The sequence below is a fragment of the Vogesella urethralis genome (assembly GCF_007644045.2).
GTDB classification, from domain to species: Bacteria; Pseudomonadota; Gammaproteobacteria; order Burkholderiales; family Chromobacteriaceae; genus Vogesella; species Vogesella urethralis.
Genome location: NZ_VMDW02000090.1, coordinates 56,642 through 139,207, shown reverse-complemented (window position 1 = coordinate 139,207; position 82,566 = coordinate 56,642). Strand labels below are relative to the sequence as shown.

Genomic DNA, 82,566 nt, shown 5'->3' with positions numbered 1-82,566 from the left:
GGCGGCATCCACGCTGCTGACGGCAAACATGGCATTGAAGCCCTTGTTGCCCGCATGCAGGCGGTGGGTCTTCTGGCGGAAGTTGTTCAGGATGTACTGGGTAATCTCGCGGATACGCTCTGGGTGCAGTAGCGCCTGCTTGTTCTCGGCTGCGCTCAGTTTCTTCTCGTCCTTCTCGGTCTCGATGTCCTTGAACTGCGGGCGCACGTCGTTGTAATCCACCTTGAACTTCAGCACCTTCTCGTCGCGGATGGCATCGGTGATCACATACGAGTGCAGCTCACGGCCAAACACGCTGGCCGTGGTTTCGGCACCCAAGGCGTTCTCAGGGAAGATGGGCGTGCCAGTGAAGCCGAATTGGCAGAACTTCTTGAACTTCTTGCACAGGTTCTTCTGGGCCTCACCAAACTGGCTGCGGTGGCACTCGTCGAAAATGAACACCACCTGCTTGCCGTAGATCGGCAAATCCGCCTCGCTCTTCATCAGGTTGTTGAGCTTCTGAATGGTGGTGACAACAATCTTGTTGTCGTCCTTCTCCAGATTGCGCTTCAGGCCTGCCGTGCTGTCCGAGCCATTCACGCTGTCCGGCGAGAAGCGTTGGTATTCCTTCATGGTCTGGTAGTCCAGATCCTTGCGGTCTACCACGAAGAACACCTTGTCGATGAAGTCCAGCTCGGTGGCCAAGCGCGCAGCCTTGAAGCTGGTCAGTGTCTTGCCGCTGCCGGTGGTGTGCCAGATGAAGCCACCACTTTCCGTGTTGCTCCAGTTTTTGGCCTGATGGCTGCTCTTGATCTTCCACAGAATGCGTTCCGTGGCAGCGATCTGGTAAGGCCGCATCACCAGCAGCGTGTTGCTGACGTCGAACACCGAGTAATGCAGCAGCACATTGAGCAGCGTGTGTTTCTGGAAGAAGGTGGCCGTGAAGTCCTTCAGGTCCTTGATCAGCGTGTTGTCCGCCTTCGCCCAGTTCATGGTGAAGTCGAAGCTGTTTTTGTTGCGCTGCGTGGTGTTGGCGAAGTAGCGGCTGTCGGTGCCGTTGGAGATCACGAACAGCTGCAAATACTTGAACAAGGAATGCTCGCTGTTAAAGCTCTCCTTGCTGTAGCGATGCACCTGGTTGAAAGCCTCGCGGATGGCCACGCCGCGCTTCTTCAACTCCACCTGCACCAACGGCAGGCCATTGACCAGAATCGTCACGTCATAGCGGTTGGCATGACTGCCCGTCTGCTCGAACTGCTTGATCACCTGCAGCTTGTTGCGGGTGATGTTTTTCTTGTCCAGCAGATAGATGTTCTGAATGCGCCCGTCGTCAAAGACAAAATCGTGGATGTAGTCGTCGTGAATCTTGCGAGTCTTCTCGACGATGCCCTCGCTGGGCTTGTCCAGCCACGACTCGACGAATCGCGACCATTCGCCATTGGTGAACGACACAGAGTTGAGCGTTTGCAGCTGGGTGCGCACATTCTCCAGCAGGTCGGCAGGCGTCTTGATGGCAGCCGCAAATTCATAACCTTGGTTGAGCAGATCCTGGATCAGTTCGCGCTCCAGGTCACTTTCGCTCTGGTAGCTTTCGGCGGCTTTCCATTCACGGGCGTATTTGTCCAAAACAATGAAACTGTTGGACTCGGCGATGGGACTGTATTCGATCATGAGGTTTTTTCCTGCCAAAATCCATGGCGCTCGACTATGTGTTTCAGCAAATTTTCTAGTATCTTCTTTTCTTCTGGCTTCAGGGGTGCTACTTCGTCGGCAGCGTGCTTCGAATGGCTCGAGAAGTTCACAATCCGCTTTGCAGACGGATTGGGTAAACCATCTGGTGTTTCTGGAAGGAGATGCTCCCACCGTTTGTGTCCAAGAAATGTCGCTGTTTTTTCAAGAATATTCCGAAGAAGATTGAAATGATATTTTTCGATCTGCCCACTTTTTATCGCATCTTCAAGCTGCGATATCAGATGCAGGTGATATGCAAACGGCGAATCGTTTGGCTGCTCTATCAAGTGAACGCTGCCATCCTCATTCTTCTCCAACCGAAACTTGCTGAACCATTTTGATTTCCAGCTGTACTGATCGGTTTTTTCATCGCTACCGAACTCGTTGCAAAGCACGTTGAAGAAAAGCGGGTTATGAGTCGTGATGATGAACTTGACACTGGATTTGTTGGATTTAATAAGTTGTGCAAGATCTACGGCCAACTGAATCAGGTGGTTGTCATCCAGAGAGCTGACAGGATCATCAACGAACACATACTGCAGGTTGTCAAATGGTGTTGGTTCCGGAAAGTCAGGTTCAACATCGTTCAGCGTGAAAATCGCTAGTTCGACTAGCGTGTAGAAAATACTCCAGATGAAATTGCTTTCTTCGCCCTTGGAAATCTTGATGTGGGGTTCTGGATTTTGGTTGCCACGCTCGAACGAGAAGCTAACCGAGGAAAAATCATCGCTGAAATTCGGCGTCAACTTGTCGCTTGTGTAGCGCTGAAAGGTGCGCGCAATGCTCAGTTCCTGCCCTTGTTCTTCCAGCACCCACTTGGTGAAAGCGTTGGGCTGGATCTTCAGTTTCGGTTCAGCATCCCGTCCCAGGTCGTTGTCCCAGTAAAACAAGTCTTCGGTGAAAGCGCTGTAATAAATAATCTTCTTGTCAGCCAACTCCGATGATGCCTCGTCACCCTCCTGCTTCGGGTCAATCTCATGCTTGAACGCCCGCGACAGGCGTGTCTTGCCCGTGCCATTGAAGGCATAAATCAGCTGAACCTTCTTGTCAGTGCTATTTAGCTGTTGGGCGATTTCCGTGAGCGTCTTGCTCATGTTATGCCTCTGCCTCCTCTGGTTTCGGGAAGCTCAACAGCAGATCGCGGTAATACTCGTATTGTTTCTGCCGCAGCTCGATTTCACGCGGCAAACCTTCGGAGAGGGAGTTCGTCAGAGCGTCGAATTTGTCGAGGATGGCGACGATACGTTTCTGCTCTTCAACCGAAGGAACGGGTATTTCCAACTGAACTAGGTCAGACTTATTAACGGCAGGCACCCCGCCTTCTTTTTTCAATCCCAACAGAAGTTCGCTTCGTGATTGAAGAAAGTAGAAAAGGTATTTGTTGATCAGAACAGTCTTGTCTGTTGATTGCAGCTTGTAGCACAAAGGCCCCAACCAGAATGGCTTCTTTTGGTAGCCCACGAAACCAATCCCCCCCTGGCCCCGCGAAGGGGTTGTGACGGTGTCGCCTTCACAATTACTTTCTGCGCTATATCCCGATCTGGATGTCCCTGCGTTGATGTAATCAATGCTTGTCGCGTTTTCAAGAATTTCAGATGGTTTCGACCCGGTGTTTACTTCAACGAGTCCCCCCAACGTCTTCCACTCCACCTCCCCCTCTTCAAAACTCAACAACTGATCACGATAGTAGTTGTATTGTTTTTTGCGGGCGGTCAGCTCGGCGGTCAGCTCGGCGGTCAGCTCGGTAAAGGTGTCCAGGATGCGGACGATTTCGGCTTGGATATCAATAGATGGAACAGGTATCAAGTATTCATCACGAATAACGGATGGATGTGCCTTTTTTGTGTAGTCAAAGATCTTCGTTTCCCAAGCGCCGGACAAGACGTGAAACAGAAATCTGGTGTTCAAGATGGCCGTATTTTTTACGCTTAGCCAGCCACACACGTTAGTTACAGAGTATCTGTGAGCTTGGCGATGAAAGAATCGTCCTCCACCATCGATTGACCAAGTTATTCGCTCATCCTCAAACATGAATTTGCCGTAGTGACCGAATATCCCATTGCCCGATGCCGAAGATGAATACACCGGGTAATCACCGGGCAAACTCGACAAATCGCTTTTAGAAATTACATTGCCACGACCTAGTTTTAAAGCGCCAGAATCTTCAAGATCTCCTAGCGTTTTCCACTCGACCTCTGCGCCATCCAGCAGCTTTTCCAAGAAGTTCACGCTGCTCATGCCTCCATCTCCTCGCCCTCAATCTCCGCTACGATGGCGTCAATGTCCTTGCGCAGCTGGTCGATCTTTGTAACCGTGGTTTTCAACTCGGCATTAAGCTGGGCAATGTCCACCACCTCGCGGGTGTCGCGGGCTTCGACATAGCTGCTGACCGACAGGTTGTAGTCATTGGCCGCCACCTGCTCCAGCGGCACGGACTTGGCGAAGTGATCGACGTTTTCCTTGCTGTCGAACACGGCCATGATTTGCTCGATATGCGTATCCAGCAGCACGTTGTTGTTCGTCTCTTTCTTGAACAGCCCGCTGGCGTCAATGAACTGGGTGCGTGTGTCAGTCTTGTTTTTGGCCAGTACCAGAATGTTCACGGCGATGGTGGTGCCGTAGAAAAGGTTGGCCGCAAGAGAGATGACGGTTTCTACGTAGTTGTTATCCACCAGATACTGGCGGATTTTCTGCTCGGCCCCGCCCCGGTAGAAGATGCCGGGGAAGCAGACGATGGCAGCGCGGCCCTTGCTGGACAAGTAGCTGAGCGCGTGCAGCACAAAGGCAAAGTCGGCTTTGGACTTGGGCGCGAGCACGCCCGCTGGCGCAAAGCGGTCATCGTTGATCAGCGTGGGGTCGTCGGAACCTATCCATTTCACCGAATACGGTGGGTTGGAGACGATAGCGTCGAACGGTTTGTCGTCGCCAAAGTGCGGTTCGCGCAGGGTGTCGCCAAGCTGGATGTTGAATTTGTCGTAGTTGATGTTGTGCAAGAACATATTCATCCGCGCCAGGTTGTAGGTGGTGTGGTTGAGTTCCTGCCCGAAGAAACCGTCTTCGATAATGTGCGCGTCAAAGTGCTTTCTGGCCTGCAACAGCAGTGAGCCCGAGCCGCAAGCCGGGTCATAAATCTTGTTGACGCTGGTTTGCTTGTGCATGGCCAGCTGGGCGATCAGCTTGGACACATGCTGCGGCGTGAAAAACTCGCCGCCCGATTTGCCGGCGTTGGCCGCGTAGTTGGAGATCAGGAATTCGTAGGCATCACCGAACAGATCGATGTGGCTGGCGTCGAAGCTGCCGAAGTTCAGCTCTGATACCCCCTTGAGCACGGCGGCCAAGCGGGTGTTCTTGTCCTTGACGGTGTTGCCCAGGCGGTTGCTGGTGGTGTCGAAATCAGCAAACAGGCCCTTGATGTCGTGCTCGGACGGGTAGCCGCTAGCGGAGGCTTCGATAGCGGCAAAGATGGTGGCCAGATCGGTGTTCAGGCTTTCGTTGGTGTTGGCGTTGGCCGCGACGTTCACGAACAGCTGGCTGGGGTAGATGAAGTAACCCTTGGTTTTGATGGCGTCATCTTTGGCTGCGGTAATGAGCGGGTCGTAGTCCTTCATGGCCGCATAGTCGACCGAGGCGTCGCCGCCGGTGATGTAGTCGGTGAAGTTTTCGCTGATGAAGCGATAGAACAGCGTGCCCAGCACGTATTGCTTGAAGTCCCAACCATCGACGGCCCCGCGCACGTCATTGGCGATAGCCCAGATCTGGCGCTGTAGGGCGGCGCGTTGTTCGTTACTTGTCATACCAGTATTCCTGTCTCAATGCGGTTTTGGGGCCATTTTAACTCAGGAGCGAATGAAAACAGCATTGAGACAGGTCGCGCAGCTCAATTTTTGACTGATCGTCAAGGTCAGGTAGCCGTTTCAGGCTACCGCTCCAGCGGACTCCTCCGTAAGTGCAGTATCGCGCTGCGGTTTTATCTTCAGTGAGAGGAAAGCTGAAACACTGCTGCGCTTCAGTCTTTCAAACAAGAAGCGGTTATCAAAAGGTTGTTGGAAATTCGCCTGGACAACTTGGCCAGCCTGGACATCCACGCTGGCTGGGTAAATGTTCGCGGTATAGTCCAGATCCTTGATCGCCTCTTCTGCCTCGGCAAGATTTTTCTGATCCAGGGCTTCGAGTTGTTGTAGCAGGTCTCTGGTGATGGTGTGCCGTTTGTTTCCCTCATCCGACTCGACGTCAATGAAGTATTTCTCATCCAGAATTTCTGGAATGGCTTTGTCCAGCAAGCCGATCAGGATGTAGTCCAGCATGGGTTGGGATTCCCCGACAAAGTGCGCCATTCGCCATGCCGCTATCGCATATGTGATCAGATCAATGTCTACCCACAAATCGGCTTTGGCATAGGCGTGAGCGACAAAATTTTCCGACGAAGCCTCCTGCCAGTAGGGATACGGCTCTGCCGTTCCAAAAATCCTAATGGTTAGATAACTGCATCGCAGGCGGAATGGGACGCCCAGATATTTCTGAACAGCCAGATCAGGGTCGTATGCCAGCATGGCCTGCCAGACCTGCTCAATGGAATCACTGAGTGCATCCCACAGAGGGGCAAAGCCCTGTAGCGCTTCCTGACTCGGTGGCCCAACGTGGAAGAACTGACGCCCCCCTTCAAAGCCAAGCTCATGCCTTCTGACTCTGGCATCGATGTCATCGAGCATCTTGGCGGATACCGTATTCTCCCCAGCGGCATAGCGGTACAACATTTTCTTTATATCACCATCAGCCAGTAACTCTCCCAACTGGTTGATGTTGTGCATACCGGTGACCCTAAGCATCTCGCCCAGCCAGAGCTTGGTTCGCATGACATCCAGCAACGACCTCTTTTTTCTCCCTGCCACGGCTCTCTCCCTCGCCCGACCACACATGCCGGAATGAAATGAAATATTTCATGCGGCAGGAAATTCGTCAAAAATTTCATAAGCTTGCCGCACAGTCAATCGCAAGCAGTTTACAAGAAACGTAAAGCCTGTGGCGATGTGCCTGTCCATCTGATCAAGATTGCTTCAGGAATGAAATGAAGCATTTCGTACGGAAGGAATTTTCAGACTGATTTCGTAAGCTAGTCGCACAGTTTGAAACAAGACAATTAACCCAAGGAGAAAATAAAACATGAATAGCGAAACCGCTTTTTTAAAACACAGCGCGAACAATACCCAGCAGGTAGTGCCCACTAGTCAGCCTGAAATCCACGAGATCGCTTATTTGTTCCCCGAGATGAGCGAAACCGAGTTTGCCGAGCTTAAAGCCAATATTGCTCAGCATGGTTTGCAGATGCCAATCTTGCGTCATCGCGGCAAGATCGTGGATGGTCGCCATCGCCTTCGTGCCTGCATTGAGCTTGGCATTATCCCGCGCTTTGAAGAATTGCAGGCCGCCAATGATGATGACATGCGAGCCATGGTGGTCAGCATCAACTTACACCGCCGTCATCTTGACCTTAACCAGCGTGCCTTGATCGCCGCCCGTTTGTGCAATACCCAGATCGGCACGAATCAGCATAGCGCCGGAGCGGTATCCCAAGCCCAGCTTGCACAGGACTTGGCGGTTTCCACCGATTCCATTGCTCGAGGCAAAACCATCATCAAGAAGGGTAGCCCTGAACTGATCGCCGCAGTGGAAACGGGCAAATTGGACTTGAGCAATGCGGCCAGGTTGGCTGGGTTGTCCAAGCAAGATCAGTCACAAATCAATTTTGATGATCTTAAAGCCATCCAAAAGATGAGCAAGGAAATCAACAAAGCCAAATTCGCTGCCCGCCGTGAAGCACGCGCACAAGAGATTGAAGCCAAACGTGCCAACAACAAACCATTGAATGCTTCGCTTGGAATTTACAGCGTGATCTATGCCGATCCGCCATGGAATTACATGGGTGAGATGGCAGTAGGCTACCCCTGCATGAGCACGCAGGAAATCTGCGATATGCCTGTGCAGGACATCTGCACCGACGATGCGGTGTTGTTCATGTGGTGCTCCTCTTCTTTGCTGGCAGATGCTTTGCAGGTCATCAAGGCATGGGGGTTTACCTGCAAGACCAGTGCAGTCTGGGACAAAGGGGTCGCTGGCCAAGGTGCTTATTTCCGCCAAAGCCATGAAGTATTGATGATCGCGATTAAAGGTAATGTCCCTGAAGTGCCTTTTGCTGCCCGCCCCATGTCAGTTTTGAAATACCCACGCTTGGAACACAGCCGTAAACCACCAGAACTCTATGCTGTGATTGATGCGATGTATCCCGAACTCAGCAAGGTGGAATTGTTCTGTCGTGGCGATGCCGCACCTGGCTGGGCTGGTTGGGGCAACGAATGCACCTGGAAGCCAGAAACGCAGGATGACCAAGACAACGGCAGTACCGACAACGAATAATCAAGGAGCACAAATCATGATTTACAACAGCCGCGCCATTAACACCCTTTGTGACAAGAAAAACCTTATCCGGGTCATTGATGATGTTTTAAACACGCTCGTCGTTGATGCCGATACCAGCTTCTGCAAAGTAATGGAGCACATCATGTCTGAATTCGAGGTGCGGTCTTCTGAAATGGTCGCCAGTAAATTGCTCGACATTGATTTTGCCTGTGACTACTGGCGGAGCCATGAGATCACGAGCGCCGCTGATGTGCAGGACATGCTGGATCACATTGCCTTCGAGACTTTTGATCAGTGTGCGCAAAAGGTGCTGCGGCTGATTGCACAGGGCGACTATCGCTTAGCTTGGGAAAGCTACCAACAATTATTGAATGGCAGCAAGTGCGCCACGCCGCAAGTTGCCAAAGAGCTTCTTCACGATTACCTCGACTATGCCAATTTAGTCTCAGGGGAAGTTGTCAGCAAAGAGGTGCTAAGCGGGATCATCGCTAACTTGCCGTCACTCGCAGAGAAACCAAACTAAATCACAACCCAGTAAACAAGTAGTAGAGCACTCTCAAAGCGAAGCAACCAGAAATCTAACTTAACCTTAACGAGGAGAATGAAATGAATAGAACGAGTAATACGGCTGAAAACACACCCACCCGCTATCTGATTGGTTTTTACGATTTGGGCATGTTTGATGAGGTCATCATCGAAGCAGATGACGAAGAAACCGCCTGCGAGATTTTCAGGGATGAGTATGTGCCAAAGAAAAATGGTGTTCGTCCCTGTATCGCCCGCTGTGAAACGGTACAAGAAGCACAAAGCCGTATCCATCGTGGCGATACCAGTTTGCCAGCCAATGATGCCGACTGGAGCGATTTCGGAAATGCCTATTTTGAAGCCTTGAACCACTGATTCAAGATTGCTCCCGACAGCACTCGGCAATGCATGACCCCATAGCGACGAACTCATCATTACAGCGACGAAACTTCATCTTTAGCGACCAAGCCTCCAAGCAAGAAAAACAGCAGTACTCACAACAATTTTTACGGAGAAAAAGATGAATCCATTTGAAAAATATCGTAGTCACCAAGCAAATCACAGCACTGAAACCAGCAGCGACACGGAAGGCACGCCTGCAAACGACTCTGCAACGATCAATAACATTGCCGTGACCAAGCCTGCTGGCAAACCTGCCATCAAGAAACCTCAAGCAGAAGAGTCTGCTGAGATGCAATACGCAAAACACATCAAAGCCTGTTCTGACATTAGGGTCGGTGGGGATTTGATGTACCGCTGGGATGGCAACTTCTGGAAAGTACAAGACGACAAGGAAGCCACGCGATTGGCCTTTGTCTGGTTGGGCGACAATATGGGCAAGCGTGCCACCGTGGCCACTGCCGAAAGCTGCCTTAAAGCCGCCATGTTGTTTGCAGAACCATTGCCAGAAAAATCCGATGAACTTGTCATTCCATTGGTGGGGATGTGGCTTGTGGTGGATCAGCAAGGGAAGATTCGCGCCGAAGCGCCAAACCCAGCAATCGGCGTCACCCATTACGTGCCTATCGTTGCCAGCATGAAGATGGGGGACTATCAGCCTCGCCCATTGCCAGCCGATTCCATGTTCGCCCGTTTTTTGGCCACGTCCTTGCCAAACTCTGAAGTCCGTAGCTTGGTACAAGCCTATGTGGGCTACTCCTTGACCGGACATACCAACCATCAGGTTGCGCAATTCTGGATCGGCGAAAAAGGTGGTAACGGCAAAAGCACCATGTTGAAAATCGTCATGGCTTTGCATGAGAAAGCCGTGCCTGTGCAATTGGACAAGTTGGATGGGTTTAACTTGACCAGCTTGATCGGTGCCACCTTGGTCGCTTGCGATGAAACCCCAAAGGGCAAGATTGACCAACAGATGCTTAAATCCCTTATTTCAGGTGGGGCCACGCAGATCAACCGAAAATACAAGAATGCTGTGGGCTATGCAAATACCGCCAAGTTCATTATTTGTGCAAACCATTTGCCTGGCTTGATTGATCAGTCCGATGCTTTCTGGCGCCGTTTCCATGTGATTGAATGGAACGAAACCTTTACCAACGGTAAGGCCATTCCTGACCTTGATGGCAAAATCATCAAGAATGAATTGCACTATGTGTTGGACTGGGCTTTGTCGGGACTTCAAGCTTTGCAACGTGCTGGGAAATTTGTTGTGCCAGATGCGGTTCACGATGCTGCATACCAGGCAAAGTTGGATTCCAACAGCGTGGCAAGTTGGGCGGAGTATGCTGGTGTGGCCTATTGCGATGAAAGCCAACTTTCAATGAACAAGGGTGTACTTTTTCAGGATTACACCGGCTACTGCCGTGCGAATGGTTTGACTGCTTGTGCCTCCCCTCAATTTTATACAAGGGTACGCAGTTTGTTCCCCCATGTGATTGAATCCCGCCAAACCATGGGTAGCGGCATCAACAAGAAGCGCGTGCGCTGTGTCAACTTAACGATGGGCGTGTTCGGGGCTGATGGTTTGAAAACACAGGTAGCCGAGGAAATGGACGAAATCATTCAGGCCTTTGGGTACGACAAAGAGTCTGAGTAAGCAACGGGGGCCATGCCCCCGTTTTTCGTTTGTAATGCCCAAGATTATTTTATGCAAATCACTCAGGTTGCTCGGACAGGACGAACTGGCAGCCTAGGTCAGCAGGGTGATTGCATAGGGGGGCTATCGATTCCTCTTCAGGTAGTCCTTCATCATTCTGATGGATTTGTTGCTGTTCTTTCGCTCTATCCTCGCCAGTTCTTTGGTAATGAAGGCGGTGAACTGATGCTTTTTGTATTTCAGGCCTGAAAAATCAGCATCAAAGGCGAGAGCAGGTAACACTGTGTCGTGCAGGAATTTCACAGAGTACTTTTCGGTGTAGTGCTTGCTGTTCACTGTATCGTGATCGTGGCCAACAAATTCGCAGCGGATTTCTTCGCTGATCCCATTCTGTTTCAGCCTGTTGTTGGCCGTGCTTCTGAAGGAGTGGAAGACTTTGGATGGATCGGTGATGCCGATTTTATCTAAGTATGTTCCCCATCGGCGGGAAGGCTCTTTGCTGTAATAACCGTGTACATCGGGGAAGAGGTCTGGAAAGACTTGTCCGTTAAATTTTTTGATGTCTTCCACGTACTCAAGGAATCCACACTCGATGATAATCGGGTGTAAGGGAAGAATTCGCTTGCTGGCGAGCGATTTCAGCCGTTTTTCGCCATCCCCATCATCTGTGATGGAAATCGTCGGTATGCCGTCCACCTCACCAATATCTTTGACTGACAGCTGACACAGTTCGCCAAGGCGTGCGCCGGTAAAGAGGGCAAGGATCGGCACCCAGAACTGTTCTGGATGCTTTGCCATGGCAAGATTCTCTGGCTTGAAGATCAGAGCCAAATCCTCGTTAGAGAAAGGGTTTCTCTCTTTGCGGTTTTTTTCGATCTCTTTCTTGGTGGTGAGCTTGTGCATTTTGGAAGGCACAGCCACATCAGGGTAGTCGCCCGTCGTTTTGGCGAACTCAAACAGTCCATTCAGGGCGCGAAGATAATTCTTCTCAATAGTGGCATTCAGCACCCCCTCGTTCTGAAGGTGTTCGATGTAGGCAGCGATGACCTTGCGATCAATCGAGCTGATGATGATCGTTTTCTTGCTGTACTGCTTTTTGTACCAGTCGCAGAAAATCTTGATGTACTGGATGTAGCCATACAAGGTTTTGGGGGCAAGTTGCGGAGATTTGCGCTTTTCGTACTTATCCAACACGACATCAATGTTGGTGCCGGTCTCTTCCTTGAGCAGACTCTCGGCGATTTCACGTTCTTGCCGAACCTTCTCAAATGGGTTGGATTGAACAGCAGGTGTGGCTTGCTGTGCCAGCATCGTGATGAGTTCGCGATTGTTACGCATGAACTCACCTAGCTTCTCGGCATCAGTAGGGTCTGTTGGATCCGTTTTTACCGAGATTCCCGCAGAAGTAATGCTGACTTCAAATGTTTTTGGGTCTTGAGACATGGTGGATGCTAGCCCTGCAAGCAATTTGATAGCGATGGATTTGGCTATTTTAGGGTCTTTCGTGTGCAAAGACACTCGCTTGCTGGTTTGTTTTCCTGCTACCCGACTCGTCTGCCTGAAATAGTAGACTCCGTGCCGTGAGACCCAGAGATGGGCTGGAATATCCATGGTTTCTGCTCGTGGAGTGAACCACCAGAGTGAACCACCTAGGGAAGAGGTCAACAAAAAACCCCTTGATAAATCAAGGGGTTGCAGTGTCTTGGCGGAAGCGGTGAGATTCGAACTCACGGAAGGCTCACACCTTCGGCGGTTTTCAAGACCGCTGCCTTAAACCACTCGGCCACGCTTCCTTTGCTGATCTTCGCTGCAGCTAGCAGCGAGACGCGGATATTACGCAAAAATATCCGCTTTGCCTAGAGCCCGCCGCAGTTTTCTGCACTTGCCGGCGGCTATGCCGCCTGTAGCAGCTCCGCCGGGTTTGGCGCCGTCAGCATGTCGAGCGTGGTTGGCTTTGCCCAAGGCTTACAAATGGCGCTCGAAGTGCTGTACCAAGCGGCGTAAATCGTCGGCTGTGGTATGCAGCTTTTCGGCATAGGCGTGGGTCTGGCCGATGGTGTGGCTGTTCTGCTCGGTCAGCACATTCATCCGCTCCATATTGTTTGCCACTTCGGTTGAGGTGGACGACTGCTGCTGCAGCATGTCGGCCACGGTTTGCGACGCGGCCGATACGCCGTCACTGGCCTGGCGGATGGCGCCCAGGCCGTCGCTGGCCACGCGCACCGCCTGCGCCACCTGGCTTACCTGGCTCATCGCATCCTGGATATTGTGCGCCACGTCGCGGGTGCGCTGCGCCAGCACGCTGATGGACTGTTCGATTTCCTTGGTATTGCCAGCCGTACGCTCGGCCAGGCTGCGTACCTCGTCGGCCACCACGGCAAAACCGCGACCGCTTTCGCCGGCGCGTGCCGCTTCGATGGCCGCGTTCAGCGCCAGCAGATTGGTCTGGTTGGCAATATCCTTGATCACCAGCGCCACGTTGCCAATGTCCTGGGTGGATTGCTGCAGCACGGCGATGGCATCGTTGGTGGCCTGGAACTCCTGGATCGCCACGCCGGTAGCCTGCTCGGTCTGTTGCATGGCCTGCTCGCCCGCCACCGTCAGCTGGCGCGCCTGATCGGCGTGGTCGGCCCCGTTACGGGTGGCATGCGAGATTTCGGTAACCGATACCGATAGCTGCTCCAGCGCGGCCGCCACGCGGCTGATGCCGTCCAGCGCCTGCTCGCCGCGGCCTTTCAGCGTAGCGGCCTGTTCGTTGACGGCTGCGGCTACATTGCCGACGTCGTTGGCCCCGCCTACCACGTCGGCAATCACCGCGCGGGTGTTGATACGCATGGTTTCCAGCGCCAGCGCCATGTCGCGCATTTCGGAACAGCCGCCGGGCACGAAGGGCTCGGCGAAATTACCCTCCCCCAGACGCTGGATGCCCTGTCGCAGCAGGCCCAGCGGGCCGACAGCCTGCGCGCGCAGCAGCAAGGCGCCGCCAATCAGCCACAGCGCGGCCAGCAAGCTGGCCAGTAGCTGGATGCCGTCCGGCAGCAACAAACCGGCCAACAGCACCAGCAATGCCGGCATCACCAACAGCAGCAACAGGCGGTCCAGGCTATGGCCAGCAGCGATGCGGGTCGGCGGCAGGCTGGCGCGGCCGGCCCGTACCTCGGCGTACTGCTGCTCGGCAGCGGCTACCTGCTGGCGATCCGGGCTGTTGCGCACCGACATATAACCCGTGACGCGCCCGTCCTCTCGAATCGGCGTGGCGTAGGCGTCCACCCAGTAGAAATCGCCATTCTTGGCACGGTTTTTCACCAGACCGCGCCACGGGTGGCCGGCCTGCAGGGTATGCCACATATCGGCGAAGGCTTCTGGCGGCATGTCGGGGTGGCGCACGATATTGTGTGGCTGGCCTATCAGCTCGTCTTCTCTGAAGCCGCTGATATCAATAAACGCACGATTGGCATACGTAATGGTGCCGTCCAGGTCGGTCTTGGTCACGATGGGGCGCTTGGGCGCCAGAAAGCGTTCGGTCTGGGTGATGGGCAAGTTGCTGCGCATGGTGGGTGGTCTCCGTCCGCCGCCGGCCGGGCCGGCGTGCCGCTTCGTCATTCAGTAACAATATTTTATATCAAATTTTATAAATTTATAGACAAATGGCATGAAGAATGACAGCGAGCAGCACGAATTGCGTATGAAAAATGACTTGTTCGTGACAAAACGGCAACACAGCAGGGCACCCGGCCCCCTTATCATCCGGGCATTGCGGCCAACCCACCCTGCCCACACATGATGCGCGCCACGCTCTGCCTTGCCCTTCTGCTCCTGCCCGCCTGCAGCACGGTGTTGCCCGCGCAGACCGCTGCGGCGCAAGCGCTGCGCTGGGAGAGACAGTTCAAGGCGTGCGCGCTGGCTTATGTCGACCGCTACCCGTCGGCCCAAGCGGCGGCCAACCAGGCGCAACAGGCGGTGGCCGTGTGCTCGGCGGTGCTGTCGGCGTACCAGCTGCGCCAGCGTGATACCTACCTGGCCAGCCAGCAGGCCAGCGATGACGACGCAGCCTGGGCACAGGCCGCAGCCGATGGCCGTCGGCTGGAACAAGCCACGCTGGCGTTGGTGCAACTGCATCTTGAGAGCGCCGTCGCCCACCCTGCCCTGCCTTAAGCTCCGTCATGGCCGGCGCTGTTCTGGCTGCGGAACAGCGCGATCGCCCCAGGCCGACTTCACGCCGTCACGCAGCCGGCTTAGGCTTGCCGTTTTACCCTGCGCCGCCGCCCATGCTCCGTCCGATTGCGTTCGCCCTGTTGCCTTGCCTGCTGTCGCACGCTGCCCACGCCCGGCCCGACTTGCACATTGCCGTGGACAACAACAGCCCGCCGTTTGCCTACGAAGACGCCAGGCATCAGCCGCAGGGCATTTATGTGCAGCTGTTGCAGCGTATTGCCCAGCAAAGCGGGCTGCGCCTGGCAATCAGGCCCATGCCTTGGCGGCGGGCATTGCAAGGGCTGGCGCTGGGCCAGCATGGCGTAGCCGGCTTGTACAGCAATGCCGAGCGCCAGCAGCGCTACCTGATGTCCGCCCCGCTCTGGCAAGAAAGCCTTCATGTATTCACGCTGCCCACCGCCAGCCTGCAGGTTGGCCGCAGCGAAGACCTGGCCGGCCTGAAGCTGGGCACCCTGGCCGGCTGGTACTACAGCGACAAGCTGCAAGCCATGCAGCAGCGCGGCGTGCTGGTGCTGGAAAGTGGCGAGTCGGACCTGCAGAACATCAGCAAACTGCGCGCCGGCAGGCTGGATGCAATACTGGCGGTGAAAGATTCGGTGGATCACCTGCTGCAACACCACCCGCGCAACCCGATCCGGCTGCCGCTGCGCGACGCCGGCTTGCTGTTGCGCAATCCTACTTACCTTGCCCTGCCGCGAACGCAGGGCAATATCGCACTGCTGCAGCGTATCAATGCCGCCTTGCAGCAGCTGCAGCAGCCAGGCCTGCCGCTTACGCCTGCTCAAAACCCTGCAGCACGTTGACGGCGTTGATGCCGATTTCGTCCACCCTATAGCCGCCTTCCATCACGAATAGCGTCGGCACGCCAACCGCCGCAATGACGGCGCCGATGCGGCTGAAATCGCCTGTAGCCAGGCGGAAGTGGCTGATCGGATCGCCTTCGTAGGTATCCACCCCCAGCGACACCACCAGCAGGTCGGGTCGGTACTGACGCAGTTGGCCGCAGGCGTGCTGCAGCGCCTCGCCGTAGCCATCCCACGCCGTGCCGTGCGGCAGCGGATAGTTGAGGTTGAAGCCCAGGCCTGCGCCACGGCCGGTTTCGTCGCGGTGGCCGGAAAAATACGGGTAAGAGCGGCGCGGGTCGCCGTGCAGCGACACGAACAGCACGTCGTCACGGTCATAAAAGATGCTCTGCGTGCCGTTGCCGTGGTGGAAGTCCACGTCCAGCACCGCCACGCGCTGGCTGCCGTTGTCTCGGCTCCACTGCGCGGCGATGGCGGCATTGTTGAGGTAGCAGTAGCCGCCCATGTACTCGGCAGCGGCGTGGTGGCCGGGCGGGCGGCACAGTGCAAAGGCGCTGCGCTGGCCGCCGTGCAGCAGGCTGGCACCGGTCAGCGCCAGGTTGGCGCTGCTGCTTACGGCCTGCCAGGTGCCGGCGGTAATGGCCACCCCGGCGTCCATCGCATAAAAGCCCAGCTTGCCGTCGATGTGTTCCGGTTCGATGTCGCTGCGCAGGTCGCGCACCGGCCAGACCAGCGGCAGCGCGTCGTGCTGGTGGCCCAGCGCCTGCCACTCACCCCAGGCCTGCTGCAAAAAGCGTACATAGCGCTCGCTGTGCACGCGGGCGTAGTGTTCCGGCCCGAAGGCCTGCGGCGCCACGATATCGCCCAGCCCTACCTGCAGGCTGCGCGCCAGCACGATTTCGGCGCGTTCCGGCATGTCAAAACACGGCGACACCTTGCCGTCTTTCAGTTCGCTGGCGTGGTGCAGCTGGTGGTCTGGGCTATAGATGGTCAGCATGGCGGTGGCCTCAAGGCAGTCGGAATAACGGCCAGTCTACGCCCGGCGCCGGGCAATATTTTTGCTTTTCTTGCCCGCCAATGCAGAATACGGGCAAAGAAAACAAGCAAAAAAGCCATCATGAAAAAAGAAACCACCAGCAACACCCTGGACGCCACCGACCGTGCCATCCTGCGCCACGTGCAACAAGACGGCGCGCTGTCTACCCCGCAGCTGGCCGAACGGCTGGCGCTGAGCGTGACGCCGTGCTGGCGCCGGCTGAAGCGGCTGCAGGACGACGGCTATATCCGCGACTATCAGGCCAACCTGGACCGGCGCCGCCTGGGGCTGGACGTGCTGGCCTACGTCAGCCTCAGTTTTGCCAGCGTCGGCAACCCGCAGCCCAACGCCTTCGAAGCACTGATTGGCGACCACGCGCAAGTGCTGGCCTGCCACAAGATCACCGGCAACGCCGACTACATGCTGGTGGTGGTGGCGGCCAACCTGGACCACTACAGCCAGTTTGTGGAATGGCTGCGCGCCATCCCCGGCATCCACACCATTCATTCCAACCTGGCGCTGAAGGAAGTGAAAGCCGATAGCCGGCTGCCGCTGGCAGATGGCGGCTAGACCGGCTGCACTATTCGCTGCGCGGCAGGCGACGGTAATCGCTGGGCAACAGGCCTGACCAGCGCTTGAACGCACGCCGGAACGAACGGACGTCGGCGTAGCCCAGTTGCTCGGCAATCACCGCCAGGCTCAGCGTGGTGTTATCCAGCAGCTCGCACGCGGCTTGGTAGCGGGTACTGTCACGCAGATGGCGGTAGCTGGTGCCCTGCTGCTCCAGCTTGCGCCGTAGCGAACGCGAACTGACGTTGACCATACTGGCCACCGCCTGCTGGTCTGCGCCTTGCACGCTGGCGTAGCGGATATGGTTGCTGACGGTTTCAACCAGTTGATGGCGCCCCGGCACCGGCAGCAGCAGGCCGTCAAGTTGGCGCCGCAGCACCTGGCTGGCAATGCGGTCGTAGCCCGGTAGCCGCGCGCCCATCCAATGCGCCTCGAATACCATCAGGTTGGTGCCGGCGCCAAAACGTACCGGGCAGCCGAAGTAGCGGCGGTACTGGGCATGATGAGCCGGCTGCGCCTGCGCCAGGTCGATGCGCAGGGGTTTGAAATCCGGCCCCAGCAGATAGCGCGCCACCGCCACGGCCCCGGCCAGCGACTCGTCGATCAGGTAATTTTCGATCTCCCAGTCGTAGCGGTGGCTCACCAGTTGCAAACGCACCTCATTGCCATGCAGCGTCACGCGATGCTGCACCATGGTGCCGGCCTCGTGCTGGCGTGTCAGCGCGTAGTTCATGGCTTCGCCTAGCGTTTCGCATGTCAGCATGGCCAAACCGGGCACGCCCCAGCTCACTGGCGTCTGGCGGATGCCGGCCAGCAAGCCGAGTGCCGGCTCGTCCAGCAATTGCAGCGCGCGCAGGATCAAGGCCCGAACCTGGCGGTGCGACAACAACAGCTGGTGCGATAGCAAGTCTTCGTAGCGTATGCCCAACCCCTGGCACAGTCGGGCCGGGCTGTGGCCGCGATCCTCCACCAGCCCCAGCAGCGAGCGGGCGATCGTGGGGATGATAGTGGCCGTATTCGCCCCGTCGGCAGCAGCAGTTACGCTTGGATCATCAGCGGTCATCAGCGGGCTCCTTCGCAATAAACCAGGCCATCATCATGGCCAGACCGGCCGTATTTGTCACCTATCCACCAGACAGGTCTGCCTGCCCTTCACGGCAAAAAATCATCATAATTTGTTGATATTTCTGTAATAAAGGCTGTTTTTTCTGTAATAGCCCCACTCCACGTCGTCCGGAATTGATCCGGACTTGGCCGCTATTGTCCTTTTGCATGACAAAACAGGCGGCCGGCAGCCACCTTGGCCGACACGGCACCGCCATTGGCCTGTTTTGTCCTCCCTGCCCGTGAACAACACCGCTTAGAGTCGCCGCTGCCCGCCTGCCGCAGCAGCGTACTGCGCAGGCCTTTCGCTTATCTGTCCGTTACGGAGACCCACCGTGCCCCATACCTCTCCTTTGCGCCCGCCGCTGTGGCTGGCGCTATCACTACTGGGCCTGACTGCCTGCAACAACGCCCCCAGCCAGCAAACCCCGCCAGCCCCGCGCCCGGCGCTGGTCATTACTGCCGGCAGCATGACCCAGCAAGGCCAGGCCTACATTGCCGAAGTGCGCGCGATTTCGCGAGCCGAACTGGCCTTTGCCGTGTCCGGCCGCGTCACCCGCCTGCACGCCGACGTCGGCGATAGCGTACGCGCTGGCCAACTGCTGGCCGAGCTGGACACCACGCCGCTGCGCGCGCAGCTGCTGGCCGCCGGCAGTGACGAAGCCGCCACCCGCGTACGCTGGCAAGAGGTGCATCAGCGCCACGCCCGCATCCAGGCCGCGCAGCAAGGCCAGGCCATCAGCGCGGGCGAGATGGAAGCCGTCAAGGCCGAACTCGACGCCGCCGCCGCGACGCTGGCCGCCGCCAGCGCCCAGCGCAGCCAGGCCGAATGGGCACTGGCGCAGGCCAGCCTGCGGGCACCGGTAGACGGCGTGATCGGCAGCCGCCAGCTGGCCGTAGGCCAAAGCGCCGCCCCCGGTGCCAGTGTCTTCTCGATCGAGGGCAGTGGTCGCGAACTGGCGCTGTGGCTGCCGGCCAACGTGAAGTTGGCCACCGGCCAGAGCGTGGCTTTGCAGCACGAACAGGCGCTACACAACGGCAAGGTGCTACGAGTTGCCGCCACGCTTGGCGCCGGCGGCCAACGCCAGGTATTCATCAGCGCACCGGCGCAAGCGCAACCGGGGGATACCTGGCAAGTGCTGCTGGGCCGCGGTAGCGCTACCGGCATCAGCATTCCGCTGCGCGCCCTGCTGCCGGGCCAAAACGCACACCAAGGCCACGTACTGCGCCTGGCTGCCGACGGCCATACGGTGGAAAAAGTGGCCGTGGTTACCGAAGGTGTGCAGGACGACCGCGTCCGCATTGCCAGCGGGCTGAACGCTGGTGACTCGGTGGTGGTGGCTGGCGCCGCCGCCATTACCCCGGGCACACGCGTCACTCCGGTACTGCTGCGTGACGGAGGCCAACCATGAGCAACCTGGCTGCCGCCGCGCTGGCGCGCCCCCGCTTCACCTTCCTGGCGGTACTGGCCATCGTGTTGGCCGGCCTGTGGCTGGTGCTGGACTTCCCGTCCACCGAAGAGCCGCCCGTCACCATCCGTACCGCGACCGTGCTCAGCTATGTGCCCGGCGCCAACACCGACCGCATGGAACAACTGGTGGCCCGCCCCACCGAAGAAAGCATCCTGGGGCTGCCGGAAGTCAAACGTGTCAAAACCACACTGCCCCCGGGCTTGGCTTTCACCTACGTGGAACTGCACCCCACGGTGAGCGCCGACAAGCTGCCCGACGTCTGGCAGCGGCTGCGCAACCGCATGAACGACCTGCGCCCGCAACTGCCGGAAGGCAGCATCGGCCCGCTGGTGGATGACGAGTTCGGCCGGGTCGCCGTGCTGACCCTGGGCCTGAGCGGCCAAGGCTATACCGCTGGCGAGCTGCGCGAGCAGGCACGCCAGCTGCGCGACCAGCTGCTGCGCGTGCCCGGCGTGGAGCGCGTTACCCTGCACGGCATCCGCGACGAAGAGGTGCAGATCCTGCTGGACATTCCGGCGCTGGCTGCACGGGGCTTGTCGCCAGCCGTCATCACCGACGCCGTGGCACGCCGCAATATCGTGGCCCCGGCCGGCTTTGTGGAAATCGGCGGCAGCGAGCTCGCTTTGAATGTCAGCGGCGACGCGGCCAACCCTGCCGAGCTGGGCAATACCGTCATTCCGCTACCCGGCGGTGGCAGCGTGCTGCTGAAGCAAGTGGCTCGCGTGGTTCGCCATACGCAAGACCCGCCGCTAACCGGCGCCTTTGTCGATGGCAACCCGGCAGCCGTGGTGGCGGTATCGATGGAAAGCGGCCTCAACGTAGTGAGCTTTGCCGCCGGCCTGCGCCAGGAAGTCGCCCGTCTGGAAGCCGGCCTGCCGGCCGGCATGAAACTGTCGCCGATTACCGACCAGGCGCAGATCGTGACCAAACAGCTGAAACAGGTGGGCCAGGTGTTCATGGAAACCACGCTGATCGTGATGGGCGTGGTGGTACTGTTCCTGGGCTGGCGTACCGGCCTGATCGTGGGCGCCATCGTACCGACCACGGTGCTGGGCACGCTGGCCATCATGAAGCTGCTGGGTATCGACCTGCACATCATCTCGATTGGCGCCATCATCATTGCGCTGGGCCTGTTCGTGGATAACGCCATCGTGGTGGCCGAAGACATGGAACGCCGCCTGGCGCTGGGGCAAGCGCGTACCGAAGCCGCCGCCGAAGCCGGCCGCAGCATGTTCGTGCCGCTGCTGGTCTCGTCGCTGGCCATCATCCTCACCTTCATGCCGCTGGTACTGTCCAGCACCGAAACCGGCGAATACCTGCGCAGCATGGGCATCGTGATGGCCATCGCGCTGCTGCTGTCGCTGCTGCTGGCCGTCACCTTCACCCCGCTGCTGTGCCAGCGCTTTGCCCACCACCACGCCGAGCTCAGCCGCACTGCGCAAGCGGTGGAAGCCATTACCGGCTGGTACCGCGGCAAGGTGCGCTGGATTCTGGGCCACAAAACCGTCTACATCGGCAGCATGCTGGTGCTGCTGGCCGGCGCCGGCTGGCTGTTTGCCCACGTGCCGTCCGAGCTGATGCCGGCGTCCGAGCGCCGCCAGCTGCAAATGGCGATCGAACTATCGCCGGACAGCAGTACCCGCCACACGCTGGCGCGCAGCAGCCAGATAAGCCAGGCGCTGGCCGATCGCAAGGCTTTCCCCGAGCTGGCCAGCCACGCGCTGTACATGGGCGACGGTGGCCCGCGCTTCATCCTGGCGCTAAACCCGCCCACCCCGGCCGGCCACCGCGCCTACGCCGTGCTGACGCTGGCGGACGGCGTCAGCCACGCCGACGCGATTGCCGCGCTGGGCAGCAAGCTGGCCGCACGCTTCCCGGAGGTACGCTTTGAACCGAAACGTTTCTCGATGGGTTCGTCCGACGCCGGCGTAGCGCAATTCCGCCTCAGCAGCAACGACGGTCGCAGCCACCTGGCCGCAGCCGAGCGGCTGTACGCCGCGCTACAGGCCATCCCCGGCATGCAGCAGCTCAGCAGCGACGCCGAGCGGCCCATCCTGCAACTGGACGTGCGGGTAGACCAGGCACGGGCGCACGCCGCCGGCCTGAGCAGCCGCGACATCGCGCAGAGCCTGGATACGCTGCTGGCCGGCAGCGTGGCCAGCCACTACCGCGAAGGCGATACCCTGCTGCCGGTGGTGGTACGCGGCAACGCCAGCCTGCGCGACAGCATTGCCCGCCTGCAGGCGCTGCCGGTACAGGGCAGCGGCCAGCAACGCGCGGTCACCCTGGGCCAGGTGGCCAGCATCAGCCTGGCCAGCCAGCCGGCGGTGATCCAGCGCGTCGACCAGCAGCGCACGGTTACCCTGCTGGCGCGCCACCCGCAGCTTACCGCCCAGGGCGTGGCCGACAAGGTAGCCGACGTCACCGCACAGATCACCGCCAACGGCAAGGTCAGCGTGACACTGGGTGGCGAGATCGAGGAAAACGCCAGCGCCAACAACGCCATCGCCCAACTGCTGCCGGCGTGCGTGATGGTGATGTTCCTGCTGTTCGTGTGGCAGTTCGATAGCGTGCGCAAAAGCCTGATCGTGCTGGCCAGCATCCCCTTCGTCTCTATCGGGGCGGCACTGGCGCTGACGGTCAGCGGCACCACGCTGACCTTTGTCGGCACCTTGGGCCTGCTGGCGCTGGCCGGCATCATCGTCAACAACGCGGTGCTGCTGCTGGACGCCATCGAAGAGGCGCGCCGCGACGGCCTGCCCGCCCTGCAAGCCATCGAAGACGCGGCGGCCAAGCGCCTGCGCCCCATCGTGATGACCAAGATGGTGTGCATTCTGGGCCTGCTGCCGCTGTGGCTGTTCGGCGGTGCGGTATGGACCAGCCTGGCCGTGGTGATGATGGGCGGCCTGGCGCTGGGCACGCTGATCACGCTGGGCCTGATTCCGGCCCTGTACGCCAGTTTCTATCGTGTCGGCCAGCCGGCCAGCTAAGGATTGCCATGTTTGCCTCTGTACCTACCCCTACCCGCTACGCCGTGCTGCTGGCACTGGCCCTGCTCGGCGGTTGTGCGGCAGTAACGCCGCCCAGCCATATTCCGGCCAGCCAGCAACAGCTGGCGGCCAACCCCAGCCCGGCAGCCCAGGCCACCGGTATTGCACGCGGCCAACTAGCCACCGACTGGTGGCAAGCGCTGGCCGACCCGCAGCTAACGGCCCTGCTGCAGCAAGCCATGCAGCACAACCACCAACGCCAGGCGGTGCTGGCCACTGTCCGCGCCGCCCGCCATGCAGCCGACGCCACGCGCCGCGAAGCCCTGCCGCAAGGCAGCCTGGGCGCCCAGGCCCAGCGCCAGCAACTGGCCAATATCGAAGTGGACCCGTATCGCCAGGGCCAGCCCCGGCCACCGGTACAGCAACTGGGCATCGTGCAGCAAAGCCTGAGCTGGGAGCTGGACCTGTTCGGCCGCGCCGGCACCGCCGCCGCCATGGCCGAGCGCCAGGCCGACCTGCAAGCCGCCGACCTGCGTGCCGCCACCCTGCTACTGCAGGCCGATGTAGTCCGCCAGTACACCCGCTGGCAGCAGGCGCGACTGAACCGCGCCCTGCTGCTGGACGAGCTGGACACCCTGCAACAGCGGCACGCCCTGTTGCAGCGCCGCCAGCAAGCCGGCCTGGCCGACCTGCGCGACGTGCTGGCCGCCGCCAGCGCCAGCCAGCAAACCCAGGCCGAACTGGCGGCCAACGACACGGCCGCCGCAGCGGCCGCAGCGGCCCTGGCCGTGCTGTGCGGCGACAACCCGCTGACCACGCCGCAAGGGGCGCGCGCACTGCGCCTGCCCGCCGTGCCGGCCGATACCGCCATCGTCTACCCGGACGACCTGCTGGCCCGGCGCCCGGACGTGGCCCGCGCCGACGCCCAGCTGCGCGTCAGCCTGGGCGAAGCGGTGCTGGCCGACCGCGCCCACCTGCCACGGCTCAGCCTCAACCTCAGCGCCGGCGTCATGGCGCCGTTCGGTCAACTGGGCAATGCCGACGCGCTGCGTTACGCGCTGGGCCCCGCGTTCAGCTGGGACTGGCTGGACGCCGGCCGTCGCGCCGCCCGCCGTGCCAGCGCCGACCAGCAGCGACAGGCCGCCTGGCACCAGTACGAGCAAGCCGTGCTGACCGCGCTGCAGGAAGGCGAAAGCAGCCTGCGCCAATGGCAAGCCAGCCGTACCCGGCTGGCCAGCGCCGAAGCGGCCGCCGCGCTGGCCACGCGCGCCGCCCGCTACAGCCTCACCCGTAGCAGCGCCGGGCTGGAGCCGCAAAACCTGGCCCTGGCGCAGCACGCCGCCGCACTGCAGGCACAACGCAGCGAGCTGGCGGCACGCGCTGCCGCCATCGAGGCGTATGTCGAGGTGCAGCTGGCACTGGGCGCCTGGCAGGCAGCGCCGGGCAGCGAAGGCTAAGTACAAGGCATGGGGGCAGAACACCGTGTTTTCCCCCGCCTTGCCTGCCCGGCCAGCCGCTGCGCTACACTGGTTCGCTAGCGGTCGCCAAGGCGGCCAACCTTGCCCAACCCCTTATCGAGAAAGCCCCCTGCCATGCAATACCGCACCCTTGGCCATACCGGCATCGACGTCAGCCTGATCTCGCTGGGCACCATGACCTGGGGCGAGCAAAACAGCGAAGCCGACGCCCACAGCCAGCTGGACCTGGCGCTGGAACACGGCGTCAACCTGATCGACACCGCCGAGATGTACCCGGTACCGCCGCGCCCGGAAACCCAGGGCCGCACCGAACAATACATCGGCAGCTGGCTAGCCGCCGGCGGCCGCCGCGACCGCATCGTGCTGGCGACCAAGGCCGCCGGCCCCAGCAGCGACCCGAAACGCCCCAGCCATATCCGCGCAGGCCGCACCCATTTCAGCCGCGCCAACCTCACCGAAGCGCTGCACGACAGCCTGCGCCGGCTGCAAACCGACTACGTGGACCTGTACCAGCTGCACTGGCCGGACCGCAGCGTGAACATTTTCGGCCAGGCGCTGTACCCCTACCAGGATGACCCGGCCGGCAGCGTGGCCATCGAAGAAACGCTGGCCGTGCTGCAGGATTTCATCCGCGACGGCAAGGTACGCGCCATCGGCGTATCCAACGAAAGCCCGTGGGGCGTGGCGCGCTTTCTGGCAGCCGCCGAGTACCGCGGCCTGCCGCGCATTGCCAGCATCCAGAACGCCTACAGCCTGCTGAACCGCAGCTTCGAAAACGGCCTGTCCGAATTCAGCCACCGCGACGGCGTCGGCCTGCTGGCCTACTCGCCACTGGCCTTCGGCATGCTCAGCGGCAAATACCGTGACGGCGCCCGCCCGGCCGGTGCGCGGCTGTCGCTGTTCGACCGCTTCACCCGCTACAGCAACCCGCAAGCCGAAGCAGCTACCGCACGCTACGTGGCACTGGCCGAAGCACGCGGCCTCAGCCCGGCGCAAATGGCGCTGGCCTTCGTCAACAGCCGCCCGTTCGTCACCAGCAACATCATCGGCGCCACCACCTTGCCGCAGCTGCAGGAAAACCTGGCCAGCCTCAGCCTGACGCTGGACGCCGACACGCTGGCCGCCATCGACGCCATCCACCACGGCCAACCCAACCCGGCTCCCTGAGCGAGCACGCCATGCACATTGCCATCCTCACCTTCGACGGTTTCAACGAGCTGGATTCGCTGATCGCACTGGGCATGCTGAACCGCGTGCGTGACGCCGGCTGGCGCGTGTCGCTGGCCTGCCCCACGCCACGTGTCACCTCGATGAACGGCGTGGAAGTCAGCGCCCATATCTCGCTGGCCGAAGCCCGCCAGGCCGACGCGGTGCTGGTGGGCAGCGGCCTGAAAACACGCGACGTGGTGGCCGACGCCGCGCTGATGGCGCAGCTGCAGCTGGACCCGGCGCGCCAGCTGCTGGCAGCGCAGTGTTCCGGCGCGTTGATTCTGGCCAAGCTGGGGCTGCTGCAAAACGTGCCGGCCTGTACCGACCTGATCACCAAACCGTGGGTGCAGGAAGCCGGCGTCGAGGTGCTGCCGCAGCCGTTCTTTGCCCGCGGCAACGTGGCCACCGCCGGCGGCTGTCTGGCTTCGCCCTATCTGGCCTACTGGCTGCTGGCGCGGCTGAAAGGCCAGCAGGCCGCCGACGAGGCGCTGCACTACGTGGCACCGGTAGGCGAGAAAGAAGACTATCTGGGCCGCGCCCGCCAGCTGGTACTGCCCACGCTGCCCTGAGGCGGCGGGCGATTGTCTGGGCGAAGGCCATTCCCCGGATGCGCCGTTGGCTTATCGGGCTAGGGTCTATGCTGAGGCGGTGAGCGGCTACACGCGTGAATGCCCTCCCCGGATGCGGCTGCGCCTTATCCGGGCTACCACTCGGCTGCAATCAAGAAGGTTGGCCGCAACACCGTACATCCGGCTTGCGGCCAACCTTTTTGCATCCCTCTCACCTGTCCACCGGCTTGCCGGCGCCATGCCATTCCCTGGATGCGCCATTGGCTTATCCGGGTTACAACACGGTAGGTTGGGTTGAGCGTAGCGAAGCCCAACGTTTACCGCGAAGCCTTTCAAAGCTTGGCCGCAACACCGTACATCCGGCTTGCGGCCAACCTTTTTGCATCCCCCTCGCCTGCCCACCTTTTTGCCGGCGTCAGGCCACGCCCGGCCCGACAATCTGTAGCGTGGACACGCCCAAGCCGCCACCCTTGTGCAGGCGGATCTGGCTGCCGATACGTTCTTTCATCGCATCCACATGGCTAATGACGCCGATCATCTTGCCGCTGGCCTGGATGGCGTCCAGCGCGTCCAGCGCCACTTCCAGCGTATCGCCGTCCAGCGTACCGAAACCTTCGTCCAGAAACAGCGAGTCGATCGACGTTTTGTGGCTGACCAGGTCGGACAGCGCCAGTGCCAGCGCCAAACTCACCAGAAAGCTTTCACCGCCGGACAGCGTGCGCGTGTCGCGCACCGCGTCGGCCTGCCAGGTATCGACAATTTCCAGCTCCAGTTCGCCGCTGCGCTTGCGCTGCAGCAGGTAGCGGCCGTGCAGCCGTGCCAGGTGGCGGTTGGCCAGGTGCATCAGGTGGTCCAGCGTCAGCCCTTGGGCAAACTTGCGGTACTTGTCGCCCTCGCGCGAACCGATCAGGCTGTTCAGCCGCTGCCACAAGTCGGCCTCGCCGGCCTGCTGCGCAATGTCGGCCAGCAGCGCCTGTTGCTGCTGGCGGCGGCTGGCGTCGTCCTGCAGCAAGGCCTGCAGCGCACCCAGCTGTTGCGATAGCTGCTGGCGCTGGCTATCCAGCGCCGCCAGCCGGGCGTCCAGCTCGGCCAGGCCCAGCGTGGTGAGTGCCTGTTGCTGCAAGCCCTGCAAAGCCTGATCAGCATGCTGCTGCACGCTGGCGGCGGCCTGTACCGCAGCGGTCAGCTGCTGCAGGCGGGTCTGCAAGGCTTGCCTGGCCTCGGCCGGCAGGCTGGCTTGCTGCCAGGCGGTTTCGTCGGCAAACGGGCTGGCGGCCAATGCGGCCTGCCACGCGGCTAGCTGCCGGGCCAGAGCATCGTCGTCGCGGGCCAGATCGGCCGTCAGCTGCGCCTGCTGGCCCTGCAAAGCGGCCAGCTCGGCGCTGCTGGCTTCCACGCTGGCCGTCCAGTGCGCCAGGTCCGGCCCGGTATCGGCCACCGCGTCGGGGGCTGGCAGCTGCAGGGCCTGCCAGCGTTGTTGCCACTGCCCGGCCAGCTGGCTGGCCGCATGGGCGTGCTGCTGCAAGGTGGCCAACTGTGGCGCCAGCGTCTGGCTGGCCTGTTGCTGCGCCTGCCATTGCTGCCATAGTTGGCCGCAGGCAGCCAAGGTGGCCGCCAGGTCTTGCTGCCAGGTGATGCCGCTGGCGGCAATGTCAGCCTGCAAGGCCGCCATCGCGGCAGCGTGTTGCTGTTCGGCTTGCTGCAGGTTGGCCGCCAGCGTGGCAAGGGCGCTGCCGGCGTGCTGGCAGGTTTGTTGTTGCAGCGCGCATTGCTGATCCGCCAACTGCCGGCGCTGCCGGATGGCGTCGGTACGCTGGCGTGCCGTCTGCTGCGCCGCCTCGGCCTGTTCAGCCTGCTGCAGCCGCTGCTGCAGTGTGGCCTGCCGCTGCCGGGCGGCGGCCAGACTGGCGTCGATGGCGGCCGCGTCCTGCCATGGCTGCGCGCCGGCCTGCGTTTGCCAGGCGGCCTCGGCCTGCATGTGTGCGGCCACGGTGGCGTCCAGCGCCTGCTGCAGCCGCTGCTGGCTGCCTTCCAGCCGTGCCAGTTCGGCACCGGCCAGCCGGCCCTGCTCTTCCCGTTGCGCGAGTTCAGCTTCTTTCTGCTGCAGCGCGCGCTCGGTGTCGGAGACGTCCAGCTGGCGGTAGGCGGCAATGCCGGGGTGCTCGTGGGCGCCGCATAGCGGGCAGGCTTCGCCCGGCTGCAAGGCAGCGCGGTGCGCTTCCAGACTCTGGATGCGCTGCTCCTGCGCCAGCAGCTGCCGTTTGTCGGCAACCTGTTCTTTCAATTGGCGGTAATCGGCACGCAGCTGTGTCAGCTGCGCCTGTGCCGCGTGCTGTTGCTGCTGCACGGCCACCAGCTCGTCCTGTTGCTGGTGGCGGGTACTGTCCAGCTGGCGCAGGCGTTCGGCGTCTTGCTGGCGCTGTTGCCAGTTTTGCTGCTGGTCGCGGGCGGCGGCCCAGTCGTTGCGCAGCGTGGCCAAGGGCTGGCCTTGCAACAGGCCGTCCAGCTGCGCGTCGGCGGCGGCCAGCGCCGCTTCGCTGTCGTGCAGTTCGGTGTCGGCGGCGGCCAGCTGCTGCTGGCTGGCGGCCAACTGCTGCTGCGCCTCGTCCAGTGCCGCCTGTTGTGCCTGTTGCGCCTGCCGCTGCCGGGCAATGGCTTGCGCGGCCTCACTGGCGGCGTGCTGCCGCACCTGCCAGCCGGCCAGTTGCTCGCCCAGGCCAGCCAGGTGCGCGTGCTGGCCTAGCCAGTTGGCCAGCTCGTCCTGCTGCTGCTGCGCCTGCTGGTGCTGATACGTGGCTGCTGCGGCCAGACGGCTGGCGCACTGCCAGCCTTGCCAGTGGGCGTGGCGCCGGCGCTGTGCGGTGTCGTCCAGCTGGCGGGCCAGCTGCTGCAGCGCGTGTTGCGTGTGCTGCTGCCGGCCGGCCGCGTCTTGCCAGGCCTGCCATGCCGGACGCAGCGCCTCGGCCGGCTCCGCCAGCTGCAAGGCGTGTTGCTGCAGCGCGGCGTCCGCCAGCGCCTGCTGTGCGGCCAACAGCGCAGCCTCGGCCTGGCGGGCGTCGTGTTCGGCCTGCTGCAGCGCCTGCCGCCACTGGCGCCAGCCCAGCACGCTGCCGTGCTCGGCCTGCAGGCTGGCCAGCTGCGTGCCTAACGCCTCGGCCTCGGCCTGCATCTGGCTGCGGCGCTCTTCGTCCAGCAGCTGCACGCCGTCGGCGCGGGCTTGCAGCTGGGCCAGCTGTTCGCGGGCGTCACGCGCCTGCTCGAACACGCGCTGCGAGATCTGGCCGTAGATGTCGCTGCCGGTCAGCTCTTCCAGCAGTTCGGCGCGCTCGTTGGCGCTGGCATTCAGGAAGGCGGCAAAGCCGCCCTGCGCCAGCAGCATGGACTTGGTAAAGCGGGCAAAGTCGAGGCCGGTAATGGCTTCGATGCGGCGCAGCTTGTCGTTGATGTGGGTAGTGAGGATGGTGCCGTCGGCGCTGGCCAGCTCCACCTTGGGCGCTTGCAGCGCGCCGTCGGCCTTGTCGCGGGCGCGGCGCTGGCTCCAGAACGCGCGGTACACCTGGCCTTTGACCTCGAACGCCACCTCGGCCAGGCAGTCGGCGGTGTGGCGGCTCATGATGTCGTTGGCCGAGGCGGAGATGGTCTTCAGGCGCGGCGTTTCGTGGTACAGCGCCAGGCAGATGGCGTCCAGCAGCGTGGATTTGCCGGCGCCGGTGGGACCGGTAATGGCAAACAGGCCACTACCGGCAAACGGCGGCCGGGTGAAGTCGATGTGCCATTCGCCTTGCAGCGCGTTGAGGTTTTTCAGGCGCAGGGTCAGGATCTTCATGCGGCACCCTCCTGCAGGCTGGCCACCACGCTGGCGTAGCGGGCGGCCAACTGTGCGCGCAGCGCGTCGTCCAGCTGCTCTTGCGCCAGACGCTTGTCGAACACGTCGAACGGCGTCAGCTCGTCCAGAGTTTCGCGCTGGCTGGCTTGCAGCGCGGCCGGGGCGTTGCTGCGCGCGCGGCGCAGGCGCAGCACCTCCACCGGGAGGCCGTCGCACAGCGCCTGTACGCGTGGCTGCAGGTCGCTGAGGTAGTCGTCGCCGCGTACCTGGATATCCAGCCACACCGGTTTGCCGCCCTCACCCAGGCTGGCGGCCTGCTGCAACTGCGGCGCCAGCTCGTCCAGCGTGCCGGTGAGCGACAGCATGGGCTGGAAGCACGGTACCGGCAGCGCGGTAACGCCCATCAGGCCCAGCGGTTCCAGGTCGACCAGCAGCACTTCCTTTTGCTGCCGGGCTTCGTCAAAACCCAGGGCAATCGGCGAGCCGCTGTAGCGGATGTGCTCCAGGCCGCCTACCCGCTGCGGGCGGTGGATGTGGCCCAGCGCGATGTAATCGGCCGGCGGGAAGGCGCTGGTGGGAAACGCTTCCAGCGCCCCCACGTAAATCTCGCGCACCGCCTCGCTGGCGCTGGCGCCGACGGTAGTAAGGTGGCCGGTAGCCACAATGGGCAGCGGCAAGCCCAGCGCCTCGCGCCGGGCGCAGGCGGCCTGGTAAACGGCCTGGTAATGGGCGTGGATAGCGGCTTGCAGGGTGAGCTGTTTGTCTTCGGCGCTTTGCCCGGCCTGGCTTTGCATCACGTCGCGGGCGCGAATGAACGGAATGGCACACACGATGGCGCCGGGCTGGCCGTTTCGCTGCGGCAACACCAGCACTTGCTCGTCGGGGTTGGCCGCTACCGCCGGCACCACACTGGCACCCAGGCAGGCCAGCAGCGGGCCGCTTTCACCCAGCGTGGCCACCGAGTCGTGATTGCCGCCCAACACCAGCAGCCGGCAGCCCAACTGGTGCAGGGCCACCACCAGCCGGTTGTAGCATTCGCGGGCATAGCTGGGCGGCGCGCCGGTATCGAACACGTCACCGGCGACGATGACGGCGTCTACCGCGTGTTGCTGCACCTGCAGCAGCAGCCAGTCCAGAAATGCCTGGTGTTCGGCCAGGCGGGTCTTGCCAAGAAAGTGCTGGCCGAGGTGCCAGTCGGAGGTATGCAGTAGGCGCATGAGAAAGCCATGACGAAACGATGCGCCGATTGTAGCAAGCCCGCCGTGCAGGCGGGCAAGCTTGGCACGGGCGGCCAGCCTTAGCCGGCCGGGCGCGTGCCCGGGTACTTTTCGTCCACCATGGCATTGATCAGCCGCACCACGTCGGCGCTGGCGGCGTCGGCGCGCGCCATGCTGTCGATGATGGCGTCCAGCGCCTGATTATCGTGCATCCAGTCTTCGGCCAGATGGTGCAGCGCCTGGTGCACCGCGTGGTGAACTTGCTGATGCGGTGCCTCGATGCCACGGAAGCTGGGGTAAGCGCCAAACTGCGCCTTGCCGCCGCCCTCGTAGTACCACTTGCCCAGGCGGCAGCCCTGGTGGTCTACCTTCACGGCACCGGCGGCGTCGCTGTCCAGCCCGCGCTCCAGCGCCGAGTAACCGTTCTGCATGAAGATGACGTGATCCAGCTTCACCAGCGAGGCAAACGCCAGGTCCTTGGCGTAGGACACATTGCTGATGTTGGCCGCCGCGGTACGTTCCACGCGCTGGAAACCATCGCGGAAGCCGCCTACCTTGCCGCTGATATCGGCGCTTTGCCCGCCCAGGCGCAACACCTGTTCGACGATAGTTTCGATACGCGCCGACAGCGACGCAATCACCACGCTAATCTCGCCGGTGGCGTTGTGGGTACGGTCGGCCAGCTTGCGTACTTCGTCGGCCACCACGACAAAACCGCGGCCAACCTCGCCGGCGCGCGCCGCCTCGATAGCAGCATTCAGCGCCAGCAAGTTGGTCTGGTCGGTGATGTCGGAAATCAGCGCCACCGTCTGCCCGATACGGGTGCTTTCCTCCGCCAGCTGGCGGGCGCTGGCTGCCATGCCCTGCATCTCTTCGTTCATGCCTTGCAGTTCACTACTGAGGGCGGCCACGGTAACCATGCTGTCGCTGGCGCCCTGACGGCCTTCATCGGCGTTGGCCAGCGCTTTTTCCATTTGCTGGCTCAGCGTGATCAGGTCCAGCTGATTGCCCTTGAGGTTGCGCAGCAAGCCGGCCGTGTTCTGAGTATGCAACTCGCCCAGCAGCTGGTTGCGCCGCGACAGCTCGGCCACTTGCTGCATGGCGTCCAGCGAGGCATTGATATTGCGCGACAGCTCGGCAAACTCGCCGGGCAGGCCGTCCACAAACGCGCGCCGGTAATATTCGCCGTGGCTGGCGCGCTCGAAGCAGCCCTGTACGTCTTTGGAGTGCGATTCGACAATGTCGAGAAAATCATTCAGCGCCCAAGCGATCTTGCCGACTTCGCCCAGGCCCTTGGTACGCGTCACACGGACGTGCAGATTGCCGCGGGCGGCTTCCTGCAAGGCCTGGTAAATGCGTTCAAAGCCTTCGTCGACACGCTTTTTCTTGTACAGCGCGTGCCCGACAAAGGCAAAGGCCAGCGGCGGCAGGATGGTATTGGTCAGGCTGGGGCCGTCGTGCCACAGGCTGAGGCCAGCCATGATGACGGTCAGCAACAGGAACAGGCCATACGCCAGCATCTGGTGCTGGCCGATGAACAGGTGGCCACGGCTGACGGAGCTGGTGCGGGAAAGGACTTCGGTCATGACGGGTCTCGGCTTACAGGGCTTCTTGTTGGTACAGGTCGAGGATGAAACGCTCGTAACTGGTTTTGCGGTTGGCCAGCGTTTGCATCAGCCATTGCCATGAGGCTTGCGGGGCATTGGCGGTACCGGCTTGCTGCTCGATGGTCAGCATGTCACGGTAAATGCCTTCCATGGTGGTGCGCATGGTGATGGTGATGGGGCGGCGTACCGAGAAGTAACCGACCACCTTGCCATCCTGGTAGTCGGGGCGCACGTCGGCAAATACCCAGTAGTGGTCGCCGTTGGCGGTCATGTTCTTGACGAAGCCAAAAAACTCGCGCTGTTGCTGCAGCGTCTGCCACAGCCCGAAAAAAGCGCCACGCGGCATGTCCGGGTGGCGGATGATGTTGTGCTGCACGTCGATCAGCTGCTCTTCGCTGAAGTCGGCCATGCGCATGAAGGTTTTGTTGGCGTAGGTGATGCGGCCTTTGAGGTCAGTCTTGCTGACGATCAGCTCTTCACTGCTGAACGGTATTTCTCGCTGCGTGGGTACCACTCGCTGCTTCATGCTTGCCCCTGCGGATTATGTTTGCAGGCAACTTAGCACTGGCTTGGCATGCCATGGACATGCCATCGATATGCTTGATCAAGATCAGCAAAAACCGGGGCATGCCGCCATTCAGGCCGCCACAACCGGGTATACCGCGTCGCCCCACAGGGTATCGGGGTGTTCCAGCATCAGCGTGATCAGTACCGGAATCAGCTTGCCCAGCAGACGCACGCAGTCGCGCAGCTGCTTGCGGTTGACCTGGCTATTCCAGGTGGCGCCGCCATGTACCAGCTGGTTGCGCAAGGTATAAAGCCGGTTGAACACTACGCCCAGCAAGGCTGGTGTATCGCCGCTGGCCAGCGCATGCAACGCACGGCGCTTGCCCTGTTCGAAACGCTGCTGCCAGTCTTGCTGGCTGATCTTGCCGCTTTGATGGTCCCAGAAGCTCTGGAACAGATACGGCGTATCCAGCATGACGCGGATATTGCCGGCGTACTCCTGCCACACCAGGTTGTGCAGCTGCCGCGCGTGGTCCAGCCCATGCAGTTTTTGCAGGAAGGCCTGGAAGCTGGCCTGCTCCGACAAGCGCTGGCTGTCTTCGATATCTTGCGCATAGGCAGCATTGAACGCGATCCACAAGAAAATAAAGCGGCCGTCGTCATCGTCCGCCTGCAGCGCGCGTTGCCACCAGCTGAGTGCCCGATGCAAGCGCAGGTTGAGGTTTTCCGGGTAGTGGTCGCGCACCTGACGGTGCCGCTGCTTCAGGGTGTCGTAGTGTGCCTGGCTCATGATGATCCCGTGCCGGTAATTCAGGTGAATGAACATGCCGTCCGACTATATCAATAGAGCCAAGCAGTATGCCAGTGGCAAATCATGCCCGAATAGCCAGCAGGCAGCGGGCCGCTATTCTGCCAGCATGCCCGGATCTGTCCTGATAAAACGGAATGCGTCCATGACACGTTACCTGATTTTGCTGACGGGCCTGCTGGCCCTCCCCTCCTTGGCGGCCAACGTGGTGATCTTCCGCGGTGCCGGCACGTGTGACGGTTGCCCGGAAGCGGTAGGCAAGCTGCTGCAACAGCAGCACCATCCCGTCAGCTATGTGGACGAGCACACGCTGTCGGCGCAACGGCTGCGTGGTGCCACACTCTATGTACAGCCGGGCGGCTCCGACGATATCGATGAAACCCTGCAGGCCTTGCAGCCAGCCCAGGTACAAGCGTTGCGCCGCTTTGTGGCCAACGGTGGCCACTACCTGGGGATTTGTGCCGGCGCCTACCTGGCGGCGCGCTACAGCGACCGCGCGGCCGCGACGCCGGCTTTCGGCCTGCTGGCCATCGACGAGCTGCACGCAGAAGTGGCCGATCCGGCGCCTTCGCTACTGCCGATGCGCTGGGGCAAACAGGTACGCCGGGTATACAACCAGAGCGGTCCACACATGGGCACTACACCGCCGGCCGGTGCCAGCGTACTGGCCCGCTATCAGGCCAGCGGCCGCATTGCCGCGCTGGGTAGCCGCTACGGCAAGGGCCGGTTACTGCTGATCGGCCCGCACTTCGAGGCCGATGCCGACTGGTACCGCAGCGACGGCCTGACCTTGCAGTACGGTTTGAATACCGATCTGTTCTACCGCGCACTGGCCTGGCTACCCCTGCCGGCAGCGGTGCGCTGAAGGGCAACGCGCCCCCGGTGCAGACAGTCTGGCAACGGGGGCGCAGCTAGAGCCGAGGTAGTCGGCTTTTACAGCTTGTCGCTACCGTTCAGGCCCAGCATGAAAGTGCCGTGCGGGCGGATCGGCAGGTAGCGCTGATAGAAGCCCAGGTAGGTCGCCAACGGGTTCAGGTCGCGGAACAGGTCCGGGTACAGGGTTTTGGCGACGTACTGCAGCAAGGCGGCGTCCATCACGCTACGAGTAGCACCGTGGTACACGGCGTAGACGCGCTGGTTTTTCACCGCCGGCAGGTCGGCCCAGCCGGGGCGCTGGGTAAAGCCCTTCAGCCGCTGCAAGGCGCTGGCGGCCGCGATGTCCTGACCGATCTGCATGGCGCTGGGGCTGGTGACGCTTTCGTAACCGGCGATCAGGATGACTTCCGGCTTGCTGGCCATCAGCTGTTCCGGGTGGATGGTGCCCCAGTCTTTGACAAACGGCTGGGCAATATTGTCCCCGCCAGCCAGCTGGGCCATGGCACCCCACATATTCTTGCCATAGGTGTAGCTGTATTCGGCCGGCCCCTTGTCGCCCAGCTCGATATAGATGCGCGGCGGCGTGCGCTTGGACTTGGCGACGCGCTGGGTAATGGTTTCCACCACCTGGCGGTAGTCATTGGCAATACGCTGTGCGCGGTCGGTTTCGCCGCTGATCTGCCCCAGGATGCGGGTGCTGGCCAGGTGGCGCTCCAGCGTTTGGGCGTTGTAGTCCACTACCACCACCGGAATGCGTGCCGCTTCCATGCGTGCTACTTCCGGGCCCAGCGCCTTGTATTGCCAGTCGGCCAATACCACCACGTCAGGCTTGGCGGCCATCACTTTTTCGATGGAAAAGGTCTGGTCTTGCACGTTCCCCACGTCCGGCACTTTGGCCAGCTGCGGCTTGCTGGCCACGTACATGGCCCAGGTGGCCGGGCGCGACTTGACGAACCAGCCACGTGACATGCCGGCCAGGCGGTCGTAGCCCTTGTCACCGGCCACGGCAAAGTAATCCTCAATATAGAAGCCCAGCATCACGCGCTTGGCTGGCGCGTCCACCGTCACCTTGCGGCCCAATACGTCTTCCACCACGACCGGCTTGGCCGCGACATGGTTGGCGATAGCGCTCAGCAGCAGGCTGGCAAGCAAGGACTTTGTCCGGAATGAGGCGCCCATTTTGTCTCCCTTTTTAAAAATGGCAATTATTAGCATTTGCAAAATGACAGACAAGCCGCCTTCCCATGCCATGCCGCTAAGACAGCGCACCGCCAGGCACAGGCCTGCGGCCAATGGAGTGGAACATGCCCGAAGTGAGATCGATTTCAGCACAGGATGACCGTCAGCGGCTTTAGCACGCTCGCAACATGGTTATTTATTGCACTTCATTCTTATTTGCATTGACTGGCAAATCCACAAACAAGAATAATTCTCAAAAAATCACAATGACAGGATACCGACATGACCCGATCCACCTTGAAGCAAACCGTGCTGCTGGCCTCGCTGCTGGCCGTGCCCGCCCTCTCCCTGGCCGCCCCGGTCACCGTGAAAGACATCGTTGGCCGCCAGGTCAAACTGGACCTGCCCGCCAAGCGCGTGGTGCTGGGCTTCTACTTCGAAGACTACATGGCCATTGGCGGCGAAAAGGCGTACGACAAGGTGGTAGGCATCTCGCGCGAAGCATGGGAAGGCTGGCGCCCGGCTAACTGGGCACTGTTTAGCGCCAAGCGCCCGTCGCTGAAAACACTGGCCGACGTGGGCGAGGTAGAAGTGCAGACCTTTTCGGTTGAAAAAGTACTGGCACTGAAGCCGGACGTGCTGGTACTGGCCGAATGGCAGTACAAGGGCCTGGGCCCGGACGTGAAGCGCCTGGAAGATGCCGGCGTGCCGGTGGTGGTGGTGGACTACAACATGGAGCTGCCGGCCAACCACCGCGCCAGCACCCTGCTGCTGGGCAAGATTGCCGGTGACGAAAAACGCGCCACCCAGCTGGCCAACGAGTACACCCAAGCCATCACCCAGGTGCAGCAGCGCATTGCCAAGGCCGGTTTGCCCAAGCCGCGCTTCTACGTGGAATTCGGCAACAAGGGGCCGTCCGAATACGGCTTCAGCTACGGCAAAGGCATGTGGGGCCCGCTGGGTGCGCTGGCCGGCGGCGACAATATTGCCGCACCGTTCGTGGAATGGTACGGCCCGATGAACCCGGAAAAGGTGCTGGCAGCACAACCGGAGGTGGTCTTCATCTCTGGTACCGAATCCACCAAGAACCCTACCGCCATGCTGCTGGGCCAGGGCGTGGACCGCAAGATCGCCACCCAGCGCCTGCAGGGTTTCAGCCAGCGCAGTGGCTGGACCAGCCTGCCGGCAGTGAAAAACCAGCGCGTCTATGGCGTCTACCAAGGCGCATCGCGCACGGTGCTGGACTACACCATGGTGCAGTTCATGGCCAAGGCGCTGTACCCGTCGCTGTTCAAGGACCTCCAGCCGGAGGCCAACTACCTGCGCTTCTACCAACGCTACTTGCCGGTTGCTGCCGGCGGTACCTTCATGGTGGGCCTGTAAGCGCCGGCAACCCGGGCAACCGGGTTGCACGCTGCCCCCCTTTTACCCCGGCAGGCTACAGGCCTGCCTTTTCCCGTTTACCGTACCGGAGTCATCCATGCTGGATTCCACCGCGCTACACAGCGCACTTGCCCGCCAGCGCTCGCGCGAAAAGCGCCGCTGGCGTTATCTGCTGTTCTTTGTGTTGCTGATTGCCGGCAGCCTGCTGCTGGACGTCGCCACCGGCCCGTCACTGCTGCCATTGCGTGACGTGGTGACCACCTTGCTGTCGCCATCGCAAGCCGACAGCATGACCCAGGCCATCGTGATGGACATGCGCCTGCCCATTGCGCTGATGGCGCTGGTCGTCGGCGCGGCGCTGGGCCTGGGCGGCGCGCAGATGCAGACCCTGCTGGACAACCCGCTGGCCAGCCCGTTTACGCTGGGCCTGGCGGCAGCGGCCGGTTTTGGTGCCGCGCTGGCGCTGGTCAGCGGCGGTTTCGGCCTGTCTCCGCTAATTGCCATTCCTGTGGGTGCCTTTGTTTGCTGCATGTTGGCCGCAGGCTTGCTGTTCGGCCTGGCGCTGATGCAGCACGTGAGCAGCCAGACCATCATCCTGGCCGGCATTGCCTTGCTGTTCCTGTTCCAGTCGCTGCTGTCGCTGCTGCAGTTCCTGTCGTCGCCGGAACTGAACCAGCAGATCGTGTTCTGGCTGTTCGGCAGCCTGATGCGTACCACCTGGGACTCGCTGGCCATTACCGCCGCGGTGACCGTGCTCTGTGCCGTCCTGCTGTACCGCGACGCATGGCAGCTTACCTGCCTGCGGCTGGGTGAGGCACGGGCACGCAGCCTGGGGGTAGACGTTACCCGCCTGCGCCTGAAAACGCTGGTGCTGGTGGCCTTGATGACGGCTACCGCCATCAGCTTTGTCGGCATCATCGGCTTTATCGGCCTGGTGGCACCGCACATCGCCCGCATGCTGATCGGCGAAGACCAGCGCTTCCTGATTCCGCTCTCTGCCTTGTGCGGCGCCTGCATGCTGTCGGTGTCGTCGGTACTGTCCAAATCCATCATCCCCGGGGCCTTGTTCCCGATCGGTATCGTCACCGCCATCATCGGCGTGCCGTTTTTCATCTGGCTGATCCTGGGAAAGGGGCGCAAACGTGCTTGAGCTGAACAAACTGACGCTGGCCATCGGCAAGCAAACGCTGGTAGACGGGCTGAACCTGCAACTGCAGCCCGGCCAGCTGCACGTGATCATCGGCCCCAACGGCACCGGCAAGACCAGCTTGCTGCGTGCGCTGTTCGGCGAGCTTGCCCCCGAAGCAGGTGACATCCGTTTTGACGGCGAGCCGCTGTCGCGGCTGCATCTGGCGCGCTGGCGCAAACGCTTTGGCTACATGCCGCAGAACATCCAGCTGGAGCTGGACCTGAGCGTGCTGGAAGTGGTGGTGCTGGGCCGGCTGGACAGCCTGAGCATGCGCCTGGCCGACGAAGACATTCTGGCTGCGCTGCAAGCGCTGCAGGCGCTGGGCATCGCCCACCTGGCCGACCGGGCGCTGTACTCGCTCAGCGGCGGGCAACGCCAGATGGTGCTGTTTGCCCAGGTGCTGCTGCGCGACCCGCAGATCATGATGCTGGACGAACCGGTCAGCGCGCTGGACCTGCAACACCAGATGCAATTGATGGAACACCTGCACCACCAGACGCGCGCCAAACAGTGGGTAAGCCTGGTAGTACTGCACGACCTGAACCTGGCCGCCCAGTTTGCCGACCAGCTGATCGTACTGGCCGGCGGCAAGCTGCAGGCCTTCGGCCCGCCTGCCCAGGTGCTGGACGCCGCGCTGATCAGCCGCCTGTACCAGGTGCCGGTAGACATCCACCACGACCGCGACGGCCAACCGTATATCCGTACCCTGAGACAGGAGCACCCGCAACCATGCTGAACCGTCACTCCCTGGCCACTGCCCTGCTGCTGGCCACCCTCGCCACCCCGGCGCTGGCCGCCGAACACGTCGTCCGCATGCTGAACATCGGCAGCGATGGTGCCACCATGGTATTTGAGCCCGCCTTTGTTCGCGCCGAAGTAGGCGACACGGTACGCTTTGTGCCGGAAACCAGCGGCCACTACGTGCGCAGCCTGGCGGTACCTGCCGGTGCCAGCAACTGGCAAAGCAGCGAAGATCAGGCCTATACCGTCACCCTTGGCCAGCCTGGCCTGTACTTTTACCAGTGCCCGCCTCACCTGATGATGGGCATGATCGGGCTGATCCAGGCCGGGCCTGCGGCCAACCTGGCAGCGGTGCAAGCCAGCATGCAGGCACAGAAAGGCCGCATGTACAGCAACAGCCAGCGCGTGGATGCGCTGCTGCAACAAGTGACACCCTGAATGGCATCGCTTGCCGACAGCCGCCGTACGTGGCAGCAACTAAGCCCGGCGGCACGGCTGCTGGTCGCCAACGGCCTGGCCTTCAATCTGGGCTTCTACATGATGATGCCCTTCCTGGCGCAGCACCTGGGCGGCACGCTGGGTATGGCCGGCTGGGCCGCCGGCCTGGTGATGGGCATGCGCGTGTTCAGCCAGCAGGGTTTGTTCTTGCTGGGCGGTACGCTGGGCGACCGCATCGGCTACCGCCCGGCCATTATCGGCGGCTGCCTGGTGCGCAGTGCCGGCTTTGCGCTGCTGGGTTGGGCCGAGCACTTGCCGCTGCTGTTGCTGGCCGCCTTTCTTACCGGTTTTGCCGGGGCGCTGTTCACGCCGTGCGCGCAAGCCTATCTGGCCGCCGAGTGCCGCGATGCCACGCAAAGGCAGCAGGCGTTTGCCCTGCACAATCTGGCCAGCGAGGCCGGCATGCTGCTGGGGCCGCTGGCCGGCATGCTGCTTACCGGCGTCAGCTATGCGCTGACCGGCATGGTGTCGGGCGGCGTGTTCCTGTTGCTGACCGTGCTGCAGTGGCGCGTCCTGCCGGGTGAACCACCCCGCGCGCAGCGCGGCAAGGACAGCATCTGGCAACAATGGCGCCAGCTGCTGCAGAACCGTGCGTTCCTGCGCTTTACCGCGCTGGCCAGCTGTTACTCGCTGCTGTTCCACCAGCTGTACCTGGCGGTGCCCGCCTTCATTCACAGCCAGCCGCATGCCACCTGGCTGCTGGGCAGCGTATTCACCGTTACCGCCGCCATCGGGGTGTGCATGCAGTTGGCCGCCACCCGTCTGGTACAGCAACGACTGGGCTTGGCCGCCGGCATGGGCTTGGGGCTGGCGCTGATGGGTAGCAGCTACCTGCTGCTGGCATGGCTGGCCAGCTGGCCAGCGCTGGCGGTGTTAGGCATGGCGGTGGTGTTTTCGCTGGGGTCCATCCTGTGCTACCCGCTGTTCTCGGCGCATCTGCCACATTACGCCGGGCAGCAGCCGCTGGGTGGCTATTACGGTTTTCACGCCAGCAGCGGCGGTTGCGTGGCCTTGTTGGCCAATGTGGGCATTGGTGCCGTACTGGGCGAGGCTGGCAGCACGCCGCCGCCGGCGCTGTGGTACGGCCTGGCCGCCGCCGGCCTGCTGGCGGGCGGTTTGCTGTACCGCCAGTTGCGGCGGGAGCAGACGCGTACCAGCGCCTGCTTTGCGGATGCCGCCTGACCGCCTATCATCCGCCCTTTCGCTTTTTTGGCTCCGACAACCATGCCTTATCTGATCACCGTCACCGCCTTGTGGGCGTTTTCTTTCAGCCTGATCGGCGAATACCTGGCCGGCAAGGTGGACAGCGACTTTGCCGTGCTGCTACGCGTGCTGGTGGCCGCCGCGCTGTTCCTGCCGTTTACCACCTGGCGCGGTTTGCCACGCCGGCTGTTGGGCGGCTTCTGGCTGGCTGGCGCGCTGCAGTTTGGCGTGACCTACCTGTGCCTGTACCGCAGCTTCCATGTACTGACGGTAGCCGAAGTCTTGCTGTTTACCGTACTGACACCGATCTACGTCACCTTGCTGGACGACGCCCTGTCGCGCCGGCTCAACCACTGGGCACTGTTGGCCGCAGCAGTGGCGGTGGGTGGCGGCATCATCATCCGCTTCCAGCCGCTGACGGGGGATTACCTCACCGGTTTCCTGTTGCTGCAGCTGGCCAACCTCACCTTTGCCGCCGGCCAGGTGTTATGCCGCCGCCTGCTACAGCGCTACCCCACCGCAGTGCCGCTGCACCGGCTGTTCGGCCACTTTTTTCTGGGTGCCATGCTGCTGGCGCTGCCGTCCTTCCTGTTGTTTGGCGACAGTTCGCGCCTGCCGCACACCAGCCTGCAATGGGGGGTGTTGCTGTATATGGGCGTGTTTGCCACTGCGCTGGGCATGTACTGGTGGGTGAAAGGCAGTACCCGCGTCAGCGCCGGCACGCTGGCCATCATGAACGAACTGCACGTGCCGGCCGGCCTGTTGGTGAATGTGCTGCTGTGGCACCGCGATACCGACCTGCAAAGGCTGGCGCTGGGTGGCGGGGTGATCTTGCTATCGCTGTGGCTGAATAGCCTGGGCCGTCCCCGGCAGGCCGCCTAAACCACAGCGTGCCAGCCGAGTCATGTCCCCCCGTTTGCTTCATAGGCAGGGGGTGTTTTGCGTGCTGGCTGGCGTACCGCTGTCTGCTGGACCCTGCCAGCACGGTTTGACAAAGCGCTCCCCGCATCGCGCGCCCCGGAGGGCAGGCCCGGTAAGCTTTCCGTTGCGGCGTTGTCGGGCTGCGCAGGGAGCCACCCGGCGCAAGCCCTCCGCCTGACATTGGAAATCTTCTCAGGCCTGCGCCACAGCAAGAAATAGCGTTAACAGGCCCTAGTCCAGCGTTGGCGCAGCAGACTGTCGATAGCCAACAGGTGTGTCGGCACGTGCTGCGGCTTGCGCCGCGGCTGCGGCGGCCGCTCGCTCAGGCTTTCCTGCAACCATTTATAGAAAGTGCCGCGGGCGATGCCGTGCTTGCTGCACAACTCGGAGACATTGCGCAGCTTCTTGTAGTCGTCCAGCACTGCCAGGCGCTTTTTTTCCGGGTAGCACATCTTTAACTCTCCTTCGGTCAGGTACGGTAGCAGGCCACGTCTTGGCGCATGGCTTCGGCCAGTGCGTGCAGGCGCATGGCGTTGCCGGCGGTGCTATCAGCAGCCACGCTGCTTTCCTCGGCGATCTGGGCGATGTTTTCCACTTGTTTGGCGATCTGCCCGCTGGCGTGGCTTTGTTCCTGGATGGCATTGGCAATATCGCTGACCTGCTGCTCCACCTGCCGCGCCAGATGGCGTAGCTGCCCGATGGTGTCGCCGGCGGCGCGGACCTTGCCCACGCCCTGCTCTACCCGCTGCACGACGTTTTCGATCAGATTGACGGTTTCACTGGACCCTTCGCGGATACTGGAAACCGTGCTGGTAATTTCCGAAGTGGAGCTGGTGGTGCGTTCGGCCAGCTTGCGCACTTCGTCGGCCACCACGGCAAAACCACGCCCGCTCTCGCCAGCCCGTGCCGCCTCGATGGCTGCGTTCAGCGCCAGCAGATTGATCTGATCGGCGATATCCACAATCACGTTCACCACCGAGCCGATAGATTCGGTGCGGGTCTGCAGCTCGCCCACGTAGCGGGCGGTTTCGTTGACCACGCTGGAAATGCTCTCGATCTCGGCTACGGTCTCCTGGATCATCGCCTCGCCTGCGGCCACCTGACGGCCGCTTTCGATGGCAAGCTGGTCGGCATCGCGGGTACGCTCGGCAATTTGGTTGATGCTGACCGTCACCTGTTCGATGGCTGCGGCCATCTCGGCCGCAGACACGCTGGCGTGGTGGGCGCCCTGCTTTACCTGATCGGAAGCAACACTCAAGCCCTCCGCCGCCACGGTAACCGCCTGCGAATGCCCGCCCAGCTGGCGGATGGAGTCACGCATCTTGCCCAGCAGCAGGTTGAACGAACGCAGCAAGCCGCCAATCTCGTCGTTGTGGGTGACTTCCACTTCACAGGACAAGTCCTGCTGGTCGGCAATGTGCCGTACTGCCCCGACAGCCTTGCGTACCGGCCGGTTGATGCTGGCAAGGATGGCGACGCTGAAGCCCACCAGCAGCAGCACGGTCAGCCCCAGCGACACCCCGAACACCACCTTGGCCTGGGCCACATCCCGTTCGGCCTGCTCGCGGGTACGCGCGGTGTCGTCAAGAATGGCGTTGACCAGCGCGGAAACCGAGTTTCCCAGCTGCGTGCCCACACTGCGCCAGCTGTCCACCGCAGCCGTCATCTTGTCTGCCGGGGCCTGCTGTGCGCGCAGTGCCATCAGGCCGTCAAAGCGGCTGTTGTATTCGGCCAGCTGCTGCATGAAGCGCTGGTGCATCTGCTGCTCGGCGGTTGCGCTGGCACCGCTCAGATACTGTTTCAGATAGCCTTCCAGTTTGCTGATGGCTTCGCTACGGCGACGGTTGGCCGCATCGCGGAACGCCGGCGCCCCCTCGTACACCAGATAGATGTTTTCGATGCGCAAATCCTTGAAGGTGCTGCGGATATTGGCCACCAGCGTCAGCCGCGGCATCAGCCGGCCGTTGACGTCTTCAAGTTTGGCCTCGGTGGCTTGCAACTGGCGCAGGCCGACAAAGCTGGGCACCAGCGCGGCCAGCAGGGCTAGCAGGGTAAACAGGATGAGTTTGGCTTTGATGGTCATGATGGTTCAGGGTTGAAGTTGCGGCTGGGGGCGACGGCGATTGGCCCATTTGTGGAAATCGCGCGTCATTTTTTTCAGATCGGAAGCGGCGGTTTCGACGTCGGCGGTGCGCAGGCGGACAGCCTGGCTGGAGGCAAGATTGCCTTCTGCCATGACGTTTACCTGAGCAAGGGCCGACACGGAGTCCTCAAGCGCCCGCGCTTTTTGCTGCATCTGTTCGCAGATCAGCTGTGCCTGCTGACGTGCACGCTCGGCAGTCTGGGTCAGTTGCGACAGGTGGGCACTGGACGACTGGGTGCGCTGGTTCACCTGCGCCACCTCGGTGGCCATGTCCTGCATGCTGCGGAATGCCTGGCCGGTAATGCCTTCGATCTCGGACAGGATCTGATTGATGGCCTGGGTGGCATTGTCGGCCCGGTTGGCCAGCAGCCGGACCTCGTCGGCCACCACGGCAAAACCGCGGCCGGCCTCGCCGGCACGGGCGGCCTCGATGGCGGCGTTCAGTGCCAGCAAGTTGGTCTGGTCGGAGATCTCGTGGATCTGGCCGGTGATAGTGCGGATCTTCTCCATGGCATTGAACAGCTGCTGGATGGATGCCGTGGTATGGCTCACCACCGCCACGGCCCGGTCTGCGGCCTGCGACGCTTGCTGCATGGCGGCACCGCCCACATTGGCCACGTTCTGAGTGGCCATGGCGTCCTCCAGCCCGGTCTGCGCCAGTGAGGCCACCTCCCGCACCGCCTCAGACATACCATCGATATTGCGGCTGACCAGCTCCAGACTGCGCACCTGCTCCCCGGTACGGTGGGCCAGGGCCTGCACCTCGTTGTGCAGCACTTCGGCGTGCTGATGGGTACGGGCACTGGCGGTGATTACATCCGCCACGATGGAACGCTGGTAAATGCGCAGCGACTCCAGCCCGGCCTCCAGCCGCCCCAGAATGCCGCCGGTTTTCACCGGCAGGTTGTGGCTGAGCTGGCCCTCGCTGATAAAGCGCATGCCGGACGCAATCCGGTACAAGCTGTACATGAAGTAGCGCATCGCCAGCAGGCCACTGGCGGCGGTAATGGACAAGGCCAGCGTGCCAGCCAGTCCGCGGTGCCATAGCACGTCGATCGGCGACCAGCTCAGGATGGCCGTGGCCAGCAGGCCAAGCGCCATGCCGACAGCCCCCAGTTGCAACGGGTCCTTGTAGCGCTTCATACGTTGCAGCGACGATGGCAAGGTCGCCTGCTTGGCCCGCACCTGGCGGTATAGCGCATCGACAGCGCGTACCTCTTCGACACTGGGTTTCGAGCGTACCGACATGTACCCGACAATGGTGCCGTCTTCCGTAATGGGGGTGACGTAGGCTTCCACCCAGTAGAAATCGCCGTTCTTGCAACGGTTCTTCACCAGGCCGCGCCAAGGGATACCGGCCTTGATGCAGGCCCATAGGTCGGCAAACCCTTCTGGCGGCATGTCCGGGTGGCGCACGATATTGTGGTTCTTGCCGAGCAACTCGGCCTCCTCGTAACCGCTGACCTCGATGAAGGCACGGTTCACGTAGGTAATCAGGCCCTTGCGGTCGGTCTTGCTGACGATGGGGCTGTCCGGGTCGACAAAGCGTTCTACCTGGGTAACGGGCAGATTGATCTTCATGATGCGGGCCTCAGAGCTGCAAGAAGCGCATCGGGTCCATGCCCCACTGACGCGCGTCTTCGTTTCGCAGGATGCGGTCGCCACCGCCATGCCCGAACGAGCGGGACAAGTCAATGATTTCCGGCGGGATATAACACTGGCGGCGGCTACTGAAAAACGCACGCACTACCGGTTTGGTGAGGTCGTCGTCGTTCTGGTCGATCACCACGCCCAGCTTGCCGCTCTCCAGCGACACCAGCGTTCCCACCGGATAGATCCCGATACACTTGATAAAGGCCCGCACCATCTCCGGGTCAAAATGATGTTGCCCCCATTCGTAGATCTTGCGCAGCGCTGCCGGCGGGGTGATGCCTTTGTGGTAGCAACGCTCCGACGTCAGCGCGTCGTACACGTCGATAATGGCAGCCGCCCGGCCTGCCTCGCTGATGGCTTCACCAGCCAGTCCGTAGGGGTAACCGGTACCGTCAAAGCGTTCGTGGTGCTGCAGCGCAATATCTACCGCCACAACCGGCAGGTCCGGGTAGCCGGCCAGTAGATCGGCACTGTGATTCACGTGCCGCTTCATCAGCTCGAACTCTTCGGGAGTGAGCTTGCCTGGCTTGTTGAGGATGGCTTCATCCACACACATCTTGCCGATATCGTGAATCATGCCCCCCAGACCGAACTCTTCCAGCCCGCCGTAACGCCCTTTGCGGATGAACTCGAACGCCATCAGCAGCACGCCCGATGCGACGGAATGGCAAAAGGTATAGTCGTCACGGCTGCGCATCTTGCTTAACACCATCAGCGCGGTCGCATTGCGCAACACCGAGTCAGCCAGCTGCGGCATCAGCGCGTGCAGTGGTTCGAACTCCAGCGGCTTGCCCAGCCGGGCATCGCGCAGCAGATCGCTGACAATCAGATTGGCCTGATCCAGCAATCGCCGGGCTCGGGGCAGCTCGCTGTGCAGCTCGGCGCGCGGCGCCTGCGGCGGGTCACTTTGCAGGATCACTTCGATCTGCTTGTCCAGCTCGCGATCAACCTGCGCCTGACTTGGGGCATCGACGACCGACAAGCCTTTCTGGGTGTCGATGTACAGATCGACTATGCCATGCTGACGCAGGGTCTCGATCTGGGCCTCGTTCGCCACCAGGAAGCGGGAGCTAAGGAAGGGATGATCTGTCCAGCCACAATTCAGGTCATGGATGTACATGCCGGTGCGCAGCTGGGAGATATGGATTCTTCTGATTCTGTGTCTTTTCATATATTTTACAAGTGATGTTGTGCTGCGTTAAATATTGATAGTTTTTAAATCATTTGATTTAATCAATGCGCCTTTTTTTTAATTTTTGCCATTGTAATAAGGTGGCAATCAGAAAATTTGACTCAGATCAAATGACATAACCATACGGCGGATTAGCCCCTCCAGACATGGTCCAACGCCCGGCGTGCGGCGATGGCATGCATGCCAGCCCGGCTTGAGGTACCCTCTGCCCTTTCATCGCCTTGCACCGGCAGCCTGCGCTGCCCCAGATTCATGCGTATCCAGGACTTTCACCAACAGTTGGCCGCCATCGGCGCGCGCCCCTGTCACATCGGCCGTATCAACCGCGCCTGGCTCAAGGGCCTGCCGCTGGATAACGGCACCCGCCACCAGAAGAGCGAGCACTACTTTCCGCTATCGGTCCGCGACGGCTTGCCGCCGATCAGCGCACAAATGGCCGCGCTGGCGCGCATCCATTCGCAACACGAAGCGGCAGACGGTTCGCTGCGCCTGCTGGTGAAACTGGCTGATGAACAAATGGTGGAAAGCGTGCTGTTGCCACGCGACGGCTTGTGCGTGTCTAGCCAGGTGGGTTGTGCCGTCGGCTGTACATTCTGCATGACCGGCAAATCGGGCTTGCTGCGGCAGCTGGGCAGCGCCGAGATTGCGGCCCAGGTGGCGCTGGCGCGCCAGCTGCGTCCAGTGAAAAAAGTGGTATTCATGGGCATGGGCGAACCGGCGCACAATCTGGACAACGTGCTGGAAGCCATCGAGCTGCTGGGCACCGACGGCAATATCGGCCACAAGAACCTGGTGTTTTCCACCGTCGGTGACGAGCGGGTGTTCGAGCGCCTACCGCAGCTGCGTGTCAAGCCGGCACTGGCGTTATCTTTGCATACCACCCGCGCCGAACTGCGCGCCCAGTTGCTACCGCGCGCGCCGCGACTGACACCGGAACAGCTGGTGGAGATGGGCGACGCCTACGCCCGCCAGGTAGGCTACCCCATCCAGTACCAGTGGACCCTGCTGGCAGGCATCAACGATACCCAGCAAGAACTGGACGCCGTCATCCGGCTACTGAAGGGCCGCTACGGTTTGCTGAACGTCATCCCCTACAACAGCGTGGAAGGCGACAGCTTCCAGCGCCCGGACGACGACCGCGTCGCTGCCATCCGCCGCTATCTGCACGAACACGGCGTCCTGACCAAGGTACGCAACTCGGCGGGGCAGGACGTAGACGGTGGCTGCGGCCAACTGCGCGCCCGCGCCGCCAGCGTGATCGACCATAGCCGCCTGTTACGACGACAGGCTGCCCAAGGGTAAGGGCAATACCATAGGCATTCTTTAATATCATGACGGCGGGAAGCCTATGCTGAGGTAGCTGCACATGCAGCCGACATTAGCAAGGAGCCCGTCATGAGCGATACCGCTACGCCAAGCAAGGCACCGCAGGCAGACCGTGCCGAAGACAATGCCTATTTCCCCTCGCCCTATTCGCTGTCGCAGTACACGGCACCACACACCGATTTTGACGGTGGCAGCTACAACCAGCGCTACCGAGGCGATGGCCGCATTCTGGTGGTGGCCAGCGACGAACGCTATCTGAAGATGGGCAACGGCAAGCTGTTCTCCACTGGCAACCACCCGGTCGAGACCCTGCTGCCGCTGATGCACCTGCACCACGCCGGCTTTGCCATTGAGCTGGCCACCTTGTCCGGCAACCCCGTCAAGCTGGAGCACTGGGCCATGCCGCATGCCGATGCGGCCGTGATGGCCTTCTACCGTCAGCTGCTGCCCCAGCTGCACGCGCCGCGCAAACTGGCCGACATCCTGCCGCGCAGCGGCCACGCCCCCTCCCCTTATCTGGCGGTGTTCATCCCCGGCGGGCACGCCGCGCTCAACGGCCTGCCGTATAGCCGCGACCTGAAGCAACTATTGCAGTGGGCCATCGCCAGTGACCGTCACGTGATTTCACTGTGCCATGGCCCCGCTGGCTTGCTGGCCGCCGCGCTGGATGACAGTGCCAGCCGCTTCCTGTTTCGCGATTATTCGTTATGCGTGTTTCCCGACGCCATCGACGCCGGCGCCAACCTGGACATCGGCTACCTGCCAGGGCCGATGCCGTGGCTGCTGGCCGCCCGCTTGCAGGATCTGGGCATGACGGTGCTGAACGAAGGCATCAGCGGGCAATGCCATCGCGACGGCCTGCTGCTGACCGGCGACTCGCCACTGGCGTCCAACGCGCTGGGGCGACTCGCCGCCGACACCTTGCTGGCTCGCTACGGGCATTAGCGCCGGCTCGCCCCTTTCGCCAAGCGCTGGCCGCCTACCGGCTTCTTCAGGCCGCCTGAAGAGCATGCTCAGGAATCTTCGTCATGCCACCGCGCCGGTTGGGCGACAATAACCGCTGCAGAAAGGACACACCATGCTGATCAAACGACCGGCCGCCGAACGCGGCCACGCCAATCACGGCTGGCTGGACAGCCACCACAGTTTTTCTTTTGCCGGCTATCACGACCCGGCGCACATGGGCTGGGGCAATCTGCGCGTCATCAACGACGACCGCATCGCCGCCGGCAGCGGCTTTGGCCGGCACCCGCATCGCGACATGGAGATCATCAGCTACATCCTGTCGGGTGCCCTGGCCCACGAAGACAGCCTGGGCAACCGCAGTGTCATCCCGGCTGGCGACGTACAGCGCATGAGCGCCGGTACTGGCGTACTGCATAGCGAGTACAACGCGGCGGATGGCGAAACGCACTTCTTGCAAATCTGGCTGTACCCGCAACAGCAAGGCATGGCACCAGGCTACCAGCAACGGTCGGTGCCCATCGCTGCCAAACGCGGCCAACTGTGTGTGATTGCCTCGCCACAAGACAGCGAACACGGCGTGCGGCTGTTTGCTGACGCCACGCTTTACGCCGGCCTGTTTGACGGCGCCGAACAGGCCAGCCTGGCACTGGACCCGCAACGTAAGGGCTATGTTTTCCTGGCTCGCGGCCAACTGACCGTCAACGACCAGACACTGCACGCCGGCGACGCTTTGCTGGTCAGCGCAGAAAGCCGCCTCGACTTCCGCGACGGCATGGCCGCCGAAGTGCTGGTGTTCGACCTGGGCGAGTAGGGCCGGCTAGCGCAATGTTTGCTGTGTCGGCGCTTGGCCTGTGGGGCACTGTTCGAAACGTCGGGCGCCGCAGCGGGCGCCGACCCGGCTGGCACGGCTTGAGCAAGCAGCCACCGGCGGGCGCCCCGAGGGGCAAGCCCTAGGCACCCGCCTCCGGGCTAGCCGTGGCGGGCACTTGCGTGGCGTTTGTTTCACTACCTGCCAATGGCTGCAAGTAGCAGTCCACGAATTCTTGCAGTGGCATCGGTCTGGCAAAGTGGTAGCCCTGCAAGCGGTCTACCCCCATCTCCACCAGACGGCAATGCTGGTATGCGGTCTCCACCCCTTCGGCGACCGTTGCCATACCCAGCCGCCGCGCCAGGTCGATGACGTTGGCGACGATATCGCCGGGTTGCCCCTGGCGTAGTTGGCTGACAAAGCTGCGGTCAATCTTGATGCAGTCCACCTGCATGCGGGTGAGGTAGACCAAGGACGAGTGACCGGTACCAAAATCGTCCATTGCCATCCGGATACCCAGCTGTTTCAGTTGCTCCAGCACCCGATAGCAGCGCTCGTCATCCGGCAGACTGGCGCGCTCGGTCAGCTCCAGCATCAGTTCGCCCCCGCACTGCTGCAGCCTTGCCTGCAACTGGCGGCAGCCTTGCAGCAGGCCGTCATCCAGTAGTTGCTGCGCACAAATATTGAGGCCCAGCTGAAAACCCGGCGGCAGGTGCACGCCGGCTTGGTTCAGCATCGTGTTGACCTGCTGCAGCAATACCTGGAACAGGCGGTTGATCTGGCCACTGGACTCCGCCACGGCAATAAAGCTGTCCGGCGGGATAAAGCCACGGCGATGGTGACGCCAGCGGATCAGGACCTCCCCACCACACAAACCGCCCTCGCGGCTGAAAACCGGCTGGATGTATGCGCTGAACTGTTGCCGTGACAAGCCTTGCGCAATGTCACGCCGCATTCTCGCTTCGCCGGTTTGCTGCCGGCACACCAGGCGATAGATCAGCAGCGAAAAGGCCTGTAGCAGTAGCCAGTAGCCCAGATAGTGGTACAGGGTATAGCGCAACAAACCACCGCTATCGTAGGCAAAGCCGGTGCTGAAATAACGGTTGCTGGAAACGGCCACCGGCTCCCCCCCGCGCGGCAGCAAGCCATTGCCAGTCAGCCGGTAGCGGCCTACCTGTATATAGACCTGCAGGTAATCCTGGTGTTCGGGGAAGATGGCCCGCAACATCAGCAGGTTCATGCCGTAGAACAGCCTGGCGTCAGCATGCAGGTAATGCCATACCAGGGTAGAGGTGCCCGGCACCAGCGGGCTGTTTGGCAAATAGATCAGCGGAGGCACCCGCTGACCCTGCCCGAGCTGCAGTTGCTGGTGACCGGTGATGCTGCTACAGGTCAGCGTTCGCTGCCCGGCGTCGGCCAGGCTGACAGAGCGGACGTAGGGGTTACGCAGCACCAGCCGCCGCGCCTCGTCCACGAAGGCATCGCAATCATGACGCAGGGCCAGCAGCCTGGGCGTAGCACTACCCTGCAAACCGGCCAGCACACCGGTAAGACGTTGCTCGACCAGGCGCGCGGCGGCGCGACCCTCCTGTTGTAGCGCATTATGGGCAACCGACAGGACAAGCAATGTGGTGGCGATGCTGCAGCACAAGGCCAGCAGCCATGGGGCGTGCCGGTTGCCCAACAGCGCAACACGATAGAAAAGCACTTTCACGATAACGGGTGATGTGTGTGATTGTTCTAATTAAATTTAAAATTGATGGCTTATTGATAAGCAAATTCCATATTAATGCAAATAAGGCCGCTTACCAAGCCCACGTAGCCTGACACAGGCACCAGACCGGCATGCCGGTGGCAAACACGCATCGCCATGTGTTGCAAACGTGCAGGCAACAGCACCAATAGCACATGGTCATGCAGCAAACCGCATCATTTCGATATATTCGCCCGCGCAGCCACTGCACGAATATAATGGCTGCCTATCTGCACACTACCGTCCTCGTTACCCAGCGGACCACTCAACTTGCACAGCCCTACTCTTGTGGCCATTGCCGCCATCCTGATGGTCACCATGACCCTGATGCTGCTGGCAGCCTGGCGCCTCAATACCCACATTCCCGGCCTGAAAGGCTGGACGCTGGCGTTTGCTTGCGGCTTGCTGGTATGCGTCAATATCTTGTGGCGTGACAGTAGCGGCGAGTGGTTGCAAGTGAGCGTGACGCAGCTATCGTCCTTTCTGCTGACCTGGCTGAACCTTGCCGCAGCCCGGCGCTACCTTGGCTTGCCGCGCTTGCCGCTACTGGCCGCCATAGCCAGTGGCAGCATGCTGCTGGCCAGTGCGCTGTACTTCACCATGGTTGACCCGAATCAGGGCGCGCGTTTTCTGCTGCAAAGCTACGCCATGGGGATTCTGTTCCTGCTGGCTGGGCGCCAGATGGCGACCGGCGGCTTGCGCCACTACCCTGCCCGCTACCTGTATGCCGTCATCTGCGGCGGCCACGGCTTGTTCCTGCTGCTGCGCCCGTGGCTGTTCAATCTCGGCCAGCAAGGCATGTTCGACAGCCACGGCACGCTGCTCATCTCGCACCTGGTGGTGGTGGAAACCATCATTGCCGTGGTACTGCTGGGCTTTTCCGTGGTCATGCTGGCTAACGAGTACGTCACCCGCGAACTGAAACAGATGGCCGACCGCGACTCGCTGACCGGGGTATACAACCGTCGCGCCTTTCTGGTGCTACTGGACCAGCTCACCCACTACGCCCAGCGCATGCACTTTCCGGTGTCGGTACTGCTGCTGGACCTCGACCACTTCAAACGCATCAACGACACCTGGGGCCACCAGCGTGGCGACCAGGCGCTGTGCCACGTGGTAGGCATTGCCCAACAATGCCTGCGCGACGGCGACGTGATCGGCCGCCTGGGCGGCGAAGAATTCGCGATTGCGCTGCCCAACGCCAGCCAGGCCGAGGCCCAGCAGATTGCCAGCCGTCTGCGCATGGCGATGGCAGCCCAGCCGCTGCACCATGCCGAACTCACCCTGCCGCTCACCGCCAGTATCGGCGTGGCCAGCTGGCTGGGCGGCGAAAGCCCGGACAGCCTGGTGAACCGTGCCGACGCCGCCATGTACCAGGCCAAGAGCCAGGGGCGCAACCGTATCGTGCTGGCGGAACCGATCGGCCCGCAGCCCTGAGCAACCACTGCACACACTGTTCTGCCAGCCGCCCGGCCACGCGTCTTTAAGCCTGCCGCCCCGCCCCCATCTGCCTGCCATGCCGCGCCTTGCGGCCAACCTTGTCTACTACCGCAGGAGCCCCGCATGAGCGAGCAACCGTACACCCCGCCCCGCGTCTGGGAGTGGAAACAGGCCAATGGCGGCCAGTTTGCCAATATCAACCGCCCGATTGCCGGCCCCACCCACGAGCAAGCGCTACCACGCGGCCAACATCCGCTGCAGCTGTACTCGCTGGCCACCCCCAACGGTGTGAAAGTCACCATCCTGCTGGAAGAACTGCTGGCGCTAGGCCACACCGGCGCCGAATACGACGCCTGGCTGATCCGCATCCAGCAGGGCGACCAGTTCGGCAGCGGCTTTGTCGAGGTCAACCCCAACAGCAAGATCCCGGCACTGATGGACTACAGCGGCGAGCAGCCGGTACGCGTGTTCGAGTCCGGCGCCATCTTGCTGTACCTGGCCGAAAAGTTCGGCGCGTTCCTGCCGCAGGACTTAGCCGGCCGCACCGAAACGCTGAACTGGCTGTTCTGGCAGATGGGCAGCGCGCCGTATCTGGGGGGCGGTTTTGGTCATTTCTACCAATACGCGCCGGTGAAGATCGAATACGCGATCGACCGCTTCAGCATGGAAGCCAAGCGCCAGCTGGACGTGCTGAACCGCCGCCTGGCCGACAGCCCGTACCTGGGCGGTGACAGCTACAGCATTGCCGATATCGCGGTATGGCCGTGGTACGGTGCGCTGGTACTGGGCCAGCTGTACGGCGCCGCCGAGTTCCTGCAGGTGGACGACTACCCGCACGTACAGCGCTGGGCACGCGAGATCGCCGAGCGCCCGGCGGTACAACGCGGCCGCCGCGTCAACCGCACCTGGGGCGACGAGGCCGAGCAACTGGCCGAACGCCACAGCGCCGCCGACCTGGACCGCTAAGCGCCACAAAGCACAAGGCCGCTGCATGTGCAGCGGCCTTGTCGCGTCGTGCGGCCAACGTTTGCACAACGTGGCCGGCTATGGCATCAATCGCGGAAGTTGTTGAACTGCAGCGGGAAGCCGTTTTCCATATCGCCGGCAATTTCCTTGCGCATCAGTGCCATCACTTCTTGCAGCACGTCGCGCTTGGCGCCGGAAACGCGCACCGCCTCGCCCTGGATGCTGGCTTGCACCTTCAGCTTGCTGTCCTTGATGAGCTTCACGATCTTCTTGGCCAGGTCGGTTTCCAGGCCTTCCTTCACGGTCAGCACCTTCTTCACCTTGTTGCCGCTGACCTTCTCCAGCTTGCCGTACTCCATGCAGCGCACGTCCACACCGCGCTTGGCCAGCTTGGTGGTCAGGATGTCGTTCACCTGATCCAGCTGGAATTCGCTGTCGGCAAACAGCGTCAGCGTCTTGTCGCCGCTTTCGATACGGGCGTCGCTGCCCTTGAAGTCGTAGCGGGTAGAAACTTCCTTATTGGATTGGTCTACCGCATTACGGACTTCGTTTTTGTCCACTTCGGACACAATGTCAAACGATGGCATCTTGTTCTTCCTTATGCGAGAGTGGCGCGTATTCTAGCCGAAGTTGGCCGCCAGCAGTGCAGCCGGCAATGCGGGCCACGCCCAGGCCGTCAGCGCCAGCAGGTTCAGCAGCACCGTCAACCAGAACACACGGCGAAAACCGGGCTTGGCCGATTTGTGACGCAGCCAGTGCTGCGCCAATGCCGCACCGGGCCAGCCGCTAAAGATGGCCAGCAGGTGCAGGGTGCTTTCCGGCGTGCGCCAGCGCCCGGCCTGCGCCGCACGCTTGTCTTGCCAGTACAGCACAAACAGCAGCGCGGACAACACCAGCGCCGCGGCGGCCGCCCAGCGTGGCAGCTGCCACAGCGCCAGCAGCCACCACACCAGCGCCGGCCACTGCGGCCACGGCCACGCCGCGCGCGCGGGTCTGGCTGCCGCCAGAACGTGCAGATCCGGCAAGGTGGCAAACGCCGCCCACACCGCCACCTCGCGCCCCTGCCCGTTCAGGCCGCGCTTGAAATAGACGCGCTCGCCCGCTTGCGGGCGGCGTGGCGAGGCGGCAAACGCCGAAACGTGTACGAACAGCTCGTCGCCGTCGCCAGTTTCTATAAAGCCGAAACCGCGCGCCGCGTCCCAATGCCGGATACAGCCCTGCTGCTTGGCGGCAGCGGGCGCCGGGCTGGCGGCAGAACGCGCCCACGCAGCCAACGGACGGCCATCTCGCCCGGTACCGGTGCGGTAGCTGACGCCTTCGCCCACTGCCGGCGGCTTGCCGGCAAAGGCGGAATGGTGCACAAACAGGCGGCTGCCATCCTGCTGCCGGATGAAACCAAAGCCGCGTGCCGAATCCCAACTGCCAAGCGTGCCGTGCAGCGTGCTCTCTGCCGCGCTCATTTGAGCAGCATGAACTCCACCAGCACGTTCTTGAACACGAAGCCCACCACGCCGAAGCCCAGCACGATGAACAACGCGATCATGCCGGTCTTGCCGGCGTTGGACTTCTTGCCCAGATCGTAAATGATGAAGCCCATGAAAATGATCAAGCCGGTGAGCAGGATGCCCATCGACCAGTTGGTAAATTGCTCTTCGCTCATGATGTCTTTGCGCTAAAAGGTTGGCCGCCATTATAGAAGCGGTAATAAAAAACCGCACCCCGTGGGGTGCGGTTTGAACAGATCGATACCGTTTGGCTTACTTGTTCAGACGGCCGGCAATGCGCATGCGCAGTGCGTTCAGCTTGATGAAGCCGCCAGCGTCGGCCTGGTTGTAGGCGCCGCCGTCGTCGTCGAAGGTGGCGATGTTCATGTCGAACAGCGAGTTGGTTTTGGAGTCGCGGCTCACCACGATCACATTGCCCTTGTACAGCTTCAGGCGTACCCAGCCGTTGACGGTTTGCTGGGTGTAGTCGATCAGGGTTTGCAGTGCCTTGCGCTCCGGCGCCCACCAGTAGCCGTTGTAAATCAGGCTGGCGTAACGCGGCATCAGGTCGTCCTTCAGGTGGGCCACTTCGCGGTCCAGCGTGATCGACTCAATGGCACGGTGCGCCTTCAGGATGATGGTACCGCCCGGGGTTTCGTAGCAACCGCGGGACTTCATGCCCACGTAGCGGTTTTCCACCAGGTCCAGACGGCCGATGCCGTGCTTGCCGCCCAGCTCGTTCAGCTTGGCCAGCACTTCGTGGGCAGCCAGACGTACGCCGTTCAGCGCCACGATGTCGCCTTTTTCGAACTCTACGTCCAGGTATTCCGGCGCATCCGGTGCCGCTTCCGGCGATACGGTCCAGCGCCACATGGCTTCTTCCGCCTCGGCGGACGGGTTTTCCAGGTGACGGCCTTCAAAGGAGATGTGCAGCAGGTTGGCGTCCATCGAGTACGGCGCGCCACCGTTCTTGTGCTTCATGTCCACCGGAATGCCGTTTTTCTCGGCGTAGGCCAGCAGCTTCTCGCGGGACAGCAGGTCCCACTCGCGCCACGGGGCGATCACTTTCACGTCCGGCTTCAGGCCGTAGTAGCCCAGCTCGAAACGCACCTGGTCGTTACCCTTACCGGTCGCACCGTGCGATACCGCGTCGGCACCGGTCAGGTTGGCGATCTCGATCTGGCGCTTGGCGATCAGCGGGCGGGCGATGGAGGTGCCCAGCAGGTACTCGCCTTCGTAAATGGTGTTGGCGCGGAACATCGGGAACACGAAGTCACGCACGAACTCTTCGCGCAGGTCGTCGATGAAAATGTTTTCCGGCTTGATGCCGAACTGCAGCGCCTTCTGGCGAGCCGGCTCCAGCTCTTCGCCTTGCCCCAGGTCGGCGGTGAAGGTCACCACTTCACACTGATAGGTGTCTTGCAACCACTTCAGGATCACCGAAGTATCCAGGCCACCGGAATAGGCCAGTACCACTTTATTGATGTCTGCCATCGTCTTCTCTCTCAGTCTACAAGCCGGGTCAGTCGTGTACGCGACCCAGCATCAGGTATTCAATCAGGGCTTTCTGGGCGTGCATGCGGTTTTCCGCTTCGTCCCATACCACGCTTTGCGGGCCGTCGATCACTTCGGCCGCCACTTCCTCGCCACGGTGCGCCGGCAGGCAGTGCATGAACAGCGCATCCGGCTTGGCCAGCTTCATCAGGTCTTCGCTGACCATGTAACCGGCAAACGCATCACGCCGCGCTTCGGCCTCGCCTTCAAAGCCCATGCTGGTAAACACGTCGGTGGTCACCAGATCGGCGCCGGCCACGGCGGACGCCGGGTTGTGGAAGGCTTCAAAACAGTCGCTATCGTAATGCTGGCCGTCCAGCACCTGCAGCTCGTACCCCACCGGCGTGGCCACCTTGAGCTTGAAGCCCAGCAGCTTGGCGGCCTGCAGCCAGGTACGCGCCATATTGTTGCCGTCGCCGATCCAGGCCACCGTCTTGCCGGCAATGCTGCCGCGGTGCTCGATATAGGTCAGGATATCGGCCAGGATCTGGCACGGATGGTATTCGTTGGTCAGGCCGTTGATCACCGGCACGCGGGAGTACGCGGCCAACCTTTCCACCATGCTCTGCTCGAAGGTGCGGATCATGATGATGTCGACCATGCGCGACAGCACGCGGGCGGTGTCTTCCACCGGCTCACCACGGCCGATCTGCGAGCTCTTGCCGTCCAGGAACATGGCGTGGCCGCCCAGCTGCGACATGCCGGCCTCGAACGATACGCGGGTACGCGTGGAGTTCTTTTCGAAAATCATCGACATGACGCGGCCAACCAGCGGTTGGTACAGTTCGCCGGACACTTGTCGTCGCTTCAGTACCTGGGCGCGCTCGAAGAGATGTTGGTACTCCGCGGCGGAAAGGTCTGTGAACTGGAGAAAGTGTTTGGGCTGCTTCATATCGGGTTCCGGAAAAAATTAATGCCACGGCGCTGTGAAAACAAGGCGTTTTCATGCGCGGCGGCACATTACTACACGCAAACCATCTGTCATCGGGTTGATCAACGCAATTTTCGCCATGATGAAATCATGATTTACAAAATTGCGACATGGTTATATGTATACGAAATCCACACTGGTGACAAGCCCGCGCCAGCTGGCGCAAGGCGGCAAAGCGGCAGAAAAAAGCCGGAATGCTGCAAGATCAATCACTTGCAGCACTCCGGCGATTTGTTACCAGTTTCAGCCTGGGGCATGACTGTTTAATAAAACATCATGCCCTGTCAGAACGGTCAGTTGAACCAGCTGCGACTGGGCAGTTCGGCCAGTTCGTCGTCGCGCAGCACGCGCACGCAGTAGTCGCCGCCACTCTCGTCCAGGCCATGCATTTCGATGGATTTCTGCGTTTTCAGCAGCCGCGCCATATAGGCCACGATATTGGCCTCGATCACCTGCCCCGGCACCAGCACCGGAATGCCCGGCGGGTACGGCACCACCTGGTCGCAGCAAACGCGGCCGTTCAGCGCCGGGTTGGGCAGCCCGTCGTCGTCCAGCAGCGGCAGGCGCTCGCCGGCCTCGTAAAACGCGTCGCGCGGCAGGCAGGCCAGCCGTGAAAACCCCGGAATCTCCGGCATGCGGCCCGCCGCACGCGGCGGACGTTGCTCCTTGGCCAGCCGCAACAGTGCGTCGAACAGCCGCGACATCTTGCTGCGCGTGGTACCCACCGTCAGCAGCAGGGTGATGGTATTGAAGGTGGATTTTTCGATCTGGATATTGAAGCGCTCGAACAGTGCGCGCTGCAGCTCGTCGGCCGAGTAGCCGCTTTGCGAAATGTCTACCGTCAGCTTGGTAGGATCCAGCCGCACGCCATCCTCGCGCACCGCCTCGGGCAGCAGGTCGTCCAGCTCCAACACGCGGAAGGCGCCGGTAGAATTGATCTTCTGCCGCAGCTCTTGCGCCAGCTTCAGTGCGCGGTCCAGCAGCCGGAAGCCCTCGGTCACCGCCTGCTTGCGTGCCACGTCCAGGCTGGCGATCAGGTTGTACTGCGGGCTGGTGGAGGTGTGCATGTTGAAGTTTTCGCGGAACAGGTGCTCGTCAAAGCCGGGGTCATTGACGTGAATCATGCTCGCCTGCGAGAACGCCGACAGGATCTTGTGCGTGCTCTGGGTAACGTAATCGGCACCGGACTCCAGCGCCGTCGGCCGGAATGCATGGTGGAACCGGGCGTGGCCGTACCAGGCCTCGTCCACGATCACCTTGATACCAGCCGCGTGCGCGGCTTCGATGATGGGCTTGAGGTCGTAACGCAGGCCGTCGTAGGTGCAACTGGTCAGAATCAGCACGCGGGCGTCGGGGTTGGCCGCAATGGCGTCGAAGATCACCTGCTTGGGCACCGGGCCGAAAATGCCGTATTGGCGGTTGACCGAGGAGTCCAGATACACCGGGCGCGCGCCGGACAAAATCACGCCATGGTGGACGGACTTGTGGCAGTTACGGTCCAGCAGCAGTTTGTCGCCTGGTGCCAGCAGCGTCTGGAAGATCACCTTGTTAGAGGTGGAGGTGCCGTTGGTAGCGAAATAGGTTTTGCGGGCGCCAAACGCTTTGGCAGCCAGGGTTTGCGCCTCGGCAATGACGCCGGTGGGATGCAACAGCGAATCCAGCATCGGCACCGACACCGACAGGTCGGCGCGCAGCATCTCTTCGCCGACAAAGTCGTAGAAGTCGCCCACCCACGGGCTGCCTTTCAGCGAGTCGCCACCGGCGTGGCCCGGCGTGTGCCACGAATCCTTGGCCATGCGCACGTATTGCTTGAGCTTGTCGTAGAACGGCGTGGCCGCCTTCTCGCCCATCTCGGCGGCCAGAATGCGGAACCAGCCGTTGAAATCGCGCTCGTCGCGGTAGAAATAACCGTCAATCGCGTGGCTGGCCAGCTCTTCCATCAGCACTTTCTCGTCGTCATCCTGCAGCAGGATGTACAGCGACAACTCGGGGCGCAGCTGGTTGATCTGGTTGGCCAGCTGTACCGCCGGCTGGGTGGCGCCCTTCTCTTTCAGGCCCTTGTCGATCAGCACGATCTGGATCTCGCCATCGCAGCCCACGCGCTCCAGCGCCTCGCTGCTGCGGCCAACCCCCTGGAACACCAGGCCGAACGGGTTGGCCATCTTGCCCGTTACTGCCTCCAGCGCCGCCAGTACATCGCTGCGCCAGGCGGCGTCATCACTCACCACCAACACTCTGCTCACCGGATTCATCGGTGCTCTCCTCTTGATACTGCGTTTTTTATGCTGTCTGTCGTGCTGTTATGGCCGTCGCTGCGGCGTTGTTTGGCGCTATCGTAAGCACAGCCGCACCATGCTGTCATGCTGCAGTCGCAAAACAGCGTAGCCGATGTCGCCTTGCCAGCAGCCACCGCCCCAATCCGTTACAATGCCGCCCATGCTGACCGACATCGAAAAGAACCTGCTGCGCGACCATTACCGCGCCATTTCCGACAACCTGCCCGGCTTCCGTCCGCGCGCGGCGCAGCGCCGCATGCTGGCCGAAATCGCCAACGCCTTCGGCCGCTGCACCATGCCGCCCACGGATAACGAGCAGGAGCCGGAAGACAATAGCGGGGACAGCATCGTGGTGGTGGAAGGCCCCACCGGTGTCGGCAAGAGTCTGGCCTACCTGCTGGCCGGCGGCGTGATGGCCAAGTCGCGCGGCAAGAAGCTGGTGGTCACCAGCGCCACCATCGCGCTACAGGAACAGCTGGTCAACCGTGACCTGCCGTTCATGATCGACAAAAGCGGCCTGGCAGTGACCTTTGCGCTAGCCAAGGGCCGCGGCCGCTACCTGTGCCCGTACCGCCTGTACCAATTGACAGCCGACACCGCCCAGGGCGAGTTGCTGGCGATGGACCCGAGCATGGCCTTGTGGGAGCGCAAGCCGGAACAGGCGGAGATCGACGCCCTGCGCCAGCTGGCCGACGCCTTCCATTACCGCCGCTGGAACGGCGACCGCGACAGCTGGCCGGAAAATATCCAGGACGAGCTGTGGCGCCGCGTCACCAACGACCGCCACGGCTGCCTGAAAGCCGGCTGCCCCAACCGTGCCGAATGCCCGTTTTACCTGGCGCGCGACATGCTGGAAAAAGTGGACGTGGTCGTAGCCAACCATGACTTGCTGCTGGCCGACGTATCGATGGGTGGCGGCGTCATCCTGCCGGCACCGGAGCAAAGCCTGTACTGCATCGACGAGGCGCACCACCTGGCCAAGAAGGCGGTCAACCAGTTTGCCGCCGAACACAGCCTGGCGCAGGCCATGGCGTGGCTGGACAAAGTACCGGCACTAGCCACCCGCGTACAAACGCTGATCGACAAACCCGAGCTGTGTGCCAACGCGATGGACGCCGCCGGCGCCTGCATGGAAAGCCTGACCGAATGGCTGTGGCTGCTGCAAGGCCAGACCGAGCTGGAAGCCAATAGCGACAACCTGGAGCCCAGCTGGCTGATCGAAGACGGCATCCTGCCCGAGCACATGAAGATTCCGGCGGCCAACATGGCACTGTCGGCACGGGCGCTGTACAAGAACCTTACCGGCATCAGCGACGCCATCGGCGCACTGCGCAAGGACAAACAACAGGACGCCGTGCTGCTGGACAAGCTGGCCGCCGACACCGGTTTCTTCGTCAGCAAAGTCGAACCGATGGTGGCGCTGTGGGACCTGTACGAACGCGAGCCGGACGAAAACGCGCCGCCAATCGCCAAATGGGTCACCCGCCGTGCCGACGGCAAAGGCGACTACATTTTCTCGGCATCGCCGGTTACCGCTGCCGGCAGCCTGGCGGCGAACCTGTGGCGGCGCGCCTCCGGCGCTCTACTCACCTCCGCCACGCTGCGCTCGCTGGGCAATTTCGACCTGCTGCTGTCGCAGACCGGCCTGAAATGGCTGCCCGACGTACAGTGCGTCGCACTGGAGTCGCCGTTCAACTTTACCGAACAGGGCGAGCTGTACCTGCCGCCGCTGCACGCCACGCCCAAAGACCCGGCCGCGCACACCCGCGAGATCATCGACTGGCTACCCAAGCTGATCGACCTGTCCCAACCGCTGGGCACGCTGGTGCTGTTTACCTCGCGCAAACAGATGCAGGAAGTGGCGGAAGGCATTCCGGCCGGTCTACGCCAGCACGTGCAGATGCAGGGCGAGCTACCCAAGGCGGTTCTGCTGGAAAACCACTACGCAGCGCTGAAAGCCGACCGCCCCAGCGTGCTGTTCGGCCTGGACTCGTTCTCGGAAGGGCTGGACCTGCCGGGCGAAGCCTGCGTGCATGTCATCATCGCCAAGCTGCCGTTTGCCATGCCGGACGACCCGGTTGGCCGCACGCTATCGCGCTGGATCGAAAAACGTGGTGGCAACCCGTTCATCGAGCTGACCGTACCGGAAGCGTCGATCAAGCTGGTACAGGCGGTAGGCCGCCTGATCCGCACCGAAAGCGACTACGGCCGCGTCACCATCCTGGACAACCGCATCGTGCGCCAACAGTACGGCAAACGCCTGCTGGCATCGCTGCCAGCTTTCCGTCGGCTCTGACATTAGGGAAAACCGTGGCGCAACAAGCTGCCTAAAACGTGAAGTGAAATCGATTTTAGGCTAGAATTAGGGTCAACCCGAATGACCTGCCAGGCAATACCATGCCCTTTTCAATAAAGCAGGCTACGGGCTGAGACCACACCCACAAGAACAAGCGCCCGGTTAAAGCCATGATCTGCAACCCGTACGAAATCGTTATCCAAGGCCTGACTTCCGAAGGCCGTACCTTCCGCCCCAGCGACTGGGCCGAGCGCCTGGCCGGCATTCTGGCTTCCTTCGGCGACGACCAGAAACTGGCCTACCACCAGTTTGTGCGCCCGATGATGCTGGACAACGTCCGCTGCGTCGCCGTGGACAAAAAGCTGGAAAAAATCCAGCCTGCCGTCTACCGCTTCCTGATGGACTTCGCCAAAGACAACGATCTGCGTATCGTGGACTGCCGCACGCTGATCGACGAAGTCTACCCCAACCAGTTTCTGGCCTGACCGCAGCGCGCTACCGGCGCAGCCTGGCAAGCTCCCTCATTCCTGATCCGCAAGCCGTGCCCGCGAAACGTAGTATTTGCTACCATACACGCCTAACTCATCAAGCGACTGAAGCATGGCCATCGTTATCAAGAATCAGCAAGACATCGAAAAAATGCGTATCGCCGGCCGTCTGGCGGCCGAGGTACTGGACTACATCACACCGTTCGTCAAACCGGGCGTTACCACCGAAGAGCTGAACCGCCTGTGCCATGACTACATGGTCAACGTGCAAGGCACCATCCCTGCCCCGCTGAACTACGCACCCGACGGCGGCACGCCGTACCCGAAATCGATCTGCACCTCGGTAAATCACGTGATCTGCCACGGCATTCCCGATGACAAGCCGCTGAAAAAGGGCGACATCGTCAACCTGGACATCACCGTGATCAAGGACGGCTACCACGGCGACAATAGCCGCATGTACTACGTGGGCGAGGTGAGCGAGTTTGCCCGCCGCCTGTGCAAGGTGACCTACGAGTGCATGTGGAAAGGCATCGAGAAAGTGAAGCCGGGCACGCACCTGGGAGACATCGGCTACGCCATCCAGCGTCACGCCGAAGCCGCCGGCTACAGCGTGGTGCAGGAGTTCTGCGGCCACGGCATCGGCACCAAGTTTCACGAAGAACCGCAGGTACTGCATTACGGCCAGCCCGGCACCGGCCTGGAGCTGCAAGAAGGCATGATCTTCACCATCGAGCCGATGATCAACCAGGGCAAACGCCACCTGCGCCTGCTGGCCGACGGCTGGACCGTGGTGACCAAGGACCGCAGCCTGTCTGCGCAGTGGGAACACACCATCCTGGTGACCGCCGACGGCTACGAGATCCTCACCACCTCGGAAGGCACCCCGCCCAAGCCGGTGTGGAAGAAATAAACAAGCAGCCCGTCAACGCAAGCCCCGCCTGAATGCGGGGCTTTTTCATGCCTACCCACCGCAATGTGGACAAGCAAAACCCCGCCACCAAGGTGGCGGGGTTAGCACAAGCCGGGCCTCGGCAGCCCGCTTAGTCGTCGGCGAAATCCGCGTCGTTCATCGGGTCGCCCATGCCGGCAGCCACCAGGTCTTCGCGCGTCAGCAGGAACACAAAGCCGTCGCCACTCTGGGTTTCCATCCACACGAACGGCAGGCTGGGGTAAGCAGCTTCCAGCACGTCGCGGTTGTGGCCGATTTCCACCAGCAGCACACCCTGCGGGTTCAGCAGGCGGGCAGCATTCTGCAGAATGACATGGGTAGCGTCCAGACCATCTTCCCCCGAGCCCAGCGCCAGCTCGGGCTCGTGCAGGTACTCGGCCGGCAGCGCGGCAACCGATTCGGCGTCCACGTACGGCGGGTTGGAGATGATCAGGTCGTACGGTTCTTCCAGGCCCTCTACCAGATCGCTGTGAATCAGCTGGATGCGGTCTTCCAGACCGTAATTCTGGATGTTGATGCTGGCCACTTCCAGCGCGTCCAGCGAGATGTCTACCGCGTCGATCTCGGCATCCGGGTAGTGATGCGCCATCTGGATGGCCAGGCAGCCAGAGCCAGTGCACAGGTCCAGCGCGCGGTGTACCAGCTCCGGATGCTCGATCCACGGTGCCAGCGGCTCGCCCATCAGCTCGTAGATGAAGCTGCGCGGCACCAGCACGCGCTCGTCCACGTAAAAATTGAACTCGCCCTGCCACGCCTCGTTGGTCAGGTACGCTACCGGCACGCGCTCTTCGGCGCGACGACGGATCAGCGCCAGCACGTCGGCCACTTCGCCCGGCAGCAAGCGCGCGTCCAGATACGGCTCCAGTTGCTGGATCGGCAGGTTCAGCGCCGACAGGATCAGATAGGCCGCCTCGTCGTAGGCGTTCTGGGTGCCGTGGCCGTAGGTAAGCTCGGCTTCGTTGAAGCGTGACACGGCAAAGCGCATCAGGTCGCGCACGGTCTGGAAGGCACTGGCGGCTTCTTCGTACATCGGGGGTCCTTTCTGTGCGGCGCAAGCGCCGGCAAATGCAAAAGGTTGGCCGCGGCCAACCTTTGGTACGTCATGGTGCCCTGCCGGCAAGCGGCAGGGCTGGCTCGGGCGCCATTATCGCCTAGAACGGCAGCGTTGCGCTGGTTTCCTGCGCCAGTACACGGCGGAAATCGTTCTGGATGCGTTGCAGCGCGGCTTCGTTATCGGCTTCGAAACGCAGCACCACCACCGGCGTGGTATTGGACGCGCGCATCAGGCCGAAACCGTCGGCGTACTCAACGCGCAAACCATCGATGGTGATGATGTCTTCGGCGCCGTCAAACTGGGCGGTTTGCTGCAGGCGGGCGATCAGCGCGTGGTTTTCGCCTTCGGCCGTCTTCAGGTTCAGTTCCGGCGTGGAAACGGCATTCGGCAGCGCGTTCAGCACGGCAGACGGGTCGGCCACCTTGGACAGGATTTCCAGCAGGCGGGCGCCGGTGTACAAGCCATCGTCAAAGCCGTACCAGCGCTCCTTGAAGAAAATGTGGCCCGACATCTCGCCGGCCAGCGCCCCATCCGGGTGCGCTTTCAGCGCCGCTTTCATGAAGCTGTGGCCGGTGCGGTTGATCATCGGCACACCGCCGGCAGCCTTGATCGCCGGCGCCAGCAGGCGGGTACACTTCACGTCGTAAATGATGCGCGCGCCCGGCTGACGGCTGAGCACGTCTTCGGCAAACAGCATCATCTGGCGGTCCGGCCAGATGATGCTGCCATCTTTGGTGACCACGCCCAGGCGATCACCGTCGCCATCGAAAGCCAGGCCGATTTCGGCGTCGGTGTCTTGCAGTGCGCGAATGACGTCCTGCAGGTTTTCCGGCTTGGCCGGGTCCGGGTGGTGGTTAGGAAAATGGCCGTCCACTTCGCAGAACAGCTCTTGTACTTCGCAACCCAGCGCCTTGAACAGACGCGGCGCAAAGTCGCCCGGCACACCGTTGCCGCAATCGACAATCACCTTCATCGGGCGAGCCAGCTTCACGTCGCTGACCACGCGCTGGTGGTAGGCGTCGGCAATGTCGTGGGTACGGTAGCTGCCCTCGCCGCTGGCGAAGTCGTTGTTGATGATGCGCTGGTACAGGGTCTGGATCCAGTCACCGGCAAGCGTCTCGCCATCCAGCATCATCTTGAAGCCGTTGTAGTCTGGCGGATTGTGGCTGCCGGTCACCATCACGCCGGAGAAGGTTTCCAGCTGGTAAGCGGCAAAGTACAGCATCGGGGTAGCGACGCGGCCAACGTCGATCACATCGACACCGGCAGCGCGAATACCCTCAGCCAGGCGGCCGGCCAGTGCCGGGCCGGACAAGCGGCCGTCACGGCCAATGCAGATGGCCGACACTTTGCGCAGGCGCGCTTCGCTGCCGATGGCGCGGCCGATCAGGTAGGCAGCATCGTCTGTCAGGGTGTCACCGACGACACCACGGATATCGTAGGCTTTGAAAATGGATTGAGCGATAGTCATGGGCTAGTGCTTGTCTGTTTGTCTATTTAGAAATAAGTGTGCATTGCGAATGGCATCAGCCGATATTGTGACTCAGCTGCACCAGCGCGTCGAGCTTGGCACGCGCAGCGCCGCTGTCGATGGCGGCAGCTGCGGCCAGCACGCCATCTGCCAGCGTTGCGGCCACACCGGCGGTGTAGATGGCCGCACCGGCATTCAGTAGCACGATATCGCGCGCCGGGCCGGGCTTGCCGGCCAGCACGTCCAGCAGGAACTGGCGGGAAGCCTCGGCGTTCTCGGCACGGATGGCCGACAACGGCGCTTGCGCCAGGCCGAAATCAGCCGGGTTCAGCGTGTAATCCAGAATGACGCCATCTTTCAGCTCCGCCACATGGGTATTGCCGGACAGCGTGATTTCATCCAGGCCGTCGCTACCGTGCACGATCATCACGTGCTCGCTGCCCAGCTGACGCAGCACCCGCGCCTGGATGCCTACCAGGTCGGGGTGGAACACGCCCATTACCTGGTTGGGAGCCCCGGCCGGGTTGGTCAGCGGGCCCAGAATATTGAAGATGGTGCGTACGCCCAGCTCCTTGCGCACCGGCGCCACATACTTCATGGCGGTGTGGTGATTGGGGGCGAACATGAAGCCGACGCCGATCTGGTCGATACAGCGCGCCACGCCGGCTGCATCGAGCGCCAGGTTGACGCCCAGCGCCTCCAGCACGTCGGCACTGCCGGAACTGGACGACACCGAGCGGCCGCCATGCTTGGCCACGCGGGCACCTGCCGCCGCGCTGACAAAGGCGGCGGTCGTGGAGATATTAAAAGTATGACTCTTGTCGCCGCCAGTACCGCAGGTGTCTACCAGATGGGTGCGCTGCTGCACCGGCACGGTAGTGGCAAACTCGCGCATCACCTGGGCCGCGGCCGCAATCTCCAGCACGCTCTCGGTTTTGACGCGCAAGCCGATCAGGATGGCCGCAATCAGTGCTGGCGGGACTTCGCCGCGCATGATCTGGCGCATCAGGTCCAGCATTTCATCGTGAAACAGTTCGTTCTGGTCGATCAGGCGGTTAAGCGCGGCCTGCGGTGTGATCATGCAATATCTCCGGCAATGGGGGGTAAGCGGCTCAGGCGAATTCGGTGAGGAAGTTCTGCAGCATCTGGTGACCATGCTCGGTCAGGATCGATTCGGGGTGGAACTGCACGCCCTCGATCGGCAACGTCTTGTGACGTACGCCCATGATCTCGCCGTCCTCGGTCCAGGCGGTGATTTCCAGGCAATCTGGCAGCGATTCGCGCTCGATCACCAGCGAATGGTAGCGGGTGCAGGTCACCGGATTGGGCAAGTCGCGGAACATGCCGACATTATGGTGCGACACCGGCGACACCTTGCCGTGCATCAGCTGCTTGGCGTGGATGATCTTGCCACCGAACGCCTGGCCGATACTCTGGTGCCCCAGGCACACGCCCATGATCGGCAGCTTGCCGGCAAAATGATGGATGGCCGGCACCGAAATACCCGCCTCGTTGGGCGTGCACGGCCCCGGCGACAACACCAGATACTGCGGATTCAGCGCTTCGATTTCCTGCAGCGTGATTTCATCATTACGGAAAACCTTTACCTCCTGCCCCAGCTCGCCAAAGTACTGCACTAGGTTGTAGGTAAAGGAGTCGTAGTTGTCGATCATTAACAGCATGATGCTTTAAACCCTTATCTAAATGACCTCGCAACGTGGCCGGGCCTTTGCCGCCTTGGCTGGCAAACACCAGCCGCCATCGCGCTGTCCTGAAATTTTTCGCATCCGTACCATACCACAAACTGCGTGCCATTCATGCGGGCCAGGCTGCTTGCCATGCCGAAGCGGGCTCATTTTGCCCCACAGGCACCGTTGGCAGCCTGTCGCCGCGGAAGGGCCGTCAGCCAGCAAGCAGCCGAACCAATCCGTACGGCACAGCAGAAAGCACTGCGTGACCCGCTTACCCGGATCGATTTCAAACATTCATTTCAATTTTATTGATTATGCAAAAAATACCGCGCCTGTTTTAAAGCCGCACCACGCCGCAAAAACAAAGTGGCCACTTTGTAGCGCTTCGTAGCCATATTGCATTGCTACTGACAGATTTCAGACATTTCATTACTCCCACATGGCATTAAAAGCACCCGGCATGCTGCAGCGCGGCGCGACATTGGCATGCGGCGCCAGGCCATGGTTTGACTGTCCGACAAGGCGTCGGCTATGTTCGGCCCGCTGTGCTCGGCAAGAGAGAACAATGTGCATCGAACCCTAGGTCTGCATGCCAGCAGAAGCGTGCCCGGGTTCGCTTACCAAACACGCAAACCGGATGTTGATATGAATGGCATCAAGGAACTGATCGGCAGCCTCGGCGCTGCCATCGGCAAGGCCGATATGCCTGTCGCTGTGTTCGATACCCACGGCGTGCTGTTTGCAGGACAGCACCTGCCCACCCACTTTACCCAAGGGGCGTTGCCGGGCGATTGCCACAGTACGCCACTGGCACTCCCCGAAACCGCCACGCCGGCCTTGCAGCAACTCTTTTCGGCGCTAGGCATGACGCCGCCCGCCGATACGGTGCAGGCCCGCCATCACCGCTGCGCTGACGGGCTGGAAGTGATTTGCCTGACACTGCACGGCTTTACCCTGCCAGCGCCACTATGCGCGCCGCTTGACTTGCTGCAGCAGCAGGTCAAGGAGCTGCAGGCTCTGAACAATGGCTTGCAAACCATTATCTCGTTGCAGTCGCAAGTGGAAAAGTCACTGTGGGAGCGCCACCTGCAGCACGCCGCCGTCCTGGAAAATGCCAGCGCTGCCTACATCTGCCTGGACGAACGGACTACGGTCGTCAGCTGGAATCACGCGGCGGCCAACATGCTGGGGTGGCGCAATGAGGAGGTGCTGGGCAAGCCGCTGGCGCGCATCCTGTTCCAGCACCCGCAAAACTTCAGCCTGCTGCACCTGCACAACGCGCTCACGCTCCCGCCTGGGCGTGCTGTGCGCAGCCAGGAGTGGACGCTGCAAAGCCGCTTTGGCCACGAGCTGACGGTGGAGGTGTGTACCTATCCGCATACGGTGGATGGCCAGCACTATCTCAACATCTTCCTGCACGACATCACGCGCCGCAAACTGACCGAACAGGCGCTGGAGCAGGAAACCCGGCGCGACCTGCTGACTGGCCTGCTAAACCGCAAAGGCTTGTATGAGGCTCTGCAGCAGCAAGCGGGCAGCGTTGCCGTGCTGTTCATCGATATCGATGGCTTCAAAGCGATCAACGACGACTTCGGCCACGACGCCGGCGACATGCTGCTGCGACAAATCGCACAACGGCTGCGGCACGGCGTGCGCAGCAGCGATGGTGTCGCCAGGCTGGCAGGCGACGAATTCGTCTTGTTGTTGCCGGGCATCAGCACTGCCCGGCATGCAGGTGATATCGCGACCAAACTGCTGCGCAAACTGTCGCAGCCCTATCAACTGGCCGGCCATCACGCTCGTATTGGCGCCAGTATCGGCATCCATCTGGCGATGGCGGCTGCAGATACCCCGGCAGACACCATCATTGCCGCCGCCGACCGGGCCATGTACGAGGCCAAACGGCGCGGCAAAGGGGGCTTTCATGTGTTGGACGATCCGCCCTGAGGCGCAGGCCGCATAGCCCAAACGCGCAAGGGCCTGTCGCTTTGCGACAGGCCCTTGCTGCTTATGCCTCACCCGCACCGACAGCCAGCAGGCTATCGGTCAGCGGCGCTATCAGAACGCCGGTACCACGGCGCCCTGGTACTTGCTCTCGATGAACTTCTTGGTTTCCGGGCTGGTCAGCGCGGCAGCCAGCTTTCTGATGGCCGGGCTGTTTACGTTGTCCTTGCGGGAAACCAGCAGGTTGGCGTACGGCGAGGTGGTTTCAGCAAACAAGCCGTCTTTTTTCGGGTTCAGTTTGGCTTCCAGCGCGTAGTTGGCGTTGATCAGCGCCAGGTCTACCTGGTTCAGTACGCGCGGCAGCGTGGCGGCTTCCAGTTCCTTGATTTTCAGGTCTTTCGGGTTGGCCGCAATGTCATTCTTGGTCGGGTAGATGTTCTTGCGGTCTTTCAGTTTGATCACACCGCCCTGGTCCAGCAGCAGCAGCGCGCGGCCGGCGTTGGTCGGGTCATTCGGAATGGCCACGGTAGCGCCCTTCGGCAGCTCGGCTACCTTCTTGAACTTGGCCGAGTAGGCCGCGAACGGCTCGATGTGCACCGGCTTGCTGGCTACCACCAGGGTAGTGCCACGGTCTTTATTGAACTTGTCCAGGTACGGGATGTGCTGGAAGAAGTTGGCGTCCAGCTGCTTTTCTTGCACCTGGGTATTCGGCAACACGTAGTCGTTGAACACTTTCACTTCCAGATCCACGCCTTGCTTGGCCAGCGTCGGTTTCAGCGCTTCCAGGATCTCGGCGTGCGGCACCGGCGATGCGGCAACAACCAGTTTCACGTTTTGGGCCTGGGCGGCAAAGGCGATGGCGGCGAGGCTGACGGCAGCGGCCAGTTTGCTGATGCGGGTCATGGTTTTTCCTTTTTGAGAGAAAGTCTTCCCCCTGCCCAGCCGGATCGGCACGGGCATGCGGGGCACAGCATGATTAACGGAGTTAAAGCAGGCGGTATGGCCTTAGTCGAAGCGACAGCGGCGTACCAGGCTGTCACCGGCAGACTGCAGGCCTTGCACCAGCGCCAGCAGCAGTACCACGGTGACGATCATGATTTCAGTCTGGAAGCGCTGATAGCCGTAGCGGATGGCCAGGTCACCCAGGCCGCCACCACCGATCACGCCAGACATGGCGGTGTAGCCCACCAGCGCCACCGCGGTGACGGTGGCCGCACCGATCAGGCCCGGCAGCGATTCCGGCAGCAGCACCTTGAACACGATATGCGGCAAGCGCGCGCCCATGGACTGGCTGGCTTCGATCACGCCACGGTCCACTTCGCGCAGCACGTTTTCTACCAGACGGGCAAAGAACGGTACCGCGCCCACCACCAGCGGCACGATGGCGCCAGCCACGCCGATGGAGGTGCCCACCAGCAGCAGCGTCAACGGCATCAGCACGATCAGCAGGATGACAAACGGCAGTGAACGCAGCACGTTTACCAGGAAAGACAGCACCGCGTACAAGCGCGGGCGGGCACGCAGCTGGCCCGGCGCCGAGATGAACAGCAACACGCCCAGCGGCAGGCCGGCCAGCACGGTAAACAGCATCGATACACCGAGCATGGTGAGGGTATCCAGTGTGGCTTCGCCGATTTCGGCCCAATCCACGGTGAGCAACAGGCTCCAGTCAAAATCCGCCATTTACAGCACCTCGCAACGCACGCCCTCGCGGGCAAAGATGGCCGGCAGCGCCGACACGTCTACATCCGACGCCACCACGCCGGCCAGCAGCTGGCCGAATGGGGTGTCCTTGATTTCCGACAGCGTGCCGGACAGCAGGTTGACGCGCAGGCCGACCTCGCGGCCAACCTTGTCCAGCACCGGCTGCAGCGTCGGCTCGCCGACGAAGGTGAGCTTGATCACCGGGGTGACCACACGCTGGCGCCAGATGCCTTGCAGTGCGCCCTGCCCCATGCCGGTTTCCGCCAGCAGGCTTTGCGTTACCGCGTGCTGCGGGGCCAGGAACACGTCCAGCACCTTGCCCTGCTCCACCACGCGGCCGTGGTCCAGCACCGCCACGCTGTCGCACAGCTGGCGAATGACGCGCATGTCGTGGGTAATCAGCACGATGGTCAGGCCCAGCTGGCGGTTGATGTCGGCCAGCAGCGCCAGGATGGCGTCAGTGGTTTCCGGGTCCAGCGCGCTGGTGGCCTCGTCGCACAGCAACAGGTCGGGGTGATTGGCCAGCGCACGGGCAATGCCGACGCGCTGCTTCTGGCCGCCGGACAGCTGCGACGGGCGCTTGTGTTTGTGATCCTGCAGCCCCACCAGCGCCAGTAGTTCGTCCACGCGGGCATCCATCTGCGCCGGGCTCAGGCCACCGGCCAGCTCCAGCGGAAAGCGCACGTTGGCCGCCACGGTGCGCGAGCGCAGCAGGTTGAAATGCTGGAATACCATGCCGATGCGCTGGCGGCGTTGTTGCAGTGCGCGCTCGTCCAGGCGGGTAATGTCCTCGCCGTGCAGGCTGACGTGGCCGGTGTCCGGCCGCTCCAGCAGGTTGAGGCAGCGGATCAGCGTGCTTTTGCCGGCGCCGGAGCGGCCGATGATGCCGTAAATCTCGCCACTGGCAATCTGCAGGCTGACGTTATCCAGCGCGGCGATGGTTTTGCCGCCGTGCTGGTAGTGTTTGCTGATGCTTTGTACTTCGATCATGCCTTGCCCTGTGCCGCTGCGGTGTGGCAGCAGCTTGTCGTTTGATATGGAAGGCAAGTCTATAGCTGTCTACTGGATACAAAAAATAATATAAAGTGACATCCATATTCCGCAGGGGAATTTAACAAAGCAGGCTTAGCATTGGCAGGCATGAAGCCGCGCCGCAAGTGCCAGCAAAGCAAAACCCCCGCAGCCGAAGCTGTCGGGGGTTGGCAAGGTTGGCTGCGCGGGCGCGCAGGCTTACCAGCAACGCTTGATCAGGTTACCCAGCTGGATCAGGCGGCCGTGGAAGAAATGGCCGGCCTCCGGCAGCACGATCACCGGCAGATGCTGCGGGCGCGCCCAATCCATTACCGCCGACAGCGGAATCACCTCGTCGGCTTCGCCGTGGATGACCAGCGTATCGGCCGGCACCGGCGGCGTGGGGATGGCGTATTTGCCCACCGCCACGCCCATCAGCAGCAGCTTGTCGGACTCGATGCGGGCGCGCACCTGCGCCGCCACGAAACCGCCAAACGAAAAACCGGCCAGCGCCAGCGGCAGCTCGCCCTGCTCGGCGCGGGCGTGCGCCACCACCGCCAGCACGTCGTCCACTTCGCCGGCGCCGTAATCGTGCTCGCCCTCGCTGTGGCCAACGCCACGCAGGTTGGGCAGGTAGCAGGCATAGCCCAGCTGCGACAGCGACTTGGCGGCGGTCTGGATGACCTTGTTGGTGTTGGTGCCGCCCTGCGTAGGGTTGGGGTGGCAGATCACCGCAATGCCGGTAGCGTCGCCCACCGCCGGAATGAAGATGGTTTCCAGCTTGCCTACCGGCCCCGCGATGTCGAGTTTGTGCGGCTGCTTCAGCATCAGATCTTCAGCCTTTCCACGATGCGGCCGTGCACCATGTGCTCTTCCACGATCTCGTCGATGTCTTCCTTGTCGATGAAGGTGTACCAGGTCTCGTTCGGGTACACCACCAGCACCGGGCCTTCGTCGCAACGGCCCAGACAGCCGGCCTTGTTGACGCGGATCTGGCCGCTGCCGGCCAGGCCGCGCGCCTTGATCTGGTCTTTCATGTACGCCAGCAGCTCGCTGGCACCGTGGTTGTTACAGCACATCTCGCCTTCGGCGCGCTGGTTGCAGCAGATGAACACGTGTTTGTCGAAGTAGCTCATGCTTGTTCTCGCAGTGGGTGTGCAGCCGGGGTTGGCCGCAAGATGTTATTCGTCGGAGTCCGCCCAGCCGGAAATACCGATGGTGGCGGCGTTATCGAACTTGGCGTACTGGCCGATGAAGGCCAGCCGTACGCGGCCGGTGGGGCCGTTACGGTGCTTACCGATAATGGCCTCGGCCTGGTTTTTCAGGTCGATCTCTTCCGGTTTGTAATAGGCTTCGCGGTACATGAAGATGATCAAGTCGGCGTCCTGCTCGATGGCGCCCGATTCGCGCAAGTCGGACATCATCGGGCGCTTGTCGGTACGCTGCTCTACCGCCCGCGACAGCTGCGACAGCGCAATCACCGGCACCTGCAGCTCCTTGGCCAGGCCTTTCAGGCCGCGCGAAATCTCGCCCAGCTCGGCGGTACGGTTGTCGTTCTTGCCGGAGCCGCTCATCAGCTGCAGGTAGTCGATAACGATCAGGCCCAGCTTGCCGCCGTGCTGGCGCGCCAGGCGGCGGGCGCGGGCGCGCAGTTCCAGCGCGGTCAGCGCCGGGGTTTCGTCGATGTACATCGGCGCCTCGGACAGCTTGCCGATGGCGTAGGTCAGCTTCTGCCAGTCTTCGTCGCCCAGTTTGCCGGTACGCAGCACGTGCTGATCGAGGCGGCCAACCGAACCCAGCATCCGCATCACCAGCTGGGCGCCACCCATCTCCATCGAGAACACCGCTACCGGCAGGCCGGCTTCGATGGCCACGTTTTCGGCAATGTTCATCGAGAAGGCGGTTTTACCCATCGACGGACGGCCGGCCACGATGATGAGGTCACCCGGCTGCAGGCCGGAAGTGCGCGCGTCCAGATCGTGAAAGCCGGTGGGCACGCCGGTGACTTCGTCCGGATTGTCGCGGCTGTACAGCATGTCGATACGCTCGACCACCTCTTTCAGCAGCGCCGGCATCTCCAGAAAGCCCTGCTTGGATTTGGCGGTGGATTCGGCAATCTGGAACACCTTGCCTTCGGCCTCGTCCAGCAGCTGGGCGGCGTCGCGCCCTTGCGGGTTGTAGGCCGACTCGGCGATTTCGGTGCCCACCTGCGCCAGCGCGCGCATCACCGAACGCTCGCGCACGATCTCGGCGTAGCGGCGGATGTTGGCCGCCGACGGCGTGTTCTGCGCCAGCGAGGCCAGGTAGGCCAAGCCGCCGACGTTGGCCAGCTCGGCATGCTTGTCCAGGCTTTCGGACACCGTCACCACGTCGGCCGGGCGCGCCAGGTCCACCAGCTGCGCGATGTGGCGGAAGATGATGCGGTGGTCGTGACGGTAGAAGTCGCCATCGGTCAGCAGGTCGGCAACTTTTTCCCAGGCGCTGTTATCCAGCAGCAGGCCGCCCAGCACCGACTGTTCGGCTTCGATGGAATGTGGCGGGGTACGGATGGCCGCCACGGAGGCGTCGTTGAATTCAAATTCGCTCATAGGTCCTGGCTTGGGCACAAACAACAAAGGTTGGCCGCGGCCAACCCTGTGCGCCGGCGCGAGGCCGGCAGGGAAGAGAATGCGATTCTAGCAGTTTTTACCGGCCACAAAGCCGGAAGACCACGCCCACTGGAAGTTATAGCCACCCAGCCAGCCGGTGATGTCCACCACCTCGCCGATGAAGTACAGCCCCGGCACGCTGGCCGCTTCCATGGTCTTGGACGACAGCGCCTTGGTCGACACACCGCCACGGGTCACTTCGGCCTTTTTGTAGCCCTGGGTGCCATTGGGCAGCACGCGCCAGTTGTGCAGCGTTTCGGCCAGCTGGCGGCGCTTTTTCGGCGACAGGTCACGGCCACGCAGGTGTGCGCCCTGCCCGTCCAGCCAGGCTTCGGCAAAACGGCGCGGCCAACCCAGCTCGCCCATGGCGTTGGCCAATAGCTGGTCGCTGCCGGCACGCGCTTCAAGCCACGCCTCGGCGTCGGTATCGGGCAGCAGGTCGATGACAATCTCCTGCCCCGGCTGCCAGTAGCTGGAAATCTGCAAGATGGCCGGGCCGGACAGGCCTTTATGGGTGAACAGCACGTTCTCGCGAAAGCGCACCTTGCCGATGCGCACTTCCACGTCCAGCGACACGCCGGCCAGCGGCGCAAAGCGGGCGGCGTCGTCCACGTGGAAGGTCAGCGGCACCAGCGCCGGGTCGAGCTTGGTCACCGGCAGGCCAAACTGCTCGGCGATGCGGTAACCGAGGCCGGTGGCGCCGATTTGCGGAATAGACAGCCCGCCGGTTGCCACCACCAGCGACTGGCAGTGAAAGGTGCCGATGCTGGTATCCACACGGAAGCCGCCGGCGTCGTTGTGGCCAACCTCGGCGAGCTGCACCCCCATGCGGCGGTCGACGCCGGCAGCGCGGCACTCGGCGTCCAGCATGTCGATCAGCTGCTGGCTGCTGTCATCGCAGAACAGCTGGCCCAGCTTTTTCTCGTGGTAGGCAATGCCGTGGCGTTCCACCATGGCGATGAAGTGTTGCGGCGTGAACTGCGCCAGCGCAGAACGGCAGAAATTGGGGTTATCCGACACATAGCAGTCATGACGGGCGTGGATATTGGTGAAGTTGCTGCGCCCCCCGCCCGAGATGCGGATTTTTTCCGCCAGCTTGTCGGCGTGATCCAGCAGCAGCACGCTGCGGCCACGCTGGCCGGCGGTGGCAGCACACATCATGCCGGCTGCGCCGGCGCCTAACACGATTACATCAAACTGCACGTGACGAACCTCAAAAAGAATTAGCTTATATAGTGTAGTGATTTGGTCAACAATTGGCGATGCCGGCCAATTACAGTAAACTGTAGCAGTCGAACAGCACATGCTGTTTTGCTTGTTAACTCTGGAGAGCACGATGGAACACAAACTGCCCGAACTGCCGTACGCCCTGGACGCCCTGGCGCCGATCATTTCCAAGGAAACCCTGGAATTCCACTACGGCAAGCATCACCAGACCTACATCACCAACCTGAACAACCTGATCAAGGGCACCGAGTTCGAGAACGCCTCCCTGGAAGAGATCGTGAAGAAATCCTCCGGCGGCATCTTCAACAACGCTGCTCAGGTTTGGAACCACACTTTCTACTGGTTCGGCCTGGCCCCGAACGCTGGCGGCGAACCGACCGGCGCGCTGGCTGACGCCATCAACGCCAAGTGGGGCTCGTTCGACGAGTTCAAGAAAGCCTTTGCTGCCTGTGCCGTTGGCACCTTCGGCTCCGGCTGGGCCTGGCTGGTGAAAAACGCCGACGGCAGCCTGGACCTGGTATCCACCAGCAACGCCGCTACCCCGCTGACCACCGACAAGAAGCCGCTGCTGACTTGCGACGTGTGGGAACACGCTTACTACATCGACTACCGCAACAGCCGCCCGAACTACCTGGAAGGCTTCTGGAAGCTGGTGAACTGGAACTTCGTGGCCGACAACTTTGCCGCCTGATTCCGCTTCGCCGCACCATGAAAGGCCCCGCAAGGGGCCTTTTTCTTTACCTGGCGCAAGCCTGGCCACGGCAAGCAGCAATGACAAGGCCTGCTTGCAGGGCAAGCAGGCCTTGTCGGCCCCGCCGGGCGGGGCGCCGTGGCAGCGCTTACTGTTCTGCCGGTGTCTGGCTGATCACCACCTTGTGCTTCTGGCGCAGCTGCTCCAGATAGGCCGACATCAGGTTGTTGGCCGACATCTCGCCCAGCAGCATACCCAGCTGCGCAGTCTGTTCCGGCGTCAGGCTCTGCGACGGCACTACCTTGTCCACGCTGTACAGCACGTACTCGCCGTTGTCACGCTTGACACCGGTGTAGGCCGGCAGCTGCTTGGGGTTGGCCGCAAACACCGCGCGCAGCTCGGCAACCGGGGTGCCGGCAGCGTCACGACGCGACAGGTTCTTGGCTTCGCCCCAGCTGGCGCTGGTGCCTTTGCCGGCTTTTAGTTCGGCCAGCATGGCTGCGCCACGTTCCGCCGCCAGCTTGGCGCCTTCACGTGCGGTCAGCTCGGTACGGATCTCGGCTTGCACCTCGGCCAGCGCACGCTGGCGCGCCGGCTGGAACTCGGCCACCCGCACCACCACCAGCGTGTTGTTGCCCACGTCTACCGGCTCGCTGTTATGCTTTTTCTTCAGCACGTCGTCGCTGAAGGCAGCCTCCAGCAGCTTGGCATTGCCCAGCAACGGGTCGCCCGCCTTGCCACTACGCGGCACGAAGTCGGATTGCTGCGCCTTGAGGTTCAACGCCGCTTCCACGCCTTTCAGCGAGTCGCCTTGCTGGTAAGCCACGTCGGTCAGCTTTTCTACTGCCGCACGGTAGGCCGCCGCCGCTTTCTGCTTGCGCAGCTTGTCGACAACCGCCGCTTTTTGCGATTCGAAATCGCTGCTCTTCACCGCGTCCAGCTTCAGGATGTGGTAACCGAACTCGGTTTCCACCACCTCGCTGATCTGGCCGGGCTTCATGGCAAACGCCACGCTCTCGAACGGCTTGGTCATCACACCGCGGCCGAAGAAGCCCAGATCACCACCATTGGGGGCCGAGCCCGGGTCTTGCGAGCGGGTCTTGGCCAACTCGGCAAAGCGGGCCGGATTGGCGCGCACTTCCTTCAGCAGCGCATCGGCCTGGGCCTTGACCTTGGCCCTGTCAGCCGCCGGTGCCTTGGCGTCCACGGTCAGCAGGATGTGCGATACCTGGCGCTCTTCGCTGGAAAACTCGCCGGCGTGCTTGTCGTAGTAAGCCTTGGCGTCGGCATCACTCACGCTGATGGCCTGGGCGATGGCGTCTTGCGACAGGGTGACGTACTCCAGTTTGGCCTGGTCAGCGGTTTTGAAGCGCTTCAGGTTGGCGTCGTAGTAGGCCTTCACCATGGCGTCGTCCAGCTTGACGTTGGCCGCGAACTGCTCGGGCTTCAGCACCACGCTGCGCACCTCGCGCACTTCGGATACCAGCGCCGCCATGCGGGCGGCCAGCGTATGCGACACCAGGTTGCCATTGAGGTACGGCGCCACCTGCGCCTGCAGCAGCAGGTCGCGGCTCATCTGCTCCTCGAACGCCTGCGGGCTCATGTAGCGTGCCTGCAGGAATTCGGTATAACGGGCCGCACTGAACTGGCCGTTATCCTGGAACGCCGGAATGGCGGCAATGGCCGTACGCAACTGTTGCGGCGACACGGTCAGATGATTGCCACGCGCCTCGGCCAGCAGCATTTCCTGACGGATCAGGTTTTCCAGCACTGCCTGGCGCGAGGCAGCATTGATCGGCTGCCCTTCCAGCTGACGTTCGACGTCTTTCTGGTAAATCGTGGCACCACCTACCTTGGCCAAGTATGGGTCTTCCACCGCAGCGCTATAGCTGCCGACACCAAAACCGACAAAGGTCAGCGCCACCGCACCAAGGATGACCTTGATGGCGGTATTGTTGTTCTGAACGAAATCAAACATGACGTATCGGGGTCTACCAAAGAAACAAGGTGAACGTTGGCCGTTCACCTTGCTGATTGTCTGGCGCAGCCTTTACGGGGACAGCGCAGAGTGACTGGCACGCTGGTGCCCGGCATTGCTGCCGGGCAGTCGCTGATTACAGCGCGTCTTTCAGCGCCTTGCCGGCGCGGAATTTCGGAGACTTGGCAGCAGCGATGGTAATGGTCTCGCCAGTCTTCGGGTTGCGACCACTACGCTCGGCGCGCTCGCCCACGTAGAAGGTACCAAAGCCTACAACAGTGACGGTGTCGCCAGCCTTCAGCGCTTCGGTAACAGCATCGATCATGCCGTCCAGTGCCTTGCCGGCAGCTGCTTTGGAAATGTCTGCCTTGGCGGCGATAGCGTCAATCAGTTCAGACTTGTTCACGTTAAGTCCCCTTTCGTCGTTCTCGGTGTACGGAGTACTGAATAAAACCGCTAGCTTTATAGCAAGGCCAAAATCCTTGTGTCAAGCGGCTTTCAGCGGGGGTGACCGTGTTTTCACCCCCTCCTGAAAGCTGATGCTAGCGCGGTTTCTTCAGCAAATCAAAACAATGCGTCATTAATGCGTCATCGGCGCGGACTTTGTCGCAACTTCAGCAGCGGCGGGCGTTACAGCCAATTCTGCCTCGGTTAGCGGCTGCGGCTCGCTTTCCAGTGCGTATGACAAAACCTCATCGATCCACTTAACGGGCAGGATTTCGAGCTTGTTTTTGATGTTGGCCGGAATCTCGGCCAAGTCTTTCACGTTGCCCTTCGGAATCAGCGCACGCTTGATGCCACCGCGTTGAGCGGCCAGCAGCTTCTCTTTCAAGCCGCCAATCGGCAGCACTTCGCCGCGCAGCGTGATCTCGCCGGTCATCGCCACATCAGCGCGCACCGGGATGCCGGTGAGCACCGACACCAGCGCCGTGGTCATCGCAATACCGGCCGACGGGCCATCTTTCGGCGTAGCGCCTTCCGGCACGTGGATATGCATGTCGTGCTTCTCGTAGAAGTCCGGCTTGATACCCAGCGTACGCGCACGGCTGCGCACCACGCTCATGGCAGCGGTAATCGACTCCTGCATCACCTCGCCCAGCTGGCCGGTGCGGATGATATTGCCCTTCCCCGGCAAGGCGACCGCCTCGATGGTGAGCAGCTCGCCGCCCACTTCGGTCCAGGCCAAGCCAGTCACCTGACCAATGCGGTTTTCTTCTTCGGCCAAGCCAAAGTCGAAACGGCGCACGCCCAGGTATTTTTCCAGGGTCTTGCTGCTGACCGTGGTCTTGGTCACCTTGTCGCTCTTCTTGCTGCTGTGCGCAGTCACCACCTTGCGGCAGATCTTGGCAATCTCGCGATCCAGGCTACGTACGCCCGCTTCACGGGTGTAGTAGCGCACGATGTCGCGAATGGCCGCCTCTTGCACTACCAGCTCGCCTTCCACCACACCGTTGTTCTTCATCTGCTTGGGCAGCAGGTAGGTGGTGGCGATGTTGACCTTTTCGTCCTCGGTGTAGCCGGCCAGACGGATGATTTCCATACGGTCCAGCAGCGCCGGCGGAATATTCAGCGAGTTGGCGGTAGCCACGAACATCACGTCGGACAGATCGAAATCCACCTCGGCGTAATGGTCGACAAAGGCGTGGTTCTGTTCCGGGTCCAGCACCTCCAGCAGCGCCGCGGACGGGTCGCCACGGAAGTCGGCACCCAGCTTGTCCACTTCGTCCAGCAGGAACAGCGGGTTTTTCACACCCACCTTGGTCATGTTCTGCAGCACCTTGCCCGGCATGGAGCCGATGTAGGTACGACGGTGACCGCGGATCTCGGACTCGTCGCGCACGCCGCCCAGCGCCATACGTACGAACTTGCGACCGGTGGCTCGGGCAATCGACTGCCCCAGCGAGGTCTTGCCCACGCCCGGTGGGCCTACCAGGCACAGGATAGGCGCTTTCAGGCGATCAACGCGCTGCTGCACCGCCAGGTACTCCAGAATGCGCTCCTTGACCTTCTCCAGGCCAAAGTGGTCTTCGTCGAGTACGGTTTCCGCCGCATCGATATCCTTGCTGATCTTGCTCTTTTTCTTCCAGGGCAGATCGATCAGTGTTTCGATGTAGTTGCGCACCACGGTGGCTTCGGCAGACATCGGCGACATCATGCGCAGTTTCTTCAGCTCGGACAGCGCCTTTTCCTTGCCGTCCTTGCTCATGCCGGCGGCCTTGATCTTGCGCTCCAGTTCATCGAGGTCGTTACCTTCCTCGCCTTCACCCAGCTCTTTCTGGATGGCCTTGACCTGCTCGTTCAGGTAGTACTCGCGCTGGCTCTTTTCCATCTGGCGCTTGACGCGGCCACGGATGCGCTTTTCCACCTGCAGGATGTCGATCTCGCTTTCCATCATGGCAAGCAGGTGCTCGATGCGCGCCTTGATGTCGAACATCTCCAGCACTTCCTGCTTGTTTTCCAGACGCAGCGGCAGGTGCACCACCACCGAGTCAGCCAGACGGCCAGCCTTGTCGACGCCGGACAACGAGGACAGCACCTCGGCAGGCACTTTCTTGTTCAGCTTCACGAACTGCTCGAACTGGGCCAGCAGTGCGCGACGCAGCGCCTCCACTTCCGGCGTGTCTTCGCTATCGAAAGGCACCGGATCGATGGTGGCGGTAAAGTATTCTTCGTGATCCTGCACTGCGGCCAACTTGGCACGCTGACGGCCTTCAACCAGCACCTTCACCGTGCCGTCCGGCAGCTTCAGCATCTGCAGGATGCTGGCGATGGTACCGATCTCGTGCAGGTCGTCCGCCTGGGGCTCGTCCTTGTCG

70 protein-coding genes, 1 tRNA gene and 1 pseudogene (1 of these 72 running past the window's edge) are annotated in these 82,566 nt (G+C 61.8%); 30 read left to right on the top strand and 42 right to left on the bottom strand.

Going from position 1 to position 82,566, the window contains the following annotated elements; genetic code table 11:
- From FLQ03_RS11000 to FLQ03_RS10980, 5 genes are all read right to left on the bottom strand, one after another.
- On the bottom strand, positions 1 to 1,650 hold a 1,650-nt coding region (locus tag FLQ03_RS11000), incomplete at its 3' end, for an HsdR family type I site-specific deoxyribonuclease (protein ID WP_144372235.1).
- A complete protein-coding gene (locus tag FLQ03_RS10995; RefSeq protein WP_144372234.1) occupies positions 1,647 to 2,804 on the bottom strand; it encodes an AAA family ATPase in 1,158 nt (385 codons plus the stop codon). The genes FLQ03_RS10995 and FLQ03_RS11000, both read right to left, overlap by 4 nt.
- A gap of 1 nt (position 2,805) precedes the next feature.
- Entirely contained in the window at positions 2,806 to 3,948 is a 1,143-nt protein-coding gene (locus FLQ03_RS10990) for a restriction endonuclease subunit S (protein WP_144372233.1), read from the bottom strand.
- Positions 3,945 to 5,504, bottom strand: coding sequence for a type I restriction-modification system subunit M (locus FLQ03_RS10985; protein ID WP_144372232.1), 1,560 nt, complete (start codon positions 5,502 to 5,504; stop codon positions 3,945 to 3,947). The genes FLQ03_RS10990 and FLQ03_RS10985 overlap by 4 nt, the downstream gene beginning before the upstream one ends.
- A 120-nt stretch (positions 5,505 to 5,624) precedes the next feature.
- On the bottom strand, positions 5,625 to 6,563 hold the full coding sequence (locus FLQ03_RS10980; RefSeq protein WP_144372231.1) for a hypothetical protein: 939 nt from the start codon (positions 6,561 to 6,563) through the stop codon (positions 5,625 to 5,627).
- 307 nt (positions 6,564 to 6,870) lie between these two features.
- Here FLQ03_RS10980 and FLQ03_RS10975 point away from each other — a divergent pair, with 307 nt between their 5' ends.
- The 4 genes from FLQ03_RS10975 (at position 6,871) to FLQ03_RS10960 (ending at position 10,702) form a co-directional block, all read left to right on the top strand.
- Complete coding sequence (locus FLQ03_RS10975) at positions 6,871 to 8,121, top strand: Spo0J and IME4 domain-containing protein (protein ID WP_144372230.1); 1,251 nt, start codon at positions 6,871 to 6,873, stop codon at positions 8,119 to 8,121.
- Positions 8,122 to 8,137: 16 nt separating this feature from the next.
- Positions 8,138 to 8,647 (top strand): hypothetical protein, encoded by a 510-nt coding sequence (locus FLQ03_RS10970; RefSeq protein WP_144372229.1) that lies wholly within the window; start codon positions 8,138 to 8,140, stop codon positions 8,645 to 8,647.
- Between the two features lie 83 nt (positions 8,648 to 8,730).
- Entirely contained in the window at positions 8,731 to 9,024 is a 294-nt protein-coding gene (locus FLQ03_RS10965) for a hypothetical protein (RefSeq protein WP_144372228.1), read from the top strand.
- A 145-nt stretch (positions 9,025 to 9,169) separates the two neighbouring features.
- Positions 9,170 to 10,702 carry a DNA primase family protein gene (locus tag FLQ03_RS10960; RefSeq protein ID WP_144372227.1) on the top strand — a complete coding sequence of 511 codons (1,533 nt, stop codon included), beginning with the start codon at positions 9,170 to 9,172 and terminating at the stop codon, positions 10,700 to 10,702.
- A gap of 123 nt (positions 10,703 to 10,825) precedes the next feature.
- Here FLQ03_RS10960 and FLQ03_RS10955 read toward each other — a convergent pair whose 3' ends face one another.
- From FLQ03_RS10955 to FLQ03_RS10945, 3 genes are all read right to left on the bottom strand, one after another.
- Complete coding sequence (locus tag FLQ03_RS10955; RefSeq protein WP_144372226.1) at positions 10,826 to 12,313, bottom strand: site-specific integrase; 1,488 nt, start codon at positions 12,311 to 12,313, stop codon at positions 10,826 to 10,828.
- 92 nt (positions 12,314 to 12,405) lie between these two features.
- Positions 12,406 to 12,495, bottom strand: a tRNA-Ser gene (locus tag FLQ03_RS10950).
- A gap of 172 nt (positions 12,496 to 12,667) precedes the next feature.
- On the bottom strand, positions 12,668 to 14,254 hold the full coding sequence (locus tag FLQ03_RS10945; RefSeq protein ID WP_170252384.1) for a methyl-accepting chemotaxis protein: 1,587 nt from the start codon (positions 14,252 to 14,254) through the stop codon (positions 12,668 to 12,670).
- A gap of 285 nt (positions 14,255 to 14,539) precedes the next feature.
- On the opposite strand from FLQ03_RS10945, the gene FLQ03_RS10940 reads away from it, so the two are divergent.
- Together FLQ03_RS10940 and FLQ03_RS10935 are read left to right on the top strand one after the other, a co-directional pair.
- Positions 14,540 to 14,857: a hypothetical protein gene (locus tag FLQ03_RS10940; protein WP_144372224.1), complete on the top strand. Its 318-nt coding sequence runs from the start codon at positions 14,540 to 14,542 to the stop codon at positions 14,855 to 14,857.
- 113 nt (positions 14,858 to 14,970) lie between these two features.
- Positions 14,971 to 15,720: a substrate-binding periplasmic protein gene (locus FLQ03_RS10935; protein ID WP_170252383.1), complete on the top strand. Its 750-nt coding sequence runs from the start codon at positions 14,971 to 14,973 to the stop codon at positions 15,718 to 15,720.
- Here FLQ03_RS10935 and FLQ03_RS10930 read toward each other — a convergent pair.
- Positions 15,689 to 16,717 (bottom strand): histone deacetylase family protein, encoded by a 1,029-nt coding sequence (locus FLQ03_RS10930; RefSeq protein ID WP_144372222.1) that lies wholly within the window; start codon positions 16,715 to 16,717, stop codon positions 15,689 to 15,691. The two genes, FLQ03_RS10935 and FLQ03_RS10930, sit on opposite strands and share 32 nt — an antisense overlap.
- 120 nt (positions 16,718 to 16,837) lie before the next feature.
- Between FLQ03_RS10930 and FLQ03_RS10925 the strand changes: the two genes are divergently transcribed.
- Positions 16,838 to 17,326: an Lrp/AsnC family transcriptional regulator gene (locus FLQ03_RS10925; protein WP_144372221.1), complete on the top strand. Its 489-nt coding sequence runs from the start codon at positions 16,838 to 16,840 to the stop codon at positions 17,324 to 17,326.
- Between the two features lie 10 nt (positions 17,327 to 17,336).
- Here FLQ03_RS10925 and FLQ03_RS10920 read toward each other — a convergent pair whose 3' ends face one another.
- Positions 17,337 to 18,389 carry an AraC family transcriptional regulator gene (locus FLQ03_RS10920; RefSeq protein WP_144372220.1) on the bottom strand — a complete coding sequence of 351 codons (1,053 nt, stop codon included), beginning with the start codon at positions 18,387 to 18,389 and terminating at the stop codon, positions 17,337 to 17,339.
- Between the two features lie 376 nt (positions 18,390 to 18,765).
- Here FLQ03_RS10920 and FLQ03_RS10915 point away from each other — a divergent pair, with 376 nt between their 5' ends.
- From FLQ03_RS10915 to FLQ03_RS10895, 5 genes are all read left to right on the top strand, one after another.
- Positions 18,766 to 19,842, top strand: coding sequence for an efflux RND transporter periplasmic adaptor subunit (locus FLQ03_RS10915; RefSeq protein WP_144372219.1), 1,077 nt, complete (start codon positions 18,766 to 18,768; stop codon positions 19,840 to 19,842).
- Positions 19,839 to 22,892, top strand: coding sequence for an efflux RND transporter permease subunit (locus FLQ03_RS10910; RefSeq protein ID WP_144372218.1), 3,054 nt, complete (start codon positions 19,839 to 19,841; stop codon positions 22,890 to 22,892). The genes FLQ03_RS10915 and FLQ03_RS10910 overlap by 4 nt, the downstream gene beginning before the upstream one ends.
- Before the next feature lie 8 nt (positions 22,893 to 22,900).
- Positions 22,901 to 24,349, top strand: a complete 1,449-nt coding sequence (locus FLQ03_RS10905; RefSeq protein WP_170252382.1) for a TolC family protein — start codon at positions 22,901 to 22,903, stop codon at positions 24,347 to 24,349.
- A gap of 135 nt (positions 24,350 to 24,484) precedes the next feature.
- The gene (locus tag FLQ03_RS10900; RefSeq protein ID WP_144372216.1) at positions 24,485 to 25,537 is read left to right on the top strand and encodes an NADP(H)-dependent aldo-keto reductase; all 1,053 of its coding nucleotides are present in this window, start codon (positions 24,485 to 24,487) and stop codon (positions 25,535 to 25,537) included.
- An 11-nt stretch (positions 25,538 to 25,548) separates the two neighbouring features.
- Positions 25,549 to 26,148 carry a DJ-1/PfpI family protein gene (locus FLQ03_RS10895; protein WP_144372215.1) on the top strand — a complete coding sequence of 200 codons (600 nt, stop codon included), beginning with the start codon at positions 25,549 to 25,551 and terminating at the stop codon, positions 26,146 to 26,148.
- A 415-nt stretch (positions 26,149 to 26,563) separates the two neighbouring features.
- Here FLQ03_RS10895 and sbcC read toward each other — a convergent pair whose 3' ends face one another.
- The 5 genes from sbcC to FLQ03_RS10870 form a co-directional block, all read right to left on the bottom strand.
- Positions 26,564 to 29,974 carry an exonuclease subunit SbcC gene (sbcC, locus tag FLQ03_RS10890; RefSeq protein ID WP_144372214.1) on the bottom strand — a complete coding sequence of 1,137 codons (3,411 nt, stop codon included), beginning with the start codon at positions 29,972 to 29,974 and terminating at the stop codon, positions 26,564 to 26,566.
- A complete protein-coding gene (sbcD, locus tag FLQ03_RS10885; RefSeq protein WP_144372213.1) occupies positions 29,971 to 31,191 on the bottom strand; it encodes an exonuclease subunit SbcD in 1,221 nt (406 codons plus the stop codon). Before sbcD ends, sbcC begins: the two co-directional genes overlap by 4 nt.
- Before the next feature lie 80 nt (positions 31,192 to 31,271).
- Positions 31,272 to 32,777, bottom strand: coding sequence for a methyl-accepting chemotaxis protein (locus FLQ03_RS10880; protein ID WP_144372212.1), 1,506 nt, complete (start codon positions 32,775 to 32,777; stop codon positions 31,272 to 31,274).
- A 13-nt stretch (positions 32,778 to 32,790) separates the two neighbouring features.
- A complete protein-coding gene (locus FLQ03_RS10875; RefSeq protein ID WP_144372211.1) occupies positions 32,791 to 33,324 on the bottom strand; it encodes a PAS domain-containing protein in 534 nt (177 codons plus the stop codon).
- Positions 33,325 to 33,435: 111 nt separating this feature from the next.
- A complete protein-coding gene (locus tag FLQ03_RS10870) occupies positions 33,436 to 34,095 on the bottom strand; it encodes a HEPN domain-containing protein (protein WP_144372210.1) in 660 nt (219 codons plus the stop codon).
- 163 nt (positions 34,096 to 34,258) lie between these two features.
- Between FLQ03_RS10870 and FLQ03_RS10865 the strand changes: the two genes are divergently transcribed.
- Positions 34,259 to 34,978 carry a BPL-N domain-containing protein gene (locus tag FLQ03_RS10865; RefSeq protein WP_170252381.1) on the top strand — a complete coding sequence of 240 codons (720 nt, stop codon included), beginning with the start codon at positions 34,259 to 34,261 and terminating at the stop codon, positions 34,976 to 34,978.
- A gap of 68 nt (positions 34,979 to 35,046) precedes the next feature.
- Here the strand turns inward: FLQ03_RS10865 and FLQ03_RS10860 are convergent, their stop codons facing one another.
- Entirely contained in the window at positions 35,047 to 36,141 is a 1,095-nt protein-coding gene (locus tag FLQ03_RS10860; RefSeq protein ID WP_240802253.1) for an ABC transporter substrate-binding protein, read from the bottom strand.
- 309 nt (positions 36,142 to 36,450) lie between these two features.
- Between FLQ03_RS10860 and FLQ03_RS10855 the strand changes: the two genes are divergently transcribed.
- The 6 genes from FLQ03_RS10855 (at position 36,451) to FLQ03_RS10830 (ending at position 42,064) form a co-directional block, all read left to right on the top strand.
- Positions 36,451 to 37,551, top strand: a complete 1,101-nt coding sequence (locus FLQ03_RS10855; RefSeq protein WP_144372207.1) for an ABC transporter substrate-binding protein — start codon at positions 36,451 to 36,453, stop codon at positions 37,549 to 37,551.
- Positions 37,552 to 37,651: 100 nt separating this feature from the next.
- Positions 37,652 to 38,701: a FecCD family ABC transporter permease gene (locus tag FLQ03_RS10850; RefSeq protein WP_420855655.1), complete on the top strand. Its 1,050-nt coding sequence runs from the start codon at positions 37,652 to 37,654 to the stop codon at positions 38,699 to 38,701.
- The gene (locus tag FLQ03_RS10845) at positions 38,694 to 39,476 is read left to right on the top strand and encodes an ABC transporter ATP-binding protein (RefSeq protein WP_144372205.1); all 783 of its coding nucleotides are present in this window, start codon (positions 38,694 to 38,696) and stop codon (positions 39,474 to 39,476) included. Before FLQ03_RS10850 ends, FLQ03_RS10845 begins: the two co-directional genes overlap by 8 nt.
- Positions 39,470 to 39,919, top strand: coding sequence for a pseudoazurin (locus FLQ03_RS10840; protein WP_144372204.1), 450 nt, complete (start codon positions 39,470 to 39,472; stop codon positions 39,917 to 39,919). Before FLQ03_RS10845 ends, FLQ03_RS10840 begins: the two co-directional genes overlap by 7 nt.
- The gene (locus FLQ03_RS10835) at positions 39,920 to 41,161 is read left to right on the top strand and encodes an MFS transporter (RefSeq protein ID WP_144372203.1); all 1,242 of its coding nucleotides are present in this window, start codon (positions 39,920 to 39,922) and stop codon (positions 41,159 to 41,161) included.
- A 42-nt stretch (positions 41,162 to 41,203) separates the two neighbouring features.
- Positions 41,204 to 42,064, top strand: a complete 861-nt coding sequence (locus tag FLQ03_RS10830) for an EamA family transporter (protein WP_144372202.1) — start codon at positions 41,204 to 41,206, stop codon at positions 42,062 to 42,064.
- 260 nt (positions 42,065 to 42,324) lie between these two features.
- On the opposite strand, the gene FLQ03_RS10825 is transcribed toward FLQ03_RS10830, so the two are convergent.
- Genes FLQ03_RS10825 through FLQ03_RS10810 form a run of 4 tightly spaced genes read right to left on the bottom strand, consistent with a single transcriptional unit; the run spans position 42,325 to position 47,070 of the window.
- Positions 42,325 to 42,555, bottom strand: a complete 231-nt coding sequence (locus tag FLQ03_RS10825; protein ID WP_144372201.1) for a helix-turn-helix domain-containing protein — start codon at positions 42,553 to 42,555, stop codon at positions 42,325 to 42,327.
- Between the two features lie 17 nt (positions 42,556 to 42,572).
- Positions 42,573 to 44,186, bottom strand: coding sequence for a methyl-accepting chemotaxis protein (locus FLQ03_RS10820; RefSeq protein ID WP_144372200.1), 1,614 nt, complete (start codon positions 44,184 to 44,186; stop codon positions 42,573 to 42,575).
- Between the two features lie 6 nt (positions 44,187 to 44,192).
- Positions 44,193 to 45,827 (bottom strand): methyl-accepting chemotaxis protein, encoded by a 1,635-nt coding sequence (locus FLQ03_RS10815; protein ID WP_144372199.1) that lies wholly within the window; start codon positions 45,825 to 45,827, stop codon positions 44,193 to 44,195.
- A 10-nt stretch (positions 45,828 to 45,837) separates the two neighbouring features.
- A complete protein-coding gene (locus FLQ03_RS10810; RefSeq protein ID WP_144372198.1) occupies positions 45,838 to 47,070 on the bottom strand; it encodes a cyclic di-GMP phosphodiesterase in 1,233 nt (410 codons plus the stop codon).
- A 273-nt stretch (positions 47,071 to 47,343) separates the two neighbouring features.
- Here FLQ03_RS10810 and FLQ03_RS10805 point away from each other — a divergent pair, with 273 nt between their 5' ends.
- The 3 genes from FLQ03_RS10805 to FLQ03_RS10795 all read left to right on the top strand — a co-directional run bounded on the left by FLQ03_RS10805 (position 47,344) and on the right by FLQ03_RS10795 (position 50,194).
- Entirely contained in the window at positions 47,344 to 48,393 is a 1,050-nt protein-coding gene (locus FLQ03_RS10805; RefSeq protein ID WP_144372197.1) for an RNA methyltransferase, read from the top strand.
- Positions 48,394 to 48,486: 93 nt separating this feature from the next.
- The gene (gene hchA, locus FLQ03_RS10800) at positions 48,487 to 49,362 is read left to right on the top strand and encodes a glyoxalase III HchA (protein WP_144372196.1); all 876 of its coding nucleotides are present in this window, start codon (positions 48,487 to 48,489) and stop codon (positions 49,360 to 49,362) included.
- Positions 49,363 to 49,495: 133 nt separating this feature from the next.
- Positions 49,496 to 50,194, top strand: a complete 699-nt coding sequence (locus FLQ03_RS10795; RefSeq protein WP_144372195.1) for a pirin family protein — start codon at positions 49,496 to 49,498, stop codon at positions 50,192 to 50,194.
- Positions 50,195 to 50,333: 139 nt separating this feature from the next.
- Here FLQ03_RS10795 and FLQ03_RS10790 read toward each other — a convergent pair whose 3' ends face one another.
- A complete protein-coding gene (locus FLQ03_RS10790; RefSeq protein WP_144372194.1) occupies positions 50,334 to 51,905 on the bottom strand; it encodes an EAL domain-containing protein in 1,572 nt (523 codons plus the stop codon).
- A gap of 309 nt (positions 51,906 to 52,214) precedes the next feature.
- On the opposite strand from FLQ03_RS10790, the gene FLQ03_RS10785 reads away from it, so the two are divergent.
- A complete protein-coding gene (locus FLQ03_RS10785) occupies positions 52,215 to 53,381 on the top strand; it encodes a GGDEF domain-containing protein (protein ID WP_206210949.1) in 1,167 nt (388 codons plus the stop codon).
- Positions 53,382 to 53,507: 126 nt separating this feature from the next.
- Positions 53,508 to 54,350, top strand: coding sequence for a glutathione-dependent disulfide-bond oxidoreductase (yghU, locus tag FLQ03_RS10780; RefSeq protein ID WP_144372193.1), 843 nt, complete (start codon positions 53,508 to 53,510; stop codon positions 54,348 to 54,350).
- Positions 54,351 to 54,436: 86 nt separating this feature from the next.
- Here yghU and FLQ03_RS10775 read toward each other — a convergent pair whose 3' ends face one another.
- The 5 genes from FLQ03_RS10775 to argF form a co-directional block, all read right to left on the bottom strand.
- On the bottom strand, positions 54,437 to 54,937 hold the full coding sequence (locus FLQ03_RS10775; protein ID WP_144372192.1) for a YajQ family cyclic di-GMP-binding protein: 501 nt from the start codon (positions 54,935 to 54,937) through the stop codon (positions 54,437 to 54,439).
- Between the two features lie 33 nt (positions 54,938 to 54,970).
- Positions 54,971 to 55,810, bottom strand: a complete 840-nt coding sequence (locus FLQ03_RS10770; RefSeq protein WP_144372191.1) for a DUF1294 domain-containing protein — start codon at positions 55,808 to 55,810, stop codon at positions 54,971 to 54,973.
- Positions 55,807 to 56,010, bottom strand: coding sequence for a DUF2788 domain-containing protein (locus FLQ03_RS10765; protein ID WP_017509796.1), 204 nt, complete (start codon positions 56,008 to 56,010; stop codon positions 55,807 to 55,809). Before FLQ03_RS10765 ends, FLQ03_RS10770 begins: the two co-directional genes overlap by 4 nt.
- A gap of 97 nt (positions 56,011 to 56,107) precedes the next feature.
- A complete protein-coding gene (locus FLQ03_RS10760) occupies positions 56,108 to 57,328 on the bottom strand; it encodes an argininosuccinate synthase (protein ID WP_144372190.1) in 1,221 nt (406 codons plus the stop codon).
- Between the two features lie 28 nt (positions 57,329 to 57,356).
- Positions 57,357 to 58,280 carry an ornithine carbamoyltransferase gene (gene argF / locus FLQ03_RS10755; RefSeq protein ID WP_144372189.1) on the bottom strand — a complete coding sequence of 308 codons (924 nt, stop codon included), beginning with the start codon at positions 58,278 to 58,280 and terminating at the stop codon, positions 57,357 to 57,359.
- Between argF and FLQ03_RS19120 the strand changes: the two genes are divergently transcribed.
- Complete coding sequence (locus tag FLQ03_RS19120; protein WP_170252374.1) at positions 58,185 to 58,586, top strand: hypothetical protein; 402 nt, start codon at positions 58,185 to 58,187, stop codon at positions 58,584 to 58,586. The genes argF and FLQ03_RS19120 overlap by 96 nt on opposite strands.
- 26 nt (positions 58,587 to 58,612) lie before the next feature.
- On the opposite strand, the gene FLQ03_RS10750 is transcribed toward FLQ03_RS19120, so the two are convergent.
- Positions 58,613 to 60,571, bottom strand: coding sequence for an aminotransferase class I/II-fold pyridoxal phosphate-dependent enzyme (locus FLQ03_RS10750; protein WP_144372188.1), 1,959 nt, complete (start codon positions 60,569 to 60,571; stop codon positions 58,613 to 58,615).
- A 184-nt stretch (positions 60,572 to 60,755) separates the two neighbouring features.
- On the opposite strand from FLQ03_RS10750, the gene dinG reads away from it, so the two are divergent.
- The 3 genes from dinG (at position 60,756) to map (ending at position 64,292) form a co-directional block, all read left to right on the top strand.
- A complete protein-coding gene (gene dinG, locus FLQ03_RS10745; protein ID WP_144372187.1) occupies positions 60,756 to 62,891 on the top strand; it encodes an ATP-dependent DNA helicase DinG in 2,136 nt (711 codons plus the stop codon).
- Positions 62,892 to 63,061: 170 nt separating this feature from the next.
- A complete protein-coding gene (locus tag FLQ03_RS10740) occupies positions 63,062 to 63,376 on the top strand; it encodes a DUF3579 domain-containing protein (RefSeq protein WP_017509791.1) in 315 nt (104 codons plus the stop codon).
- Positions 63,377 to 63,491: 115 nt separating this feature from the next.
- Positions 63,492 to 64,292, top strand: coding sequence for a type I methionyl aminopeptidase (map, locus tag FLQ03_RS10735; RefSeq protein ID WP_144372186.1), 801 nt, complete (start codon positions 63,492 to 63,494; stop codon positions 64,290 to 64,292).
- Between the two features lie 130 nt (positions 64,293 to 64,422).
- Here the strand turns inward: map and prmB are convergent, their stop codons facing one another.
- The 4 genes from prmB to FLQ03_RS10715 all read right to left on the bottom strand — a co-directional run bounded on the left by prmB (position 64,423) and on the right by FLQ03_RS10715 (position 68,538).
- Positions 64,423 to 65,361, bottom strand: coding sequence for a 50S ribosomal protein L3 N(5)-glutamine methyltransferase (gene prmB / locus FLQ03_RS10730; RefSeq protein WP_144372185.1), 939 nt, complete (start codon positions 65,359 to 65,361; stop codon positions 64,423 to 64,425).
- A gap of 121 nt (positions 65,362 to 65,482) precedes the next feature.
- Complete coding sequence (locus tag FLQ03_RS10725; RefSeq protein WP_144372184.1) at positions 65,483 to 66,856, bottom strand: phosphomannomutase/phosphoglucomutase; 1,374 nt, start codon at positions 66,854 to 66,856, stop codon at positions 65,483 to 65,485.
- 55 nt (positions 66,857 to 66,911) lie between these two features.
- On the bottom strand, positions 66,912 to 67,937 hold the full coding sequence (trpD, locus tag FLQ03_RS10720; RefSeq protein WP_144372183.1) for an anthranilate phosphoribosyltransferase: 1,026 nt from the start codon (positions 67,935 to 67,937) through the stop codon (positions 66,912 to 66,914).
- Between the two features lie 31 nt (positions 67,938 to 67,968).
- Entirely contained in the window at positions 67,969 to 68,538 is a 570-nt protein-coding gene (locus FLQ03_RS10715; protein ID WP_144372182.1) for an aminodeoxychorismate/anthranilate synthase component II, read from the bottom strand.
- A gap of 654 nt (positions 68,539 to 69,192) precedes the next feature.
- Between FLQ03_RS10715 and FLQ03_RS10710 the strand changes: the two genes are divergently transcribed.
- The gene (locus FLQ03_RS10710) at positions 69,193 to 70,494 is read left to right on the top strand and encodes a sensor domain-containing diguanylate cyclase (protein WP_170252380.1); all 1,302 of its coding nucleotides are present in this window, start codon (positions 69,193 to 69,195) and stop codon (positions 70,492 to 70,494) included.
- 111 nt (positions 70,495 to 70,605) lie between these two features.
- On the opposite strand, the gene FLQ03_RS10705 is transcribed toward FLQ03_RS10710, so the two are convergent.
- From FLQ03_RS10705 to FLQ03_RS10675, 8 genes and pseudogenes are all read right to left on the bottom strand, one after another.
- Entirely contained in the window at positions 70,606 to 71,394 is a 789-nt protein-coding gene (locus FLQ03_RS10705) for a MetQ/NlpA family ABC transporter substrate-binding protein (protein ID WP_144372180.1), read from the bottom strand.
- Between the two features lie 102 nt (positions 71,395 to 71,496).
- Positions 71,497 to 72,174, bottom strand: a complete 678-nt coding sequence (locus tag FLQ03_RS10700; RefSeq protein ID WP_144372179.1) for a methionine ABC transporter permease — start codon at positions 72,172 to 72,174, stop codon at positions 71,497 to 71,499.
- The gene (locus FLQ03_RS19745) at positions 72,175 to 72,447 is read right to left on the bottom strand and encodes an NIL domain-containing protein (protein ID WP_476756204.1); all 273 of its coding nucleotides are present in this window, start codon (positions 72,445 to 72,447) and stop codon (positions 72,175 to 72,177) included.
- Between the two features lie 6 nt (positions 72,448 to 72,453).
- Positions 72,454 to 73,185: pseudogene (locus FLQ03_RS10695) on the bottom strand (methionine ABC transporter ATP-binding protein); the annotation flags it as partial.
- A gap of 240 nt (positions 73,186 to 73,425) precedes the next feature.
- Positions 73,426 to 74,034: an alpha/beta hydrolase gene (locus FLQ03_RS10690; protein WP_144372177.1), complete on the bottom strand. Its 609-nt coding sequence runs from the start codon at positions 74,032 to 74,034 to the stop codon at positions 73,426 to 73,428.
- On the bottom strand, positions 74,034 to 74,342 hold the full coding sequence (locus FLQ03_RS10685) for a (2Fe-2S) ferredoxin domain-containing protein (protein WP_144372176.1): 309 nt from the start codon (positions 74,340 to 74,342) through the stop codon (positions 74,034 to 74,036). Before FLQ03_RS10685 ends, FLQ03_RS10690 begins: the two co-directional genes overlap by 1 nt.
- Positions 74,343 to 74,387: 45 nt before the next feature.
- On the bottom strand, positions 74,388 to 75,794 hold the full coding sequence (dnaB, locus tag FLQ03_RS10680; protein ID WP_144372175.1) for a replicative DNA helicase: 1,407 nt from the start codon (positions 75,792 to 75,794) through the stop codon (positions 74,388 to 74,390).
- An 87-nt stretch (positions 75,795 to 75,881) separates the two neighbouring features.
- A complete protein-coding gene (locus FLQ03_RS10675; RefSeq protein ID WP_144372174.1) occupies positions 75,882 to 77,057 on the bottom strand; it encodes a BaiN/RdsA family NAD(P)/FAD-dependent oxidoreductase in 1,176 nt (391 codons plus the stop codon).
- 133 nt (positions 77,058 to 77,190) lie between these two features.
- Here FLQ03_RS10675 and sodB point away from each other — a divergent pair, with 133 nt between their 5' ends.
- Positions 77,191 to 77,772 carry a superoxide dismutase [Fe] gene (gene sodB / locus FLQ03_RS10670; RefSeq protein ID WP_017509556.1) on the top strand — a complete coding sequence of 194 codons (582 nt, stop codon included), beginning with the start codon at positions 77,191 to 77,193 and terminating at the stop codon, positions 77,770 to 77,772.
- Between the two features lie 148 nt (positions 77,773 to 77,920).
- Here the strand turns inward: sodB and FLQ03_RS10665 are convergent, their stop codons facing one another.
- The 3 genes from FLQ03_RS10665 to lon form a co-directional block, all read right to left on the bottom strand.
- The gene (locus FLQ03_RS10665) at positions 77,921 to 79,750 is read right to left on the bottom strand and encodes a SurA N-terminal domain-containing protein (protein WP_144372173.1); all 1,830 of its coding nucleotides are present in this window, start codon (positions 79,748 to 79,750) and stop codon (positions 77,921 to 77,923) included.
- A gap of 136 nt (positions 79,751 to 79,886) precedes the next feature.
- Entirely contained in the window at positions 79,887 to 80,156 is a 270-nt protein-coding gene (locus FLQ03_RS10660) for an HU family DNA-binding protein (protein WP_144372172.1), read from the bottom strand.
- Between the two features lie 174 nt (positions 80,157 to 80,330).
- A protein-coding gene (gene lon, locus FLQ03_RS10655) for an endopeptidase La (protein ID WP_144372171.1) crosses the window boundary here: on the bottom strand, positions 80,331 to 82,566 show its 3' portion. 179 nt of this gene lie beyond the right edge of the window; the window shows 2,236 of its 2,415 coding nt (coding positions 180-2,415); the start codon falls outside the window, past its right edge; its stop codon occupies positions 80,331 to 80,333.

Coding starts and splice junctions, on each gene's coding strand:
- FLQ03_RS10855 (WP_144372207.1), top strand. CDS start 36,451: ATGACCCGATCCACCTTGAAGCAAACCGTGCTGCTGGCCTCGCTGCTG.
- FLQ03_RS10965 (WP_144372228.1), top strand. CDS start 8,731: ATGAATAGAACGAGTAATACGGCTGAAAACACACCCACCCGCTATCTG.
- FLQ03_RS10910 (WP_144372218.1), top strand. CDS start 19,839: ATGAGCAACCTGGCTGCCGCCGCGCTGGCGCGCCCCCGCTTCACCTTC.
- yghU (WP_144372193.1), top strand. CDS start 53,508: ATGAGCGAGCAACCGTACACCCCGCCCCGCGTCTGGGAGTGGAAACAG.
- FLQ03_RS10930 (WP_144372222.1), bottom strand. CDS start 16,717: ATGCTGACCATCTATAGCCCAGACCACCAGCTGCACCACGCCAGCGAA.
- FLQ03_RS10750 (WP_144372188.1), bottom strand. CDS start 60,571: ATGAATCCGGTGAGCAGAGTGTTGGTGGTGAGTGATGACGCCGCCTGG.
- FLQ03_RS19745 (WP_476756204.1), bottom strand. CDS start 72,447: ATGGGGCAGGGCGCACTGCAAGGCATCTGGCGCCAGCGTGTGGTCACC.
- FLQ03_RS10775 (WP_144372192.1), bottom strand. CDS start 54,937: ATGCCATCGTTTGACATTGTGTCCGAAGTGGACAAAAACGAAGTCCGT.
- FLQ03_RS10765 (WP_017509796.1), bottom strand. CDS start 56,010: ATGAGCGAAGAGCAATTTACCAACTGGTCGATGGGCATCCTGCTCACC.
- FLQ03_RS10805 (WP_144372197.1), top strand. CDS start 47,344: ATGCGTATCCAGGACTTTCACCAACAGTTGGCCGCCATCGGCGCGCGC.
- dinG (WP_144372187.1), top strand. CDS start 60,756: ATGCTGACCGACATCGAAAAGAACCTGCTGCGCGACCATTACCGCGCC.
- prmB (WP_144372185.1), bottom strand. CDS start 65,361: ATGTACGAAGAAGCCGCCAGTGCCTTCCAGACCGTGCGCGACCTGATG.
- FLQ03_RS10830 (WP_144372202.1), top strand. CDS start 41,204: ATGCCTTATCTGATCACCGTCACCGCCTTGTGGGCGTTTTCTTTCAGC.
- FLQ03_RS10710 (WP_170252380.1), top strand. CDS start 69,193: ATGAATGGCATCAAGGAACTGATCGGCAGCCTCGGCGCTGCCATCGGC.
- argF (WP_144372189.1), bottom strand. CDS start 58,280: ATGAAGCAGCCCAAACACTTTCTCCAGTTCACAGACCTTTCCGCCGCG.
- FLQ03_RS10810 (WP_144372198.1), bottom strand. CDS start 47,070: ATGAAAAGACACAGAATCAGAAGAATCCATATCTCCCAGCTGCGCACC.
- FLQ03_RS10835 (WP_144372203.1), top strand. CDS start 39,920: ATGGCATCGCTTGCCGACAGCCGCCGTACGTGGCAGCAACTAAGCCCG.
- FLQ03_RS10665 (WP_144372173.1), bottom strand. CDS start 79,750: ATGTTTGATTTCGTTCAGAACAACAATACCGCCATCAAGGTCATCCTT.
- FLQ03_RS10700 (WP_144372179.1), bottom strand. CDS start 72,174: ATGGCGGATTTTGACTGGAGCCTGTTGCTCACCGTGGATTGGGCCGAA.
- FLQ03_RS10960 (WP_144372227.1), top strand. CDS start 9,170: ATGAATCCATTTGAAAAATATCGTAGTCACCAAGCAAATCACAGCACT.
- FLQ03_RS10900 (WP_144372216.1), top strand. CDS start 24,485: ATGCAATACCGCACCCTTGGCCATACCGGCATCGACGTCAGCCTGATC.
- sbcD (WP_144372213.1), bottom strand. CDS start 31,191: ATGCGCCTACTGCATACCTCCGACTGGCACCTCGGCCAGCACTTTCTT.
- FLQ03_RS10770 (WP_144372191.1), bottom strand. CDS start 55,810: ATGAGCGCGGCAGAGAGCACGCTGCACGGCACGCTTGGCAGTTGGGAT.
- sbcC (WP_144372214.1), bottom strand. CDS start 29,974: ATGAAGATCCTGACCCTGCGCCTGAAAAACCTCAACGCGCTGCAAGGC.
- dnaB (WP_144372175.1), bottom strand. CDS start 75,794: ATGAGCGAATTTGAATTCAACGACGCCTCCGTGGCGGCCATCCGTACC.
- FLQ03_RS10985 (WP_144372232.1), bottom strand. CDS start 5,504: ATGACAAGTAACGAACAACGCGCCGCCCTACAGCGCCAGATCTGGGCT.
- hchA (WP_144372196.1), top strand. CDS start 48,487: ATGAGCGATACCGCTACGCCAAGCAAGGCACCGCAGGCAGACCGTGCC.
- FLQ03_RS10975 (WP_144372230.1), top strand. CDS start 6,871: ATGAATAGCGAAACCGCTTTTTTAAAACACAGCGCGAACAATACCCAG.
- FLQ03_RS10840 (WP_144372204.1), top strand. CDS start 39,470: ATGCTGAACCGTCACTCCCTGGCCACTGCCCTGCTGCTGGCCACCCTC.
- trpD (WP_144372183.1), bottom strand. CDS start 67,937: ATGATCACACCGCAGGCCGCGCTTAACCGCCTGATCGACCAGAACGAA.
- FLQ03_RS10865 (WP_170252381.1), top strand. CDS start 34,259: ATGACACGTTACCTGATTTTGCTGACGGGCCTGCTGGCCCTCCCCTCC.
- FLQ03_RS10875 (WP_144372211.1), bottom strand. CDS start 33,324: ATGAAGCAGCGAGTGGTACCCACGCAGCGAGAAATACCGTTCAGCAGT.
- FLQ03_RS10870 (WP_144372210.1), bottom strand. CDS start 34,095: ATGAGCCAGGCACACTACGACACCCTGAAGCAGCGGCACCGTCAGGTG.
- map (WP_144372186.1), top strand. CDS start 63,492: ATGGCCATCGTTATCAAGAATCAGCAAGACATCGAAAAAATGCGTATC.
- FLQ03_RS10935 (WP_170252383.1), top strand. CDS start 14,971: ATGCTCCGTCCGATTGCGTTCGCCCTGTTGCCTTGCCTGCTGTCGCAC.
- FLQ03_RS10945 (WP_170252384.1), bottom strand. CDS start 14,254: ATGCGCAGCAACTTGCCCATCACCCAGACCGAACGCTTTCTGGCGCCC.
- FLQ03_RS10715 (WP_144372182.1), bottom strand. CDS start 68,538: ATGCTGTTAATGATCGACAACTACGACTCCTTTACCTACAACCTAGTG.
- FLQ03_RS10880 (WP_144372212.1), bottom strand. CDS start 32,777: ATGACCGAAGTCCTTTCCCGCACCAGCTCCGTCAGCCGTGGCCACCTG.
- FLQ03_RS10955 (WP_144372226.1), bottom strand. CDS start 12,313: ATGGATATTCCAGCCCATCTCTGGGTCTCACGGCACGGAGTCTACTAT.
- FLQ03_RS10995 (WP_144372234.1), bottom strand. CDS start 2,804: ATGAGCAAGACGCTCACGGAAATCGCCCAACAGCTAAATAGCACTGAC.
- FLQ03_RS10725 (WP_144372184.1), bottom strand. CDS start 66,856: ATGACTATCGCTCAATCCATTTTCAAAGCCTACGATATCCGTGGTGTC.
- FLQ03_RS10920 (WP_144372220.1), bottom strand. CDS start 18,389: ATGACCGCTGATGATCCAAGCGTAACTGCTGCTGCCGACGGGGCGAAT.
- sodB (WP_017509556.1), top strand. CDS start 77,191: ATGGAACACAAACTGCCCGAACTGCCGTACGCCCTGGACGCCCTGGCG.
- FLQ03_RS10970 (WP_144372229.1), top strand. CDS start 8,138: ATGATTTACAACAGCCGCGCCATTAACACCCTTTGTGACAAGAAAAAC.
- FLQ03_RS10690 (WP_144372177.1), bottom strand. CDS start 74,034: ATGCTGAAGCAGCCGCACAAACTCGACATCGCGGGGCCGGTAGGCAAG.
- FLQ03_RS10895 (WP_144372215.1), top strand. CDS start 25,549: ATGCACATTGCCATCCTCACCTTCGACGGTTTCAACGAGCTGGATTCG.
- FLQ03_RS10825 (WP_144372201.1), bottom strand. CDS start 42,555: ATGTGCTACCCGGAAAAAAAGCGCCTGGCAGTGCTGGACGACTACAAG.
- FLQ03_RS10760 (WP_144372190.1), bottom strand. CDS start 57,328: ATGGCAGACATCAATAAAGTGGTACTGGCCTATTCCGGTGGCCTGGAT.
- FLQ03_RS10905 (WP_170252382.1), top strand. CDS start 22,901: ATGTTTGCCTCTGTACCTACCCCTACCCGCTACGCCGTGCTGCTGGCA.
- FLQ03_RS10685 (WP_144372176.1), bottom strand. CDS start 74,342: ATGAGCTACTTCGACAAACACGTGTTCATCTGCTGCAACCAGCGCGCC.
- FLQ03_RS10705 (WP_144372180.1), bottom strand. CDS start 71,394: ATGACCCGCATCAGCAAACTGGCCGCTGCCGTCAGCCTCGCCGCCATC.
- FLQ03_RS10990 (WP_144372233.1), bottom strand. CDS start 3,948: ATGAGCAGCGTGAACTTCTTGGAAAAGCTGCTGGATGGCGCAGAGGTC.
- FLQ03_RS10815 (WP_144372199.1), bottom strand. CDS start 45,827: ATGAAGATCAATCTGCCCGTTACCCAGGTAGAACGCTTTGTCGACCCG.
- FLQ03_RS10820 (WP_144372200.1), bottom strand. CDS start 44,186: ATGACCATCAAAGCCAAACTCATCCTGTTTACCCTGCTAGCCCTGCTG.
- FLQ03_RS10740 (WP_017509791.1), top strand. CDS start 63,062: ATGATCTGCAACCCGTACGAAATCGTTATCCAAGGCCTGACTTCCGAA.
- FLQ03_RS10795 (WP_144372195.1), top strand. CDS start 49,496: ATGCTGATCAAACGACCGGCCGCCGAACGCGGCCACGCCAATCACGGC.
- FLQ03_RS10980 (WP_144372231.1), bottom strand. CDS start 6,563: ATGCGAACCAAGCTCTGGCTGGGCGAGATGCTTAGGGTCACCGGTATG.
- FLQ03_RS10925 (WP_144372221.1), top strand. CDS start 16,838: ATGAAAAAAGAAACCACCAGCAACACCCTGGACGCCACCGACCGTGCC.